The organism is Pseudomonas sp. HS6-2, from assembly GCF_049325675.2.
In the GTDB taxonomy this organism is placed as follows: Bacteria; Pseudomonadota; Gammaproteobacteria; order Pseudomonadales; family Pseudomonadaceae; genus Aquipseudomonas; species Aquipseudomonas putida_N.
Genome location: NZ_CM143906.1, coordinates 1,359,769 through 1,468,271, shown reverse-complemented (window position 1 = coordinate 1,468,271; position 108,503 = coordinate 1,359,769). Strand labels below are relative to the sequence as shown.

Here is a 108,503-nt window from a genome sequence, read left to right as displayed (position 1 = left end):
AAGCGCTGCCCGCCGCATAGCCTGCGGCTTCCGCCGCTTCGCGATTCGAGGCACCAGCAGCCTTTGACTCGACAAAACGGCGCTTTTTCGATGTTAACGCCATTAACAAAAACCTCTGAAACGGGAAAAAAATTCACGCGTGCGGGGACGGGTGGTCTGGAAGCGAAAAGCCATGAACTCTCCACCCACCCCTCCCCTTAAAATCGGGGAAGTGACGTGCTTCAAACAGATGAAGCACGCCATTGACGTGCATCAACCGATCTGGCCGGCGGCCTCCTCGGCTGCCTTCACCACATCGTGACAATGCCGGCACAGGGTCTGCCAGTTGCTTCGGCTCCAGAACAGCTTCATGTCGCCCCTGTGCGGGACGATGTGGTCGACGACAGTACCTGCGGTCACCCGCCCCTCACGCTGGCAGTACACGCACAGCGGGTTGGCCTGGAGCCATTCGGCCCGCGCCACTTGCCACTTGTACCCATAGCCACGCTGGGCAGCTGTACCCTTCGCCGTTCGCCATGACTCCGGGTTGACCGTCGCCAGCCTTGATGGCTGCGCCTGCATCGGTGGCTTGAGGGACGTGAGCCTGGCCATCAGCGGCCACCGTGAACGGGCGTGCCATCCAGGTAGGCCAATGGCACGGCGTCAGGATCTACATCGTCACCGTCAGCCAGCGCTTCGATCAGCGCCAGGTTCTGGGTGGCGATCTGCTCCAGTAGCGCAGTCTGCTTCCGCTGCTCGGCCAGCAAGTCGCTCACGCTTGGTTGCAGCTGAGCAGTGATGCCCGCCTCAAGCACGATCAGCTCACACTTGAGTCGATCAGCCGTCCCCGCCAGGTGTTGAGTCAGTCGCTCGCGCACCTCCGCCTTGATCGGGAATGGAACGCTGATCACCAGCAGGTCGCCCTTCTTCGGGCTCAGCTGCTCGATCTGGTGTGAAAAGGTTTCTTGCTCGCTCATACGCTACCTTTGTCCACTTCAACGCCCACTCTCGATGCTTCATACAAGTGGCGCATGTCATTAAGCGGCCTCCGCAGAAAAAGGGTGATGGCGCCGCTTCGCTTCGAGGTAAGCGGCCTCTGCCATCTCTTTATCCTTGAATCGGCCTATGTTGATTCGCTTTCCTTGGGTGCTCAGCTGAGCCCTCCAGGTTTGCGTCTGCTTATCCCATGTAATCCCTCGGACGCCGCTTGCGCCAGGTCGACGCTTGCGCATGTTCTGCAAGTTTTCGTGGCGCCTAAGCACCCGCAGGTTCGAGAGCCGATTGTCATCTCTCTCACCATTGATGTGATCAATGTCATGGCTGGGCCAGGCGCCATGGACGAGAGCCCAAGCTACCCGGTGGACGTAGAGATTCACACCATCCAGGCGAAGCTTCAGATAACCGTTGGAGCTCTTCGCTCCTTCAATCCTGCCCGCGTTCGGCCCTACAACCCTTCTAAGCACGCCGGAAGCAGGGTCGTAGGTTAACTGTTGCCTCAATCTATCGATGGGAATCACTGCTCAGTCCCTCCACTCGCGCCGGGCGGCGCATCCACTGCAGGCCATCACTCACCGTCCAGCCGAACATGAGTACCGTCACAGTTGAACTCAACGACCAGCCGCGTCACCTGTCCAGCTTCTTGAATCAGCTGGACCTTGGTCTGCCCTGCCAACACCTCGCCGCTGAACGCGTCATGCAGGCAAACGTGCATGCCGTCGCGCTTGACGACCAAAGGCCGCGAGGAGAGCAGGTACTTGATACGGGATTGCTCTGCCGTCCTCATTGATCACCCCTGAGCCTTGCGAGAAAGGAAAAGGTCGGAGTAGCCGCGAAGCTTCTCCACACCCATGAACCCGACAGCGCCGCCGGCGAATGTGGCCATACCCTGTGGCAAGCCCATCCATTCGAGCAGCGGCACCAGGGCTAGGGTGATCAGGCCGCACAGCGCACCTTCCAGCAACATCTGCCGACGGTTGCCTCCGCCATACATCACGCGGAATACAGCGATGGCGACCGACAGGCCGGCGGCGTAGAGCTGCGGCTGGTGGGCGATCACCCAAGCGATGAGTGCGGCCCAGAGGCCAGGGTCTTTCTCGGGCATCGGGGCCATCTCGATTCCTCCCTTTGCGGGGAGCGGAAAAAGAAAAGGCCCGCCGTTGTGGCGAGCCTAGGAGTGGGTGCGGAAGGCTGGGGCGACCAACCACCCAGCGAGAACAGTAGAGGAGCCTTATGCCCAGCGAGGTGGCTGCGCCTGGGCCGAGGTCGGTCGGGCCATTGCTTGCTCCGTAAATGAAAATTCGTGCACCGACGTAAAACCGGTCGGATGCTTGCCCAGGAGCCCCCTAGAGGCTAAAAGGAATGTTGCCCGATCTGGCCTCACTAGAGGGAACTAATAAATGCCGATCAGTGACATTTTTTTAATCGCTTACAAGCTCCACGGGGAGGCTCGCGAATTCATCGTCCGCGCCGAGCGAATGAATAACGCTGAGGCTTGGCACTGGGCGGCCTGCGAAGCTGGCGTAGGAGTCATTCCTAAATTCACTGCTTCAGATATCAGGAAGGTCTCTCGACCTGTTGCTGAGCGCTTCGGCATAACCGACGTCCAATGGCGGAGGTCAGCCACCCTATGAAGTACCGCATTGACTACAACCTCAGAGGCCATACCAGGTTTTGGATCTGCGATTGGTCTACTAGGCCGAGCGAAGACAATGTACTCACCGCTCTCCTCCGCCTGCATGCCTCCACTGACGCCCTGTCCGAGATGCGCGCACCGCGCCGCTTATCACATGATGATCTGCGCATTGCGGTCGCCGATTTGGGTATCTCGGATGTACGCATTGAGGGGGATAAATAGCTATATCGGGATACCCAGGCCGACGCTGGGAAGTACGCCGGTCACTGCAAGGGCGCCGGTACTCGGCTCGGCCATAGGTGATGCTCCAGAAACGAAAAGCCCCGGTAAATGCCGAGGCTTGAAATAGTTCGCTCGATCTTCACGCCCAAACCCTAAAGTAGTTTCGCATGTCCTTGCGCTTCGGAAACATCGAACAACTGCCTGATAAATTCAAACTCATCAGCAGTCAGACCTCGTTTCGGGGAATGCTCCGCGAGCACTGATGATTTATGTTCTAGTGCGGCTTGCCATGCCTGCTGCCAGATAGTCCATTCGAGGTTGGTAGACACATCCAAATAGCCTTCATTCAACCGGGCAAGCAAATGTTCAGGCCTGGAAGCCTCAAACTGGTCACGCATTGTCTCTTTTTCACGCCTAACGGTTATTCGAACCTAGGGTATCGGCATGGCCACTCACAATTTTAGGCTTATCGCAAAAAATGGAGAATGGATAACTGGCATCGGGAGATCGTCAGAAATTAAAGGCGCCCGCGAAATGGCGAGGCCTTGGAATAAGTTGCGGAGGGCCGGCGCGTATCCGGCTTGTTGGTCTGGATCGCTGGGTCACGTACCCCAGACTCTCATCGCGTAGTCGATCAGGGAGCGCACGGCTTTGATCGACGCCACTACCGACTTAGCCCGGCTGCCCGAGCGTGTCATCCGCATAAGAAAAAGCCCAGCGGGAAAGCTGGGCTTCTTGAAATAGTTTCGCTTTAGGCTCGGCGCTCACACCCCGGCCTAGAGGTGTCAATGATCAGGTCGCCCTCGACACGGAAACCGATCATACCGAACAGGAAGGAGTGGTTCAGCTGGCTCATCACGACATCGGTAAGGCCCACAGCACATTCGTCCTTCTGAATCGCATGATCCATAGCGGTCTTCATGTTAGGGATGCCGGTGGGGAAGATGATGACAGGATAGTTATCCTCACCAATCACTCGCGGTCCCTTCACAAACTTCGAGGAGTTGATGTTGTAATTCTTGGTGCTGGCCACCGTCATGTCTGCAACACGAACAGTGCAGCCAGATACGATTGCGGCTGCGGCGATGACTGCGAGTACGGCTTTCTTCATGGTTCCCTCCGGTTTGAGGGCGCGAAATATATCAAAAAGCCATCACTATAAAAACCCCGACGCAATGGCCGGGGTTCGTTGGTGTCGCGTTGCTTGCAAGCTGGACACGCTGCTATGAAAGCAGGTGTTTATCCGCCCGCATAGAGATTTTTAAGCCGCCTCTCGAATTTCTTCGAGCGCGCAGTCAATCCATGCCACGCCGGCCTTGATGATCTCCCGGGCCTTGCGCTCGGACATGCCTGCTTCCCTTCCGACTCGCATGGCTGGGTGCTTTGAGCCGTAGTAGGCCCAGACGAAGTCACCCATTTGCTGGTTGCGCTTCGTCAGCCTGGCCACCGCTCCGTCGATGATCAGGGCCAGGTCGTCTGTGATGACATGCTGCCGAGCACCGCCCTCGCTGGGTACGTTGTCGCGCATGAGCGCATAGAGTGGTGACACGTAGCGTGGCACCCCCATCTCACTCATTCGCCACCAGCCCCACTGCTCGAGCATGTATTCGGTGTCGCCCAGCGCCTTGTCCACGTAGGTTCGTTTCTTCATGCAGCCCTCCGGGGCGTTGGGTCGGTGTCCAGGCCGAACAGCTCGCGCAGCAGCTTGTCAGCGTGTTTGTTCTTGGCGTTGCCTTCGGTGATCCAGCCCTTGGCGAACTGCTCGAAGCCAACATTGGCGCGCGCGGCGTGCCAGTCAGCCACGATGTCCATCAGGGCCGCTGATGCGATGCGGCCGTTGTTCTGCTCCAGCAACATGCGGTTGCCCACCTTGAGGAACTTGCACTCCACGGCGGTCAGGCTTTTGCGCGGCAATGCCACAGTTACGTTGCTCATCGAGAACCCCCTTGGGCCGCACGGGCCTCGGCAATTCGCACATACCCCAGAAACTGGTCAGCCGCCATCGACTCTTTGATCACGTCAAGGATCATCCGGTCCAGGCCCTGCTGGGATTGCTGCTTGGCCTCCTTACGTAACTGTCCACAGCGGTACAGGGCGCGGGTACGGTCATGGTTGATGTGCTTGAGCGCTGCCTTCGCCCGGTTGTACCAGGCTCGGTCGTATGGCGTGCCCTGGATGGCACGCTCGACGGCCTGCGCCAGCGACAGCTCCAGGCAGATAGCGTCAGCCACCAGCTGCTCATGCAGGGTCTCGCAGGCCTCCAGGGTGTCGGGCAGCTCGCGGGGCCCAACTAGGCGCGGGTGCGGTTCTGCAAGCTTAGGGGTATTGCCAGTGGCAACTGGCTGTTCCGCGCCGGCACGCCTCGTCACGCTCACCGACACGACCGGGGTTGCAGATTTGCCAGCGCCAGCGCGTGGCCAGAAATTAGAAAGATTCATGCTTAGCTCCTTTGGTGCGGTGGCGGCCGGCAAATGTCCTGCCCATTTCGACTTCTTCGTTGCTCGGCTGATACCCGACCAGCTCGGCAAACCTGTGATAGGCGCCCTGATGCTGCACTCGGCAGAATCCGGTCTCGCCGTGGCGGTTTTTGTCCACGATCAGCTCGGTGACGCCCGATTGCCCCTCTTCGGACTCGCTGTCTCGGTGGACCAGCACCACCACGTCGGCGTCGGCTTCGATCTGGCCAGAGTCGCGAAGGTCGCTCTTCGTGGGGCGCTTGTTGGCGCGGTTGCTTGGGCCGCGGTTCAACTGCGCCAGCACCATCACCGGGACGCCAAGCTCCTTCGCCAAGCGCTTGATCGACTTGCTGATGTCGGTCACCTGCTCGTATCTGCTGGCCGACTTGCTCTCGCCATTGACCAGGCCGATGTAGTCCAGCGTGACGGAGCCCAGGCCGTGCTCGCGCTTGACGGTCCGGCAGATCTGCCTGATATCCCGCATCGTCAACGAGGCGTCATCGCAGAAGATCAGCGGTGCACCATCGAGCTTGCTCACAGCCGCCGTCAGGCCTGGCCAATCGTTGTCGACCATCGAATGACCTTCGGTGATGTGCTTCAGCTGCACGCTACCCACCGAGGCCAGCGACCGGTTTGTCAGCTCCACATCTGTCATCTCAAGGCTGAACACCAGCGACGTGGACTTGGCCACCAGCGCCACTCGCTCAGCGATGCCCAGGCCCAAGGTGGTTTTGCCGCTGCCTGGGGCGCCGGCAATAACCACCATGTGCCCGGCGCAGATGCCGGGAATGAACTTGTCGAGCGATGGCAGGCCGGTGTCGAAGCCCAGCACCACCTCACGATTGAACCGGCGATCAATCCCGTCGATTGCCTCGGGCAGGATCTCTCTCACGAAGCGGTACCGCTTGCGGGCATCCAGACCTTCCGCCTCAAGGGCGATCCAGGCCTGCTGCCCCTGCGCCAGCACTTCGTCCAGCGAGTCGCCATCTTTCAGGCGCTCCGACATGATGTGCGCAGCGGCGATCACCCGGCGGGCCACCGACCGCTGCTTCACGATCCGGGCGTACTCCGCGAAGTTTGCCGCGCTCGGCGTGTTGTGAGCGATGTGAGCAGCCACCGCCAGCGTGCCACGGCCGTCTGCCAAGGTCGGCCTGGCATCTGACAGGGTTACCACGTCTATCTGCCGCCCCTTCGCCTTGAGCGCCAGCAGCAGCTCAAACAGCTCAGCACAGTCGGACTGGTAGAAATCACCGACCTCAAGCTTCACGTCGTCAATGAGCGCTGGCTGGTGGATCATGGCGCCGATCAGGGCGTGTTCTGACTCAGGGCTGTGCAACCGTGACACATCCTTTGTGCAAGCCGCGTAATCTTGGCTGATCATGCCGCCCCTCCTACACGCGCTGACGACCAGGTGAAGGGCGCCAGCAGGCCGCCGTTCTCGCGCAGGCGGTCCATGGCTCGCGGCCCGATGTAGGCCGGTAGCTGCTCACGGTCCTGGTTGCTGATCAGGATCGTTGGGCGAACAAGCTGGTAGCGCCGGTCGATCACCTCGTGCAGCAGGCTCGGCATGAAGTCCTTGCCTGGGCGGGGCGTGTGCATGCCGACCTCGTCGATCACCAGCAAGTCGACAGCGGCCAACTCAGCCAGCAGGTCGGACTTCGAAGGCCCTGCGTTGCTACGGAAGCTGTCCGTCACGGCCTGCATGATTGCCTCGGCAGTCACATTCAGGCCTTTGGCGCCGTATTCCCGAACAACGTGCTGCAGGATGGCGCAGGCCAGGTGAGTTTTCCCGTTCCCGACCTCGCCCAGTAGCATCAGTGCGCGGCCAGCCCGGTAGTGGCCTTCGAACTCCTCGGCGTAGCGCCGGCAAATAGACTGGGCGCGGACCTTGGCCGATTCAGCGTTGGTGATGAAGCTGTCGAACGTGCAGCCCCGGAAGCGCGGCGTGATGCCGGTGGCGAAAAGGTCACGGTTGAGCTCTTCGGCTTCCTTCTCAGCGTACGCAGCGTCACGCACGCTGCCCTCGCACTGGAGGTTCAGAGCCTCCCAGCGGCAGCGCGGGCACTCAGTCGCCTTCCACCCTCCACCAAACTGCTCGACCTGCTTCGTTTCGTACTGGCCATGACCAGGTGCTTCACATTTGGCAATGCCGGTGGCGCGCTCGCCTGGGGCTGGACTGAATTTAGATGAGGTCATCAGGGTACATCTCCTGGTGATGGGAGGGCACTTGCAGTACTGCGCTACGCGATCCGGTAGCTGGAGCGCTCCAAGCGTCCTGTTTGAGTCGATTCACAAGCCATTCCGTCTTGAACCCCTGCCAGCCAGCCGTCATTGCTTCAGCCAGTGCCTTGTCGGAGCTGATGCCAGCTTGGCGGCACGACTCCAGCTCCTTCAGCACGGTGTTCCAGATCGTCGTATTGAGCGGGCCTTTCTTCTTCCGGAACTGGAAGTAGTCACGGGCGGTCTGTTCGGTCAGATCAGGCGGTGCCAACTCAAGCATTTGCTCGACCGTGAAACCGTCATTTCCCCTCTTACGGTTCCTTGATGGTTCACCTTTGGGTTCTATTACGGTTCTGGGGGCATCTGGTGCCGGGGTGTCCGGCATCTGGTGCCGGGGTGGGGGGCACGTGCTGCCGGGGTCCCCGGCATCTGGTGCAGGGGGGCATTTAATGCCGGGGGCATAAGATGCCGGGGTTACGACGTAGTAGGTCGACCGCCCTGCGCGCTCTTTTGCCACCAGCAAGCCGACACTTTCCAGCCACCGGATCGCGTTGCGCACAGCCCGCTCCTTCAGGCATGTGCGCTCGCAGATCCTGGCAATGGACGGCCAGCAGACGCCATCGTCATTGGCGTTATCCGCAAGCGAGATCAGGACCGACTTTTGAGCGGCGCTCATTTCGAGCGGCCAGCAGGCGGTCATTAGGATGGTGCTCACAGGTCAAGCTCCTCCGTAACTCGGCGCACAAAGGCGTCGTAGCTCTCGGTCATCTCGAAGCCCTTGTCTTCCATGGCCTGCCGACCAGCCTTGGCCAGCTCGTAGATAGTCCAGCGCTCGCGCTCGGGCAAGCCCTTGAACTGGGTGTAGGTTGGCCAAGGTCCATTGATGATCTTTGCTCCTGCGCGCTGCGGGAGCTCCTGGGCTGGGTTCGTGGTAATGGTCATTGGAGAGTCTCCGATGAGAGACCCGTAATACCGCTCACCACCTGCGCCATATCCGTCAGCGTGCCACCGGAGAGTCGGCGGACCAGGATGCCAAGGGCGGTGGTGGCGTTGATTGCCTCCACGGCCACGGTCGCCTTGATTTGCGCGTTGTCAGCGGAAAGGGTTGCGTTGGTGCCAAGCCTGACCTTATCGCTGGCGTTGTACGCGGCGCAGGCCAGCTCCAGGTTGCCAAGGTGGGAGTAGCCATCTGGAGGGGTTGGGCTGATGAACGCGCCCGCGATCGGGATCAGCTGGTCCGGGTAAGGGGCGCCCTCCAGCAAGTGCCGGCCCATGGCCTCCCAGTGGTCTTGAGCCACGACAGCTGCGTCATGACCTGTCTTGCGCGCGAACAGCACCTTGAGCGCGTAGAAGGCCCGGATTAGGTCGATGTGAGTGTCGTCCTCCTTCTCGATTGAGTACTCGGGCTCGTTGATCACGTCGAGCGTGTCCTTGATGACCTCGAAGCACTTCAGCAGCAGGGCCGCGTCGGTGTACTTCCGGAAGGCTTCTTCGCTGATCACCTCAACATCCGCAGGCGCAGGGAAATTCAGAACGTTGCTCATCATTGGGCCTTCTGGACCAGGCGGAACCGGCCCTCAAAATATGGGTGGGTCGCCTGGGTGGCGGTTACCATCGTGGATTCGGACACGAAGCGGTGGAAGGCGGCGGTGACGTGGCTTTTCGACCAGACCAGGTACTGCGAGCCGAGGGCTTCTTCGTGGCCATTGCGGACCATGCCGGCCGGGTTTGGCTGGTTGGGCCAGACCTTCAGCACATAGTCCACGACGGCGCCCGACAGGCCGTGACGCTTGAGCATGGTTTCCTTGATGCGGGTCAGCGACTGGCAGTTTTGCGGGCAGTGATCCCACACCGTGGTCTGGCTGAGGTCGTCCACTCGCCTCTCGATTCGCTCCAGGGCGATCTGCTGCTCGCGCTGCTGGCGTTCGACGGCCACCAGGTGATTGGCGTTGGCGGCGGTGATCTCGGCCTGGGTCATGGGGCGGGCTTGCTGGCCCTCCAGTTCGTTCAGACGGGCAAGCACACGGCGGCGAACGCCCTTCGACTCGCGCATGGCGACCAGCTTGCACTGATCGGCGGTGAGGCGAAGCCCTTCGGACTGGGTATTGTTCAAATTTTGCACTACGAAAGTTTCGTAGTGCTCCCCGTCGAGCTCATCCTTGCAGCGAGCAACGAAATCGTTATGACGAACCGCCCCTTCGCCGAACGCAGCGCGGGCTTCGTTGACGAGCGCCAGCAGCTCAAGGGTGTCCATGGTGGTGAAGGCGGCAGAAGGCAGGCTCATGCCGCGCCTCCCGCGCCACGATTTCGAGTGGTGGCTTTCTGTGGCGCGGAGTTCTCCTCGTAAGTCTTTCGGAAATGCTTGATCTGATGCTCGACGTCACCGAAATTGGTGTCCTCAAGGTACTTGGCCAAGTTGGCCAGCGCGTCTGCGGTACGACCCCCGTCTTGCGTATGGCTTAGGTGGATGGCGCCTGCCAGAGCCGCCATCCACTCGAGATTTTCCTTGCAAACCATGAGCTGGAATTCAGCTTCTGCAGCCACATCTGCAACTGTCGGGGCGGCCGTCATACATCACCCCCGTTTCCAGCAGCTGCAGCCACGCTTTTCTCAACGGAGAAAATCAAGGCGCTCACGGTCTCTCCGAGGAAGCACAGGGCGGCCATGCCATCGCAGTAAGCCATTTCCCCCATGTTCAGGCTGTCGTGCATGTGCTGACAGAGCTGGCTCAACCCGGAGGACAGAGTTCGGGCCGCGCGCAGCGCGTCTTCTGCTCCCATGCCTGCCTCCACACTGAGCAGTTGATCACTGGTGTTCGTGATTGGCGTGTTGAGCAAGCCGATCTTGCGAGTGAGGATTTGTTGCGCTGGTGATGGCTCGGTGGTATTTTTTGGGTGCACGATATCGTCCTCCACAGACGAAGATTCACAAAAGGCTCCCTGCAAGGAGCTGGTTAAGAAGCCCGGCCTGCGAAGCCGGGTTTTTTGTGCCCGGGATTTGGGTAAGCCCCATCATCCACAGAGCACAAAATCTGCAACCCCCTCATCTGAGAGGGTCTGGGCCTACCCTGGGCGGGGCTGGCGAATAGTTGTTCGTGCGCACATATCACATCTCCAAAAACTGCAAGTCACACCTTAGAAGTGGGCGGCGACAGCCCCTTCTCGGGACAGAAAATCTGACAAAAACTTGATATGGCTGATATGCCATTGGATTGGGCATCTATGCCATACGATCGAATGCATTCCTGATCCGCGCATGCGCGGGAATAGGTTTTCGCATGCAGAATTTTCTTCATGCGCTTGCCACCTGAATCTCACTGGACGGACATACAGAGCCATCAGGCCCAGGTGCGCCAGCGGCAGCTTTGGTAGATGATTCACCTACCTTGTGGCGAGCTTCGACTTGAGCAATCAGAGGGCACAGGGATGCGGCGCTCACAGCGCCTCCGGTGGCGAGTTCGGCAAGAAATGCTTTTTCAGCGCTGATCTTCACGGCCCCAGACCGCCAATACGAAACGGTGGCCTGGGACACGCCCAGCGCCTTCGCAGTCAACGCCTGGGTGCCGAAATGGTTTATCAGCTTGCTGATTGAACGAGCCATCGAAGGGGTCTCTGATAAGTCAATTTATATGCTGCACAGAAGCACACTTCTTTGCAAGCAGATAAGTATCTTTATAGGATCAGCGGATGAATCTCTCACTACGAATCAAGGCTGCAAGAAGCCACGCGAACCTCACCCAGAGCCAGCTCGCCGAGAAGGTGGGGATAGCTCAGACCGCGATCAGCCAGCTGGAATCCGGTAAGACCCAGCGCTCCACCTACCTCTTCCAAATCGCAGAAGCGTGCGGCGTGTCGGCCACCTGGCTGGTGACTGGCATGGGAGGGATGCTGATTTCTGATGCGCAGCCCCACGACGCCGATCTGGAGCGTCAGTTCAAAGAGGGCTACGAGGAGGGATTCAACGAGGTGAATTCCGCGGGCGTTGCCGCAGGTCTGGACCCGATTAGCTTGTGGGATGATGACACTCCTCTCGACGATGACGAGGTAGAGATCCCATTTCTTCGAGAAGTCGAATTGTCTGCAGGAAGCGGTCGCACAGTGATTGAAAGAAGCTCCACTGCAAAGCTCAGATTCGGGAAGCGATCGCTACGCGCGCATAACGTCCAATTCGACCAGGCCGTATGCGTGGTGGTGTCGGGAAACTCCATGGAGCCCGTTCTTCCAGATGGGAGCACGGTTGGTGTGAACATCGGCCAAACCCAGATTGTCGATGGGAAAATGTACGCCATCAAGCATGATGGCCAGCTGCGGGTGAAGGTTTTGTATCGCGTGCCAGGAGGCGGCGTACGCTTCCGAAGCTTCAACCAAGGCGAGCACCCTGACGAGACATACACCGCAGAGGAAATGGCCGAAAAATCCATCGAGATTATCGGGCGCGTTTTCTGGGGCGCTTCCTTCTACTAGCTGAATACCTCACTCAAGAGCCCGGTGATCCCGGGCTTTTTTGTGCCCGCCGATCAGAAAATAAACGTCTTGATAAAAAATATAAGCAAGACGCTTGCGCTTGAATATCAATCTGCTTATATTTTGATTCATCAGCTTACACACGGAGGTGCCCAATGCAGAACGTAATCAGCTTCAGAGGCATGGAAGGAAGTGTCGGAATTCTTGCTGCTCAAGAACTGAAAGCAGCACTCGGCATCTGCTGTGGCCTTGGCAACAAAGAGATCGCCAGAGAGCTCGACTGCTCGCCCGCAACCATCAAAAAATCGATTGAACGGGTCTTCTACAAGCTCGGCATCAGCAGTCGCTCCGCTGTACCAACCGAGCTGTTCTATCGCGGCATAGCTCGCAAGCTTTCCATGTTCATGTGCGTTGCGCTAGTCGGCCAAGCAGCGATCGATGAAGAACACCTTCTGCGTGTTCGCCGCAGCGGAAACACCGGAGAGCGGAAAGTTGAAGTCCGAGTGGCGACCAGGCGCGCCGAGTGCTCCCTTGCGGCGGCGTGATGCCAGCCACCTGACCTGATCCACCCCTGATTTTTGCGAAAGCCAACAAACGCGGCGGGCCTTTGCTCGCCCTGAGAAATCTCAACAACCAGAGGAAACACCATGTTCGGTATCGGAAAGAAACTGTTCGGCGCCAAGCGCGCTGTCAAGAAACTGGAAAACCGCGACCTCATGCAGGCCATCGTCGGCGGTTGCCTGCTCGTCGCTGCGGCGGACGGCGAGATCAGCAAGAACGAGGCGGCTCAGATCGACATCCAGATCCGCGCCAACAAGAACCTGGAGCACTTCGGCCAGGAAATCACCGCCACCGTGAATCTGTTCACAGAGCAACTGCAAGCCGGCTTCCGCCTCGGCCGCATGAACATCATGCGCGAGATCGCGGACATCAAGAACAACCCTCTCGATGCTGAAGAGGTGTTCGTGAACATGATCACCGTCGCCGAGGGTGACGGGAACATCAGCCCGGAAGAACTGAAAGTCCTAGCGGACGTAGGCGTGCAGCTTGGCCTTCGCCCGAAAGACTTTGGGATCGATGTGTGAAGCGGAAGCACATAGGCCTGGGAGCGGTTGCAGGGCTCTCCCTGTCCGCGCTCGCTATCACCGCCGCAGTGAGCTGGGGGTCGTGCCAGTGGTACGGCTATCAGACCGAGCGGCTGACCAAGTTCGCCCCCTACGTCGGCTGCATGGTGAAAACCGCCGGCGGCTGGGTGCCACGTAACGAACTGCGCACCACGCAGTGAATGGAAGGGCGGCAAACGCCGCCCTCCCCCACAAGGAGTTTGCCCATGTTGATCCTGTCCCGTCGCGTAAACGAAACCCTCCGCATCAACGCGGACATCACCGTAACTCTGCTGGGCGTGCAAGGCATGCAGGCGCGCATCGGCATCGAAGCACCTTCCGGCGTTTCTGTTCACCGCCAGGAAATCTTCGACAAGATCCAGGCCGAAGGTGGTCAGCTGCCAGTCACCACACCAGGCGTCATCACCGACCCGGTTGACCTTTTCATCAAACTGAACCCTTCCGGCCTAGCCGAGGAGCACCTGGTGAAAAGCGGCTCCAGCTTCGAGGACGCCTGCACCCGCGCCCACTACAAGGTGTTTCTCGCCGGCTTCAACGCCGCGCAGGGTGGCCAGCATGCAAGCGCCTGATCGCATCACACTGGTGCTGCGCGCCTGCGAGGCTGCGCCCTTGTCGAACATCCTTCCCTTTGCCAAGCCTGGTCAGTTGGCATCAGCCGGGCGCGGCCTGGCGAGGATCGTCAGCGTCAGCGAAGGCGATCTGCAGGGTAAGCTGGCAGAAGCGCACACGCTCTTGCGCGATGCTCAGGCAAGCCATGGCTCGCTGCTGATGACTGACCCTCCCCAAGACCCCTGGAAGACCCGCCGAATTTCTGAGCGTATCGCTGCGGCCCTTTCCGGCAGCTCGGAACCAGGCGGCGTGCCAACTGAGCAGGATGAGCGAGCACGCTTCGAGGCAGCGATGCAGCTCATCAACCCGAATGAGGACTTCGAGCAAAAAGATGCTGGCCAGTACGTCGGCTTCTACCTGGAGTGCGCCTGGATCGGATGGCGCGCGCGAGCCGCATTGGAGCGCCAGCCATGAGCCAGGCCGGCCTACTCCTGCTGCTATGGGACGCCCTGCAGCAGCGCGACACCACCTTCGGGCAGGTGCTCGACCTGTCTGCCGCTTGTGGCCTGGATGGGCGCCGGGTGCTGGCCGACCACTTTCGGGTGGCCCCATGAACATCCTCGCATCGATGGCGCTTCGGCGAGCGCGTGGGCAGTTGAACTCTGTTCAATCCCGAGCAGCGGGAAGCCAGTCAACTCCAGCTGTGGCCACCACCATTGCGCCAGCGACCAAGGATGTGGTCATCACCGGACCAATCAACCGGTACATGTTCCTTCAGGGGCGCGAGTGGGCGATCGACATGGTCGCCTCTCTCCGGGCCGCGCCTGTCGAGCTGGTAGTCGAGCGGCTCACCGGAGCAACTGAGGGCAGACCTGGTAGCTATGCGGCAGGCATCCAGTCTGTGGTGGATGAACTGAAAAACGCTGACGCGACAGGTCAGGCTGAAGAAGAGAACCTGACGAGTCAGGTCGGGAGGAAGGAATGAGCGAGGAAACCGAGGTGCTGACGGTTGAGGGCCTGGCCAAGCTGCTGGGTCGCACCGAGGCGTCGATTAGGGAAGGGATTCGCCGCGGCGTGCCGTGGCTACCCAAGAGCTTCAAGATGGGTAACCGGCACTGCTGGCTGAAAGAGGACGTGCGCAGATTTCTGCGTGAATTTAGGGATGGCGCCCACAAACAACAAACGGCTGGCCGCAAGCGGAGAGCGCCACCAACTCTAAAAATGGTGTAACAAGTTATCGAATTTGATCTATCGCTTTGACAAGGTCGTTTAGCCAGTTAATGTCTTTAATTGTCTGGTCCATGCCGATATCTGAATCGCCCCTGGTTTTCTAGACACTCTCCAAGCTCAGGAAATAGCGTTTCTCATACTCTACTGGAGACAGCTGCATAGCACTGCTGTGTCGGCGTTTAGGGTTATAGAACATCTCGATGTAATCGAAAATATCACTTCGGGCTTCTTCACGGGTTGTGTAGATCTTTCGTCGGATTCGCTCTCGCTTCAAAAGCTGGAAAAAGCTCTCGGCTACGGCATTGTCGTGGCAGTTTCCCCGCCGGCTCATGCTGCTGATTACATTGTTGGCCTTCAAAAAGCTTTTCCAATCCGAGCTACTGAACTGACTGCCTTGATCTGAGTGAATCATAACTTGCTGCTGAGGCTTGCGTCGCCAAACAGCCATCAACATCGCGTCGATAGCCAGGTCGCTGCACATCCTTGGCTTCATTGACCAACCAATTACTTGGCGTGAGAACAGATCCAGCACTACCGCGAGGTAGAGCCACCCTTCATAGGTGCGGATGTAAGTGATATCTGTCACCCAGACCTTGTTCGGCTCACTTACCTTGAACTGCCGCGCGAGGTGGTTGGGCGAGGCCACTGTTGGTTTTCCACCATAGAACCCTGGACGCCGCCGATAGCCCGTTTGAGAACGCAGTCCCTCCGCCTGCATCAAGCGCCTGACTCGATTTCGGCCGCATTCCTCTCCCAGCTCACGCAGGTCATCGTGAATTTTGCGGTAGCCGTATACACCTCCGCTTTCCAGCCAAGCGTGTTTGATCAAGCCAAGCAGACGTTGATCTTCTTTTGCTCGGGCAGATTGAGGCTCGGCCAGCCAGGCGTAATAGCCGCTGGGGTGCACCTTGAGGGTTTGGCAAAGGCGCCGCACCGGGTAATCAGTCGAGTGCTTCTTGATGAAGGCGTACTTCAGCCGCACTCCTTGGCAAAGTACGCGGCGGCCTTTTTTAAGATGTCTCGCTCTTCCGTCACGCGCTTGAGTTCAGCGCGTAGCTTGCGCAGTTCGGCCTGCTGATCGTCGTCTTGCTGACGCTGCTCTTGGGGCTTGCTGTAGACCTTGATCCAGGCGTAAAGACTGTGCACGGACATGCCCAGGCGCTGGGCGACATCGGCGACAGGTTTGCCTTTCTCGGTCACTTGCTTGACCGCTTCGATCTTGAATTCTTCGGGGTAACGCTGACGACTCATGGCACCTCCTATTTGGGCCTCATTATGAGGCTTGGAGGTGTCTACGAAACCAGGGGCGATTCAATCGTTCAGCAAAACATTACGAGGTCTTGACTTCCTCATGACATCGCCCTCATGAACGATCTGATTTCTTCTGTGAACAATATGGTTAAGGCGCTTCTTGATCTCGGGGCTGGTCTCGCCAATCTCAGCCGAAACCTTCTTCCATCCTTCAGTAATACCTGCCATCGACATAGCAGTACCCACTTGTTCAAAAGACTGGAACGTCTCGGTCAACAGTTTCTTCTGCAAAGTATTTTTGACTTTAACCCAAGGGCGAATTTTTTCCCTATCGGCCAAGACAGCATCGGCTAATTCAGCTATGTCCACAAAAGAAACTGCCACTTTACGAAGCGAACCTGGAATATCTTTACCCTTCCTAATATCAGATAATTTGTCATATATAAGCCAGTGCATATAAGAATCCAATGCACTAACAGCTATGATTAATGCAGCCCTGCAGGTGTCATTGTGGACAAACTCCATATCCGGCTCGTCAATAACAGCCATCAACAAAAGCCTGGCGCGGGCAAAGCAGGACTCGGAAACATCTGTTGGTCTGAATGGCAAAATTAAGTCTTCCCTGAAATAGTAATTCAACCGAGTTTTTCGGCGAGGTCCTGCGGGCTGAGGTGCGTGTATCGCTTGAGCATCGCCAGGGTTTTGTGGCCCGTGATACTCGCGACTTCCATCATCGTGAAGCCGCGTTCGAAGAAGCGACTGGTCGCCTCATGGCGTAAGTCGTGAAGGCGCAGACCTTCAATGCCGGCCGCGACGCAGGCCCGGGGAAAGTAGTTGCTGATCGTGTTGAGCGCTAGGTTGAAGTACCGGCCTCCACCGATCGGCGTGGGCAACCCCTCCAACAGGGCAATCGCCCGCGAGGACAATGGCACGGCGCGGCGCTCGCCATTCTTGGTGTCCTCCAGATAGGCAACCTTGCCTCGCACTTGGTCGCGGCGCAGCATCAGCAGCTCAGACCGGCGCATAGCCGTCTCCACGGCCAGCTCAATGAACACCGGAAGTTGGGCATTCATCTGGCCAGCTGCCTTGTAAAGCGCGGTGAGCTCCGCCGGCGTTGGGCGCCGATCCCTCTCTTTGCTGCCCTTTGGCATCCGGATCGCCCGGCAAGGGTTGGTCAGTCCTTCGATACCCCATTCCTTGGTGGCCACCGTGTAGAGATGGCTGATCACCGCCAGGTTGAGGCGCACTGTCGCCGTCGACTTCCCTTCCTTCAGTTCGGCATCGCGGTAGGCGGCCATGTCGCTCGAGCGGATAGCCGCCAGGCCCTTGCCGGCCAGCTTGTGCTCCTTCCACTTCTTGATGCGGACCTGCTCCTGCTTGGCGCCCTTCTTGGTAGAAGTCACCTCGGACAGGTATCGGTCCAGGGCCTCGGCCAGTGTGGTGCTCTCGGCCTCGCGCATGTCCACAAAGCGTGCACGCGACATGTCACCCTCGATCTCGGCGGCCCATCGCTGGGCTTCTGCCTTGGTGTCAAAGGTGGCGGAAAGGGTTGGATATCCTTTGCGGCGGATCTGGGCGCGCCAGGCGTCCCCGCGCTTCTCGTAGTAGGCCATGGGGGAAATGATAGCGAACGCTTGGGGGAAATACACGCTCCCCCATTCCCCCAAAATTCCCCCAAATGAAAAAGGCCCCGAGGGCTATACAGCGCTCGGGGCCTTTAATATGGCGGAGAGATAGGGATTTGAACCCTAGGTACTGTTGCCAGTACAACGGATTTCGAATCCGTCCCGTTCGACCACTCCGGCATCTCTCCAATGCCGCGCATCATACCAGCGTTTTATTGAAACGCAAATCTTTTTTCAAAAAAAATCGCGTGGTATCAGACGCTTGCGTGAACGCGCGCCTTACAGCGGCACGCCCAGGCGCTTGGCAACTTCTTCGTAGGCTTCGATCACGTCGCCCAGACCCTGACGGAAGCGGTCCTTGTCCATTTTCTTGCGGGTTTCCTTGTCCCACAGGCGGCAGCCGTCCGGGCTGAATTCATCACCCAGGACGATCTGGCCGTGGAACACACCGAATTCCAGCTTGAAGTCGACCAGCAGCAGGCCGGCGTCATCGAACAGCTTGCTCAGCACTTCGTTGACCTTCAGCGACAGCTTCTTCATCTCGACCAGTTGCTCGGCGGTACCCCAGCCGAACGCGACCACGTGGGATTCGTTGATGAACGGGTCACCCTTCTCGTCGTTCTTAAGGAACAGCTCGAAGGTGGACGGCTCCAGCTTGATGCCCTCCTCCACGCCCAGACGCTTGACCAGGCTGCCGGCGGCATAGTTGCGCACCACGCACTCGACCGGGATCATGTCCAGCTTCTTCACCAGGCACTCGTTGTCGCCCAGCAACTTGTCGAACTGGGTCGGCACGCCGGCTTCTTCGAGCTTCTGCATGATGAAGGCGTTGAACTTGTTGTTCACCATGCCTTTACGGTCGAGCTGTTCGATGCGCTTGCCGTCGAACGCCGAAGTGTCGTTACGGAACAGCAGGATCAAGCGGTCGGCGTCGTCGGTCTTGTAAACCGATTTGGCCTTGCCGCGGTAGAGTTCGTCGCGTTTTTCCATGATTGGGCTCCGCTTGCTGAGGTGTTGGGCTAGGCGATTTCGCGCCAGTCGAGCCCGTGTTCTTGATTCGCCACCTGGAGCCAGTCCGGGTCGCACCCAAGGGTGTCGACGAAGCACTGGCGGGCCAAGTGTGGCAGGTTGTTCTTGCTGCTGAGGTGGGCCAGCACCAGGTGCTGCAGGTTGTTCCAGCCCAACTCTTGCACCAGGCGCGCGGCCTGGTGATTGTTCAAATGTCCTTGCATGCCACCCACCCGCTGCTTGAGGAAAGCCGGGTAATGACCGCGTGCGAGCAAGTCGCGGCAGTGGTTGGCTTCGATCAGCAGTGCGTCCAGACCCTGGTAGCGCTCGAGCAGCAGCGCATCGTACGAACCCAGGTCGGTGAGCATGCCGAACCGCCGCTTGCCGTCGCTGAACACGTACTGCAGCGGCTCGTAGGCATCGTGCTCGACCCGCGCCGCGCTCACTTCCAGGCCACCGATCTGCAGCCGCTCGCCACAAGCGAGAAAACCGGCCACCTCCACCGGCTTGCGCATGCCGCGCAATGTGCCTTGGCTGAGGTAGACCGGTACATTGTAGCGCCGCGACAGCAACCCCACCCCATGCACGTGGTCGGCATGTTCGTGGGTGACCAGCACGGCGCTCAGTTGTGCCGCCGACACCCCGAGCAGCGCCAGGCGCCGCTCGGTTTCACGCAGGGAAAAGCCGCAATCGACCAGGATGAACGTGTCACCACTGGCGATCAGCGTGCCATTTCCCTGGCTGCCGCTTCCGAGTACCGCGAAGCGCACTTAGCCCAGGTGGTCCTGAATGGCGCTCAGCACGCGGCGGGCGACATCGGCCGGGGCCACGGTGTTGATGTTCTTCTCCACGGTAACCTGCACGCTCTCGCCGACCTTGCTCAGGCGCACCTGATAACGCTCGGCACGGGCTTCACGCTCTTCCTTGGTCGGTGCGCTGCCGAACATGCGGCTGAAGAAGCCAGGCTCGTTGTGCTTGTCTTCAGGCTTTTCCGACAGGTTGATGTAGTACAGGCCCAGGCTGCGGTTGATGTCCTCGACACGCCACTGGCCGCTCTGCTCCAGTGCACGGCCCACGCCGGACCAGGCACGGTCCAGGTCCGAGCCGAGGAACAGCACCGGGTTGCCGCTGCCGTCTTCGCTCAGGCTGACACGGCTAGGGGCGTCGAAATCACGGGCAGCCAACAGCGATACCGAACCGCCCTTCTCGGCGCTGCGGCTCATGCTGGCCAGCATTTCGTCGACCAGCAGCGCGTCGGCGCCAGTGTTGGCCGAAGTGGACGGGAACGCAGTATCGGCGGTGCTGCCGGCCGGGCGCTCGACGCTGACGATGTACACCTCGGAGGTGTTGCGTTGCACGCCAGGCTCGATGCGCACACGGACGCGCACTTCGCTGTCGCCACTGCTGGCCGTGCTCGACAGACGCTGGCCGAGCGCTGCCGAAAGTTCATCGAAGCGCTGCCAGGTGGTGCTGAATTCACCAGTCTGCGGGCGTTCTTCAGCGATGCGGAAGCCATTGTCCTCGAAGAACTGGTGCGCCACCGGCCACACTTCGGCTGGCGAGTGCTGGGCCAGGACCCAGCGGCTGCTGCCGCTGCGCTGCAAGGTGTAGTCGCTGGCTTCGGCGCCAGCGGTCAGCGGTTGCGGACGCGGCACTTCGAACTCGCCAGTGGCGCGATCGTCGGCGACGTTACGCGGGATCGGCAGCAACGGGTCAAGGCGCTTGACGTTGCCGGCGTCCGGCGGCAACTGCATCGGCGCAGTCGGGTGCGCCTGCAGGTAATCGCTGCCGCGGTCGCGGAAATAGCCATCCTCGCCCCACAGCCAGCCACACCCACTGGTGCTGGAAATGATCAGGGCGAGCGCGGAAAGACCAGCCAGTCGCTTCATGCGGTGTACTTCCTCTTAAACCAGTACGCCGGACTGGCGCAAGGCAGTACGGACTTTTTCGTGGCAACCTTCGCTCAGCCAGGTCAGTGGCAGGCGAATGCCTTTGTGCATCAGGCCCATTTCCACCAGCGCCCACTTCACAGGGATCGGGTTGGCTTCGCAGAACAGGTCTTTGTGCAGCGGCATCAGTTTTTCGTTGATTGCGCGGGCCTTCTCGGCATTGCCCTCAAGGGCAGCCTCGCACAGGTCGGCCATTTCGCGCGGGGCGACGTTGGCGGTGACGGAGATGTTGCCCTTGCCGCCCATCAGGATCAGCTCGACAGCAGTCGGGTCATCGCCGGACATGACGATGAAGTCCTTGTCGACGCCATCGAGGATGGCCTTGGCACGGGCCAGGTCGCCGGTGGCTTCCTTGATGCCGATGATGTTCTTGACCTTCGACAGGCGGATCACGGTCTCGGCCTGCATGTCGCAGGCAGTGCGGCCAGGCACGTTGTAGAGGATCTGCGGGATGTCGACGGCTTCGGCGATGTGCTTGAAGTGCTGGTACAGGCCTTCCTGGGTCGGCTTGTTGTAGTACGGCACCACCAGCAGGCAGGCGTCGGCGCCAGCATTCTTGGCGTTCTGGGTCAGGTGCACGGCTTCGGCGGTGGAGTTCGCACCGGTGCCGGCGATGACCGGGATCGGTTTGTTGCTGCGCTTGACGCGCTCGACCACATGCTTGATGACCAGGATGTGTTCTTCGACATCCAGCGTGGCCGACTCACCGGTGGTGCCGACAGCGACGATCGCGTGGGTGCCGTTTTCCAGGTGGAAGTCTACAAGTTTGTCGAGGCTTACCCAGTCCAGACGCCCTTGTGCATCCATGGGTGTGACCAACGCCACCATACTGCCCGCAATCATGTAACTGCTCCTGCCGGAAAAAGAGAGCGGTAATGGTACTGGGGGCATCGGCCTTGCACAAGCGAAGCAGGCGGGCGGAGCATTCCCCTCAGCGCCTTATTTCGCTACCCTTGATCCTTTGATCGGTGCAGCGCGGCCCGCCGGGCCGTCGACCTTGCTCCCCGGCCAGCGTCCACGTCCTCGCATGCGAGCCCCGGGCCCTGCCGACAGGAGGCTTTCGCCCGTCCTGCACCGACCGCTCATCGCTTTAGGAATGCTGCATGTCCACCCCCACCGTCCGCGAACAATTCCTTGTCATCAGCGCCCTGGGCCCCAACCCCATGGAGCTGGCCAACGTCCTCAGCCGCGCTGCCTTCGAAAACCGCTGCGCGGTGGTCACCTCGCGCCTGAGCCGCCACGGCGAGACCAGCGCCCTGGTGCTGCAAGTAGGCGGCAGCTGGGATGCCCTGGCGCGCCTCGAAGCCATGCTGCCGGGCCTGGGCAAGAAACACGGCCTGACCCTCGATGTGGTGCGCAGCGCCGACCAGGAAGTGCGCCCGCAGGCCCTGCCCTACGTGGCCTACGTCAGCGCCGCCTATCGCCCGGACATCATCAACGAACTGTGCCAGTTCTTCCTCGACCACCGCGTCGAGCTCGAAGCCATGACCTGCGACACCTACCTGGCGCCGCAGACCGGCAGCAGCATGCTCAACGCCCAGTTCACCGTGATTTTGCCGGCCGGCACGCAGATCAGCTGGCTGCGCGACCAGTTCCTGGACTTCGCCGATGCCCTGAACCTCGATGCACTGATCGAGCCGTGGCGTCCACAGAACCCCATGTAAGGAAACCGACCATGGCAGTAGCACTCGATCAACCCGTTGCCGACTTCCAGGCCCAGGCCACCAGCGGCCAGACCGTCAGCCTGGCCGAGCTCAAGGGCCAGCAAGTGGTGGTGTACTTCTACCCGAAGGACAGCACCCCGGGCTGCACCACCGAAGGCCAGGGTTTCCGCGACCAGCATGACGCCTTTGCCGCCGCCAACACCGCGGTGTTCGGCGTGTCGCGCGACGGCATCAAGTCGCACGAGAACTTCAAGGCCAAGCAAGGCTTCCCGTTCGAGCTGATCAGCGACAAGGACGAGGCCCTGTGCCAGCTGTTCGACGTGATCAAGCTGAAGAAGCTGTATGGCAAGGAATACATGGGCGTCGACCGCAGCACCTTCCTGATCGACAAGGACGGTGTGCTGCGCCAGGAATGGCGTGGCGTGAAGGTGCCTGGGCATGTGGATGCCGTGTTGGCGGCTGCGCAGGCCTTGAATAAAGGCTGAGATTTATAGGGGCTGCTTTGCAGCCCCAATTGCATCAGAGCATTGGTGAGACGCTGGCTTCCTGCCTGGGCCAGGCATCCAGCACGGCCTTGATCAAGGTCGCCAGCGGGATCGCAAAGAAGATCCCCCAGAATCCCCAAAGCCCGCCAAACAGCAGCACCGCACAGATGATCGCCACCGGGTGCAGGCTCACCGCCTCGGAGAACAGCAACGGCACCAGCACGTTGCCATCCAGCCCCTGGATGATCGCGTATACCGTCATCAGGTAGATGAACTGGTCGCCCCAGCCCCACTGGAACAGCGCGATCAGCGTTACCGGCACGGTCACCACCACCGCGCCCACATAGGGCACCACTACCGACAACCCCACCAGCAGCGCCAGCAACGCGGCGTAATTGAGCCCCAGGCTGATGAAGGCAATGTAGGTGGCAACCCCGCAGATCAGGATTTCGATGCCCTTGCCGCGAATGTAGTTGGCGATCTGCCGGTTCATCTCGCTGCCCACGCGGTTCAGCAAGGTGCGCTGACGCGGCAGGTAACTGCTGACCCAGCTCCCGATCAGCACTCGGTCCTTGAGGAAGAAGAACACCAGGATCGGCACCAGCACCAGGTAGATCATCGCGTTCACCAGCAGCGGCAGGCTCGACAGCGAGAAGGTCAGCGCCCATTGGCCGAACTTGCCGATTTCGCCACGTACCGATTCGATCGCATGCAGCACCTGCTCGTCCGAGACCAGGTGCGGATAACGTTCAGGCAGCAGCAGCAGCAGCGACTGCCACTTGCCGAGCATCCCCGGCAGCTCGTTGAACAGGGTAATCAGCTGGTGCCAGAGCAGCGGCACCAGCACCAGCAGGAACACCGCCAGCGCCCCCATGAACAGGGCGAACACCAGCGTCACCGCAACACCGGTCGGCACCCGCAGGCGCTCCAGGGCATTGACCAGGCCCTGCATCAGGAACGCCAGGACCATGCCCGCCAGCACCGGCGCGAGCATGCCTCCGAGGGTGAGCACCGCGGTGAAGGCGAGGAACAGCAGGACCGCCAGCACCACTGCTTCCTCATCGGAGAAGTAGCGCTCTATCCAGTCGCGAAGCACTTTGAACATTGACGATCCTTGGGTTGGCTCAGGCCTTGCGGAGCCAGTAGGTGTAGGTACCGGCCTCGGCCGTTTCTTGCAGCAGGGTATGACCGGCAAGCTGGGCGAAAGTGCGGAAGTCGCGCTGCGAACCTGCATCGGTGGCGATGACTTTCAGTACCGCCCCGCTGGCCAGGCGGTTGAGCTCCATCTTCGCCTTGAGCAGCGGCAGCGGGCAGTTCAACCCGCTGGCGTCGAGCTCAGCGTCGCAGGTCAGGGTGTTACTCATCGGGCGCGTCTCCAGGGCGGGGCGGATAGTCTTGGGTAAAGCTCGGTAGCATACCGCCACTGGTCTGCTCCGCGCGACCCGGCTACAGTAAGGCTTTTTCATCGACGCGAGCTTCTGCATGAATCTACTGCGCCCCACCCTGCTTGCGCTGGCCTGCCTGATGGCCCTTCCCGGCCACGCCGACGACCTGCCGTCACTGGGCGACGCCAGTTCAGCGATCGTTTCACCCAAGCAGGAGCACGACCTCGGCCGCGCCTGGCTGAGCTTGCTGCGTGGCCAGGTCAACCAGCTCAATGATCCGCAGTTAAAGGACTACGTCGAAACCACCGTGTATCGGCTGGCCGAAACCAGCCAGCTGCAGGACCGCCGCCTGGAATTCATCCTCATCGACAGCCGCGAGCTCAACGCCTTTGCTGCGCCTGGCGGCATCGTCGGGGTCAACGGCGGCCTGTTCCTCAACGCCCAGACCGAAGGCGAGTACGCCTCGGTACTGGCGCACGAACTGGCTCACTTGTCGCAACGCCACTTCGCCCGCGGCGTCGAGGCCCAGCAGCGCATGCAGCTGCCGATGATGGCGGCGCTGCTGGCCGGCATCGTGCTGGCGGCAGGCGGCGCTGGCGATGCCGGCATCGGCATGATCGCCGGCACCCAGGCGGCAGCGATCCAGGAACAACGGCGCTTCTCGCGGCAGAACGAACAGGAAGCCGACCGCGTCGGTATCCAGAACCTGGAAAAAGCCGGCTACGACCCGCGCAACATGCCGACCATGTTCGAACGCCTGGCGCGTCAGTACCGCTACGATGCCAAGCCGCCTGAATTCCTGCTGACTCACCCGGTGACCGAATCGCGTATCGCCGACACCCGCAACCGCGCCGAACAAGCGCCCAAGGGCGGCGTCGAGGACAGCCAGCGCTACCAGCTGATCCGCGCCCGTGTGGCCCTCACTTACGAGGGCACGCCAGGCCTGGCAGCCAAGCGCTTCCGCGCGCAGCTCGACGAAGACCCGAAACTGGACGCTGCGCGCTATGGCCTGGCCCTGGCGCAGATCAAGGGCGGCCAGCTCAACGAAGCGCGGGAAAACCTCAAGCCGCTGCTGGCCAAGGCGCCTAACGACATCACCTACAACCTGGCGCAGATTGACCTGGACATCACCAACAACCGCCTGGCCGACGCGCAGCAACGCGCCGAGCGCATGCAGGGGTTGTACCCGGGCAACTACCCGCTGAAACAGGTGCGTGCCGACCTGCTGGTCAAGCAGAACAAGCCGGCCGAGGCGGAGAAGGTGCTGGACGACCTGCTCAAGAGCCGGCCGGATGACCCGGACGTCTGGTACGACATGGCTGAAGTGCGCGGGTTATCGGGCAACACCATCGGCCTGCACCGGGCACGGGCGGAGTACTTCACTCTGGTGGGGGATTTCGACCAGGCGGTACAGCAGCTGGATTACGCCAAGCGCCGTGCGGGCAGCAACTTCCCGCTGGCTTCGCAGATCGACCAGCGCCAGCGCGAGATCATGGAACAGAAGCGCATGGTTCAGGAAATGATGGGCCGCTGATAATTTGGGGGCGCTTTGCGCCCCAGCTGACTCAGGCGTTACCGGAGAGCTTCAGGCGAGCCGCCTGGGTAAAGTCGAGCATGCGGTTCAGCGGCTTGATCGCCTTCGGCACAAGCGCCGGGTCGACGAAAATCTCATCCCCGCCGTTGCGCAAGCAATGCAGCACCCGCTCCAGGGTATTCATCGCCATCCACGGGCAGTGCGCGCAGCTGCGGCACGCCGCGCCGTTACCGGCTGTCGGCGCTTCGACGAACTCCTTGTCCGGGCAAAGCTGCTGCATCTTGTAGAAGATGCCGCGGTCGGTGGCGACGATGAAAGTCTTGTTCGGCAGGGTCTGCGCCGCCTTGATCAGCTGGCTGGTGGAGCCCACCGCGTCGGCCAGCTCGATCACCGCTTCCGGCGACTCCGGGTGCACCAGGATGGCGGCATCCGGATACAGCGCCTTCATGTCGGCCAGCTGGCGCGACTTGAACTCTTCGTGAACGATGCAGGCACCGTCCCACAACAGCATGTCGGCACCGGTCTGCTTCTGGATATAGCGGCCCAGGTGCTGGTCCGGGCCCCAGATGATGGTCTCGCCGTTGTCCATCAGGCTTTCGACGATTTCCAGCGCGCAGCTCGACGTCACCACCCAGTCGGCCCGCGCCTTCACCGCCGCGGAGGTGTTGGCATAAACCACCACGGTACGCTCGGGGTGCTGGTCGCAGAAGGCCGAGAACTCTTCGACCGGGCAGCCCAGGTCGAGCGAGCAGGTGGCCTCCAGGGTGGGCATCAGCACGCGCTTTTCCGGGGTGAGGATCTTGGCGGTTTCGCCCATGAAGCGCACACCGGCGACGATCACCGTCTCGGCCGGATGGTTCTTGCCGAAACGGGCCATCTCCAGCGAGTCGGACACGCAGCCGCCGGTTTCTTCGGCCAGCGCCTGGATGACCGGGTCGCAGTAATAGTGGGCTACCAGCACGGCATTCTGCGCTTTCAGCTCGGCAGCGATGGCCGCACGGTATTCGGCCTCCTGCTCGGCGGTCAGCGGGTTGGGCTGCTTGGCGTCAAGGTGGGCCTGAACCAACAGGCGTTCGGAAATCTGGGTCATGATCGCTGGACCTGCAGGCGCGTGTGCGCGTCAAATCGAGTGTATCACCCGGCCCTGGCAGATCGGCTAGGGGTGCCGGACGGCAGGCGTGCCGCCACGGCCCTCTGCGGGCGCGGATTATTATCGGACGCCGAAGGCTACAGACAATCAGGGGAATTCAAAAGCGGTTTTTGTGATGCCTGTGCTGGCCGCGAAGAGGCCAGCACAGGCATCACATCAGCCCTGCGGCTGCATGGCGGCAAAATGTGCCGCCAGCAGCATGGCGAACTCTTCGACGGTCATCTTCTTGCCGTTGAAGTCGACCATGCCATCGGCATAGTGCAGGCTCGACACCACATCGTTGCCCTGCACGGTGGCCATGCCGCTCTGCACCGCCATCATGCCGACCATCTCCCCAGCCTGGCTCGATTGCGAAGCAATCGCCTGGGCATCGGTCTGCCCTTCCAGCAGCGCCTGCAAGGTCGCCAGGTCGCCGATCATCGGCTTGGACAACGACAGCTTGCTTTTCACCTCGGTGATCAGTTGCTTGCTCAACTGGTCAGGCGGCAGGTCGAACGAGGCCGGGCTGGCGAAATCCATCGACAGGTCGAAACGGCTCTCGCCATTGGCAGTGCGGAACGCCAGGTTCTCGATGGCCAGCTTGGGCTTGGAGGCCAGCAACTGTTGCAGGTCACCGTGGAACCTGGCTTTTTCCGCCTCATCCATCTGGATTTCCGGCACCGGCTGCCCGGCCGCCTGAGCCGCTTCGAACTCCGGCAGGTGGGCCTGGTACCACTTCGACAGCGACTGCAAGGCCGGGGCATTGAGCGACTTGATGCTCACACCCATCTGCGCGTTACCGACTGCGCGGCCATCCCAGGTGATGTCCGCTACCCGGTAATCCACGCGGCCGCCAACGGTGTCCGGGCCATCCAGGGTTTGCAGGAGGTTCTGCTCAAGGCCCTTGAGCACCAGCACCTGCTGCTTGCCACCCAAGGTCGCCTTGGCCTCGGCCAGCAGCAGGTCGACATTGCCGACGTACACGGCGTCATGCTTGCTGGCCGCCAGATTGCCACCCACCTTCAACCCGGAGAGCTCGAGGGTGGCCGGCGGATGGTCCTCGCCGACCAGCTTCATCACGAAGCGATCCGCGCTGCCATGGAACTTCGACGCCTTGCCTTCCTGATCAGCGCTGACCTCCAGCGACATCCCCGAAAAGTCCAGGCTGCTGCCATCGGCCTCGGTACGCTTGAGCGGTGCCAAGGTGATGTTGCTGTCGACATTGCCCGAGAAGCCCAGGCTGGTATACGCAATGATCGGCGACTGCTCGCCTGCGGCAGCGAACCACGGCGCAGTGAGATCATCCTTCTGCAGGCTGCTGCTGCTCGCAGCCAGCACCGGCATCAGTTTCAGTGCCTTGACCCGCGACCACGGGAACGGGCCATGCTCGATCTGGTCGGTCATGCCGAGGTCGAAACTGACCACTTCGCCGTGGCCAAGGTTGATGTCCTTGGCCTTGAGCCGGTACTGCGCAGTACTGCTGAAGAAATGCTGATCGAGCGAGACCAACTCGACGGTCATGCTGCCGCCATAGTTGGTCAGGGCCTTCTTGAGCTGTTCGTTGCTGCGGCTGACGGCGTTGTCCAGCTCGCCAGGCAGCTGTTTGCCGGTGTACCAGGCGCCAGCTGTGCTCACGACGGCGATGGCGATGGCCAGGCCGGAAAGGATGCCTAATGATTTCTTCATGAATAGAACCGATCGATGTCCATATGGGCGGGATGCAAAAGGATATCACTGCGGTGGCAGGCGGGTGACGCCCCCTGAGCAGATATGGCGATTTGGGAAATGTCCGACAATCCAGCTGATCGTTAATTTTTACGAACATTCAAGTCGATCGAAATCGCAAAAAAACGAGCAAAAACCGAACATTCAGGCCGTTTAACCGATAAATATTTCAATTTCGCAACATCTTGTCATGTTTAACTTGACGCCTACCTATCAATCGTTTTTTATTTTCACCACCTCGCCCAGCGCCCGATCCACGAAGAAGAAAAAGTCGCGCCGTCATGATGCTCGGATGCCCCTGCCCGCACGCTTCAACCTCCTCGCCAAGGCACTGCCAGCCTGACGCCGGCGCCTAGCACGCGCCTATCTCTGCTCCAAACAAAAAAGGTGAACAACATGGAGCCACACCAGCATGCAGCATGACCACAACGCCACCGGCAACGGCCAATTCCGTAAATCCCTGCGCCTCTGGCACGTGGTCATCATCGGTTTGGCGTACCTTACGCCCATGACCGTATTCGACACTTTCGGCATCGTGTCCGGCGTTACCAACGGCCACGTCCCCAGCGCCTACCTGCTGGCCCTGGCCGGCGTTCTGTTCACCGCAGTGAGCTACGGCACACTGGTCCGCCGCTTCCCGCAGTCCGGCTCCGCCTATACCTACACCCAACGCGCAATCAACCCGCACGTGGGCTTCCTGGTCGGCTGGTCTTCGCTGCTGGATTACCTCTTGCTGCCCATGGTCAACGCGCTGCTGGCCAAACTCTACCTTTCGGCCATGTTCCCTGAAGTGCCGGCGTGGATGTGGGTGGCCGGCTTCGTCACCCTGATCAGCCTGATCAACATGCGCAGTATCAACCTGGTCGCGCATTTCAACCTGCTGTTCGTGGTCGTGCAGTTGATGATCATGTCTGTGTTCATCTACCTCTGCGTTCGTGGCCTGGACCAGGGCGAGGGGCTGGGAACCACCTGGAGCCTGCTGCCGTTCGCCGACTCGCAGACGCACCTCAGCGCCCTGGCTGCCGGTGCAACCATTCTGTGCTTCTCGTTCTTGGGCTTCGACGCGGTCACCTGCCTGTCCGAAGAAACCAAGGACCCGGGCAAGATCATCCCGCGGGCAATCTTCCTCACTGCCTTGATCGGTGGCGTGGTGTTCATCGCTGTGTCGTATTTCATGCAGGCGTACTTCCCTACCAACGCACGCTTCCAGGACCCGGAAGCGGCTTTGCCTGAAATTGCCCTGTATGTCGGTGGCAAGCTGTTCCAGTCGATCTTCATTGCCTGCACGGTGATCAATACCATCGCCTCGGGCCTGGCTTCGCAGACCAGCGTGTCGCGCCTGCTGTACGTCATGGGCCGTGACAATGTGATCCCGAGCAGCGTGTTCGCCCGCCTGCACCCACGCTACAAGACCCCGATCGTGAACATTGCAGTGGTCGGTGTTATCGCCCTTTCGGCAATTTTCTTCGACTTGGTAACCGCCACCTCGATCATCAACTTCGGCGCGCTGGTTGCCTTCAGCTTCGTCAACCTGTCGGTGATCAACCACTGCTACCTGCGCGAGGGCAATCGCCATGGGCTGGCCAACAAGATGAAGTACCTGGTGCTGCCGACCATCGGCTTCTGCATCATCGCCAAGCTCTGGCTCGACCTCAACGAGAACTCGTTGATCTTCGGCGGCCTCTGGGCACTGGCAGGGCTGCTGCACCTGGCCTGGCTGACCAAGGCTTTCCGGGTCTCGCCACCGAACTACGTCGCTGATTGACTCCAGCCACCGACAACGCCCGCGCCTGAACGCGGGCGTTGTTGTTGAACGATAAGGAAAGTCCTCATGCTGCTGCGTCGCCTGTCCATCCAGTGGAAGATCACCCTGCTCACCGGCCTCTGCCTGCTGGTCATCGTCGCCTTGCTGGTCGCCAGCTCGCTGACCCAGTCGCGGCGTAGCGCAGCGCTGGTAAACCAGGCCAGTACCGAAATGCTCGAACACAGCGCACGCCTGCGCCTGCAGGCCCACGCCGAGACCCAAGCGTTGCGCATCCAGCGCTACTTCATGGACGCCTACCAGTACGGCAACGGCTTCGCCCGCCTGGTACAGGTGCTCAAGGCCAAGGGCGGCACCGACCTGCGCGCCGAATTGACCCGCCAGGCCCACGCCAGCCTGGCCGGCAACCCGGACGTGATCGGCCTGTACCTGGTGTTCCAGCCCAATGCGCTCGACCACCTGGATAACCAGTTCATCGGCCAGGAGTCCAGCGGCAGCAACGAAAGCGGGCGCTTCTCGCTGTATTGGTCGCAGCCTCGCCCAGGCACCCTGGACCTTGAGGCGATGCCCGAATCGATGCTGAACGACAACAGCCCTGGCACCAATGGCCTGGCCAAGAACCGCTGGCTGACTTGCCCGCAGGAAACCGCAAGGGCCTGCGTGCTCGAACCTTACCTCGACGACGTCAATGGCCATCAGGTACTGATGACCAGCATCGCCCTGCCCCTGCTGGAAAACGGCAAGGTGGTCGGTGTGGTCGGCCTGGACATCGGCCTGGACAACCTCCAGCAACTGAGCCTGGATGGCCGCCAGGAACTGTTCGACGGCCAAGGCCAGGTCAGCATCGTCAGCGCTGCCGGCCTGCTCGCCGGGAACAGCCGTGACGCCAGCAAGCTGGGCCAGCTGCTGGACAAGCAGGTGGACCAAGGCCTGCTGCGCGTGGCCCGGCCGTTCACGCCGATTCCTGACGCCACCCCCTGGCAGGTGCAACTGGAACTGCCCGAGGCGGTACTGCAAGCGCCGGCCTTGGCCCTCAACCAGCGCCTGGACAGCCATAACCAGAGCGCCAACCTGACCAGCCTGCTGATCGGCCTGGGCGCCGCCATCATTGGCCTGCTGCTGGTCTGGCTGACTGCGCGTGGCGTTACCCGGCCGATTCTGGCCGTAGCCGCCCGCCTGGAAGACATCGCCAGCGGCGAAGGTGACCTCACCCGCCGCCTGGACTACGCCCGCCAGGACGAACTGGGCCAGCTGACAGGCTGGTTCAACCGTTTCCTCGACAAGCTGCAACCGGTGATTGCTCAAGTCAAAGGTTCGCTGCTCGAAGCCCGCGGCACCGCCGACCAGTCCGCCGCTATCGCCAGCCAGACCAGCAATGGCATGCAGCAGCAACAACGGGAAATCGAACAGGTCGCCACCGCCGCCAACGAAATGAGTGCCACCGCCCAGGATGTTGCCCACAACGCCGCCCAGGCGGCCCAGGCTGCACGCGGTGCCGATCAGGCCAGCCGCGAAGGCTTGCAGCTGATTGCCAGCACCCGCCAGACCATCGACCAGCTGGCCAGCGGCATGGACACCGCCATGGACGAGGCCCGTGCGCTGGAGCAGCGCAGCGAGCAGATCGGCTCGGTGCTCGAGGTGATCCGCGCGATTGCCGAGCAGACCAACCTGCTGGCCCTCAACGCCGCCATCGAAGCCGCACGCGCAGGCGAGGCCGGGCGTGGTTTTGCCGTGGTCGCCGACGAAGTGCGCAGCCTGGCCCAACGCACCCAGGTGTCGGTGGAAGAGATTCGCCAGGTGATCGAAGGGCTGCAGCAAGGCACCCAGGACGTGGTTGGCGCCATGCATGAAGGCCAGCGCCAGGCCCAGGCCAGCGCCACGCGCATGGAACAGGCACTGCCCGCGCTGGAGCGCATTGGCGAGGCCGTGGCGGTGATCAGCGACATGAACCTGCAGATTGCCTCGGCGGCCGAGGAACAGAGTGCGGTGGCCGAGGAAGTGAACCGCAACGTGGCCGGGATTCGCGACGTGACCGAGTCACTGTCGGGCCAGGCCGATGAATCAGCACGCATCAGCCAGGCGCTGAATCGACTGGCCAACCAGCAGCAGGCGCTGATGGAGCAGTTTCGTGTCTAGCCTGTAAGGGCCAATGTGTCTGCGCCGCGAAGCGGCCAGCACAGTCAACACAGCAACATCGTTATTTACCGAGCAAAATACATGCAAATCGCAACTCGTTCTTCTTTCTTCGATATCACCAGCGAACAGGGCCTGTTACGCACCTCGATCGCCGTCACCCTGTTCATCGCCACCATCGGCATCGGCTTCGGCCTGGCCTCTGGCTCGTTCTCGATCGTCTTCGACGGCGTCTATTCGCTGGTCGACGCCAGCATGAGCGGGCTGTCGCTGGTCGTGGTCAAACTGATCACTTCCCACGCCACCAGCCTGCAACTCTCGCGCAAGCTGCGCGAGCGCTTCACCATGGGCTTCTGGCACCTGGAGCCGATGGTCCTGGCACTCAATGGCATCCTGCTCAGCGGCGTCGCCATCTACGCGCTGATCAACGCGGTGAGCAGCCTGCTGCAAGGCGGTCGCCACCTGGAGTTCGGCATCGCGATGGTCTATGCGCTGCTCACCGTGGTCGCCTGCGCGACCATCGCCGTGGTCGAGAACCGCGCCAACCGCAAGCTGAAGTCCGACTTTGTGCGCATGGACGTCAAAGGCTGGGTGATGTCGGCCAGCATCACCGCCGCATTGCTGATCGCCTTCTGCTTCGGCTACGCGGTGCAGGGCACGCAGTGGGAATGGGTATCGCCCTATATCGACCCTGCGGTCCTGGCACTGGTCTGCCTGGTGATCATTCCGCTGCCACTGTCGGTGGTGCGCCAGGCACTGTCGGAGATCTTCCTGGTGACCCCCGGGGACCTCAAGCTGCACGTCGACACCGTCGCCCGAGAATTCGTTGCCAGGCACGGCCTGAAGTCCTACAAGGCCTACGTGGCCAAGGTCGGTCGCTCACGCGAGATCGAACTCTACTTCATCGTGCCCGCGGACATGCCGGCACGCTCGATCGCCGAGTGGGATGCCTTGCGCGACGAGGTCGGCGAGGCCGTTGGTGGCGAAGGCCCGGATCGCTGGATCACCGTGGTGTTTACCGGCGATCCGGCCTGGGCGGAATAAACCGCGCTCGCTAGTACTCGCGGCCGTCCAGCTGGCCGAGGTCAGCGGCCAGTTGCAAGCGCGCGGTGTACCAGTCGACCATCGACGCGACCCGCCGTTGCTGCGCGTTGGCCAGATCGTTCTGGGCATTCAGCAGCTCGATGATGCTGCCGACCCCGGCCTTGTACCGCCCCAGCGCCACCCGGTGCGACTGACTGGCACTGGCGACCAGCCGGCGGCTGATGACCAGCGCCTGGGTACGCGCCTCCAGGGACTGGCGGCTACGCCAGACACTCAGGGCGATGGCTCGCTGCGCACCATAAAGGTCCTGCTCCCGCGCCGCCGCTTCCGCCTCGGCCGCCCGCGCCCGGCGACGGGCGAGAAAGCCATCGAAGATCGGCACGCTGACTTGCACGCCCACGGTCCAGGTTTCGATCTGCTGCCGCGAGGCCACCTGTTCGACCGGTGTATCGTCATGCCGGTAGTCGCTGTACAACGAGAACGTCGGCCTCCCCTGGGCCCGCTCCGCCTCGGCCTTGGCCAGGCTGGAGGCCCATTGGGCGCGGGCGCTGTCCACTGAAGGGTGGACCTGCCGGGCCTGCTCCATCAATGCATCGACGCTTTGCATGAAGCGTGCTTCCTGGCCCTGCGGCTCGTCCAGCGCCTCCAGGCGCAGCGGCGCGGAAGGTGACAAGTTCAAGGCGCTGGCCAGCGCACCGTTGGCAATGGCCAGGTCGCCCTCGGCCAACACTCTCTCCAACTGCGCCTGCTCGAAGGTGGTCTGCGCCTGCAGACGATCGGCGCGCTCCCCCGCCCCGGCCTGGTGCTTGACAGTGGTCACCCGCAAGCTGTCGGCCGCCAGCGCCTCGATGCTGCGCCGGGCCTCGAGCAAGGCGCTGCTGGCCTGCACCTGGTAGAACGCCTTGCTGGTGGCGAGCACCACCTGTTGGATCTTTTCCACTCGACTGCTGCTGGCCGCGTTGAGCAACTGGCGGGCGCTTTCCACCCTGGCCTCGCGCAAGCCGAAGTCGTACAGCACCCAGTTGAGGCTCAGCCCATAGCCGCTGGTCCGGGCATTGAGGCTGGAGTTGGCTTCGGGAAAACCGTCATAGCGCGTCCTGCGGTTGGCCCGGCCGATGTTCGCCTGCCCCTGCAGGGTCGGCCAGTAGGCCGAGCGTTCGGCCTCCATGCTGGCCTGGCTGCTTAGCTGGGTTCGCCAAGCGGCCTGCAGCTCGGGGTCGGCGCACAAGGCCATGGCCACGGCGCGGGACAAGGCCAGCGGCTGGTCGGCGGGCAATGGCCCGGGGCAGGCCTGCAAGGACTGCGCGGCCTGGCCTTGCAAGCTGCACAGGCAAATCACCATGGCCAGCATTGCACGGCGCTTCATGATGCGTTCGTCACTCGCCCGTCGAGCAGCGCCATCACCCGCCGGGCCGAGCGGATGGTATCCGGCCGATGGGCGACGATCACGCGGGTGATGTGCAGCGCTTCCAGGGCCTGGTTGACTGCTGCCTCGCGCTGGATGTCCAGATGGCTGGTCGCTTCGTCGAGGAACAGCAGCTTCGGCCGCCGGTACAGCGCCCGGGCCAGCAGGATGCGCTGCTTCTGCCCACCGGAGAGCACCGCGCCCATATCGCCGACCAGCGTGCTGTAGGCCATCGGCATGCGCACGATGTCGTCATGCACGGCAGCCAGGCGGGCACACTGCTCGATCCAGGCCGGGTCGGCGTCATTGGCGAAGAAGCTGATATTGTCGGCGATCGAGCCGGCGAACAGCACGTCGTCCTGCAGCACCGTGGCGCTGATCCGGCGCAGGCGGCCTATCGAGCGGGCGTCGATGGGCTCGCCATCGAGCAGTACCTGCCCTTCCACCGGAGTCAGGATGCCCAGCATCACGTTCAGCAGCGTACTTTTGCCGCAACCTGAAGGGCCGACGATGGCCAGCGACTCACCCGGTTCGATCACCAGCGAAACACCGTCCAGCACCCAAGGCTCGTAGGCACAATAGCGGAACCTCAGCTGACGCACTTCCAGGCGCGGCACGGGCCCTTCGTCTGCCTCCGGCAACGGCGGCGACTGCGGTTCGGCGGCTTCCAGCACGATATCGGCCAGACGCTCACCATGCAGGCGCAACATCACGACATCCACCAGTTTGTCGATCAATCCGGACACGCGGCTGTTGAACTGGTCCTTGTAGGCACTGAAGGCGATCAGCATGCCGGCACTGAATGCACCGTCCATCACCTGCCGGGCGCCTAGCCAGATCACCAGCAGGGTCACCATGCCGAACAGCAGACCATTGAATGCCCGGTACAGCAGTTGCAGCTTCTGCGGCCGCAACCCGGCATTGATCTCGTCGACCAGCAGGCCGCTCCAGGTGGTCGCGCGTTGTTCCTGATGAGCGAACAGTTTCAGCGTGCGCACACCGCGCATGGTTTCGAGAAAATGGCTCTGCTGCCTGGCCGCATGGACCAGTTCATCCTCGCTGGCCCGTCGCAGCGGTCCGAACCACGCCCAGCGCGCCATTCCGTACAGCACCATGGCAAACACCGCAATCAGCGCCAGTGGCGGGCTATAGAGAAACATCAGAACTAGCGTGACCACGGTCATCAGGCCATCGAGCATGGCTTCGATGAACGAGGTGGTGAGGGTGCGCTGGATCGCCTTGAGCGAACCGAAGCGAGAAACGATATCGCCCAGATGGCGCCGCTCGAAGAACGCCACCGGCAGGCGCACCAGGTGGTTGAAGACATTGATCTGCCACTGGCTGCCGAGCAGCGTACCCAGGTACATCAACGCCCACGAACGGCCCAGCGCCAGCACCTGCTGGGCCAGCAACATCAGGCCGAAGCCGATGGCCAGCACCGCTAGCAGGTCGCGGTCGGCACTGACCAGCACTTTGTCGATCACCGTCTGCATGAAGAACGGCGCCAACACCGTGCACAGCTCCAGCGCCAGGCCCAGCACCAATACCTGGGTGAACACGCCGCCAAAGCCCTCGACCCTGCCCAGCAAGCGCCGCAGGGACAGCGGCGTCTTCGCCTCGCCCGGCTGGAAATCGCTGTGCGGCCACAGCTCCAGGGCGATGCCGGTGAAGGCCCTGGAGACCTCCTCAAGGCCCAGCTTGCACACCCCGCGCGCCGGATCATGGATGACCACCCCACGCGGGCCGACTTCCTTGAGCACCACGAAGTGGTTGAACTCCCAGTGCAGTATGCACGGCAGACGCAATTGCGGCAGTGCCTCCAGGTCCAGGCGCAGCGGTCGCGTGGCCAGGCCCAAGTTGCCGGCCATGGCCATCAGTTGCTTGAGCGTGGCGCCCTTCATGGAGGGCGAGAGCTTCTGGCGCAAGCCGTGCATGTCGTGCACCTGGCCATGGTAGGCGGCAATCATCGCCAAGCAGGCCTGGCCGCATTCGGCAGCCTCGACCTGCAGCATCACGGGCAGCTTGCGGCCGATGCCAAAACTCAGGGACTGGTAAAGGCTCACAGGCGTTTTCCTATGCCGCGCAAGGGCTCGAGCAGCCATTCATACAGCGGCAGCTTCTCCAGCATGATGTCCGCGTCCAACTGCATGCCGGAACGCAGGCGCTCCTCACCGCCGCGGGCGAACAGGCTTTGTCGCTCCAGCGTGACCTTGACCCGATACAGGGGCCCTTGTTCGCGCAATGCCTCGGAGGGCACACCCACGGTCATGACCTCGTCAGCCGGCAAGGCACTGCGGGAAACCGAAGCCACGGTACCGCGGGCCAGGCCAAAATGCTGGTAGGGGAACGCCTGGTAGCGCAGCAGCACACTATTGCCCGGCCGCACGAAGCCGGCCGAGCGGCTTGGCACATAGAGTTCCGCGTACAGGCTGCTGTGCTGCGGTACCAGGCTGAGCAGTGGCCGGCTGGTATCGGCGCGCGCCCCGTTGACCACGCCCAGCGCCGCCACCTCCCCTGCCACCGGGGCGGTTATCATCACCTGGCGCTTGCCCTCGCTTTCCAGCAAGCTGCTCTGGCTCTCCAGCAAGCGCCGCTGCAGCTCCGACATCTGCTTGGTCTGCTTGTAGGGCAGTTCAGCCAGCTCGGCACGCAACGCGGCGCTTTCGCTGCGCAGGGCGAGCAGCGAGCGGTTCAGCTCCTCGGTGCGCAGGCGCATTTCCAGCACGGCATCCTGGCGGGCCTGGAGCAGGTCACGGGAAACGAAGTCCTGGCGCTGCAACTCGGCGTAGCGTTCGGCGATTCCCTGGGCCAGGGCTAGGCGCTGGCGGGTCAGGGCAATCTGAGCGGCGACTTTCTCCTGTTCGCCTTCCAGCATGCCGAGGCGACGAGACTTGCCTTCACGTTCTTGTTGATGAAGCACCCGGGTTTCAACTATTTCATCGGCCAGACTACTGTTTCGCCGGGCAAGCAGCCGGCTGATGGCATCCTGGTTGGCGGCAGCCTCGCCATTGCGCGTGTCGCTGGCCAGGGTCAACAGGGCCTGGCCCGCCTTCACCTGCTCGCCATCGCTGACCTGCAGCCCCTCCACCACCCCGACCTGAGGGGCGAAGACCTTGACCACCCCAGCCTCGGGAACCAGCACACCACTTACGGCCTCGCGCCGTGTGTAACTGGCAAAGGTGATGAACAGGCCAACGGCGATACAGAACAGCACTGCGCAGGCGCTGGCGATGCGCAAGGACGGTGGCGAGAGCAAAATCACGCTTCCCAGGTCGTTGCGTGCCCCTGATTGCAGTGCTTCCTTACGAAATAGCATTCCCTGGCCTACTACTGGCAGTTACGAAGTCGCCCCGCAGCAAGTCCGGCTCCGGGCTAGGCCAGACTAAACAAGCCAGTCACACCGGGCACTAGTACAGATGCACTAGTGGTGTGCTCCGCGAGAACGGCATCACAGTATGGCAATAGGACATTAGGTCACCCGTCCTATTGCCCCAAGTGGCGACCACTTCACATGATTTGCCAGGCCCGGTAAATGCCTTGCCGGTGACGGAACAACTCAATTGGAAGAGGACTAATCCATGAATACCGAGCACGAAACCCTGCGCACACTCGACGATGACGAACTGGAACAGGTCAGTGGCGGCATCTCCGCTTTCGGCTATCACGCCGGTGCCAGCGTCGTTAACTATGGCCAAGGCCCAACCCTGCATGTGAGCTGGGGCAGCAACAACGGCAAGTACAACTTCTTCGAACTGAAGTTGTGCTGATTGGCCAGGCCCGCAGCCGTCGAGGTTGCGGCCTTTGTCGTTCATGAAGGCCGGGAACGACAAAGCCCGCGACCGTTGCCGGTTGCGGGCTCTGACTTATTGCATATGGTGGGTCGTGTAGGATTCGAACCTACGACCAATTGGTTAAAAGCCAACTGCTCTACCAACTGAGCTAACGACCCGTTGGATGGCGCGTATAATACTGATTTCTAACGGGAAATCAACACCTGAGGCAACCTTTTGTCAGAAGTAGCGAGTCGGGTCTTCTACACCGGCCGCCTTGAAACCATCGGCACGCAGGCGGCAACTGTCGCATTTGCCACAGGCCTGGCCTTCATCGTTGGCCTGATAGCAGGACACCGTCAGGCTGTAGTCCACGCCACGGGCAATACCCGCTCGCACGATCTGCGCCTTGCTCATGTTCTGCAGCGGCGCCTGGATCCGGAAACCCTGCCCTTCGACACCCGCCTTGGTGGCCAGGTTGGCCATGCGCTCGAACGCCTCGACGAACTCCGGGCGGCAATCCGGGTAACCGGAATAATCCACGGCATTGACGCCAATGAAGATGTCGCGCGCTTCCAGCACTTCCGCCCATCCCAGCGCCAGCGACAGGAACACGGTGTTGCGGGCGGGCACGTAGGTCACCGGAATGCCCTCGCCCGGGGTCTCTGGCACATCGATGCTGCTGTCGGTCAGGGCCGAGCCGCCGATACCATCGAGGTTGAGGCCAATGACCTTGTGCTCGACCACGCCCAGGTCACGGGCGACGCGGGCGGCGGCATTCAGCTCGGCGCGATGGCGCTGGCCATAGTCGAAGCTCATGGTGTAGCAGCTGTAGCCTTCGGCCTTGGCCATGGCCACGACCGTGGCCGAATCGAGGCCGCCAGACAGCAGGATTACTGCGCGTTTCTCAGTCATCTCTTTTACTCCTCAATCAACGTCCGGGTTCGTCGTTCCACAGCAGCTTGTGCAGCTGCATCTGGAAGCGTACGGGCAGGTTGTCGGCGACGATCCAGTCGGCCAGGTCAGTAGCGCTTACCTGGTGGTGGCTGGGCGAGAACAACACTTCGCCCGCACGTTCGGCCAGGTTGTACTGGATCAGCTTGGACACCGCCCAGTCGTAGTCCTCGCGGGAACAGATGACAAACTTGACCTGGTCGTTGCGGGTCAGCTGCTCGATGTTCTCGTAGCGATTGCGGTGCGACTCTTCCGACCCCGGGGTCTTGAGGTCGACCACACGGCTGACGCGCACATCGGTGCCCGAGATATCGAGGGCGCCGCTGGTTTCCAGCGAGACCTCGTAACCGGCATCGCACAGGCGCTGCAACAGCGGCAAGGCGTTCGGCTGGGCCAACGGCTCGCCGCCGGTGACGCAGACGTAACGGGGCTTGAAGCCGGCCACCTGCTCAAGGATCGAATCGAGGGTGCGAATGGTGCCGCCAGTGAAGGCGTAGGCACTGTCGCAGTACTGGCAGCGCAAGGGGCAACCGGTCAGGCGCACGAATACCGTGGGCAGCCCAGCCGTTCGTGTTTCACCCTGCAAAGAGTAAAAGACTTCGGTGATGCGTAATGTGTCTTGCATGCTCGCCACGGGCGTGACAGCTAAACAGGCTGTCCGCCTCCGTCAGGCACTGTCGCGGACTCGACATGGCGTTATCCGCTACAGCGTGTTTATAAAAAAAGGGCCGTGATTCTAACGAAAAAACCCGCGACAGGCGCGGGTTTCTTGCAAAGGTGCAACTTAGAGCTTCTGCAGGTCGCGTTGCGCCAGTTGCGCGGCGGAAGTGCCGGGGTACTGGGTGATGACCTGCTGCAGGATGCCCTTGACCTTGTCGGTGTGGCCCATGCGGCGCTCGACGTCAGCCAGTTTGTACAGCGAATCTGGCACCTTGCTGTGCTTGGGGTACTTCTGGCTGACCTGGGCGAAGGCCTGGCTGGCCGCTGGCAGGTCGCCCTTGGCCAGGTTCACCTCACCCAACCAGTACTGGGCGTTGCCGGCGTACTGGCTGTTCGGATACTTGCGCAGAAAGGCGTTGAACGCCTGGCTGGCCTTGTCGAAGTCCTTTTGCTTGATCTGGTCGAAAGCGGCGTCGTAGTAGAGCTTTTCTTTCGCCGGATCACCGGGCTCGCTGCTGGCGGCCGGTTGCTGTGCAGCGGCACCAGCGGCGCCTGCTGCTGCACCGACGGCGGCATTGGATGCACCACCGGTGGAAGAATTATCGGGGGTCGCGGCAGGCGCGCCACCGCTGTTGATGCGACGATCAAGATCCTGGTAACGCTCCAGGTTTTCCTGCTTCATGCGCGACACATCGTTCTGCAGCTCTTCGATGATGCCTTGCTGACGGGAAAGTTGATCCTGCATCTGTTGCAGCTGCATGAACAGCTGGCCCTGTGCCGAGGCAGGGGTCGAAGCCCCTGCGCCGGCATAGGCGCCGCTCGTGCCATAACCGGAAGGTGGGTAAGCACCCCCGTTGTCATCAACTACAGGAACCGCAGCCCACGCCGAAAGCGGCAGGCTGAGTGCGAGGACGGTTACAGCACGACGGCACATACGCATAAGAACTTACTTACGCAGTTCTACGCGACGGTTCTGAGCCCAGGACTGCTCGTCGTTGCCAGTGGCAACTGGACGCTCTTCGCCGTAGGAGACCAGTTCCAGCTGAGCAGGGGAAACGCCCTGCAGAACCAGGTAGCGCTGAACGGCTTTCGCACGACGCTCACCCAGAGCCATGTTGTACTCGCGGGTGCCGCGCTCGTCGGTGTTACCTTCCAGGACAACGCGGTTGCCGTTGGCTTTCAGGTCCTTGGCGTGAACGTCCAGAGCGCGCATGGCTTCTGGCTTCAGGTCCGAGCTGTCGTATTCGAAGTAGAAGGTGGTGATTGCGCGCAGGGCGGCTTCTTCGCTCAGGGAACCGTCAACAGCGCCAGTGTTGGCACCGTAGCCAGCGTTCGGGTCAACAGCGCCTTCACCAGCGTTGTCACCGCCTTTCGAGGAGCAACCTACAGCTACGGCCATGGCCAGAGCCAGCGCAGCAAATTTACCAAACTTCAGCATTTCCATCGTGAAACTCCTAATGAAACCCCAGTGTGTTAAGCAAAAACGTATTACGCCGCAATCAGTTCAGGTAAGGGGACCAGGACGGTTCTCTGACTTCGCCTTGAGCGGTAGGAAGTGGGAGCCTCACACGGCCGTTAAGCGACACGAGCATCAAGACTCCCCGGCCCTGCTGGCGGGTGGCGTAGATTAGCATGGTGCCGTTAGGCGCAACAGTGGGCGACTCATCAAGACTCGTTTCCGAGAGAATCTTTACACTTCCGCGTTGCAAGTCCTGTGCCGCCACCTTGAAGTTGGTGAAGCCCTGCTGACGATGGATCATGACCAGGGTCTTTTCGTCCGCCGACAGTTTCGGGTTGGCGTTGTAGTTACCCACGAATGTCACCCGCTCGGCACCACCACCACTGACCGACTGCTTGTAGATCTGCGGCTTGCCGCCACGGTCAGAGGTGAAGTACAGGGTGTTGCCATCCTTGCCCCAGAACGGTTCGGTGTTGATGCCGGGGCCGGCGGTAACACGGCTGATCTGGCGCGAAGCCACGTTCATCACGTAGATGTCCGGGTTGCCGTCCTTGGACAGCACGAACGCCAGGCGCGAACCATCAGGCGACCAGGCTGGTGCGCCATTCAGGCCTTCGAAGTTGGTCACCTGCTCGCGGCGGCCAGTATCGATGTTCTGGATGAAGATTCGCGGGCGCTTCTGCTCGAACGAAACATAGGCGATACGCTTGCCATCCGGCGCGAAGCGTGGCGACAGGATCGGCTCACGCGACTGCAACAGGGTCACCGCACGGGCGCCGTCGTAGTCCGAACGCTGCAGGGTGTAACGGGTGTTGTTGACCGAGAAGCGCTCGGCAGTCACGTACAGCATGCGGGTAGAGAACGCACCCTTGATACCGGTGAGCTTCTCGAACGACTGGTCGGCAATGTAGTGCGCCATGTCACGCAGCTGGTCGGTGCTGCCCGCCACGCTACCGGTCAGCACTTGCTGCTCGGTGGCGACGTTGAACAGCGCGTACTGCACCTGCAGGCGACCGCCCGATGGCACGATGCTGCCTACCATCACGTACTGGGCACCCAGCGCTTTCCAGTCACGGAAGATGACTTCGCTGGCCTGGGTAGGCTGGCTGATCATGTTCTGACGCGGAATCGGCGAGTAGTAGCCCGAGTTGCGCAGGTCGTTGCCGATGATGTCGGCCATGTCTTCTGGCAGCACACTGCCACCCTGCAGACCGAACGGCACTACCGCGATGGGCGTGGCCCGATCGCTGCCGCTGGTGACCAGGATGTTCTTTTCCTCTGCCATGGCCATGCCAGCCACGCAGCAGAGCATGACCAGCATTCCTCGAAGGAGTTTAATCACAACGCTAGATCCTCAGGAGTAAATGTCATCTTGAACGAACGATAACGATTGAAATCGCTCGGCTTCATACCCTGCATCTCGGTCAGACGACCGATATTCTTCACTGCCGCCACCGCCGAACTGTCGAACGGACCATCGCCACTGGACTTGATCACGCTGACACCGGTAACGGTGCCGTCCGGCAACATGTTGACCTGCAGGGTCACCGTCATGCCCTTACGCGCGGAAGGCGGACGTGCCCAGCCCTCGGCCGCGCGCATGCGGATCAGGTCGTCGAAGTCGCCGGCCACCTGGTCACCCTGCTCATCAGCCAGAGCCTGCTGCCGCTCGGTGGTGTCGGACAACAGCTCGGCCAGGGCCTGTGCTTTCTTGTCTTCCGCCGACTTGCGGGCCGCTTCCTGTGCCTTCTTCTTCTGAGCATCTGCAGCGGCCTTTTTCTTGGCCTCTTCAGCTGCCTTCTTCTTCGCGTCCTCGGCCGCCGCTTTCTTCTTGGCGTCCTCGGCTGCTTTCTTCTTCGCGTCCTCGGCGGCCTGCTTTTTGGCCTCCTCGGCTGCTTTTTTCTTGGCTTCTTCCTCAGCCTGCTTCTTCGCCTCTTCCTCGGCCTTCTTCTTGGCGATGTCAGCCTGCTGCTTCTCGGCGGCCTTCTTCGCCTCTTCGGCTTTCTTGGACTCGGCGGCTTTCTTGGCTTCGGCAGCTTTCGCAGCTTCCTCGGCCTTCTTGGCTTCGGCGGCTTCGCGTGCTTCTTCAGCCTTTTGAGCGGCGTCGGCTTTCTTTTGTTCCGCGGCCTTGATGGCCTCCTGCTCGACCTTTTTCTGCTCCAACTGCTCGACTTCGGTCTGGCGCGAGGCGGTTTTCTTCGCTTCCCCGGCAATCTTCTGATTGGTCTGGGTCGTCGCCTGGCTCTTGGACTTGAGCTGATACAGGGTAGCCTGAACGATCGGCTTGGAAGGCGGCAGTTCAGGCGTCATGGCAAAGCTGACGAACAGCAGGGCGAACACCAGCACATGCAGGCCGATGGCCCAGACACTGGGCCAGAAGTAGCTTTCCGAGGCGGATGGCTCTCGCTGTTGCATCAGGGCGCCTCGGTAATCAGGCCAACGTTACCGACACCGGCCTTCTGCAACCCGCCCATGGCGCCCATGACGGCGCCGTAGTCGACAGCCTTGTCGCCACGAATGAAGACCTGGGTCTGCTTGCCCTGGTCGCGACCGGCGGCAATGATCTTGGTCACTGCGCTGGTCATGTCCGGCAAGGTCATGGCCTTGTCCATCTGCTTGTCGGTGTCGACTTCGCTGCCGAGGTTCCAGTAGTAGGTCTTGTCGGCCTTGATGGAGATGGTGAGGATCTGGACGTTGTTGTCCTGCGGCAAGGCTTCGCTGGAAACCTTGGGCAGGTCGACCTTCACGCCCTGGTTGAGCATGGGCGCCGTCACCATGAAGATGACCAGCAGCACCAGCATCACGTCGATGTAGGGCACCACGTTCATCTCGGCGACGGGCTTGCGTTTGTGGCGAACTCGGGCCATGGGCTTCTACCTGATTACTCTTCGCTGGTGTGCACTTTGCGGTGCAGGATCGCCTGGAACTCGTCGGCGAAGGTGTAGTAACGGCCGATCAGCACTTCGCTGCGCGCCGCGAAACGGTTGTAGGCGATGACCGCCGGAATGGCCGCGAACAGGCCGATGGCAGTGGCGACCAGCGCTTCGGCGATACCCGGGGCCACGGTGGCCAGGGTGGCCTGCTGGGCACTGGCCAGGCCGCGGAACGAGTTCATGATGCCCCACACGGTGCCGAACAGGCCGATGTAAGGGCTGGTCGAACCGACGGTGGCGAGGAACGGCAGGCTCTGCTCGAGCTTTTCTTCTTCACGGGAGATGGCCACGCGCATGGCACGCGAAACACCTTCCATCACCGCGTCCGGGTCAACGCCCTGCTGCTGGCGCAGACGCGAGAACTCCTTGAAGCCGGCACGGAAGACCTGCTCCACACCGGAATCCGGGTCCGGGTTGCTGCCTGCCTGACGATACAGCTTGGACAGGTCGATGCCCGACCAGAAGCGCTCCTCGAAGGCATCCAGCGCACGACGACCGGCGCGCAGCATGGTGCTGCGCTGGAAGATCATGATCCATGAGGTGACCGAGGCGGCCACCAGGGTCAGCATTACCAGCTGTACCACCACGCTGGCATTGCTGACCAGACTCCACATGGAGGTATGGTCGACGACGTTAGCTTCCACGCTTATTCTCCTGCGTTCGATTGATTACCCGAGCCGTCCGCCACAAAGGCGTCGCGCAGCTGGGGGGGTATGGCTCGGGGTTTGAAAGTGTCGGCGCGCACGGCGGCCACCAGGAACTGCCCTTCGCAGAGCAGCGTTTCATCTTTTTCCCGCCAGACCTGCTGCACGAAGCGCAGGCTGGCGCGATTGAGTTCAAGTACTTGCGCTGTGACCCTCAGCTCGTCGTCCAGGCGTGCCGGCGCGTGATAGCGGGCTTCGCTGGAATGAACCACGAACAGCAGGTTGTCCTCGGCCAACTGCGCCTGGGAAAAACCCAGATGCCGCAGGCGCTCGGTGCGCGCGCGCTCCATGAATTTCAGGTAATTGACGTAATACACCACGCCACCGGCATCGGTATCCTCGTAATAGACGCGACAACGGTGTGCGAACGGTTCCAGGCCATTTTGCGCGCGCATACTCTAGTGCTTACTCCTCAGCTTGCCAATCCGCTGCGGCAACTGTTTTTTCTTCATTAATGTCGAATTGCCAGCGCGCCATCGGCATGCCAGCGGTAGGACCACGAAAAGCCGGTTTTGATCTGTCATTCATCGCCTGGTTCGGAAAATTCCCCTGCGCCTCCCAGGCTGCCAGGCACATTCAAGCCAAAGTGCAGGTAGGCGTGCCGGGTCACCACACGGCCGCGAGGCGTGCGCATTATGTACCCCTGCTGAATCAGGTAGGGCTCGAGCACATCCTCGATGGTGTGGCGCTCCTCACTGATGGCTGCAGCCAGGTTGTCCACGCCCACCGGGCCACCGTCGAACTTTTCGATCATGGTCAGCAGCAGGCGGCGGTCGGAATGGTCGAAACCGCGCTCGTCGACGTCCAGCAGGTTCAGCGCCATGTCGGCCACGGCCTTGGTGATCTGGCCCTTGCCACGCACCTCGGCATAGTCGCGCACGCGGCGCAGCAGGCGGTTGGCAATACGTGGCGTGCCGCGGGCGCGCCGGGCGATCTCGTAAGCGCCGTGATCCTCGATGGCCAGGCCAAGAATGTTGGCCGAGCGGCTGACGATGGTCGCCAGGTCCTTGTCGCTGTAGAACTCCAGGCGCTGGACGATACCGAAGCGGTCACGCAACGGGTTGGTGAGCATGCCGGCGCGGGTGGTGGCGCCAACCAGGGTGAACGGCGGCAGGTCGAGCTTGATCGAACGGGCTGCGGGGCCTTCGCCGATCATGATGTCGAGCTGGAAGTCCTCCATCGCCGGATACAGCACTTCCTCGACCACCGGTGACAGGCGGTGAATTTCATCGATGAACAGCACATCGTGCGGTTCGAGGTTGGTCAGCATCGCCGCCAGGTCGCCCGGCCGTTCGAGGATCGGGCCCGAGGTGCTCTTGACCGACACGCCCATCTCCTGGGCGATGATATTGGCCAGGGTGGTCTTGCCCAGCCCGGGAGGACCGAAGATCAGCGTGTGATCGAGCGACTCGCCGCGCCCGCGTGCCGCCTGGATGAACAGCGCCATCTGCTCGCGCACTACCGGCTGGCCGATGTACTCGTCCAGGCGCAGCGGGCGGATCGCACGGTCCTGGACTTCTTCTCGGTCGCGGCCACTGGCGGCAATCAGGCGGTCGGCTTCGATCACTTGGTAATCATCCCTTTAAGGCTGCGACGAATGAGTTCTTCGCTGCTCAGGCCGGCCTTGTCCTTGATAGCGGCGATGGCCTTGCTCGCTTCCTGCGGCTTGTAGCCCAGGGACACCAGGGCGCTGACTGCGTCGGCCTCGGCAGACGACTCGCTGGCCACCGGCAGCGGGCCATCGGAGACCAGGGTGAACATGGCCGGTGAGGTTTCCCAGGCCTTGAAGCGGTCCTTCAGCTCGACCAGCAGGCGCTCGGCGGTTTTCTTGCCGACACCAGGCACGCGCACCAGCACCGAGGCATCCTGCGCCTGCACGCAGCGCACCAGTTCGTCCACTTCCAGGCCGGACATCAGCGCCAGCGCCAGCTTGGGGCCCACGCCATTCAGGCGGATCAGTTCGCGGAACAGCTCACGCTCGCGCTTTTCAGCAAACCCGTAGAGCAGGTGAGCGTCTTCGCGCACCACCAGGTGGGTATGCACGGTCACCGGCTCGCCAACCTTGGGCAGGCGGTACAGGGTAGTCATCGGCACCTCCAGCTCGTAGCCCACGCCGTTGACGTCGATAATCAGGTGCGGCGGCTGTTTTTCCGCCAGGGTGCCGCGCAAACGTCCAATCACGTTCCGATCCTTTCTCTCGGGGAGCCGGTCGAAGACCGCTCAACCCTATCAGCAAATGCACCGGGTGAACGTTTCACCCGAACAAAATGTGTATCAGCGCATGAAGCGCTTAAAGACGCAAGCGCCCGCCGCGTCGCCGCGCCGTGGCCAGGCCGTGAGGCACCAAGCTGGAGCGGGTATGGGCATGGCACAGGGCGATGGCCAGGGCGTCGGAGGCGTCGATTTGCGGCTTCTGGGTCAGCTTGAGCAGATGCATGACCATCAGCATCACCTGTTCTTTATTTGCCCCGCCGCTGCCGGCGACGGCCTGCTTGACCTGACTGGCGCTGTATTCGGCGATTTCCAGGCCGGCTTCAGCGGCAGCAACGATAGCTGCACCGCGAGCCTGGCCCAGCTTGAGCGCAGAATCGGCGTTGCGTGCCATGAACACCCGCTCGATGCCCATGGTCACCGGACCGTGCTGGGCGATGATCTCGCTGACGCCGCGAAAAACAATCTGCAACCGCTCAGGCAGCTCGCCGCTGCCGGTACGGATGCAGCCCGACGCCACGTACTCGCAACCACGGGCGGTCTGGCGGACCACACCATAGCCGGTGATGCGCGAGCCGGGGTCGATACCAAGAATCAGAGTCATAGCGCCCGTTAATTAGAAGTAGCATTTGTGCAAGCAGTACCGGCCCCTTCGCGGGACAAGCCCGCTCCTACAGGTATTGCACACATCCTGTAGGAGCGGGCTTGTCCCGCGAAGGGGCCGGCACATGCACAGCAAAACTCAAAGCCCCGACAAAATTGATCAGAAGACCTTAGCCGAGTTTTTCCATGATCTCGTCGGAGATCTGCGCATTGGAGTAGACGTTCTGCACGTCGTCCAGGTCTTCGAGCATGTCGATCAGCTTGAGCACCTTCTCGGCGCCCTCCTGGTCCAGTTCGGCGCTGGTGGTCGGCTGCATGACGATTTCCGCGTCGGCGGCCTTGAAGCCCGCCTCTTCCAGCGCGTTACGCACGGCGTAGAAGCTATTGAACGAGGTGAACACCTCGAACGAACCATCGTCGTTGGCCACCACGTCGTCGGCATCGGCCTCCATCGCAGCTTCCATCAAGGCATCTTCATCGACGCCCGGGGCGAAGCTGATCTGGCCCTTGCGTTCGAACAGATAGGCCACCGAGCCGTCGGTGCCGAGGTTGCCGCCACACTTGGTGAAGGCATGGCGCACGGCGGCGGCGGTCCGGTTGCGGTTGTCGGTCATGGCCTCGACCATGATCGCCACGCCACCCGGGCCATAGCCTTCGTAGCTGAGCTCTTCGACGTTGTCGCTTTCGTTGGTGCCAGCACCACGGGCCACGGCGCGATCGATGATGTCACGGCTCATGTTAGCGCCCAGGGCCTTGTCCAACGCCAGGCGCAGGCGCGGGTTGGAGCCTGGGTCGGCACCACCCTGCTTGGCCGCGACAGTCAGTTCACGGATCCACTTGGTGAAGATCTTGCCTCTCTTGGCATCCTGGCGCTCTTTGCGGTGCTTGATGTTCGCCCACTTGGAATGACCAGCCATAACGACTCCGAATCCTTGAAACAGAAACAGGTTCCGCCCCGAAGGGCGGAACGTGGGAATACTGCGCCGAAGCGCCGAGGCGCACCCGCCAGGATGCGCCCGGGGCCGATTACTCGACCTTGGTCTGCTCGCGCAGACGGATGTGCAGCTCGCGCAGGGCCTTGGCATCGACCATGCCAGGGGCCTGGGTCATGACGCACGCGGCGCTCTGGGTTTTCGGGAAAGCGATCACTTCACGGATCGACTGGGCGCCGGTCATCAGCATGACCAGACGGTCCAGGCCGAAGGCCAGGCCACCGTGAGGCGGTGCACCGAACTTCAGGGCGTCGAGCAGGAAGCCGAACTTCTCTTCCTGTTCTTCTGCCTCGATGCCCAGCAGACGGAATACCGCTTGCTGCATCTCTTTGCGGTGGATACGAATCGAACCGCCACCCAGTTCGGTACCGTTCAGGACCATGTCGTAGGCACGGGACAGCGCGGTGGCCGGGTTGGCCTCGAGCTCTTCCGGGGTGCACTTCGGCGCGGTGAACGGGTGGTGCAGCGCGGTGAAGCTGCCGTCTTCGTTTTCTTCGAACATCGGGAAATCGACGACCCACATCGGCGCCCACTCGCAGGTCAGCAGCTCGAAGTCGTGACCCAGACGGATACGTAGCGCGCCCAGGGCCTCACTGACGACCTTGAACTTGTCGGCACCGAAGAACACGATGTCACCATCGACAGCGCCAACGCGGTCGAGGATGTTGTTGAGGTTGGCCTCAGGGATGTTCTTGACGATCGGCGACTGCAGGCCTTCGACGCCTTTGGCGCGCTCGTTGACCTTGATGTAGGCCAGGCCCTTGGCACCGTAGATGCCGACGAACTTGGTGTACTCGTCGATCTTGCTGCGTGGCATGCTGGCGCCGCCTGGCAGGCGCAGGGCGGTGACGCGGCACTTCGGATCGTTGGCCGGGCCGGCGAAGACCTTGAAGTCAACATCCTTCAGCTGGTCGGCAACGTCGACCAGTTCCAGGGGGATACGCAGGTCAGGCTTGTCGGAGCCGTAGCGGCGCATGGCCTCTTCGAAGGTCATGTGCGGGAATTCGCCGAATTCCAGGTCCAGCACTTCCTTGAACAGCTTGCGGATCATGCTCTCGGTGAGGCCCATGATCTCGGCTTCGTCGAGGAAGCTGGTCTCGATGTCGATCTGGGTGAATTCCGGCTGGCGGTCAGCACGCAGGTCTTCATCGCGGAAGCACTTGGCGATCTGGTAGTAGCGGTCGAAACCGGCAACCATCAGCAGCTGCTTGAACAGCTGAGGCGACTGCGGCAAGGCGAAGAAGCTGCCCGCGTGGGTACGGCTCGGCACCAGGTAGTCACGCGCGCCTTCTGGAGTGGCACGGGTGAGGATCGGGGTTTCGACGTCAAGGAAGCCGTTTTCATCGAGGAAACGACGGATGCTGCTGGTGATGCGCGAACGCAGGCGCAGCTTGTCGGCCATTTCTGGGCGACGCAGGTCGATGAAGCGGTAGCGCAGGCGGGTTTCCTCGCCGACATCGGAGTACTCGTTCAGCGGGAACGGTGGGGTTTCCGCTTCGTTCAGCACGTTCAGCTGGTAGCCGAGGATCTCGATGGCACCGGACGCCATGTTGGCGTTCACTGCGCCGTCCGGGCGCTTGCGCACCTTGCCGGTGATCTGCACGACGTACTCGCTGCGCACGCGGTCAGCGGCGGCGAAGGTTTCGGCGCGATCCGGATCGAACACGACCTGGGCCATGCCTTCGCGGTCACGGATGTCGAGGAAGATCACCCCGCCGTGGTCGCGGCGACGATGGACCCAGCCGCAAAGGGTGACTTCCTGGCCGTCCAGGCTCTCGTTCAGTTGGCCGCAATAATGGCTGCGCATCATGATGGTGGTTTCGCTTCTCGTGATTCGTGTATTCGTTGGAGGCCTTGGCCGCCCGGAGGGCTAATACTGCAAGACCCGGCTACTGCAATTCAACTCAGTCGGCCTTGTCGCCGCCTGCCAGGTTCTTTTTCGCCCCGGTCTTGAAGTCGGTTTCGTACCAGCCATTGCCACTCAGGCGAAAACCGGGGACCGACAGCAATTTTTTCAATGCCGGCGCCTGACAGGCCGGGCAGTCGGTCAGCGGCGCGGCGCTGATCTTCTGCAGCGCCTCCATCCGGTGATCGCAGGAAGCACATTGATAGTCATAAAGGGGCATGAACGTCTCTCGTCAACCACAACGCTGGCTGCCGGGGCAGCAAAAAGCGGGATTATATATGGTTAACCGACACTGCGCAGCCCGCCGGGCGATCAGCGTGCACTCGGCGGATCACGCAACCAGGCGACACAGATCACCCGGATCAGCCCGCTGAAGTTGCGCACCCCACCCTGACGCAAGTGCACTTCGCGATCGACATAGGAGAGCACGGCACTGACCGAGCACTGGTTCGCTGCAGCGATCTGCTCGAGGATACCCCAATACACCGCCTCCAGGCGCAAGCAGGTGGAAAAACCATTCAATCGCACCGAACGCGAGACAGGTTGAGTCTGCAACATGTCGAAGTCGGTCTTGAATGGGTCGATGCACTGCTTGCCAGGCCAGTGCCCCGCCCTCACCGCACGCTTGATTGCTTGCATCGCGCCACTTCCTCAGTTCATTCAACTGGGGCTCAATGAAGCGCTGAGCGAGGCGCCCAAAGCAGCGGCAAAGTCTTCCCGCACAAACGAAAGGGCCCGACTGAAGCGGATTCAGTCGGGCCTACGGACAAGTCCTACAGTATTAACTGATTACTTACCGTCGAGCAGCACCCGCAGCATCCAGGCCGTCTTTTCATGCACCTGCATGCGCTGGGTCAGCAGATCAGCGGTCGGCTCGTCGCTAACCTTGTCGACCACCGGGAAGATGCTGCGGGCAGTACGCACCACGGCCTCTTGCCCCTGCACCAGCTGGCGGATCATCTCGTCTGCGGGCGGAACACCCTCTTCTTCCTTGATCGAGGAGTGTCGCGCATAAAAGGCGTACGAGCCTGGTGCCGGGAAGCCCAGCGCGCGAATCCGTTCGGCGATCGAATCAACCGCCAGCGCCAGTTCGTTGTACTGTTCCTCGAACATCAGGTGCAGGGTGCGGAACGACGGACCGGTGACGTTCCAGTGGAAGTTATGGGTTTTCAGATACAGCACATAGGTATCCGACAACAGGCGGGAAAGCCCTTCGACGATGGACTTGCGATCTTCTTCACTGATACCGATATCGATTGCCATGAAGTTCCCCTTTCCATAAGGCTTGATGATCAAGCGGGCCCGACACACTGTATCAATACTTGGCGCAATCTGCCCATGACCCAAGGCAAGCCATCGACACCTGCCGCCTGCGGTTTGAGAAGCCCCCGCCTTTGCTGTTAAATAGGCACTGTGCCACCCGTGCGGACTGTCATTGCCGGGTGCATAGGCTGGCCTCCACGTGTTCGCGCTTTACACCTCATGCGCACCGTGCCGCCAGCTCTTCCTGTGATCGGCCTTATCAACTGTGAGCCAACCCATGTTCAAGATCGTCCATCTGGTGACGGGCGTTGCGGCTTTGCTGCTATCGCTCATGCCCAGCCTCAAACCCGACGCAACACCCTTCCTGCAGCAACCCGACGCGGTCCATCTGACCCTGCTCGGCCTGCTCAACCTACTGCTGGCCCCGGTCGTGCCCCTGTATTACCGCGGTGCGCGGCAACAACTGCAATACCTGGCCTGCGCCCTGCTGGTGGTGGCCGTGGTCCTGCAGACCCTGACCCTGCTGGCGCGCCCGGAAATGGGCAACCTGGCGGCGCTGGTCTGCGCCACACTGGCCGTCGCCCTGCACCTGGTAGCCGGTTTCGCCCGCAGCGGCAAGAAGGCCCGCGCCAGCCAAGGGGGATCACTGGAAGCCGGCAAGCGTGATACCGGCACCGTGAAGTGGTTCAACACCTCCAAGGGCTTCGGTTTCATTTCCCGAGATTCGGGCGATGACATCTTTGTCCACTTCCGCGCCATCCGCGGCGAGGGCCACCGCATTCTGGTCGAAGGCCAGCGCGTGGAGTTCTCGGTGATGCACCGCGACAAAGGCCTGCAGGCCGAAGACGTGGTCGCGGTGAACCGCCGCTGACCCTGCGCCGCCCTGGGGCAAGCCCAGGGCGGCGACTTGTCAGTAATGAGGTGGCGGCGCCTCTTCCCCTTCACTGCCGTACTGCCCGACCATCTCTTCATAACGCTTGATCAGTTCGGCCACCTGCAGCTGCAGGCGTTCGATGACCCGCCCCTGCTCGACCACCACATCATTCAGCGCCTGGATCGTGTCGTCCTGGAATGCCTGACGGGTTTCCAGCTCGATGATGCGCAACTCTGCCGACATGTCAGGCCCCCTGGTAATCGTGGGTCAGCAACGCCCGCAGACGCTGACGAATGGCATCTACCTGCTCCGGCGCATACCCGACGGCCGGCACCTTGCCCCAAACCGGCGCTGGCCAGGCTGCGTCGCCGTGGTGGCGGACGATGACATGCATGTGCAATTGGCTGACCACGTTACCCAGGGTGGCAACGTTCATCTTGTCTGCTGCGAATTCGCGCTTGAGCGCTTCGGCCAGGTAGGTGGTTTCCTTCCACAGTTGCGCCTGGTCTTCCTGACTCAAGTCGAACAGTTCGCTCACACCTGCACGCTTGGGCACCAGGATGAACCATGGGTAATTGGCATCCTTGCTGAGCAGCAGACGGCACAGCGGAAAGTCACCCAGCACCAGGGAGTCCTGCTGCAAACGCGAATCCATATCAAACACGATCAATCTCCAACAATAACCATATGCGCCAAGGATACTCTGCTTCGCCCGCGCCAGCATGCGCCAGACGCACGGCTGCACGCTTTAAGCTCATGAATCTCCACGACTTGCACAACGGCGGTAACACAGCGCTACTTTTCGCACCAAAATGAGGCCACAAAAGTGTGCGCCACTACGCTTCTACCCACATCAATGACTCAGGATCAACAGTTGCCGGTAACACATTGACTTTTATGACAGCTTTTTCTTTTACCCTGCACATTGAAGCTGGCACACCATCAGACAAATCCCGCCCCGTGTTTTCGGTACTTTCCGACCTTTGGCAGCGGTTACTGTGAAAATTTCATGAACCGTTGTTAATTTTGAGCACGCTTGTTGCATTCTCTCCACGCCAAGTCGGCACGACACCTGCATTGACCGGGTGACGCGACAAATAACAACAGCGAAATTGGGTACACCAGGGAGTTTCCCCAGCCAGAATCTGAAGTTACAGAATCGTTACGGCTAAGGAACAGCGCTGGCGTTGTACGGCCCGGTTAATCGGGACGTGATTTGCGACATGGAGATACTTAAAAGCGACACGGCAATAAAGTTCCCGAAAGGATGATTTTTGCCATATCGCCAACAACAGTCAGCGTGCTATACATTTCCGCCGACATAACAAGAAAGAGCTGCCCCATATAACTAAAAGACTTGGGCGCAGCGGTACTCTTCCTAAAAACCAAAGGAGCAAATCACGATGCGCGTGATGAAGTGGAGCATGATCGCCCTGGCCGTTGCGGCAGGGACCTCGCAGATGGCCGTTGCCTCGTCCCAGGACGATTCCAAGGGTTTCCTCGAAGACAGCAAGCTGAACGTCAAGACTCGCATGCTGTACTTCAGCCGCGACTTCCGTAACAACGAGCCAGGCACCCAGAGCCGCGTTGAAGAAACCGGCCTCGGCTTCCTCGGCACTTACGAGTCGGGCTTCACCCAGGGCGTTATCGGCGTGGGCGTCGATGCCATCGGCATGCTCGGCGTGAAACTGGACAGCGGCAAGGGTCGCCACAGCACCGGTCAGTTCCCGACTGACGCCGACGGCCGTGCGCAGGACGAGTTCTCCGAAGGCGGCGCTGCGGTCAAGCTGCGCATCTCCGATACCGTACTGAAAGTCGGCGACCAGTTCACTGCCCTGCCAGTGCTCGCAACCGATGACAGCCGCCTGCTGCCAGAAGTGGCTCAAGGCGCACTGATCACCAGCAACGAAATCAAGGGCCTGACCCTGAACGCCGGTCACTTTACCGCGCTGAACGCCCAGTCCCAGACGTTCCATGACAGCCTGCACTTGAAGCAGGCCGACGTTCTCGGTGGCACCTACGCCTTCACCGACAACCTGTCCACCAGCCTGTACTACTCCAAGGTTGAAGACTACTGGCGCAAGTACTACGCCAACCTGAACTGGGCGCTGCCGCTCTCGGACAAACAGGGCCTGGTGTTCGACTTCAACATCTATGACACCAAGAGCGATGGCCAAGGCCTGCAGCGCGCCGAGAAAGATGGCGTGACCAAGCTCGACAACCAGGCCTACAGCCTGTCGGGCGCCTACAACATCGGCGCTCACACCTTCACCCTGGCCTACCAGAAGGTCCACGGTGACGGTGACTACGGTTACGGCGTGGACGGTGGTGGTACCATCTTCCTGGCCAACTCCGTGGCCCGTTCCGACTTCAACGCTGAAGACGAAAAATCCTGGCAGGCTCGCTACGACCTGAACTTCGCCGAGTTCGGCGTACCAGGCCTGACCTTCATGACCCGTTACGTGCGTGGTAGCGATGCCAACACCGGTTCCACCAGCAATGGCAAGGAATGGGAACGCGACGTAGACGTCAAGTACGTACTGCAGGAAGGCCCGGCTAAAGACCTGAGCTTCCGCGTTCGCCAGGCTACCTACCGCTCCAGCGACGGCGTTTACTACGGTTCCAGCTCGATCGACGAACTGCGCCTGATCGTCGAGTACCCGCTGAGCATCCTGTAAGCCTGGCTTATAGTGCCCCGCACCTGAAAAAGCCCGGCACACTTGCCGGGCTTTTTCTTGGCTGACAACTGCCACGCCCTGGGGCATTCTGTACGCCTTCGTTTCGCCCCCGTACAATGCGGGGCTATTTCAACGTCTTAGGCAATCGACACGGCTAACCATGCGCACCAGTCAATATTTGCTCGCCACCCAGAAAGAAACCCCTGCCGACGCAGTGGTCATCAGCCATCAGCTCATGCTGCGTGCCGGCATGATCCGCAAACTGGCCTCCGGCCTGTACACCTGGCTGCCGATGGGCCTGCGGGTGATGCGCAAGGTCGAAAACGTTGTGCGCGAGGAAATGAACGCCGCCGGCGCCCTGGAAGTGCTGATGCCAAGCATCCAGCCTGCCGAGCTGTGGCAGGAATCCGGCCGCTGGGAACAGTACGGTCCTGAGCTGCTGCGCCTGAAAGACCGCCACCAGCGTGATTTTTGCGTCGGCCCGACCCACGAAGAAGTGATTACCGACCTGGCCCGCAACGAGCTGTCCAGCTATAAACAGCTGCCGCTCAACATGTACCAGATCCAGACCAAGTTCCGTGACGAGATTCGCCCACGCTTCGGCCTGATGCGCGGCCGCGAATTCATCATGAAGGACGCCTACTCCTTCCATGCCGACCAGGCTTCCCTGCAGGAAACCTACGACCGCATGCACCAGGCGTACACCAACGTCTTTACCCGCCTGGGCCTGGACTTCCGCCCAGTGCAGGCCGACACCGGCTCCATCGGTGGCAGCTACTCCCACGAATTCCACGTCCTGGCCGAGTCGGGCGAAGACGACGTGATCTTCAGCGACAGCTCCGACTACGCCGCCAACATCGAGAAGGCCGAAGCCATCCCGCGTGAAACCGTGCGCCCTGCTCCTACCGAGGAACTGCGCCTGGTCGACACGCCGGAAGCCAAGACCATCGCCCAACTGGTGGAAAACCACGGCCTGGCGATCGAAAAGACCGTCAAGACCCTGATCGTGCGCGGCGCCGAAGAAGGCAAGCTGGTCGCCCTGATCGTCCGTGGCGACCATGAGCTCAACGAAATCAAGGCCGCCAAGCTGGAACAGGTTGCCGACCCGCTGGTCATGGCCACCGACGCCGAACTGCGCGAGGCCATTGGTGCCGGTGCCGGTTCGCTCGGCCCGCTGAACCTGCCACTGGAAATCGTGATCGACCGCTCGGTCGCCCTGATGAGCGACTTCGCCATCGGCGCCAACATCGACGACAAGCACTACTTCGGCGTGAACTGGGAACGTGACCTGCCCGTTCCACAGGTTGCCGACCTGCGCAATGTCGTCGAAGGCGACCCAAGCCCGGATGGCCAGGGTACCCTGGTGATCAAGCGCGGCATCGAAGTCGGCCATATCTTCCAGCTCGGCACCAAGTACAGCGAGGCTCTCAAGTGCCAGGTCCTGGGTGAGAACGGCAAGCCGGTCATACTGTCCATGGGCTGCTACGGCATTGGTGTATCCCGCGTAGTCGCCGCCGCCATCGAGCAGAGCTACGACGACAAGGGCATCATCTGGAACGACGCCCTGGCACCGTTCCAGATCGCTCTGGTACCGCTGCGTTACGAAACCGAGGTAGTCCGCGAGGCAACCGACAAGCTGTACGCCGAACTGACCGCAGCCGGCTACGAGGTGCTGCTGGACGACCGCGACAAGAAGACCAGCCCCGGCATCAAGTTCGCCGACATGGAGCTGATCGGCATTCCACACCGCATCGTCGTCAGCGACCGCGGCCTGGCCGACGGCAACCTGGAGTACAAGCACCGCACCGAGTCGGAAGCCCAACAGCTGCCGCTCAATGAAGTGCTGACCTTCCTGCAGGCCCGCGTTCGCCGCTGATAATCAATGCACGAGTAATCATGTCCAAGCGAAGTACCTATACCCTGGGGGGCGCCGCACTGTGCGGCGCCCTGCTCGCCAGCGGTTGCGCCAACCAGATGTCCCAGCGCAGCGATCATGAGGAGCGTGTCGAGCGAAAGCTGCTCGAACATACCTTGCAGATCGATGTCGGCGAGCCGAAGGTGATGGAGCTTCCGCAACGGCGTGTGCGCATCCATGAGCAGAAGCGTTTCGAGGTCACCGAATACGAGGTCACCCGCCGCTACGACCGCTACACACCTTACCAACCGTGGCGGGAGATCTACGAGATCCCGCTCGGCGCGGTAGCCGTGGTCGCTGGCATTGGCGCCAACGTGGTCAACGTGTTCGCCCTCGGCAACCTGCCGCAGAGCATGACCCACGACTGGCTCAGCTACGGCGTGGACGGCCTCAACCCGTTCATGAACACGCCGTCCAATGGCCGCGCCCAGCAAAACCTGGCGGGCATCAGCGAAGTGCAGAAGGACAAGCGCGAAGAGTTCACCAGCGTGCCCTGGAGCGAACGCCTGGTCGAGGTCAAGGCGGGCAAGATGACCCACGAACTGACCACCGACAGGAACGGCGTGCTGCGCCTGAACCTGCTGGACAGCCCGTTCTCGGAACAGCACCTGAACCACGTCGGCACCTTGCACCTGCAGGTGGTCGATGAGGACAACGCGATCCGTGGCGATGCCAGCTTGCTGGTCAGCGCCACCTTGCGCAACAAGCTGCGCGAGGCTCATGAGCTGATCTTCGATGACCTCGAGGATGACGATGTCGGCCAGTGGGTACACCGGGTCAAGCGCTTGTCCGAGCTGGGCCTGGAAGAGGAAGCCAGCGAAATGGAGCAAAGCCTGATCGAGCTGACACGCAACGATCCGGAGCTTCAGCAGGAATTCCTGTCGGCACTGACCAAGGCCACTGGCCGGTTGGTCGCTGATCCCGGCGTGCAGTAACTATAAAGAAGGGGCCGTTTTTACGGCCCCTTTTCAATTGCCTGGGAACAGCTCCAACTGCTCATGCGCCCCGCGCAAATCCCGTAGCCTCACCCCTACCCCCAGCAAGCGCACCGGCTTGCCACCCCGGGCGAACGCCTGGCGCAGCAACTGACGGTAGCTTTCCAGGTCCCTACCCGCCCCCGCTTGCTCCAGGGTGGTCTGGCTGAAGTCATGAAACTTTACCTTTACGAAGGGCTTGTCGGGCCGGTAACTGCTGTCCATCCGTTCAATCCGCTCATTAAGGCTGGCCAGCAGCTCAGGCAAACGTTCGAGGCAGCTGTCCAGATCTGGCAGGTCGTTGTCATAGGTGTTCTCCACACTGACCGACTGCCTGCGGCTATCGTTGTGAACCGCACGCTCATCGATCCCCCGAGCCAACCCCCAGAGCCGCTCGCCAAAACTGCCGAATTCACGTGCCAGCGCCAGCCGCGACCATTCACGCAAGTCAAGACAGGTGTCGATACCCAGGCGGTTCAACTTGTCTGCAGTCACCTTGCCCACACCATGCAGCTTGGCCACAGGCAAGGCAGCCACAAAGGCCTCGACCTGCTCCGGGGTAATCACGAAGATGCCGTTAGGCTTACGCCAGTCGCTAGCGATCTTGGCCAGGAACTTGTTCGGGGCCACCCCCGCAGATACCGTGATATGCAGGGTACGGGCTACCCGTCGGCGAATGTCCTCGGCGATTCGCGTGGCACTGCCGGCATACCACTGGCTTTCACTGACATCCAGGTACGCCTCATCCAGCGACAACGGCTCGATCAAATCGGTGTAGTCACGAAAAATGGCGTGAATCTCGCGCGACGCTTCCCGGTAAGCCTCAAAGCGCGGCTTGACGATTTCCAGGTCCGGGCAAAGCTTGAGGGCATGCCGCGACGACATGGCGGAACGCACTCCATAGGCACGCGCTTCATAATTGCAGGTGGCAATTACCCCGCGCCGGTCCGGGGAACCACCGACCGCCATGGGGCGACCGGCCAGGCGCGGGTCGTCACGCATCTCGATAGAGGCGTAAAAGCAATCGCAGTCGATGTGGATGATCTTGCGCAGAGACACTGATGATGGACACCACTGTAAATTCATACAGATAGTAGCGCATGCCGCTAACGCTGAGACAGCCTGCTTCGATAATCGGCTTGCAAGCCCCGTCGCGCCTGATCCGCAGCCAGGCATGGTCGCTAAGGGATTGAACGAAAAAGGGTTTTCTACAATATCGCTTGACATGAGCACGGAAATCCGTAGAATTCGATCTCACAGGCGCGGGATGGAGCAGCCTGGTAGCTCGTCGGGCTCATAACCCGAAGGTCGTCGGTTCAAATCCGGCTCCCGCAACCAGATTCGAGAAAAGGCCACTGTTAACACAGTGGCCTTTTTCTTTTGCTTCGATTTTAATCGGCGAAAGAAAAATCAAACAAATCAACAAGTAAAGCTTGACACTCAGTGCTTAAGCTGTAGAATTCGATCCCACAGGCGCGGGATGGAGCAGCCTGGTAGCTCGTCGGGCTCATAACCCGAAGGTCGTCGGTTCAAATCCGGCTCCCGCAACCAGATTCGAGAAAAGGCCACTGTTAACGCAGTGGCCTTTTTCTTTGCCTGGAATTCAAGACCTGAAACAATTGTTATCCATTGTGCAGTTAGTTCTTGACTTGGCCGTCCGAATCTATAGAATACGCCCCTCTGACGCGGGATGGAGCAGCCTGGTAGCTCGTCGGGCTCATAACCCGAAGGTCGTCGGTTCAAATCCGGCTCCCGCAACCATATTCGTCAGAACAAACCCCGCCTGCGTAACAGCAGTGCGGGGTTTGTTGCATTTCGTCGCCTGATAAATCCTCGTACTACACCCAAACCCGCTCGTTTGAGGTGTCGTCTTGAGGATGAACTATCTTTAACACTGCCGGACGACTGAAAGTAACGTTGCCCGGAGTAATATCTGGATACGTTCACCAAAGGGACTTTCACTTGGCCGCAGCTCTTCCCCTCCTCGCGCACCACGCCCGAGGCATCTCATGACATCGCACACCCCCGAACCCCAGGTGCCACTCGCCTCGGCACTGCCGACTGCCGCCCAGCGCTTGCCTTGGCTGGAACGAATGAGCCGTTACCGCCAGCCGATTGGCCTGGCCGTGACCTTGCTACTGTTTGCCATGGCGCTGATCGCGTGTCGGCATCTGCTGAGCGAACTGGACATCTATGCCCTGCACGATGCCATGCTCGACGTCCCGGCAAAATCGTTGATCGGTGCCCTTCTGGCGACAGTGGCAGGCTTCGTGATCCTGCTGGGCTATGAGTGGTCGGCCAGCCGTTACGCGGCCGTCAAACTGCCCCCGCAAACCTTGGTGATGGGCGGTTTCAGCGCCTTTGCCATTGGTAACGCGATCGGCCTGTCGATGCTCTCGGGTGGCTCGGTGCGCTACCGTTTGTATGCTCGTCAGGGCCTTGGTGCCGCCGAAGTGGCACGCATGACCGTGTTTGCCAGCCTGTCCCTGGGGTGCGCACTGCCCCCACTGGCGGCGCTGGCCACCTTGAGCAACCTGCCGGCAGCAGCAACCGCCCTGCGCTTGCCTTCGACAGTGCTGGCCGGCATCGCCATCGCCGTTCTGGCCATCACCGCCCTGCTGGTGATCGGGCTGTATCGCCGTCGCCTGCCGGAACAACCGCTGGCCGACAACCTGCTGGTCCAGCTGGGCCGTCGCACCCTGCGCCTGCCCGGTGGCCGCCTGGCGGCCCTACAGCTGCTGATCACCGCGCTGGACGTGGCCGCCGCAGCCACCGTGCTTTACCTGCTGCTGCCGCAAGCGCCTCCTTTCGGTGCCTTCGTGCTGGTCTACCTGCTGGCCTTGGCCGCTGGTGTGCTCAGCCATGTACCAGGTGGCGTCGGGGTGTTCGAAGCGATCCTCCTGGCCGCCTTCGCCGACCAGCTTGGCGCCGCGCCACTGGCCGCCGCCCTGCTCCTGTACCGGCTGATCTACGTGGTGCTGCCGCTGCTGCTGGCCTGCGTGCTGCTGCTGGCCAACGAAGCACGCCGCCTGCTGTTCGCCCAGCAAGCTATCAAGGCGGCCTCGGGCCTCGGCGCACCGATCCTGGCGATTCTGGTGTTCCTGTCGGGCGTGGTGCTGCTGTTCTCCGGCGCCACCCCGGAAATCGACACGCGCCTGGAGCACATGGGCTTCCTTGTGCCACACCGGTTGATCGATGCCTCACACTTCGGCGCCAGCCTGATCGGCGTGCTCTGCCTGCTGCTGGCCCAGGGCCTGCGTCGGCGCCTTTCGGCAGCCTGGCTGCTGACCACTGTGTTGCTGCTGGTCGGCGCGCTGCTGTCGATCCTCAAAGGCTTCGACTGGGAAGAAGCCAGCCTGCTGACCCTGACCGCTGCCCTGCTGGCTATTTTCCGCCGCTCGTTCTACCGGCCGAGCCGGCTACTCGAACTGCCGTTCTCACCGGTGTACCTGGTGGCCAGCGCCTGCGTGGTCGGCGCTTCAGTGTGGCTGCTGCTGTTCGCCTACCAGGATGTACCCTATACCCACAAGCTGTGGTGGCAGTTCACCCTCGACGCCGACGCCCCGCGCGGCCTGCGCGCTGCCTTGGGCAGCGCGGTGCTGCTGGTGATCGTCGCCCTGACCTGGCTGCTGCGCACCGCCCGCCCGGTCATTCACCTGCCTGACGACGTCGAGCTGCAGCGCGCCAACCGTATCCTGCTTGCCTCCGACCAGCCCGACGGCGGCCTCGCACTGACCGGCGACAAGGCATTGCTGTTCCACCCCAGCGACAATGCCTTCCTCATGTACGCCCGTCGCGGCCGTAGCCTGGTGGCGCTGTATGACCCGATCGGCCCGGCCCTGGAACGCGCCGAGATGATCTGGCAGTTCCGTGACCTGTGTGACCTGCACCACGCCCGCCCGGTGTTCTACCAGGTGCGCGCGGAGAACCTGCCGTTCTACATGGACATTGGTCTGACCGCCCTGAAGCTGGGCGAGGAAGCGCGGGTCGACCTGCGCCGCTTCGACCTCGAAGCCAAGGGCAAGGAAATGAAGGACCTGCGCTACACCTGGAACCGTGGCGGCCGGGATGGCCTGAGCCTGGAGATCCACGAACCCGGCCAGGCGCCATTGGCCGAGCTCAAGGAAATCTCCGACGCCTGGCTTGGCGGCAAGAACGTACGCGAGAAAGGCTTCTCGTTGGGGCGCTTCAGCCCTGAGTACCTGCAGCACTTCCGTATCGCCCTGATTCGTTTCCAGGGCCGGCCGGTGGCCTTCGCCAACCTGCTGGAAACCCACAGCAACGAACTGGCCAGCCTCGACCTGATGCGCGCGCACCCAGAAGCGCCGAAGCTGACCATGGAATTCATGATGATCGGCTTGATCCTGCATTACAAAAGCCATGACTACGGCCGCTTCAGCCTGGGCATGGTGCCGCTTTCCGGCCTGCAGCCACGCCGCGGCGCCCCCTTGACCCAGCGCCTGGGCTCGATGGTGTTCCGCCGTGGCGAGCAGCTCTACAACTTCCAAGGCCTGCGGCGCTTCAAGGACAAGTTCCAGCCGGACTGGGAACCTCGTTACATGGCCGTGCCGGCCGGGCTCGACCCGCTGGTGGCATTGGCCGATACTGCCGCCCTGATTGCCGGCGGCCTGACTGGATTGGTGAAACGTTGATGATCCGACGCTATTGGCTGTACGTACTTATTCCCCTGCTGCTGGCCGCCCTGGCCGGCGCTGCGGGCTTTTGGCTGTGGGCACGCCCTGCCCCCGAGGCACGGCTGGAGCAGTTGACCCTGAATGACACCAGCATCATCCGCGTCACCCCGGGCGTGCACGCCAAGGCCCGGGTCGCCATCGGCGTGCCCCAGGACCAGGCCCTGACCGACAAGCAGCTGCTGGACCTGAGCCAGGCTGGCGAGGCGCAGCTGGTGCAGGTGATCCTGCCGCCGAACGACTGCACCAAGCAGCAACAGGCCATGGATCAGGCGCTGACCCAGCTGTCCGACAAACCAACCCTGGTCGCCGGCATCGGCCCTGGCGCAGCCCAGGCATGGCGCTGGCTGGCCACCCAGAATGACGACAAGGCCCGGGCCATTTCCGTCGACTTCACCCTGGAACAACCAGGTTGCAAGGCCGAGCTGCCGAAGTCGGCCGCCCACGGCCACTGGAACGTCGCCTGGAACGACAACCCGGACGATGCCAGTGCTGCCTTCGTGCGCGACCAGGCCAACGCCGAAACCAGTATCAGCGACTATGACATCCACCTGCCACAGGTGCTCAAGGCCCAGCTGACCCAGGCCCTGGTCGGCCGCGACGGCAACGCCCTGGCCATCCCGGTGGTAGAAGTCCCGGCCGGGCAGACCACCGACACCGTCACCCTGTTCCTTTCCGGTGACGGCGGCTGGCGCGACCTGGACCGCGATGTGGCCGGTGAAATGGCCAAGCTCGGCTACCCGGTGGTCGGTATCGACACCCTACGCTACTACTGGCAGCACAAGACCCCGGAGCAAAGCGCCGCCGACCTGTCCGAACTGATGCAGCACTACCGTCAGAAGTGGGGCACCAAGCGTTTCGTGCTGACCGGCTATTCGTTCGGCGCCGACGTGCTGCCGGCCATCTACAACCGCCTGCCGGCCGAAGACCAACAGCGTATCGACGCGGTCGTACTGCTGGCGTTCGCCCGTAGCGGCAGCTTCGAGATCGAGGTTGAGGGCTGGTTGGGCAAGGAAGGCCAAGAAGCGCCTACCGGGCCGGAAATGGCCAGGCTGCCGGCGTCCAAGGTGGTCTGCGTGTACGGTATCGAAGAGACCGACGAAAGCGGTTGCACCGACAAGACTGCAGTGGGCGAACGCATGAAGCTGCCAGGCGGCCACCACTTCGACGAGAACTACCCGGCGCTGGCCAAGCGCCTGATCGACGAGATCGAGACCCGCCAGGGCAAGTCCAGCGTCGCTGCACAGAACTGAAAATGATTGGGGCCGCTTTGCGGCCCCAATTACTCAGATCTCGACCTGAGTCCCCAGCTCGATCACTCTGTTCAACGGCAGGTTGAAGAAGCGCAAGTTACCGTTGGCATTCTTCAGCAAGAACGCGAACAGGTTGCCCCGCCAGCGCGACATCCCCTCCAGACGCGACGCAATCACCGTTTCCCGGCTCAGGAAGTAGGTGGTACGCATCGGGCTGAAATCCAGTTCGTCCAGGTGACACAGCCGCAACGCCGCTGGCACATCCGGCTCATCCATGAAGCCAAAGTGCAGCAACACGCGGAAGAAACCATCGCCATAGGCCTCAACCTCGAAACGCTCCTGCTCTGGCACCCGGGGGCGGTCTTCACTGACCACCGTCAGCAGCACCACCTGGCTGTGCAGCACCTGGTTATGCAGCATGTTGTGCAACAGCGCATGAGGCACCGCATCTGCCCGCGCCGTCAGGAACACCGCCGTGCCCTCGACCCGATGCGGCGGCTGCACGCGGATGCTGCTGATGAACACCGGCAGTGGCAGCCCACCTTCATCGATACGCTCCACCAGGATCTGCTTGCCGCGCTTCCAGGTGCTCATCAGCAGGTACAGCACACCGCCTGCCAGCACCGGGAAGGCACCGCCCTGGACGATCTTCGGCACGTTGGCAGCGAAGAACAGCCCATCAACGAAGAGGAAACCGACCAGGATCGGCACCATCAGTACCGGTGGCCATTTCCACAGCAGCAGCATCACCGACGACACCAGGATGGTAGTCATCAGCATGGTCCCGGTCACAGCCACACCGTAAGCTGCCGCCAGGGCGCCGGAGGACTCGAAGCCGATCACCAGCAGCACCACACCGACCATCAGCGTCCAGTTCACCGCACCGATGTAGATCTGCCCCTGCTCGTCGCTGGAGGTGTGCTGGATCTGCATGCGCGGGATATAGCCCAACTGGATGGCCTGGCGGGTCAGGGAGAAGGCCCCGGAAATCACCGCCTGCGAGGCGATGACCGTGGCCATGGTTGCCAGCCCGACCATTGGCAACAGCGCCCAGCCTGGCGCCAGCAGGTAGAACGGGTTGCGGGCGGCATCAGGGTTCTGCAGCAATATCGCGCCCTGGCCGAAGTAATTGAGCACCAGTGCCGGCAGCACCAGGGCGAACCAGGCGCGGGCGATCGGTTTGCGTCCGAAGTGGCCCATGTCGGCATACAGCGCCTCGGCACCGGTCAGCGCCAGCACCACGGCGCCGAGAATGGCCACGCCCATGCCGGGGTGGACGATGAAGAAGTTCACCGCCCAACCAGGGTTGAACGCCTTGAGCACTTCCGGGCTCTGGGAAATGCCATGCGCCCCCAGCGCGGCGAGCGCGAGGAACCAGACCACCATGATCGGGCCGAACAGCTTGCCGATCTTGTCGGTGCCGTGCTTCTGCACCAGGAACAAGCCCACCAGTACCACCAGCGAAATGGGTACCACCCAGTGGTCGATCCCTTCGAAGGCCAGGCCCATGCCCTCTACGGCGGACAACACCGAGACCGCAGGGGTGATCATGCTGTCGCCATAGAACAGCGAGGCGCCGATCAGACCGCAGACGACCATCAGCGAACGCAGGCGCGGGTAAGCCGCCGTGGCCCGCCGCGCCAGCGCGGTCAATGCCATCGTACCGCCCTCGCCCTGGTTGTCGGCGCGCAGGATGAACATCACGTACTTGAACGACACCACCCACAGCAGTGACCAGAGGATCAGCGAGAGGATCCCCAGCACACCATCATGGTTGACCGGCACCCCGTAACCGCCGGTAAAGACTTCTTTGAGGGTATACAAGGGGCTGGTACCGATATCGCCATACACTACCCCGACCGCTGCCACGAGCAGCCCCAGCGACCGTGTCGCACCCTGCTTCCCCGCGTGCCCGCCTTCGGCGTGACTGCTTGCCTGAACCATCGAACACTCCCGCAGTTGGCCTTGAAGGCCGGTAGAATTCACGCCTGCGTCAGGGGCATGCATAAACCCCGGCGCAATGGCGCGAAGCATAGCGCAGCGTTCGTCGCTTTTCTGCTGGTCAAGCGACCTTGCGCTCGCTAGAATTGCGCACTTTTTGATCAGAGGCGCCGAAAGCGCCCGTCAAGATCGCCCCCGACTGCGGCAGGGCGAACGGCATTCAATACCGAGGTTAGTCATGTCCACCACTCCCGCCACCCCCAAGGTTGGTTTCGTAAGCCTGGGTTGCCCCAAGGCCCTGGTCGATTCCGAGCGCATCCTGACCCAACTGCGCATGGAAGGCTATGAAGTCGTGCCCACCTACGAGGACGCCGATGTAGTGGTGGTCAATACCTGCGGCTTCATCGACAGCGCCAAGGCCGAGTCGCTCGAAGTCATCGGTGAAGCGATCAAGGAAAACGGCAAGGTCATCGTCACTGGCTGCATGGGTGTCGACGAAGGCAATATCCGTGACGTGCACCCAAGCGTGCTGTCGGTGACCGGCCCGCAGCAGTACGAGCAGGTGGTCAACGCCGTGCACGAAGTGGTGCCACCGCGCCAGGACCACAACCCGCTGATCGACCTGGTGCCGCCTCAGGGCGTCAAGCTGACCCCGCGCCACTACGCCTACCTGAAGATTTCCGAAGGCTGCAACCACAGCTGCAGCTTCTGCATCATCCCGTCGATGCGTGGCAAGCTGGTCAGCCGCCCGGTTGGTGAAGTGCTGAGCGAGGCCGAGCGCCTGGTCAAGGCCGGCGTCAAGGAAATCCTGGTCATTTCCCAGGACACCAGCGCCTATGGCGTCGACGTCAAGTACAAGACCGACTTCTGGAATGGCCGCCCGGTCAAGACCCGCATGCTCGAACTGTGCGAAGCGCTGAGCAGCCTGGGTGCCTGGGTGCGCCTGCACTACGTCTACCCGTACCCGAACGTCGACGACGTGATCCCGCTGATGGCCGCTGGCAAGATCCTGCCGTACCTGGACATCCCGTTCCAGCACGCCAGCCCCAAGGTACTCAAGTCGATGAAGCGCCCAGCCTTCGAAGACCGTACCCTGGCACGCATCAAGAACTGGCGCGAGCAATGCCCTGAGCTGGTGATCCGCTCGACCTTCATCGTCGGCTTCCCTGGCGAGACCGAGGAAGACTTCCAGTACCTGCTGGACTGGCTCACCGAAGCCCAGCTCGACCGCGTCGGCTGCTTCCAGTATTCGCCAGTCGAAGGCGCTCCGGCCAATGACCTGGGACTGGAAGAAGTACCGGATGACGTCAAGCAGGACCGCTGGGACCGCTTCATGGCGCACCAGCAGGCCATCAGCGCCGCCCGCCTGCAAATGCGCATCGGCAAGGAAATCGAAGTGCTGATCGACGAAGTCGAGGAGCAAGGTTCGGTTGGCCGCAGCTTCTTCGATGCCCCGGAAATCGACGGCAGCGTGTTCATCGACGGTAACCACGGCTTCAAGCCGGGCGACAAAGTGCGTTGCCGAGTGGTGGATGCAGACGAATACGATATGTGGGCCGAGCCCGTTTAAGGCAGCCTGCACGTGAAAAAGCCCCTGCCCGGTATTCCCAACGAGGAATACCCGGGCGGGGGCTTTTTTTCAGAAGGTGTGAAAAACCATCAACCCGCCTTCTGCATCAGGGCTGGCATCGGAAAAGCCCTTGACCGCATACAGTTGGATCTTCCATTCCCGGTTAAGCTTATGGGTCAGGAAAAGGGTCAGCTCCTGGATTTCTGAGCCTGTCGAAACGACTTTCTGCCGCCAGTCGTACGAGGCGCCCGCCGAGGTACCTTTCGCCACAGGAATGGCAAAACCCAGGCTGGTAAAGATCGGATCCCTGAAGTCGCTGTCGGGCGGATCTCCGTATTTCTTCCAGCCCAGGGTTACGAAGCCGGTCACCGGGCCGAATGCCTGAGCGATATCGACCTGGCCGGTATAGTCGTACTCGCCGGTGCCCAGGCACTGTTTTTCATCTGCAGTGGGGAATTTGACCTTGCCGATGAGGTCGAGCATCAGGCCGCCGTCACTGCCGTCGAGCAGTGCATAGTCGGCGCTGGCAACCGTGTCGCCCAGCCCGCTCTCCACCGCATGGCATCCGCCGGGCAAGGGATCGCCATTGGGGCCTACTTCAGGGTTGGTGATACGCAGCCAGGGCACAGTGACCTTGTAGGTCATGGGGCCGGTTTCATACTTGCCGACCACGGGGACGTACCAGATTTCCGAAGTGGTACCCGTGCCATAGTCGCCACTCGAATAGTCCATGCCAATGGAAGCGCTGAAAGTATCGGCCTGGACAGACGCACCGGTACAGGACAGCAAACAGGCGAAAAGAGGGAGCGTAGGTCTCATCTGCACCTCGGGTTCCGTCGGGAAGCGTGATCGGACTTACCCAGCCTAGTTGCCTAATGCCCGGACCGCTCCGGATGCTCTACTTTTTCGACCTTCTCGACTTTTTCTACCGTTTCGGGCTTTTCGACTCTCTCTACCTTTTCAACTTTTTCCACTTTTTCCACTTTCTCGACTTTTTCAGGCTTTTCGACCTTTTCGACTTTTTCCACCTTCTCGACTTTCTCAGGCCTTTCGACCTTCTCTACTGTCTCCACCTTTTCGACTTTCTCGGGCTTTTCGACTTTCTCTACTTTCTCGACCTTTTCCACCTTCTGGACTTTTTCGAGCTCTATTTTTTCAACATGCTCGACCTTCTCCACCCGATCGGAGCTGCCACTGTTGCTGGTCTCGCGTTGCTCCACGTTGTCGACATGCCGTGACTTCCCAGACCTGTCTTCACTTTCAAAGGTGTCATGGCCACTGGAGTCGCTGGTCGAACTCCGTCCACTGTGATCCTCACTGTCTTCGCGGCGGCTGCTGGAGGCCCCACGCTCACCTTGGTCACTGCTGCTCGAGCTGCCCGAACCGCTGGTACCGTGCTCGCTCTGACGCCCGGAATGCCCTTTGTCCGAACGGTCGTCGCGGTCATCATCGAACTCGATGCGGGAGGCCCGTAGCTCGTGCGTGGCACTGAATACCCCGCTTACTCGCACCCGTTGGTCAAGTGCAATTGCAGCAGGCTGGTTACCGACGATCACGGTATCCTGCCCCAGCGTCACGTTGATGCCGCCGACGACCAGCTGGCGCGCCTGGGTGCGCTGCACCAGCCCCTCGATCACCGCAGTCTGCACCCTGCCAGCAAACGGCAGGCTCGGGTCAGGGCGGGTTTGTGCGACTTCCAGCTGGTTACCGGTCCATTGGCCGCGCACCAGCATTTCCCGCGCCGGCGCCACGCGGGTCCCCAGCTTCAGCCCCTGCAGGCTGCCGGGGCGATCGACAGTACCGATGGCGCTGGCCTCCCTGAGCCCTGGCGCCCGCTCGATACGGCTAGCCACCACTTCACCTGCCGCATCGCGCAGGCCGCTGACCCTGACCGGTTCGCCTGGGCGCAGCCCTTCAGCCACGCGCGCCCCGGCGGCAAGGCGCACAGGTTGACCCATGACCCGCAGTGGCCCCGCAGCATTCGGCAGTGCCGTCAGCGGCCCCTCGTAAACGTTGAGAATCGCGATGCGCCCGGCTTGCAGGCCACGCTGTGTGCCATAGGCCTCCACCGCGACAACCTGGCCGATCGCCAGATGAGCGGTGCTGGCAGGGGCACCATTTTCACTCACCGGTACATCCTTGCCGTAGTGCACTTCCTGGCCATTGACGCAGATTGAAGCAAATCCGGTGATGGTGCCGACGATCCCCGTGCCCCCGGTACCGCCTGGGCGCTGGATCGGGGCTCCGCTGCCGCCCACGCCACCGTGACCGCGATCGATGAAAGTACCGTCTACCCCCTCTGCCACCGCGCCGGTACCACCCGTTCCGCCAGGGCGCCGCTGGAGCGGCGCCCCCGTGCCACCCACCCCGCCGTTGTCACTACGCACGCCGGTTCCGCCAACACCGCCGGTTCTGGCGCCTGTACCACCGGTGCCGCCCGGGAACTGCAAGCCCGCAGCCCCAGCCATACCCACTTCATCACGGCTGACACAAACCGGTGCTGCAACCACCTCGGCAGGCGCCACCAGGCTCAGCCCGAAACCCAGGGCGAGTGCGACGAGGCTGAGGCAGCGCGCGAGGGGGGTCATGAGTCGGCTGTCTTCGACGAATCGGGGTCGGTGGCTTCAGTGTAGAAATACAGCCCCACGGTAATGCGCTGGCGTTCCTCGTGGCGTGGCACGTCGGTGTTTTCCAGCTCGGCGGCCAACCGGCTGAATTCCAGCAAGGTTTGCATGCCGTCCTTGGAGACCGCTTCACGCAGCGTGCCGACGCTGGCCGAGGTCAGGGCATCGTAGTGCACGCTGCGTTCGAAAAACGGCAGGCCTTCGCCGCTGAGGTTGTGCACCGCTGCGCAGGCGTGGTCATGTAGGTTGTGGCCAAAATACGCGGCTTTCTCTTCGAAGCCCTTCTGCGGCACGAATGCCTGGGCTTCGAGGTGAACGCAATCCTGATCATCGAGGCGAACGATACCCAGGCGCAGCCACTCATCCAGTACCACCCGCCCGCGGATGTCGGTGCTGATTTTCGCCACCAGGGCATCGAATGAGCAATCGCCGCCAACGCTGGCCAGCCTTGGCAGCGCCAACGCCTGCCCGGCCTCGGAGCAGAACGGTGGGCTGGTGGTCCATACATTCACCAGCTGCGCACCCAAGGTAATGTTTTCCGGCAGCTCAGCGTCAGTTGCGTCATTTTCACTTCGCAGCCGCCGGACATCTTTGCGATGCACGCCGGTAAGCAGGCTGATGCGGCTGTCTGTCGGCACCTTGTCGCCCAGGCGAAACTCGCGAAGAGCCACATCGACGAAGACTTCCTTTAGTACGTCGGTGAACATCGTGTAGGTCACCCCTTTGCGCAGCATCAGGCGCACCAGGGGGCGCATGACCCTGCGCAGTGCGCTCAACATGGAAGGGGGGATAGAGGGCGATTGCATGGAGCGCATTCCTTGACAGTTGAACCCAGCATACGGTGCGGGAAAACATCCCGCACCAACTGTAACTACTTCCCACCAGAATGAGAAAAAGCTGTCAGCGCACACTGCAAACGCGTGATAAGGCTGCACCGCCCGAGACTCGCTCATACAAAACCCGTTCCCTGGGCCTTGTATGGGCTGTTCACTGCCAATCAGCTCCTGCTGTTGTCATCGCCGACTTCGCCGGCGGCATGAGCACCGCGGTCATCACCCTGTTCGCGACCCAGATGGTTGCCATTATCGTCACCAGGTTCACCACCAACGTGATTGCCATGATCGTCGCCAGGTTCACCGCCAACATGATTGCCATGATCATCACCGGGCTCACCGCCAACGTGATTGCCATGGTCATCACCCCTTTCAGCATGGTTGCTGCTGCGTCCGGAGTTTGAGGTGCCATCGTGACCCTGGCCTGCTTCACCATGGCCGCTGCCACTGTTGCCGGCATGGCCGCCGCTGCCACTACCGCCGTGGCCGCCACCGCTGCCGCTTCCACCGCCACCACCGCCACCACCGCCGTGGCCACCACCACCGCCACCGCTTCCACCGCCGCCGCCGTGGCCACCACCACCACCACCACCACCACCACCGCCACCGCTTCCACCGCCACCGCCGTGGCCACCACCACCGCTTCCACCGCCGCCACCGTGACCGCCGCCACCGCCACCACCACCGTGACCGCCGCCACCGCCGCCGCCGCCATCCTTGGCATAGGCGCTGGAGCCATGAGAAATCGCGTCTGGAACCAATACGATGGCCGTCGACAGCACGCCTGCAACGGCAACTGCCAGTAGAGCCCTTTTGAACAGCATGTGGATTTGCATTTTCCGTCTCCAGGTCTTCGCCATGAGAACGCCAAATCAAGCCGGGAATCTGTTGTAAGTTATTTCTTTTCTTGGCGTGGGAATTTTTCCCACGCCTAATTAATAGACCTCTACGCCTCAGCCTTCAAGGCGCGCACGGAAAAGCCGACCAGTGGTTGGCCTGCTATGTTTTCTCTATCGCCATGGAGGAACACCAGCATGCATTCGGCTCTCACACTGCAAACCCCGCGCTACAGCGACTACGGCGAGCTGGTGCAGATCTGGGAAGACTCGGTGCGGGCGACTCATGACTTCCTGCCCGAGGCCTACATCGTGTTGCTGCGCGAGCAGGTGCTGCGCCGCTACCTCGACGCAGTGATGCTGATCTGCTGCAAGGATCGCCAGCGCATCTGTGGCTTTGCCGGAGTCGCCAACGGCTGCGTGCACATGCTGTTCGTCGCACCGGACTATCGCGGCAAGGGTGTTGGCAGGCGCCTGCTGCGTGGTGCGATCGATGAATTGAATGCCGAACGCCTGGACGTCAACGAACAGAACCCGCAAGCCTTGGGCTTCTACTTGCACGAAGGCTTCGAAGTAGTCGGCCGCTCAGAAACGGATGGCTTGGGGCAGCCCTATCCCCTTCTGCACATGAGGCTGATTCCTACAGCGTCTTAAGGCGGCGTCCGAATATGCCGTGGTCTGCGTCCAAAACGGCGCATTTGACACAGATTCCCATCATCAACCGCGCACAGGCAGGTACAATGTAGGTCTTTCCCTGCCTTGCGAATTGCCCCATGTCCGAACCCGTCCGCCTGTCCAAACGCCTCATCGAGCAGCTTGGTTGCTCCCGCCGCGAGGCCGAGCAGTACATCGAAGGAGGCTGGGTCACGGTCGATGGGGTGGTAGTCGAGCAACCTCAGTTCAAAGTCGACGACCAGCGCGTCGAACTGCTGCCGGGAGCACGCACCGAGGCACTGGACCCCGTCACCCTGCTGATGCACCAAGCGGCCGGTGTCGACAGCGAAACCGCCCGCGCCAGCATGAACATGGGCAACCTCAGCGAGGCCCACCGCGAAGGCGTACGGCCCCTGCACGGGCACTTTGCCCGCCTGACCTGCCTGGCGCCGCTGGAACGTGGTGCCACCGGCCTACAGGTGTTCACCCAGGACTGGCGCGTCACCCGCAAGATCGACGCCGACCTGCGCCGCCTGGAGCAGGAATACATCATCGAAGTGCGCGGTGAGACCACGCCTCAGGCCTTGGAGCGCCTGGCGCGCGGTGCGACGCGCAATGACCGGGAACTACCCAAGGCCAAGGCCAGCTGGCAGAACGAGACCCACTTGCGCCTGGTCGTGAAAAACCCGCAACCCGGGCACATCAGCGAGCTGTGTGCCTACCTGCGCCTGGAAGTGCTAGGCATGCGCCGCATTCGCCTGGGCGGTGTATCGATGGGCAAGCTGCCCGTGGGGCAGTGGCGTTACCTGGCAGCCACCGAACGTTTCTAAGCAATACGCCACGCTCCGGCGTGGCTACTGAACAGGATTTTGCAGCAATGAACCACAACGATGTCCTGCGCAGCTTGCGCTACATGCTCAAGGTGAACGACGCCAAGATGGCCGAAATCATCGCGCTGTCCGGCCTCGAAGTTAACCCGATCGTGCTCGCCACCTACTTGAAGAAGGAAGACGAAGCCGGTTTCGTGCGTTGCCCGGAGCGGGTCATGGCGCACTTCCTTGACGGCCTGGTGATCCACCGCCGTGGCAAGGACGATAGCCGCCCACCACAGCCGGTCGAACTGCCGGTGACCAACAACACCATCCTGAAAAAACTGCGGGTGGCCTTCGAGCTCAAGGAAGAAGACCTGCACGCCATCCTCAAGACGGTAAATTTCCCGGTGTCCAAGCCTGAACTCAGCGCGCTGTTCCGCAAGGTCGGGCATGACAACTATCGCCCGTGTGGCGACCAGCTGCTGCGCAACTTCCTCAAGGGCCTGACCCTGCGCGTGCGCGGCTGAGTGGCCATGCAGCATACGGTTGCACCGGTCGGCATAGTCCGCTCCTGCTTCAAGGAGAAGTTTGCCATCCCGCGCCAGCCGCAGCTGGCGCCAGCTGCCCGCGGGGTGCTGGAACTGCTGCCGCCGTTCGATCATGGCGATGCGGTGGCCGGGCTGGAGCAGGTCAGCCATGTCTGGTTGCTGTTCCTGTTCCACCAGGCCCTGGAAGACAAACCGCGCCTGAAAGTGCGCCCGCCACGCCTGGGCGGCAACAAGAGCATGGGCGTGTTCGCCACCCGCGCCACCCATCGCCCCAACGGCATCGGCCAATCGGTGGTACGCCTGGAGGGTGTGGAGCCAGGGCGCCTGTTGCTGTCCGGGATTGACCTGCTGGACGGTACGCCGGTCCTGGACATCAAACCCTACGTCCCCTACGCCGACAGCGTTGCCGGGGCAAGCAACCTGATGGCCAGTGATGCGCCGCTCGCTATTGCCGTTGGCTGGAGCGACACTGCCTTGCCCCAGGCCCACGCACATGGGCTGCGCCTTGGCGAGCCGCTGGTGGAACTGATCGAGCAATGCCTGGCGCAGGACCCGCGCCCAGCCTATCAGGTGCCACCACCGGAGCGGGTGTACGGGGTGAAGTTGTGGGATGTGCAGGTCCGCTGGCATTACCCGCAACCGGATCAGATCCAAGTGCTGGAAGTCGTACGGGAAGGCTGAAAATCACCTCCTTGCAGGCATAAAAAAACGCAGACCCAGGTCTGCGTTTTTTGTTGCTGCATTCGTCTTATTTCTCGACGAATGCACGCTCGATCAGGTAGTCACCCGGCTCGCGCATGCGCGGGGAGACCTTCAGGCCGAAGCTGTCGAGCACTTCGCTGGTTTCGTCGAGCATGCTCGGGCTGCCGCAGATCATCGCGCGGTCGTCTTCCGGGTTGATCGGTGGCAGGCCGATATCGCTGAACAGCTTGCCGCTGCGCATCAGGTCGGTCAGGCGGCCCTGGTTCTCGAACGGCTCGCGGGTCACGGTCGGGTAGTAGATCAGCTTGTCACGGACCGACTCACCGAAGAACTCGTTCTGCGGCAGGTGCTCGGTAATAAACTCGCGGTAGGCCACTTCGTTGACGTAACGCACACCGTGAACCAGGATCACTTTTTCAAAGCGCTCGTAGGTTTCCGGGTCCTGGATGACGCTCATGAACGGCGCCAGGCCGGTACCTGTGCTCAGCAGGTACAGGTGCTTGCCCGGTTTCAGATCATCGAGGACCAGGGTACCGGTTGGCTTCTTGCTGATGATGATCTCGTCGCCTTCCTTCAGGTGCTGCAGCTGCGAGGTCAGCGGGCCATCCGGGACCTTGATGCTGAAGAACTCCAGGTGCTCTTCCCAGTTCGGCGAAGCGATGGAATAGGCGCGCATGAGCGGACGGCCGCTTTCCTGCTGCAGGCCGATCATCACGAACTGACCGTTCTCGAAGCGCAGGCCCGGGTCGCGGGTGCACTTGAAGCTGAACAGGGTGTCGTTCCAGTGGTGCACACTGAGGACACGTTCGTGGTTCATGTTGCTCATCGATGGGGCTCCTGAAGAAAACGCAGCGCGCAAGACGCGCAGTTGCGCGATAGTTTAGGGGCAGCGAGAATATCTGTTAACTGAATTATCAAGATATGTGTTATCGGTTATATAGATATGCGATTTACACTTCGTCAGCTCCAGGTATTCGTCGCCGTGGCCCAGCACCAGAGTGTGTCGCGGGCTGCCAGCGTGCTCGCGCTTTCACAGTCGGCGGCGAGCACCTCCATTACTGAACTTGAGCGGCAATCGAGCTGCCAGCTGTTTGACCGCGCCGGCAAGCGCCTGGCGCTCAATGCCCTGGGCCATCAGTTGCTGCCCCAAGCCGTCGCCCTGCTCGACCAGGCCAAGGAAATCGAAGACCTGCTCAACGGCAAGTCCGGCTTCGGTTCGCTGGCGGTCGGTGCCACGCTGACCATCGGCAATTACCTGGCCACTCTGCTGATCGGCAGCTTCATGCAGGTACACCCGGAGAGCCAGATCAAGCTGCATGTGCATAACACTGCGCATATCGTGCACCAGGTTGCGCAATACGAAATTGATCTGGGTCTGATCGAAGGTGACTGCAACCACCCGGACCTGGAGGTGCAGCCATGGGTCGAAGACGAGCTGGTGGTGTTCTGTGCACCGCAACACCCACTGGCCAAGGCCGGACGCGCCGATGTCGAAGCTCTGTCGCAGGAGGCCTGGATCTTGCGCGAACAGGGTTCCGGCACACGCCTGACCTTCGACCAGGCCATGCGCCATCACCGCACCAGCCTGAACATCCGCCTGGAGCTGGAGCACACCGAGGCGATCAAGCGTGCCGTGGAGTCGGGCCTGGGTATCGGCTGTATTTCCCGCCTGGCCCTGCGCGATGCCTTCCGCCGCGGCAGCCTGGTACCGGTGGAGACGCCGGAGCTGGACCTGATGCGCCAGTTCTACTTCATCTGGCACAAGCAGAAGTACCAGACCTCGGCTATGCGTGAATTCCTGGAGCTGTGCCGCAACTTCACTGCGGGCTTTACCCGCAGTGACGAGATCGTCTTGCCGCCGATCGCTTAAAGCAGAATCACACCCCACACCAGCGCGACCATGGTCAACGCTACCAGTTGCGCGGCGCTGCCCATGTCCTTGGCGTTCTTCGACAACGGGTGGCGCTCCAGCGAGATGCGGTCGATGGCTGCTTCCACTGCCGAGTTGAACAGCTCGACGATCAGGCCGAGCAGGCATACGGCGATCATGATTGCCCGCTCGGCACGGCTGACCGGCAGCCAGAAGGCGATCGGGATCAGCAGCACGTTGAGCAGTACCAGCTGGCGGAATGCGGCCTCACCCTTGAAGGCGGCGCGCAGGCCGTCCAGCGAATAGCCGGCGGCGTTGAAGATGCGTTTCAGGCCGGTCTGGCCTTTGAATGGCGATGTCATGTGAGTCACTTCACAACAGAAAGGCCAGCAGACTAGTGCGGCACGGGTCAAAAAAGCGTGAATCCAGGCGTTGTCAGTTGCTGGCAACCGATTCAAGTTGTTGCAGCAACAGCGCCGCCTGGGTGCGGGTGCGCACGCCCAGCTTGCGGAAGATAGCGGTTACATGGGCCTTGATGGTCGCTTCCGACACACTCAGTTCATAGGCGATCTGCTTGTTCAGCAAACCTTCGCAGACCATGGTCAACACGCGGAACTGCTGTGGGGTGAGGCTGGCCAGGCCTTCGCTGGCTGCCTTGGCCTCGGCCGAGACATCGACCTTCTCGAAGGCTTGCGGTGGCCACCAGACATCGCCGTCGAGCACTTTTCTCACGGCATCCTGAATGACTTCAAGGCCGCTGGACTTCGGAATGAAGCCGCTGGCACCGAACTCGCGGGACTTGACCACCACGGCGGCCTCTTCCTGCGCCGAGACCATTACCACCGGAATTTGCGGGTACTGGCCGCGTAGCAGGACCAGCCCGGAGAAGCCATAGGCACCCGGCATGTTCAGGTCCAGCAGGACCAGGTCCCAGTCGGCTTTTTCGCTCAGGCGGGTTTCCAGTTCGGCGATGCTCGCCACTTCAACCAAGCGCACGTCGGCGCCCAGGCCGAGGGTAACGGCCTGGCGCAGAGCGCTGCGAAACAGCGGGTGGTCATCGGCTATCAGGATTTCGTATGTGGCCATCGATCTATGGATCCTGTTCTGTGCCAGGCGCATGCGGGGTAGTGAAACGCCTGGCGGGGAATCGGCGCCAAGGATGCCGAGCACGGCCGGAGGTGGTCAAGCCAACTACCCTGCCGCCTCGCCCGCCCTGGCTGCCAGCCCCGTCATTATGAACCAAAGTGAGACGTATGCCCCTTGGACTATAGGAAGGTATGCAAACGCTGGTGGGTGTCGTCCTGATCATCCAGCGGCAGGCGACGCTTGCCACTGAGATAATGCAGGCTGAACACATCGAGATAAGCATCCAGCGCCTGGGAAGCCTGGTTGTCACCCGCCAGGTCCAGGCACATGGCAGCGACTTCGGCGGTGCAGAAATGATCGTCGCGCTTGGACCGGCGCAGGCGATAGCGCGACATCTGCTCGGCTTGCAGGCTCAGCACCGGGAAGCGATCGAGATACGGGCTCTTGCGGAACATCTTGCGGGCTTCGGTCCAGGTGGCGTCGAGCAGGATGAACAACGGGCGCTTGCCGGGTTCGCGGACGACCTCGCTGACCACCCGCTCCTCGGCGACGAATTCGCCGGGGAAAACGATGTAGGGCTGCCACCGCGGGTCGTCGAGCAACGCCAGCAGGCCTTCGTCCACCGAGGTGCGCAGCCAACCAAAGGCGCTTGTGTCTTCGATCAGGTCGGCGATCAGCCAGCCGGTGTTGGTCGGCTTCAATGGCTCGGTGTCATGCATGATCAGGCACACGCCGGAGTCGGCTTGCACCTTGGGCTTCCACGCACACAGGCAATGGGTGGCAATCACCCGGCAATCGGGGCAACGCTCGGCGCGTGAACCACGGGCAATGAAAGGTTTGATGCTGCGTGCCAGGCGCTCGGCACGCAGGCGTGCTACCGCGTGGCTCATGCTGGCAAGCCTGTGGACGGGTTGTGACTGGACACTGCAAGGACTCGGAAGGTGCAAAACGCCAGTCTATCAGAGCAGGCGCCATTTGGCCGTGCAGCGCAACCAACCGGTACTTTATAATCGACGCCATTGGCCACCGTGAATTTGCCTGCGCTGCTGCGGGTTTCATGGAACGCCCGCCACCGGCGCATGTCAAAGCGCCAGTCATCGAACCAGGAGAGATTCATGCTGCGTCTTATCGTCCCGACCCTGAGCCTGCTGCTCACCCTGCCACTGGCAGCCCAGGCTGCCTCCAAGCAGGAGTTCGAGCTCAACAAGCTGCTGCAGAAGGTCGCCACGGAAAGCAGTGTCGGCACCCCTCGCGCCATCAACGAAGACATTCTCGATCAGGGCTATACCGTTGAAGGCAAGGCGCTGGTCAACCACCTCAGCGTACGTGCCGAGCATGCCGCACGCATGCAGCAGAACCCGGCGCAAGTTCGCAGCCAGCTGGGCGACAGCGTGTGCCGCAACAGTGGTTTCCGTAACCTGATGTCCAAAGGTGCGGTGATGGTCTATCGCTTCAGCGTATACAAGACCAACCAGCCGGTCATGGACCAGGCCTTCGATGCTGCCAGCTGCACCGCTGGCAACAAGAAGAAGTGACTAGGTAACCCGCTCCCCCTCGGCGCGCCGCGGCTCTTCGTCGGCGCGCATCTCTGCCAGCAGTGCCTGCAGGTAGCGTGACTGACATTCAAGCGCTGCCAACCTGCGACGGCACTCGGCTTCCAGGCTCACATGGTGATCCTGGGCTGCATGTTCCAGCTGCTGATAGAGCTGCCGGTCTACCTCGATGACCAAGCGATGCATACCGCCACCTCCTGCATCGACACGTTTCGCTTCTCCAGTTAACCAAACCCTCGTCAGGGCTGGTCACAGGCCGACGAGTGGCCACCGTATTCACGCCTGCACGATCAGGTGCAACGGTCTAGATTGATAGCGAAGGCCCGAAAACGACACGCCGGACAGACACTCCTGCACCACGGTCTTGAAGGCCTACTGCAATGCTCGAAATGCACGCTCGAGTCACGGCAGCCAGCGACACACGTAGTGTCGCGGCCGAGCCACAGCATTGGCCCGGTCAGAGGTTTTGCTGCAGAAGGAGACGTTGAATGCCTTACCAATCGAATGAACACCTGTTCAATCACTTCAGGGACCACGGCATCGACCTGAGCAAGATCGACCAGCAGCTGCAACTGGTCGCGCCGGGCAGCCCCAACCTGCCGCTGTATCGCGACATGATGCTCACGGTCTTGCGCATGGCCCATGACGACAGCGATCGCTGGAGCGCCAAGATCACCCTGCAGGCCCTACGCGAACTGGATCACTCGTTCCGCATGCTCCAACAATACCGGGGGCGACGCAAAGTCACCGTATTCGGCTCGGCACGCACCCCCATGGAACACCCGATGTATGCCCTGGCTCGCGAGCTGGGGGCGACCCTCGCCCGCTCCGAACTGATGGTCATTACCGGGGCCGGCGGCGGCATTATGGCGGCGGCCCACGAAGGGGCAGGCAGTGACCACAGCTTGGGTTTCAACATCACCCTGCCCTTCGAGCAACATGCCAATGCCACGGTGGATGGCACCGACAAGCTGCTGCCCTTCCACTTCTTCTTCATTCGCAAGCTGTTCTTCGTCAAGGAAGCCGATGCACTGGTGCTCTGCCCGGGCGGTTTCGGCACCCTGGATGAAGCACTTGAAGTATTGACGCTTATCCAGACCGGCAAAAGCCCACTGGTACCGGTGGTACTGCTGGACTCACCGGGCGGCACGTTCTGGCGCGACTGCCTGGCGTTCATCAGCCGCCAGCTCGAAGAAAATCGCTACATCCTGCCCAGCGACCTGAAGCTGCTGCGCCTGGTGCATAGCGCCGATGAGGCCGTCGAGGAAATCAACCAGTTCTACAGCAACTACCACTCCAGCCGCTGGCTGAAGAATCAGTTCGTGATCCGCATGCACCATCGGCTCAGCGAGGCCGCACTGCATGATATTCAGGAGGGGTTTGCCGACTTGCGCCTGAGTGGCCGGTATCACCAACACGCCGACAGCGGTGCCGAACACGAGGTGGGCAACTTCAGCCATCTGACGCGGCTGACGTTTGCCTTCAATGGTCGTGACCAGGGGCGACTGCGGGAATTGGTCGATTTCATCAACTTGCCGGAAAACTGGGCCAAACCGGAGCCAATGCATACGACCCAGCGGGCTCGGGAGGCGTTGAAGGTCAGCTGAAGGGTAATTTTCGTGATAAAGCAAATGGCCTCATCGCTGGCGTGCCAGCGATGAGGCCATTTGACTAGTAATCATCCAGATCCCGGCCGCTGAGCAACCTACCGATCATGTCCATGGGGAAACCGCGGTAGGCAAGAAACCGGGTCTGCTGGGCGCGACTTCGAGGGTCCTGAGGGCGAAGCCCTGCGAACTTGCGATGCCAGGTATCTTGCAGCAGCGCTGCCCAATCCACTTCGCTGTCACGCAGGGCCTGCTCGATATCACTTCGATTCAGCCCGCGCTGGCCAAGCTCCTCGCGAATACGCGCAGGACCATAGCCGGAACCGGAACGGTACCGGATGAAACTCTCGAGATAACGGGCTTCGCTAAGCAGCCCTTCATCGGCGAGCCGATCGAGCGCTGGCTCGATCAGTTCATCCGGGGCACCGCGCTGACGCAACTTGCGCGTCAGCTCGACGCGACCATGCTCGCGGCGCGCGAGCAGGTCCATGGCTGTCCGCCTGACGGCGACGGGGGTGTCGAGTACGGCGGACATACCAGCTGCTATCAATAACCGGCGTCGGCGTCAGCCATGTCGTCGGCATCGGCTTCAGCGGCAGCGGCAGCGGCCTTGCCGGCTTCAGCAACAGCACCGGCCTTGAGCAGTTTCTCGCGAATCTGCTTCTCGATCTCGGCACCAATGGCCGGGTTCTCCGCCAGGTACTTGGCTGCGTTGGCCTTGCCCTGGCCGATCTTGTTGCCTTGGTAGGCGTACCAGGCACCGGACTTCTCTACCAGGCCTTGAGAAACACCCAGGTCGATGATTTCGCCGTTGCGGTAGATGCCCTTGCCGTAAAGGATCTGGAACTCGGCCTGACGGAACGGAGGCGAGACCTTGTTCTTGACGATCTTGACGCGGGTTTCGCTGCCGACCACTTCGTCGCCTTCCTTGACCGCGCCGGTACGGCGGATGTCCAGGCGCACCGAGGCGTAGAACTTCAGGGCGTTACCACCGGTGGTGGTTTCCGGGCTACCGAACATCACACCGATCTTCATGCGGATCTGGTTGATGAAGATGACCAGGCAGTTGGCGTTCTTGATGTTACCGGTGATCTTGCGCAGTGCCTGAGACATCAGACGGGCCTGCAGGCCGACGTGCATGTCGCCCATTTCGCCTTCGATCTCGGCCTTTGGCACCAGTGCAGCCACGGAGTCGACGATGATTACGTCAACGGCGTTGGAGCGCACCAGCATGTCGGTGATTTCCAGGGCCTGTTCGCCGGTGTCCGGCTGCGAGACCAGCAGGTCGTCGACGTTGACGCCCAGCTTGCCGGCGTATTCAGGGTCGAGGGCGTGTTCGGCGTCGACGAAGGCGCAAGTTGCACCGTTCTTCTGAGCTTCGGCGATGACCGACAGGGTCAGCGTGGTTTTACCCGAGGATTCCGGGCCGTAGATTTCGACGATACGGCCTTTTGGCAGACCGCCGATGCCGAGCGCGATGTCCAGGCCCAGGGAACCGGTGGAAATGGCCGGGATGCCCTGGCGCTCGTGATCGCCCATGCGCATGACCGCGCCTTTGCCGAATTGGCGTTCGATTTGACCCAGGGCCGCAGCCAAGGCGCGCTTCTTGTTGTCGTCCATTGAAATCCTCACGTGTTCGACTTGGCCCTGACGGCCGGAATACCTGTATAAGTAGCCAGTATTATTCCACAGGCTGGCGCGCGCGCAAACCCCTGTCGTCGATTTACTCGGCGCCAAGCTGTAACAAGCCGTCTAACGCGGCGATCACCGTTTGTCGGCGCACGGCTTCGCGGTCACCGTCGAAGTGCCGACGTTCGCTGGTTACCTGCTCGCCATCGGCCCAGGCTAGCCAAACGGTCCCCACCGGCTTGGCCGGCGAACCACCGTCGGGCCCGGCCACGCCACTGACGGCCACGGCAAACCGTGCACCACTGGCGGCCCGGGCGCCCCGAACCATGGCCTCGACTACCTCCTGGCTGACCGCACCAACCTCGGCGAACAGCGCATGGGGCACGTTCAGCTGGCGGGTTTTCTGGGCATTGGAATAGGTCACGTAACCGGCCTCGAACCAGGCCGAGCTGCCGGGCACCCGGGTGATGGCCTCGGCGATGCCACCGCCAGTGCAGGATTCGGCGGTGGTCACCTGGGAGTTAAAGCGGCGCAGGTGTTCGCCGAGACGGGTGGCGAGAACGGTGATCGGGTCCATGACAGGCTCCTCGTAGAAACTGGCCATCACCCTATCAGGCCCCTGAATGCACGATCAATTGTTGGCGCGATGCTGCACCAACAACCACAACGGGTAGTGAATGAACACCAGATAGACCGCCAGCAGCAGATACTCGAGCATCACCATGAACAGGGCCGCAAAGACCGGAAAGAGCACACGGCTTTCACCAAATATGCGGTATTTGGGCTTATCGGCATACCGTATCGCTCACTCCCTGCGGCAAGTTCAGGGCGCAGGCCGCCCCAGGTAAGCGCCATGTTCTTCTAAAAACCTGCCCTTGAAAATCAAGCGGGTCGAACGCTTCGCAGAGCGACGGGACGAGCGCGCGTCACGACCCGCTGCCAAACGGTTCAACACAACACCTTTCGCGCCCGCGCCCAGAGCTTCAGGCGGCTTTCCAAACCATTCAGCCCACCATTGATATGGCGCGTGATGCGGTTGAACTCGCCCCGATCAGCCAAGGCATTGAGCCCATGTGAATACCAATACCATCCCGCCGACTCGCAGGCCCAGCGCGGCAGTTCGAGCAGCTGCGGCTGCACCAGCAAACGCTCGTCGCCGAACAGCGCACGGCTGCAGGCCTCGTAGTTGTTGCGCCCGGTAATCTGGATCAGGCCACGCCCACAATAGAACTGGCCATCGCCGTCTGCCTGCAACGTATTACCCAGGCGCAGTGCCAAGCTGCCAGTGTCGTAGCGGGCCAGATAGTGGTCACTACCCAGCTCGGTCACATAGCGCAACTCGCCGGACTCATGGCCGACCTGGGCGATGAACGCCGCCATACGCCTGGGTTTGTCAATTTCCCAGCGAGGCAAGGCAACATTCAGCGCAGCAAGAAAAATATCTGCGACGGGACGGGCGTTTGGCAAGATCTGTAGTAATTGCGATTCAGTGAGCATGTCTGTCGCTCCTTTTTGATAGTGTTCATTCATGCATATCCCTCTTGGCGCTAGTCGGCTCGAGTGCTGTCGCGCAAGCCCAGGCGCCGGATTGCCCAGCGCTCATACAGCCGCATGGCGACATCGGCCCCCCCCACCGCAGTCATGCAGCCAAATGCACTGGCCGCCCAGATCGACAGACCACCGGCATACAACAGCATTACCGCCGACACGCCACAAACCATGCACGCTCCGGAACGCAGCACCAGCCGTCGCAGCAGCGCCCACCCCGTGGCACCGGCCTTGTCGGCCCGCCACATCTCGCCGCACAAGCCGCCCAGCAATGCCAGGCCAATTACCAGCCAGAGCGGCATGTCCAGTAACGCTTGATGCTCGATCGTCACTGCTCTGCCTCCTGTGTAGTTGCCAAACCTCTGAGCAATCGAAGCCTGCCCATCGGCGCCTGTGTAACAACCGGTTTCCGCCCGGCTTGAGATACAGGCTATGCATTAATGCATATGCTGTCAATGCATTCGCTCACATTTATATGCACTGGATTTTGCTGAAATGCATGCAGGCCATGCACGGCCTGATGTGTAGGGATTTTCTGCAGACGAAAAAAAACCCGCCGAAGCGGGTTCTTGGAAGCGGGCTTGTCAGCGAGCGTACATGCCCCACCAGAACACATGCCCAAGCAGGCTGATCTGCTCGTCCTGCATCTGCTGGAAGCTGTAGTCCTCGTCGGGGTGTTCATCGCGGTTGAAACTGCGCAGGCGGATGCCGGTAGGCAGGCGATAGACCTGCTTCACCCGCAGCTGGCCGTTATGATTGATGGCGTAGAGGTCGCCATCGATGATGTCGCCGATCGAGCATTTGCCGGTGTTCACGCCAACCGTCGCACCATCGCGCAGCACCGGCAGCATGCTGTTGCCGCGCACGGTCACGCACTTGGCCTGGTCGAATTGCACACCATTGTGACGCAAGCTGCGCTTGCCGAATCGCAGCCGCGCACGCTCGCTCTCTTCGATGACGAATCTTCCTGATCCTGCTGCCAATTCGACCTCGCGAAGGAAAGGTACCGACACCTCGTCATCCTCGACGGGGGTTTCATCGTCCCACAGGCTGATGTCGCTGAGGTCCGCATGGCCGTGGGCCGGCAACGCGGTTTCGCGTGACTCGCCGAGCTCGGCACGGCCGCGCAACTGCTCGGTGCTCACGCCGAAGTAGTGGGCGATCTTCGACACGTGCTTGTCGGAAGGGTCGACGATCTTGCCGCCGAGAATCCGCGACAAAGTGGATTGAGGGACACCCGTGCGCCGGTACAGCTCCGTCGGGGACAGGCCGTGGCGGTCGAGCAGTTCTCTGAGTACGGTGGCTACGTTGCGTTTTTGCATAACATGCATAATGCAGGCATGCGCCGGCAAATGCAATGCACCTGACTGCACACGCATGCCCCATGGCCGGCGCCTGCATCTGGTTGAAAAAGCCTGTACCATTGCCGGTTTCACAATCGCCAACCAGATCACCCGCTGTAAGGCCCTGAATGTCTGATCTTTCCGCACACACACCAATGATGCAGCAGTAGTGTGAGAATCACCGCTCAGGCCGCGCCGTTAGCGGCCTATGCATCGAAGCTGTCTAATATGCATTGGCGAGTTTGGGCGAGTTTGGGCGAGTTTCGCCCAGTAAAACCGAGAAGCTGAAGCGCGGTTTTAGACAGCCGAAACACCCTCCTACGGCGTTCTGCCGACACGAATCCACACCCGACATGCATCACCTCGTCGCCATGACCTTGGCCGACGACGCCAAGCAATATACTGTATGTCCATACAGCAACCTTGCAGGCACCCCATGGACATCGATACCACCGGCTTTGAGCACGGCATGCCGACCCAGGTCGAAATGCTCGAGCAGCAATCACACCTCCTGATGTCCGAGAATGATGACCTCAGGGCCAAGCTCGTTCAGGCCCAGGCCAACATCACAAAGCTGGTCGATATCAACCAGGCGCTCAACGCGCAGGTGGCTGCTGAGTCCTTGCGGGCCAATGGCACCCACGTACGCCTGGTGCAGATCGGCAACCGCCTGAGGTGCGTCCATGGGATCGACATTACCCACTGGTTTCCCGACTGATCTCTGCCGGCGGCAACTGTCCGTCGTGCTCCCTCTGGCATTGCTCGCCAGCTATTCTGGCAAGGTCATAAGCTTTCGCCAGCTCTCGATTCGTTCCGACAGACCGGTCGAGCAATTCGGAGAGCACCATGGCGGCGCGGGTGGCTGCCTGGCTTCGGGCGACAGCGGCAGTATCCGTGCCGGAGCAACTGATGGCGGCGGCGAACTTGGCGCCGTCGTCGCGCAGCCGCTGGCCAGCAGCATCGGCGCCAGCAGCACCAGCATCTGCAATCGTTCGTTCCTCCTGACCATGGGCTCTCGCCTCCTCCTGCGCCTGGGCGCGTCGTTGTTCTTCCTGGCGGGCGCCGCGCTCGCCGATCACCTCGGCCAGGCGGTCGCCGCTGTCTCGTTCTGCTGATGCCTGGGCGGCCTCTGCCCTCTCCACTGACCGGCCGTGCTGGTACGCGCCCCAGTAGGACGCGAGCAGCGCCAGCAGCAGCGCCGACCTGATGACCCAGGACTTCATGCCAGCGCCCTCCGCACCCCTTCATCGATGATTGCCGGCGTATACGGGTTGCCGCCGTTCTCGTGGACGATGATGCCGAGCACCATGCCGCGCAGCGTGGCCGCGTCCTTGATGTTGATCGGGTCGGTGGTGCGCACGCCCAGGCGCTTCGCCACGGCGCCGGCGTAGGCCTGGGTGTCGTTCTCGTTGCTCGGCGCCCAACGGTTGATGGTTTCGAGCACGGTGTCGATGCCCTTCCCGCCCACGCTGGGCATGCCGTCCTTGCCGCGGTAGTTGATCAGCAGCTTGCCCAAGGCGCGAATGCCATTCTCGGCTTCGTCGAAGCGGGCGAAGCGTGGCTTGGCCACGCCATCCTCCAGCCCGAGCTGCCCTTGCCAGGCATTGCGGGGGTTGAAATCGATGTTGCCGGGGTTGTTGTTGCGGACACCGCGAGGAGTACTCATTGGCCTGTCTCCTCGGCCGGCGCCTCAGGCGCGATGTCTGCCGCCTCTTGCTCAGTCACTTCGACCTTCGCGGAGTAGCGTTTGAGCAGCTTGGCGGTCAGCACTTCGGCCCCGGGCTGGCTGCCCAGAAGACTGCGGGCAGCGGCGTCAGCTTCAGCTTCGGTGGCGTACTCCACGGTGCGGATCGGGTCGAGAGCGTTGGTGCGGTTGATGACGATGAAAGGCATGGGTTTTCTCCAGGCAAAAAAATACCGCCAGTCGGCGGTCGTGGGGTTTGTTGCGGGATCGGATCAAGCTGGCGGTGCTGGCCAGTCGATTTCGGTTGGGTAGCCTTCCTGTTCGTGCAGACGGCTCAGCGCCACGCGGTAGCGCTTCCATGACTTGAGCTGCTCGGTCTCGGCCTCAGTGGCCTCCTCCAGGTCGACTGCATCCTGCAGCGGCGCGATGGCCTGGTCAGCTGCAGCACGGCGCTGGGCGACCTCAGCAGTGACGCCGGCCAGCAGCAGCTCCTGCTGAGCCTGGGCTTTGGCCTCGGCGGTGATGACCTGCGACCAGTCGATTACACCGGCGGCCACGAGAGGCGGCGAACTCTGCTCAATGCCTGGCACGAGGATTGGGCCGGCCGGCGGATCAATGATGTCGCCAGGGAAGCGGGCGACCTCAGGCGCGTCCACAGGATGGCGGAGAAACAGCGTGATGCGCAGCTTGCCATCACGACGCTCCACTGGACCAAGCACGTCGTTACAGCTGATTGCACCCGCAGGCAGCGTCGCGCCCTCGGGCAGCTTGGCGAAGTCCAGGGCCAAGCCATTGATAGTCAGCATGTCACCCAGCCGGGAAAGGCTAAACGGCTGATCAGAGAAGACGGTACAGAACTTGATAATCATCAGAACCACCTACCGAATGCGACCCACTGATAGCCGTAGGTCTGGATAACATCCCAAGAGTGAATGATCTGGAACGATGTGGTGTTGGTTGCGGCCGTCCGTGCGTAGCCCTTGAACTCGTTAGAGACGTTGACCGACGTGATATTCAGGACGATGTGATAGGCGCCAGCCAGCGCCACAGGTAGTGCAAAAGAGCCCGCCTTTACCCCCATGCTCGCTTGGTCAAGATTTGCCACGCCACGCATGATGATGGTGCCATCAGCAAACTTGGTGTAGCTGCCGCTGGAGTTGCTGCCGGCCTCGATAATCGCGCCAGTTGGAACGCCGCCGGCTTGACTGACCGCCCCTAGGGCATTTGCCCTGCGGTATCCGCCGACATTGTCGAGAGCAGCCGCGAGGCTGGCGGGGAGTGACGCAGCATTCGCGGCGCCCGCCAGGAAGTCATAAAGCTCGGTGAAGTTGGCGATAGCCTTCGTCCACGCGCTGCGCCGATCATCACCACCCGCACCTGTGGGCGCGGTGCCGAGGTTGATATTTTGCTTTGCCATATCTCTACCTTAAAGAGGCTTCATTGGCCTGGAGGCAAAAAGCGTCCTGCCGTTTGGAGTAACCGGGTTAGTACCGCCGCCGTTGTAGGTATACATCTGCAAGACTGATCGGTTACCGGGAAGGAAACCACCAAAGTTCTCGCGAAATGGCTGGCCAGTCGCACCAATGTTCGTCGCTGAGAACAAGGCATTAGCCAGAACATAGTCCTGATAACTTCCTGTCCAGGCCATCTGAAATCCTGGCGAATATGAAGGACCGGCAACGATGGGATTTCCCGAAAGCGCGAATGAGTTGGAGGCAGGCTGCCCGTTCAGTAGCGACAAATTTGCCGTCGTCACGAACGTCCGCACCCCAGCGGCGTTTTTCACTGACGCCCCGTATGCCCCCACAGCTGAAGTCGGTGCCTGGTAGCTCGCGCAGTACCAGTTGATGTACATCGGATAGAGCGCTGTATCGCCGTGCGCTGGCTGGTTGTTCCAGGCCTTTAACCTGAAACCGGTCCAGTTACCCGGGCTTCCCTTAACCGAGAAATTTCCAACCATCATGTAGTTGTCCGCATTCAGGAACACCAGCGGCCTTTCGTACGTGGTGATCGGCGCGGGAAAGGTCACGTCAGCCCATTGGATCTGGTTTGCACTGCCTGGCCCCTGAAATCCGATGTTGAACCGACCGTTGTAGCGGACTGACAGCACCTGGTTGACCGAGTCGATCTGGGTCCTGATGTTGTTGTTCGAGGCTCGGATGCCGTAGGACCCTGGAGCCGCGAATGGCTCACCGCCCAGTGACAGAATCATCACCTGCCAGGTGTTGTTGAATGGCTGCCTCAGCTGCAGCTGGCCAGTGCTGTACCACGCCAGAGGGCTCCAGGTGTATTCCCCATTGTCGGCCAGGGTATCCACCACAACGAACGACTGCGCCTTGATCTCCGGTATCGAGATGTACTGGTCGAAGGCTCCATTCCCGACCACCTGCATCATTTTCAACGATCGCACCGGGGTGATTGTTGTATCGAGGGTGATGACCCCGGACGCATCCCGCGTCCGGAGCCCGTACAGATCAGCCATCAGGTAAGCCTCCCCACTGCCGTTCGCTCAATGCCAGCGGCGTCGTACACATACAGGCCGCCGTTGTTTAGCAGCGTCGAGCCGTTGACGTCCTGCCCACGGATGCTCACTGCTCCGGTCACGAAGTTCAATTCCAGCAGTGGCAACCCTTGCGAGTTGACCGCCTGGGACCGGATGGTCATGCCCGCCACAATCTGCTGGATGAATGCCGTGTTGATTACCGCCTGGTTGATGAACACCTGACCGTTGGAAACCACGAACGGCAGCACCATCTGCCCCGACGACTCGTCAACGATGGCGAAGCGCTGGGCGTAGGCCAGGATCTCGCTGGTTTGCCCGTCGCTGCCGAGCGCCAGCCCGGCCATCACCCTGCGGCCGCCGGCGATCGTTTCAGCCTTGATTGTCGTCATGGCCGAAACCTTCCCATCAACACCTGCGACGGTCTTGCTCACCGTTTGCACGGACGCGCTGACATCGCCCATCTGCGACTGGACGGTATCGATGCGTTGGCCGGTGGCTATGCCGTTCTCGACCACAGCCGACTGCACAGTCCAGACACCAACCAGTCCGCCGGTGGCTCCCGCCAAGCCTGTCGAGTCACCCTCCATTTCCGGGTTCACCTGGACATAGATCCCGTCCAGGCGTTGCGCCTGGGCAGTCAGTGCGGTGCCCTGCTGCTGGACTGTGGTGTCGATCTGGCTGATGGCCGAGGCCTGGGCGCTGTTCACGCCCTCGGCGTCGGTGACCCGATTCCCGAGCGAGGTCAGCGCTTGGCCTTGGCTGATGAGCGTGCCTTCCTGCTGCGCGACCTTCGAATCGAGCGAGGACACTGCCCGGCTAGATGCCGACGGCCCCACTCGCCCCACAGCAATCCAGTCGACATCGAACACCGCATCCAGCGCATTTGCGAAGTTGAAGCGAAGGCGCTGGATCGTGTTGTCCACCCAGTCAGTGCCGCCCGCAGCCAGGTTGGCCATGTTCCATTCCACAACGGCGGATTGCCCGATTGCGATGTTCGGGTTCGCTGCGCTGGCCCGATAACTCGTCGCAAACCCGTGAGAGCTGGTCGAGTAGTACAACGTGCCGGTCCAGGCCGAGCCGCCGCGGCGCGTCAGGCCAACCCTGACCCTGGTGTAGGTCTTGCCGTCGATAGCTGCCGACGCTGTCGGGCTGTGCAGCTGGGGGTCAGCGGTAGTCGGCGTGATCTTGACGAAGCCCGTATTGGCCGCCAGCGTCGCGTTCACACCCGACCACCCCTCGACAGTGGTATCGAACTGCCAAGCCGCTCCCGGCGCCGGATCAAGCCCGGAGGCACCCAGGCCGCTCTGAATCGCGCCGACGGTATTGGTCAGGTCGGTGATGCTGGCGGACTGACTGGCGTTCACGCCCTCTGCCGCAGATACCCGGTTCGTCACCGCGTCCAGCGCCGAGGCTGAGGCTTTTGTGGCCAGGCCATTGGTGGTGCTGTTCACCGCGTTTTCCAGCGTCGTGGTGCGGCCGGCGACGCTGGTCAGGGTGCTGCCCTGCTGGTCGACAGCCGACGACAGGCTGTCTACTGCTGCCGACGTGGCACCGATGTTGGCCGCGTTCACCTGGCCGTTGTCTCGCCATCCAGTGGCACGAGTACCGTACTCGAACTGCGGCCGCGCCATCTCCACGTATCCAGCAGTTACCGCGCCAGTGGCGCTGTAGATACGCAGGTAGACGTAGCAAGTCACCGCCCCAGCGGGCGCGACGGCGCTGAACTGCTCACGCTTGCCTGCTGCGGTGATGGTAAACATCCCCGAGTTAGGAGCGCTAACCACGGAGCCGGCCGCATTGATCCATTGAATGAAGAACCTGAACCCCAAGCCAGCGGTGCCGCGAAGATAGATAGACGTTGCAATGGTTTGCCCTTCGGCCACCATTGGTCTGCGATCTTTCGTGCCACCAGTTGGGCGAATGGATTTGTACGGCGTGCCGGTGCCAACGGCGGATACCTCAACACGTACTGCCTTCTCACCTGCATTCAGCCAGGAAGTGACCAGAGATTCGACGCTGGTCGCTGGCCCCTCGGTAGCCCAGCCATCCGCGATATCAGTACCTGTCCCCGCTTTGTTGAAAGTTGGGTTGTAGAACAGGTTCTCGCCGCCGACATCCCCAATGCTGTTGTCCAGCTGGGTCAGCTGGTTGGATGCGCTGGTCAGGCCCTGTTCTGTCAACGCTACGCGCCCCGTGAGGGCCGTGGTGGCAGACGCATTTGCAGCTGCAGCCGCCGCGTTTGCCTTGCCGTTATCACGCCACCCAGTCACGACCGAACTGTGCTCGAACTGCGCCTGGTCGAGGTCCACGAAGCCAGCTGCAATCCCTGCTGCGCCGACCGAGGAACGAAGCCTGAAGAGTACATCCACGCGAACTGAACCAGCTGGAGCTGCAGTGCCAGTGAACACAGCGCGCTGATACACGGGCGTGAGGTTGAAGTTTCCTGGCCCATGAGTAGCAAGGGTTACCCCTGCCGCATCCTTGTATTGCAGGTAGATCTGGCAGAGCAAACCCGTGTTACCGCGAACGTGCACAGAAGCGGTCCCAACTACCCCTTCATAGATCGCTGGCCGGTTGTCCGGATTCGTCGACGTTGGAACGAAGTCGATGTAGTCGGTGCCCGTGCCTACCGACAAACCGGACAGGTCGAGACGCTGACACTTGCCCTCGGCCCCCAAGTCGGAGTCACGCAGTGTCGGAGTTACGACCACCGGGGTAGTCTTTCGCCATCCCCACCCGTCTGCGATGTTCCCGGCATTGGACCCGGTGGTGCTAGGCACGTCGAACGATGGGTTGTACAACAGGTTCTCGCCACCCACCTGCTTCAGCGAGGCGTTGACGTTGGTGATAGCCTGGCCATTGGCGGTGATCGCCGCGCCCTGCTGGTCCACGGTGTTGCTCAAGGACTGCACCGTCGAAGCGTCGGCCTTGGTCGCCACCTGGGTGAGCGCGCTGGCGGCCGCCGCAGCGGCGTCCGTGGCCACCTTGTCCGTCACAGCCACCCACGCGGTACCGTTCCAGCGCTTGGGGGTGTTGGCGTTGCTCGTCGTGTCGATCCAGAGGTTCTGCACCAAGCGGTCCGCCACTGCCGGCGCGGTCGACTGATACAGCACCTTACCCTTGGCGCCGGCTGCGTCGGACGCGGCCTGCGCAGCTTGCTGGGCTGCAGTGACGTTCTGGTTAGTCGTGGTCAGATTACCCTGCAGGCCAGTGATGGCCTGCCCTTGCGAATTGATCGCGTCGCCCTGCTGGGTAACCTTCGACGATATCGAGTCAACCACGTTGGCATCGGCTTTGGTCTGCGCCAGCGTCAAGGCCGATGCAGCCGCGGCTGCAGCATCAGTCGCTGCCTTGTCCGTCACCGCCACCCACGCCGAGCCGCTCCACCGCTTGGGTGTATTGGCGTTGCCCGTGGTGTCGATCCAGAGGTTTTGCGCGAGACGATCAGCGGTTGCAGGTGCTGCCGCCTGAATGATCACCTTGCCCTTGCCACCAGCCAGGGTATTGGCGGCATCAGCGGCCTGCTGAGCAGCGGTAACATTCTGGTTGGTGGTGGTCAGGCTCGACTGCACGCCATCGATTCGCGTCGATTGCGCAGTGAGCTTCCCATCCTGCTCGGTGACCTTGGTCTCGACAGTGGTCATGCGTGCGGCCAGGCCGTTTGCCGTCTGCACCGCCTGGCCGATATCTGTCCAGTACGTGGCATTCGGCGGCGCGTTGCCGGCCGGAACGGCGCCCTTGGCCTGGTACAGCTTGCCATCGGCACCTAGCACACCCTGGCCGGCGGTGTATGACTTGGCCGGATCATACGGCATCGAGTCGGCCAGGTCGGCTACCTCGTCAATCTGCCTCTGCAGCTCGTTCTGCACGTCGTTGACGTGGTTGCTCACCTCGGTGATCTGCTCGCCCAGGTCGGCGCGCACGCCCTCCACGCGCTGGTTGACCGAGCCAGGCACGGTCGGCGGTGCGGTGATCAGCGCGATGTCTTCGCGCAGCACCGGCGCCAGCTGGCCGCTGTTGATCTTGTCCTTCAGCGCCTCGAGCATGTTTTCCACGTCGGTCGACGTCGAGGCCACCACCTTCAGGAAGGCACTGACCCCGTAGGCGTTCTTCGAGCGCACGAAGTAGGCGTAGTTGGTGGCGAACGCCAGCCCGGTATGGGTCAGGCTCAGGCCCTGGCCAACGTATTCACCTTCCGTGGCCTGCGGGTTGGTCGAGAAAAAGTACTCGTAGGTGCCCCCGTTCAGGCCATGCAGCGCGTTGCCCGGGATCAGCGTGATGGTGTCGATGGTGGCTTGCACCACGCACGACTCAGGGATGGGCGGGTCATCGATGCTCACGGTGATGCTGGCCTCGCCGGAGCGGGTCAGCGGGCCGAGCGCGGCAACACTCATGGTGTAGCTGCCAGACGGCAGGCCGGACAGCGGGAGCTGAACGGCAGTCGCCGGCACTTGTTGCGCCTGAACAGCGGTGGTCCCTTGGCGCACCGTGACCGCGTAGCCGGTGACGGTACCCGCCGGAGGGGTCCAAGACAGCACGCCCTGCACGACCTCGGCCGCATCATCGGTCGACCAGGTCAGATTGGTCGGACTGCCCAGACCACCGGCAGGTAGGCTGATGAAGCCGATCGGGTTGTACGGCTGGCCCACGGCATCATCGAAGATCGCCGGCTCATTCTGGGAGACAGACACGCTGCAACCGGTATCAGCCGCCATCGACCAGTCGGTGACGATGAACTCGCCGACGATGTTCAGCGAGGGCAAGTTGACCTTCACTGACCGCCCTGGCCGGCAGTTGTAGCCCACGAAGTTCATCGGGATGCTGAGGGTACCGCCAGCACGCCGACGGCGCAGCTCGATGTTGGCCAGGCGCTGCGCCTGGTACGGATCGCTCACGTACGAGAACGCCAGGGTTTCTGCCGCCTCGCCGCCATCGGCAACGACCCACTCGGCCACGGAGACCTCGGGATAGTCGGTCTCGGCCCACGCCTGGGACGGATCAATGAAGGTGCCGCGCACGGTGTTGATCGCCGAGTCATTGGAAGGCTCGGTGTTGCCGGTAACGGTACCGGTGACCATGTCCTCGGTGATCTCGAAATCGTACGGCCCGTAATAGGCGCCCACTTGAAGCATCCAGCGGCCACCGACACGGATCAGCTTGCCACCACAGGCGGCCTGCAGCTTCTGCATTACCTGGGTGCGCGACTCGTCGGCGCCAATCACGCAGCCAGAGTGGTAGCGCGGAGAGGTGGTGCCGTCTGGGTTGGCAACCGACTCATCGCACACGCTGGCACTGTTGGCGAAGCTGGAGAACACGATTTCGTCATCTGGCACGCCGCAGCGATTCCGCAGGAACCAGAGGATGTGCAGCGCCGTGTTCGCGCTGTAGCCCGTCATGCCCGTGCGCGGGTCGTAAATATCCCGGCGCCCACGGATCACGAAGCGCACGTCAGGAATGCCCGATGGGTACTTCTCGGCGCTGTATTTGAACGACAGACGAACGTAGGACAGGCCCCTCCCGATCTGGGTGTCGCGCCAGTCCGGGCAGTTGGCCTTCAGGAAGGCATTGACCTGGGCCGGATCGACGACGAGCTCATAGGAGGCATACTCGCCATAGGCCTGGACCACCTCTTCGCCCAGGTAGATATCCTCCAACCCATCGATCGCGCCTTCGGACAGCACGTAGACCATGTGCAGCCATTCGCCATCGGTCTGGCTTCCTGCTTGCTCTTGCCCCCAGGCCAGCACCCCACCGGTGCTGACGCGACCAAGCACGAAGCGAGCGGAGGCCTTGGAGGAGCGCAGGGTTTGGCTCGACGGCTCGCTGGACCGGAGTGAGCTGGTGTCCAGCTGGTCCTGCTGCGACGACACATAGAACGCCAGAGCAGCACCCGCCACGGCGCCCCACGGGCCACCCTGAGCAAAGCCGATCACTGCACCGACGGCAATCTGGGCGACCTTACTGACTGCTGAACTCATTCCACTCTCCACACCGTCAATGGCTCGCAATCGATGCGACAAACCCCGTCAGGGGAAACCGACCAGAACTCATCTGCCCAGAACACGGCCACGCCCCGGCCATTGGGGCCGTCGTACATCGCGATATCGCCACGCTGGATCAGCCCGGGCTGCACCCGGGCAAAGCAGACATCCCAGGCAGCCTCCAACGATCCGTGCAGCTTCTTCAGCAGGCGCTTGGCGCCGGCCTCGGATGAGTACTTGCCCCGGTATGCTTCGGCAGGATCTACCCCGCACACCGCCACGGCGCAGTCGGCGGCAAACAGGCAGCAGTCAAATTCGCCCCATGAAAAAGGCCGCTCGATGGCGGCCTTGATCGTGTTGGCAAGCTGTGTCGTCCAATCGCGCTTTCGCATGATCACTTCTCGTAGGTGAACTTCGGGGCATCCTTGGAGGCGCCCCAGTAAATGGGCCAGTCGGCGATCTGCGCGATCGCGAAGAAGAAGCGGTCGTCCTGCCGGCGCGCACGGTGGTTCTCATCCGTCCACCGCTCGGTGCCGGTGCGGTTCCATTCGGCCATTCGGTCGATGAGCGGAACCGTGATGCTGTTGCCCTCCTCGCCATTGCCCGCGTAAGAGAACTTGGCGGCATCCATCCGCCCGCTGAACAGGATGTCGGCGGCATAGCTGCCATCCTCGGCAAACACCACGAACATGAGTTTGCCGGCCCGCCCCCGGCAGCCCTTCAGCGAGGTTTCGGTGATGATCTGGGTGTCCAGACCGTTCAGGGTCAGTTCGATCGACATGGGCGAGCCTGAGTTACTGCTCTCCTGCGACTGGCCAACTGCGCCAAAGCTGCCAACACCCTGGTAGGTGATGCCGTCGATGACCAGGTCACCGGTACCGGTATGCGCGAAGACCATGCCATCAGGGAAATCCAGCTGGCAGGCGTACACCGCCATGAAGTTACCTCTGGCAATGATGTCAACAACCGTCTGACTGAAGGGGAAAACACCCGTGGCCATCAGAAAGCCTCCCGAAACTGGAAGCTACCGTTCGATACCACCGGCTGAATGCTCCACTGATTGGTGTCATCCATCCGCCGCATCTCACAGTAGGGGTTCTTGTATTCAACCGGCGTGCCGGCAGGGATCGCCTTGCGAACACGCTTGTTCACGTAGACCAGGGCCCTGCCCGTGGCGTCAGTCGATGCGTGCTCGACCACTTCGAACATCTCACCGTTGATAGTGATGTGGTCGCCGCGACTGAAAACCTGCCGGCTCGCCGTCATGCCCTGCAGCTGCAGGAACGTCGATTGCGCATTGGCCGAGGCCACAGTCGGCGCGCCGATGTTGTCCGACCTGGTCCGAGTGATCGATGGGACCTTTACCGTGCCGAACATGCCGTGCAGGCGGCCCAAGAGCGAGGTCAGCTCGCGCTCGTCCTCTTCGTAGAGCACACCGAAGTTCAGCGTGCACAGCCAGTACGAACCTGGCTGCGCCACGATCTGCTGGGAATTCGACAGCGACGAGGTGAACGCCCGGTTGTTGTAGACGATTCCCCAGGTAACCTCAGTAGGCTCCAGGGATTCCGGCCATTCCTCCGCCATTGGATAGCTCCAATAAAAAGCCCGCCGAAACGGGCTGGATCAATCATCTGCGCTCGAGCAACTGCCTCGCCGCGCCGTTCATTTTGAAGTCGCGCAGCACCAGCTCGTAGCCGTCCCGAGCACCCTGCTCCGCCGCTCGCCGGACATCAGCCACCGTGGCAGCGTTGGCTTGCCCTGACACCTGAATGTGCTGGATGATTCCGCCAAATGTAACTGAGGCCTCGCCACCTCCCCCGCCAGCGCCGGCGGCCATGACACCGAGTGAACCATCCGGCCCACGGTGCAGCGGCAGGATTGCCTCTGGCCCGGCCTCAGCGAAAATGCCGGCACCCTTGGCGAAAGCGAACATCTGCGGGCTGTCGTACACCTGGCCCGAGTAGGAGGACAGGCTGGGCGAGTCATAGACTCCGCCCTTGGCATTCTTCACGAACGAGCCTTCGCTGAACCCACTCATGGTGCCCTGCCCCAGCGCCGCCCCCCCGCCACCCAGGAAACCGAACGCCGAACTGAGGAAGCCGGCAGCAGCCTGGCGCACCTGGATGCGGATCAAGTCCTCAATGATCGAGTCCGCGAAGTCCTTGAACGATGCTTTCCCGGTCTTGATGAACTGGACGATCCCGTCTTCCAGATTGTTGAAAGCGTTGGTGAACAGGTCCTGAGTCTGCCCGGCCACATCCGCCGCGCTGTCGAGGTAGTTCTCGAAGGCAGCTGATGCTCCATTGCTCCAATCGGCCTGGGCCGCATCAATCTTGGTGAAGGTGTCTTCCTGAACCTGCACCAGTTTCGCGCCGTACTCTTGCCTCAGGGCGATCTGCTTCTCCAGCTCCTGCCGCTGCTTCTCGTTCGACGCTGTGGCTAGCTCGTCGCGCAGCGCCAGGATCTTGTTGTTGTTTTCCTGCTCAAGCGCCAGGCGCGACTGCGCTCGGCTGGCTCGCTTGTCACCCATCCCCACCGCTGCGGCGGCGGCATCGCCCTGCTGCTGGGCAATGGCCAATTGGCGCTCAAGGTCGGCTTGGTACTTCATGGCCTGGGACAAGCCAGTTGACGCCTGGACGGCCTGGTTGAACTGGCCAGCCAACGCCGCAATCGCACGACCGTACTCTTCAGTTGTGATCTTCTTCTGGGTGAGCAGCAGGTCCAAGCCCTGGGTCTGCTTCTTGAACTCATCAGCTGCTGCCCCGACTGGGTCGTAAACCTTCTTCAACTGCTGGTACGCGGTTTCCGCTTCTTTCAGCTGCTGATTCAGCTTGGTCTGCGCCGAGGTGGTGTCCTTGGTTTCCTGCTTGGCGCCCTGGTTGGCCTTCTTCTGCGCCTCGATGGCGTTTGCAAAAGAGAGGGCAGCCTGCCGATCCGCCTCAGTGAGGTCCGTATGCTCGGCAAGGTACCGGTTGACGACCTTGATCATGTCGCCATTGTCTTGCAGGCCGGCCAGCTGCTTCTGCAGGGTATCGAGGTAGGTCTGCCCCGCTGTGCTCATGCCGGCCTTGGCCGCATTGTTTTCTTGCGTTGAGGCAGTGTTCTGATCGGTGACACCAGTCAGCACACGTAGCGTTTCAGCGATCATTCCTGAGCGCTGATCGGCATCACTGACCGCACCGGCTTGGGTGATCCATTGCTGGACGGTAGCCGCCGGCAGCTGCAAGCGGTTGCCTACTTCCTGCAGGATGGGCGACAGGCCCTCTCCGCTGGTACGCGCCTCATTCAGCCGGTCAATGATCGACTGGTAGTCGGCCAACTGCTTGTTGTACTGCCCGCCTGAATCGCGCACGGGTGCGGTAACGGTGGCAGAACGGATCGACTGAGCCAGATCACCGTAGGCATCCTTGAGGGTGTCGGCGGCGTTGATCTGCTCCTGCTGCCACTTAACCAGCGATGCCTCGCGCTGGTCCTTGTTGAGCTTGGCGAACTCCTCACGCAGCTGCGACACGGGCTTGTGCAGATCGTCAAGACTGACACCCGCCTGATCGGCATTGTCGCGTAGCAGCAGGAAACTGGCTGCAGCGGTGCCGGCCAGAATCGCCAACCCCACCGGACCACCCAGGGCCGTCAGCAAACCACCGGTAGCGGCACGTGTTAGGTTGGCCTGGGCAATGGTCAGCGCCTCGGTTGAAGCCGTGAGGGCCGCTTGTTTTGGCAATAGCTGGGTCTGAACCAGGCTGAGCCTCTGCAGGCCAGTCGCGGCTGCTACCGACGCCTCCGCCTGCTGCACCTGCGCTTGGGCATAAATGCGTTGCGCCTCTGCACCGCGCACCGCGGCTTGGGCATTTTTAAACTCTGCAACCTGCTGTGCCAAGGCGGCTTTCACGGCCATGTATGTTTTGGCGGCATAGTTGGTAAGCGCTGCCACACCAGCACCGCCAATGGCTACGGCTACTAAATCGAAATTTTCCCCAAGCGTGACTAGAACTTTGGAGAGTCCGCCAATGGCGCCTGTCTGCTCTTCCATCTTTCCAAGGAAGTTGCCAACCGCGTTGCTGATGTTGTTCAAGGCATCTTGAACACTGGTAGACATGTCCGCCGCTGCTTTGCGGTTTACCTCAACATTTTTCAGTAGACCGATGTTAATGTCATCCAGAGCGAGCTTGCCCTCGCTGCCCAGCTTACGCACCTCGTCGGTGCTCTTTCCAGTCGCGCGGGCAATCGCGTCCACGATTGTTGGCATCGCAGTTTGGATAGAAATCCACCCATCCGCATCTACCTTCCCTGTAGCCAATGCTTTTGAGTAGGCGTCCAGCGCCGAGCTTGCTTTGTCCGCTGACGCGGCGTTGGTTACAAGCAGGAAACTGAAGCTGTCAGTGATATCGAGGGTCTGCTGGGTGTTGAAGCCCAAGCTGCGCATCACATCCGCCGTGCGGATATACAGTTCTTGCGCCTCAGCCAGAGGCCGGTAGGTTTCCTGCGCGGTTTGCATCAGGTGCTCTTGCACCGCCTGGTATTCGGCAGCGCTTCCAGTAGCCGCCTTCATACGGTCAGACATCTGACCATAGGCATCAACCTGCTTGATGATGCCCCCGATCAGACCGGCACCAGCCACAGCCGCGAAGGCTCCGCGCATAAGCGTCCCGGCGCCCTGGGCTGCTGCGCCAACTCGGTCAAACGCGGAATCAACAGTCGCCAGGTTGCGATCAATTGCCTGGCTGGTCCTGGAAACCAGCTGATCGGCATTCGCCAACTCACGTCGCAATTGGGCAGTTGTCGCTTCAATCTGAACCAGCATGCCCTGGACTTGCTGATCGGCCATTTTTGATCTCCAGAAAAAAGAAAACCCGCCGAAGCGGGTTGTAAAAATTGACGACGATCTATTGGATTGTTAGTTCGCTCAAACTCCAGCGCTTTGTCTCCCTGCTGTACGAGATTTTAGCCAGGTAGCTGCTGCGAACTATTGCCCCAAAGCCATTCTGAGAATCCACATAGGCCAAAACTGAGAACCCGCACTTTCCATCAGCAGTTACATCCACTCCACGATCATTCACATAGGGGAATTTTGCGCTCGCTGGCGACTTTAGTCCCTGCTTCACAAAATTCTGCGACATAACAAAAGCCATGGTGGTGTTGCCGCAATCCTTTGCTTGTGCTTCTAGTTCCCTCTGCGGGCTATTCTTCCACACATACAGCCACCCCCATAGAAGAATGAGCAGCAGGGCCGAGACCACGAATACCAGTCGAATTCTGACTTTCAGAGCATTAGATGTTTCCGCCATTACTGAATTGCTTGCATAAAAGGCGAAGGCAACGAACGCCACAGCAACTGAGGCTAGGATTACAAGAAAAGTCATGCTTAACGTCCATATTTTCAGAAGCATGAGATTCTACAGGCTGCTCACGCCTTTCTCCCAGTCAACGCCATCCTCAGCTTGTCGGCCACATTCGAAGCGCTTGGCTTCTCCTTCGCTCCCTGCTTCTTCCCTGTGCCAAAGGGATTGGTCATCTGAGCCCACTCAATCCTGGCATCCATAGCCAGGAACAGCTCGGGCAGCGGCGTGGACCAAGCCACATCCGGCGCCCAGCCCAGCCAGCCAGTAGCTATCCCATACAGCCGGTCGACGTAGCTGCCGTCCTCGACAGCGCTTACGCCGTCCCGGCTTGATCGTTTCCCTGGTCACCGCCTCGCGGATTGTAGAGATCGCCCAGGTACTTGGTGACAACCGGGGTCAGCCCAGCCACACCCTCCTGCCACACCTTCTCAGGGAGGGCTTCGGCAGCCTTCCCTTCCAGACCAGCGCCAGCAGCAATGATAAAGGCTACCGCATCTACGCCGACTGCATGCAGGGCTCCAGACGCGCCTCGCAGACCGCCAAACCGGCTCTCGATTGCGCGAACGGCCTTGAGGGTAGGCTTCAGGGTGAATTGCTCGTCGCCCAGTTTGACGGTCGCGGTGCCGTGCAAAGTGTTGTTCATCGTTCAATCCTGTTAGGCCGGGGCCGGAGCCCCAGCGAGGTTACGGGGTGACCGGGGCCGGCAGAAGCTCGAGGATGTCCGAGTTGATGCCGATGGTGACGTTGCGGCGAACGACGTTGTCGGCAGCACCAGGTGCGACGGTGTTGTTCATCACTTTGCCGCGCATGTAGAAGGTGCTGGGGTTGAGCGCAGGCGTGGCGGTTGGGTCGCCGTCGTTGAGGGTGATCTTGATGTTGTAGTCGCCCTTGCTGCGGTCCCTGTGGGCGACCTTCACCGCGTTCTGGCCCGCATCGCCGTTGTCGAGACCTACAGTCAGAGTCAGGTCGCCAGCGTCAGCAGTGCCCTTGTACTTGCGCACTCGGCCATCCTTGAGGGAGGTGAAGGTCACACTGCTGAAGGTGTCGCCGAACTCGCCCAAGTCTTCGATTTCACCGACCTCGACATAGGTGTCGGCCTCGTACTCGGTCTGGGTGTCGGCGCCGGTCTTGCCGCCAATGGAAAAGCGGCAGCCGGCGGCTGTGTTGAGGTTGTCATCGGCCATGGGTAGTCCTCCAAAGGCACATTGGATAAAAGCCGCAACGCGGCCGGTGAGTGATTCAGTGGGTGGTGATCACGCGGACCGTGATCGAGCCCTGGTAAGTGATGCCATCGGCGTCACGCTGGGCATCGGCCTGCTCTACCCGGACGGAGACGGCGCGGCCGACTTTCAGTGGCAGGCGGCGCTCGTCCAGGGCAGCGATGACTTCGCCATTTATGCGCTTGACCTCAGCCTGGCCCACGGCATCAGACCAGACCGACAGGTACAGCAGGCGCGTTTCGCGCTTGCGACCTGAAATCGGGGTACTGTTGACCGAGACCTCACGATCAATGGAGACATAAGGCATTTCCGCATTCAGCGGTGCGCCGTCGTAAATCGGGCAGCTCACTTCAGCCTGCAGCCTGGCAAAGATGGCTTCCTGCAGGGCCAGCGATGGATCAGCCATTGCCTACCCCCTGGCTTGCCTTGCGTAGTGTTCGGCGCACGGCCGCCTCGATATCAGCCATCACATACTCCCGATTGACCTGCATCGACGGCCGCAGCCACGGGTGCGCCGGCCTGGCTGGGATGTCCGGGTACTTGCCGAAAAAGTGCGTGCCGTCGCTCTTGTTGGTGGTCTTGCGGTTGCGGTTACCGGCGCGCTTCCCACCCAGGTAACCCTTGGTCCCGTACTCGATGAAGCGCAGGTAGAAAAATTTCCTGTTGTCGCGCTTGCCACGAATGCCGATCTGCGCGTCCAGACCGCTCGGCGCGACATAGATCTTCAGGGCTGCGGCCGCTTCCCCAGTGTCCTTGGGCATCAGCTGTTGCTGGGTGGCCAGCACCCGCTCAGCGGCCTGGCGCATGGCCGGGGCCAACTCGTTGTCCATCGTCTTGTGGATGTTGCGCAGCGTGCGGCGTAACCGGATATCACCACGGATGCTGGACCGGCGCGCCATGGCCTACTCCTTGACCTGGGTGGCCTTCGCTGGTTTGTCGGGGGTGGCGACCCCGTCTTTGACTTCCACGGCATAGCCGCGGGCGATCAGCCCTTCGCCATATGCCTTCTCGACGACGAAAATCTCGCCTTTGTCGCGCTCGCCAGAGGCGCCGGTCAGGGGCCCCAATGCTTGAATTTTCATGGTTCACCTCATGGATTGGGCACGCTGGAGCACAGCAGCCGCAGCATGTCCCGTTCGTTGTTAAGTAGCGGTGACTCGATCCTGTACGTCACACCGGTATGCAATTCTGTGAACCGCCACCCGGCGACAACATCAGATCGAGGCCTGATTCGGATCTCAGCGCTGATAACGGCCTCAATCTGCTCAGCTACTGGTGAAACCCTGCCCGTGGGCATGGTTATCTCGGCCCACACCTTCCCGACATCAGTCCAGACCTGGTCGAAGCCGCCAGTTTTGTTTTGCACGCGATCAGGCTTGCTCAGCAGGCCGCGATGTCGCAGAGGTCCAGCTCTCATCAGAATCGCTTCCTGTACCAGAGCAACCTTTCGACGGCGAGCGGCATAGCCGTGGCGATGGTGCCCACGGCCACGGCCTCGCGGTTGGCGTACCAGTGGCCGACCAGCAGCAGGACTGCCTGTTCGACATCGCTGGTCAGGCTCATTTCCTCAGGCTCGACCGGGTCGGTGTCCACCAGTTTTCGGTCGCAGTGCTGCTCAACGTGGGCTTTAGCCGCCGCAACGTAGCCGCCGATCAAGGCGTCTTCCTCGTCGCCGTCGACGCGCAGGTGCATCTTCACGGTGGCCAGGTCGAGCATCTACTTGTTCTCGCTGGGCTTAGCGGCCTTGGAGGTCGAGGGCTTCGCCTTTTCGGCCAGGCCCTTGCCGATCAGCGCATGTGCCAGCTCCTCGTCCTCGACATCGATGACCGAGCCGGCGGCGATGCGGCCGGTTGGTGTCTTGAGCTTCTCGGGGTCGCCTTCAAAGCCCCACAGGATTTTGAGTTCCATGATTTTCTCCAGGGATGATCGGGGCCCGAGGGCCCCTAAGGTTATGCTGGCAGCGCGAAGCGGCCTTTGACGAAGGCGTACTTGCGGCGAACGGCCAGGCCCAGACGCTCCTCCACCAGGACTACGCGCTGGTTCTTGATGAAGTCGTCGTTGATCATGCCGACCTTGACGGTGTAGGCCATGCGGTCGTAGATACGAGCGCCCTGACTGAACGAGCCCACCAGGAACTCACCGCCAGTAGTGGAACCGTCGCCCTCATCCATGCTGTCCGAAGCTACGATCGGACGCCCCCAGAGGATCGGAGTGCTCAGACCCTGCAGGTTGGCGAACAGATAACGGTTCTCGCCATCCTTCTGCAGTTCGATGTTCATCCAGTCGAGATCGGTCATCACGACCGCGTCCGCAGAGCGCTTCGACTGCTTACCTACCTGGTAGATGGCACGGCGCACGGTGTCGATCGCAGTGTCGCTGGATTTGCCCAGGGCAGGATTGAAGGCGGTGGCCTGCGTCATGATGCCGTTGAGGTTCTTGCCGGTACCATCACCCTTGAGGATTTGACCTTCCTCCTTGAGCTTCAGGTCGTAGCGCAGCAGTTCCTGAATGTAGGCGTAGAGCTGCGGAACGTCATCGAGGGCTTCGTCGGTGACCGGCATCCAAACCGCGATCTTCTTCACGGTGTCGGTGACTTCTTCGAAGGTCACATCGCTGGATGGCTTCGCTTCCCCCTCGTTCACCATGCCCGCCCCACGGGTATGCAGCTTCTCGACAAAGTAGGTGAAGTCTTTGCCGGTGACCGGGGTGCTGGGAATCAGATCACGAATGACCAGATTCTGGCGGGGCAGATCCTGAATTATCGGATCGTACTGAGGAACAACCAAGCCAGCGCTGGTCACCTTCATCTCGGTCATGGACGCCATGTCGGACTTGGTGACATCGAACTCAGCAGAGTTCTGGGACTTCTGATTCAGGGCCTTGTAGGCATCATTGCCTTTGACGAAGTCGATGAAGCCTTTCTTCTCCGGCCCCTGGTTACGTAGCTTGACGCCTTTCTGCTCCAGATCCTGAACCTGGTCAATAATGCGTTCGATCTCTCCCTTCTGGTTTTCGATCTGGGACTTGAGGTCTTTGGCGACCTGGTTGCCCTTCTCGATTTCGCCGATGGCGGCGTCGTACTTTTCTTGAAGGCCGGAGAATCCGCTCTTCAGTTGCAGTTCTAGGGAATCCTTCAGCTCTTTTACTTCGCTCATGGCGATACTCCGAAATATTGGGTGAACAAGTTGGGAATTTCTTTCAGCTCATCCACGATCGCCGTGGCCTCGCTCCCGCCGTCACGGCGTAGCGCGGTGTAGCCGAGCGAAGCGACTGCCGCCGCTTCCTTCTGCGAGAGGCCCACACGTTCGCGCAGAGCCTTCTCGAAAAGCCTGATGTCCGACTTGACGCTGAGGACATGCGCCTCGGGGTTCATGCCGAACGGGACGAAGGAGGCCTCCCACAGTTCGGCCTCCTTGATGAGGCGCACGCGCCGACCGGCGCGGTCCTCGAAATCTGCCTTGATGGTGTTGAAGCCGATCGACATGCTGTCGAGCACCTCAGCCTTCATGAGCTCGTAGGCATCCCGGGCATAGCTGACGTTGAGATTGACTTGGCCCTTCAACAGCAGGCCGTGGTCATCCTGGGTGTAGGCGGCGGCGCCCACCAGACGGGTAAGGTCGTGGTACAGAGCAAGCTTGAGCTTGCCTCCCCGGGTTGCCTTAACTCGGGTGAAGGCACCTGGCAGGATCACGTCGTCGCCCAGGTCAACGTTGTTGAAGACCGCGGCGTAGCCTTCGAAGTTGCCGGCTTCGTCAACGGACTTGAGTTCGAACGGGCATTCAAGGTTCGCCATTTTTCTGCATCTCCCACCGGGTGACCCGGGCATATTCGCCGCCCAGCGGCGCGTAGTTTTCCTTTTCGCGAACCTCATCGATCGACAGCCAGCCAGAGCCTCCAGACCCGCCGAGTGCCGCCTGGAAGTAGGCCGCTCGCCCAGCGCTGTCAGCGCGCAGCAAGCCCTCGACCACGAACTCTACGAAGCGTGGGCCAGAGCCGAATAGCTTGTCGTTGAGCTCGTCCTCAACGGTATCGATGTAGGGCTTGAGGCCAAAGGTGATGAACCCGGTGAGCTGCTGCTCAAGGTTCGACCCCATGATCGAGGTCTTGCCAGCTCGGTTGGCCAGCCAGAGCGGCACACCGTAGATACCGGCCAGCGCCTCCTCCTGGAACTGTTGGGACTCGATGAACTGCGCATCCTTCTGGCTGATACCAGCAGGGACGATCTTCGGGTTGCCCTGGAGGATGGCCATCTTGCCGATGTCGTCGGCGTCAGCCTTGCGCACGTCTGGGAACTTCTCCATCACTTGGGCCTGTTGGGCCTTGGTCAGGAATTGCTCGTAGATGACATAGCCACCGGTGAAGCCACCCTTGCGCATGAAGCGCGCCGACCACTGTTGCCCAGCCTTCGCCAGGCCCATGGTCTCGGCCTGGTGTTCGATTGGCGAAAGCCCTACAACACCATCCAGGCTGAACAACTTGAAGTGCAGCATGTTCTCTGGAGAAACCGGGAAGGCCTCACCCTCACTGGGGGTCACCCAGTAGATGAGATCGTCCTCGGTGTCGATCTTGACTGACCGCCAATGCAGCGGCACCAGGCCTATGGGTTCGCCATGGATGTTTCGTTCGATCAGGGCGAACGCATTGCCGCGCAGCGCCATGTTCACAACCACGAATTTCAGGAAATTCAGCATGGTCATGTAGGGGTTCGGCTTGCGCAGCAGCTTGAGCATGCGGTCTTTGCCGGTGACTAACGACCGACCGCCCTGAGTGTCCTCGTACAACTTCAGCGGCAAACCGCTCAGTGACTCGGAAAGGATCTTGACGCAGGACCAGACCATGCTGATGGACAAGGCGGTTTTCGCGGATACCCGCACGCCCGCCTTTGTGCGCTTGCCGCCGACCTCAAGGTCCACCTCGACATAGTCGCCCGTGGCCGGATCGGTATAGCCGAAGAAGCCCCAGGTCGCGGGGTTGTACCATTTGAATGCCATGGTCAGCCTACTAAGCCAAAGAACCCGTTTTCCAGGTAGTCACCCATGCCGCCCTGAGCCTCTGGATTCAGGGCGATGAGCGTCACGGCGTTGAACAGGGCCATCAGCGGGTCAATCTTCGCCGAGCCGCTGGCCTGCTTGGTAATCAGAATTGCGTTGCCGCGAGGCTCGACCCGGGCATTACCGCAGCACCAGGCCATCAGCGGTTGCCCGCCATGCCAGAGGCCGCCTTCGGCCAGCTTGCGCTCGGCGGTTTTGATCGCGCCCCCCAGGGTGTACCCCTGTTTCACGCCACCGATCTTCTCTCGCGGGATGCCTCGGGCCTCCAGGGCGTCGAGAATCGCGCCGATCCCAACCGGATCGAGCCCCACCTGGTCGAGCAGGCCGGCCTCCTCTACCTGGGCCACTAGGTCGGCGACCTGGTCCACGTCGTCGCCGATGCGCTCGACCAGGGTCAGGTGACCATCGTTGGCGAAATCACGGATACGCGGCGCCTCGGCCTTGCGCCGCTCCAGCACCGAAGGGTGGGCCCAGGCATGCGTCCAAGTCAGCCACCGGCGGCTATCGCGCTCGCGCCCAACTGCGGCAAACCCGAGCAAGTCGTCGAGGCCGCCGCCGTCGATGCCGATGTCGATCACCTCGCACCGCTCGATCAGGTCCTCCAGAGTCCGGCAGTCATCCGAGGCCTGCCGCTCCCAGTAGTCAGCACCGGCCCAACGGTCAGAGAGCAGCGCCAGGCCGATCTCCACGTTGAGGTGCTTGGCCAGAAAGCCGCGGAACGACTCCTCGCCATCCATCTGGGCCTGGGCGTAGCC

General features: G+C 61.4%; 126 protein-coding genes, 5 tRNA genes and 2 pseudogenes (2 of these 133 only partly in view). 36 read left to right on the top strand and 97 right to left on the bottom strand.

What is annotated here, in order from left to right; all coding sequences use genetic code 11:
- From ACOKS3_RS06965 to ACOKS3_RS06940, 6 genes are all read right to left on the bottom strand, one after another.
- A protein-coding gene (locus ACOKS3_RS06965; RefSeq protein WP_103446280.1) for a terminase small subunit crosses the window boundary here: on the bottom strand, nt 1-103 show its beginning. 371 nt of this gene lie to the left of the window's left edge; 103 of the gene's 474 nt are visible here — the first part of the coding sequence; the start codon lies at nt 101-103; the stop codon falls past the left edge of the window.
- Nucleotides 104-252: 149 nt separating this feature from the next.
- Nucleotides 253-591, bottom strand: coding sequence for an HNH endonuclease (locus ACOKS3_RS06960; RefSeq protein WP_009685291.1), 339 nt, complete (start codon nt 589-591; stop codon nt 253-255).
- The gene (locus tag ACOKS3_RS06955) at nt 591-956 is read right to left on the bottom strand and encodes a hypothetical protein (RefSeq protein ID WP_103446279.1); all 366 of its coding nucleotides are present in this window, start codon (nt 954-956) and stop codon (nt 591-593) included. The genes ACOKS3_RS06960 and ACOKS3_RS06955 overlap by 1 nt, the downstream gene beginning before the upstream one ends.
- A 60-nt stretch (nt 957-1,016) precedes the next feature.
- Entirely contained in the window at nt 1,017-1,355 is a 339-nt protein-coding gene (locus ACOKS3_RS06950; protein WP_225785886.1) for an HNH endonuclease signature motif containing protein, read from the bottom strand.
- 188 nt (nt 1,356-1,543) lie between these two features.
- Entirely contained in the window at nt 1,544-1,762 is a 219-nt protein-coding gene (locus tag ACOKS3_RS06945) for a hypothetical protein (RefSeq protein WP_103446278.1), read from the bottom strand.
- Between the two features lie 3 nt (nt 1,763-1,765).
- Nucleotides 1,766-2,089: a phage holin, lambda family gene (locus tag ACOKS3_RS06940; RefSeq protein ID WP_047594930.1), complete on the bottom strand. Its 324-nt coding sequence runs from the start codon at nt 2,087-2,089 to the stop codon at nt 1,766-1,768.
- 286 nt (nt 2,090-2,375) lie between these two features.
- On the opposite strand from ACOKS3_RS06940, the gene ACOKS3_RS06935 reads away from it, so the two are divergent.
- Nucleotides 2,376-2,609 carry a DUF6555 family protein gene (locus ACOKS3_RS06935; protein ID WP_054886663.1) on the top strand — a complete coding sequence of 78 codons (234 nt, stop codon included), beginning with the start codon at nt 2,376-2,378 and terminating at the stop codon, nt 2,607-2,609.
- Between the two features lie 376 nt (nt 2,610-2,985).
- Here the strand turns inward: ACOKS3_RS06935 and ACOKS3_RS06930 are convergent, their stop codons facing one another.
- The 14 genes from ACOKS3_RS06930 to ACOKS3_RS06865 form a co-directional block, all read right to left on the bottom strand.
- Nucleotides 2,986-3,231 (bottom strand): hypothetical protein, encoded by a 246-nt coding sequence (locus ACOKS3_RS06930; RefSeq protein ID WP_146048962.1) that lies wholly within the window; start codon nt 3,229-3,231, stop codon nt 2,986-2,988.
- 353 nt (nt 3,232-3,584) lie between these two features.
- Entirely contained in the window at nt 3,585-3,944 is a 360-nt protein-coding gene (locus tag ACOKS3_RS06925) for a hypothetical protein (protein WP_103446276.1), read from the bottom strand.
- Nucleotides 3,945-4,094: 150 nt separating this feature from the next.
- Nucleotides 4,095-4,484, bottom strand: a complete 390-nt coding sequence (locus ACOKS3_RS06920) for an antiterminator Q family protein (protein WP_012313237.1) — start codon at nt 4,482-4,484, stop codon at nt 4,095-4,097.
- Nucleotides 4,481-4,768 carry a hypothetical protein gene (locus tag ACOKS3_RS06915; protein WP_019752326.1) on the bottom strand — a complete coding sequence of 96 codons (288 nt, stop codon included), beginning with the start codon at nt 4,766-4,768 and terminating at the stop codon, nt 4,481-4,483. Before ACOKS3_RS06915 ends, ACOKS3_RS06920 begins: the two co-directional genes overlap by 4 nt.
- Complete coding sequence (locus ACOKS3_RS06910) at nt 4,765-5,271, bottom strand: hypothetical protein (protein ID WP_060519518.1); 507 nt, start codon at nt 5,269-5,271, stop codon at nt 4,765-4,767. Before ACOKS3_RS06910 ends, ACOKS3_RS06915 begins: the two co-directional genes overlap by 4 nt.
- Entirely contained in the window at nt 5,258-6,670 is a 1,413-nt protein-coding gene (locus tag ACOKS3_RS06905; RefSeq protein WP_422764656.1) for a replicative DNA helicase, read from the bottom strand. Before ACOKS3_RS06905 ends, ACOKS3_RS06910 begins: the two co-directional genes overlap by 14 nt.
- A complete protein-coding gene (locus tag ACOKS3_RS06900) occupies nt 6,667-7,485 on the bottom strand; it encodes an ATP-binding protein (RefSeq protein WP_060519514.1) in 819 nt (272 codons plus the stop codon). Before ACOKS3_RS06900 ends, ACOKS3_RS06905 begins: the two co-directional genes overlap by 4 nt.
- Entirely contained in the window at nt 7,472-8,224 is a 753-nt protein-coding gene (locus ACOKS3_RS06895; protein ID WP_256219724.1) for a helix-turn-helix domain-containing protein, read from the bottom strand. The genes ACOKS3_RS06900 and ACOKS3_RS06895 overlap by 14 nt, the downstream gene beginning before the upstream one ends.
- Nucleotides 8,221-8,451 (bottom strand): hypothetical protein, encoded by a 231-nt coding sequence (locus ACOKS3_RS06890; RefSeq protein WP_060519512.1) that lies wholly within the window; start codon nt 8,449-8,451, stop codon nt 8,221-8,223. Before ACOKS3_RS06890 ends, ACOKS3_RS06895 begins: the two co-directional genes overlap by 4 nt.
- The gene (locus tag ACOKS3_RS06885; protein ID WP_060519589.1) at nt 8,448-9,053 is read right to left on the bottom strand and encodes a hypothetical protein; all 606 of its coding nucleotides are present in this window, start codon (nt 9,051-9,053) and stop codon (nt 8,448-8,450) included. The genes ACOKS3_RS06890 and ACOKS3_RS06885 overlap by 4 nt, the downstream gene beginning before the upstream one ends.
- Nucleotides 9,053-9,793: a phage antirepressor gene (locus ACOKS3_RS06880; RefSeq protein WP_103446275.1), complete on the bottom strand. Its 741-nt coding sequence runs from the start codon at nt 9,791-9,793 to the stop codon at nt 9,053-9,055. Before ACOKS3_RS06880 ends, ACOKS3_RS06885 begins: the two co-directional genes overlap by 1 nt.
- Nucleotides 9,790-10,080: a hypothetical protein gene (locus ACOKS3_RS06875; RefSeq protein WP_103446274.1), complete on the bottom strand. Its 291-nt coding sequence runs from the start codon at nt 10,078-10,080 to the stop codon at nt 9,790-9,792. Before ACOKS3_RS06875 ends, ACOKS3_RS06880 begins: the two co-directional genes overlap by 4 nt.
- Nucleotides 10,077-10,409, bottom strand: coding sequence for a hypothetical protein (locus tag ACOKS3_RS06870; protein WP_103448204.1), 333 nt, complete (start codon nt 10,407-10,409; stop codon nt 10,077-10,079). Before ACOKS3_RS06870 ends, ACOKS3_RS06875 begins: the two co-directional genes overlap by 4 nt.
- Before the next feature lie 391 nt (nt 10,410-10,800).
- On the bottom strand, nt 10,801-11,109 hold the full coding sequence (locus ACOKS3_RS06865) for a transcriptional regulator (protein ID WP_103446273.1): 309 nt from the start codon (nt 11,107-11,109) through the stop codon (nt 10,801-10,803).
- An 86-nt stretch (nt 11,110-11,195) separates the two neighbouring features.
- On the opposite strand from ACOKS3_RS06865, the gene ACOKS3_RS06860 reads away from it, so the two are divergent.
- The 9 genes and pseudogenes from ACOKS3_RS06860 to ACOKS3_RS06820 all read left to right on the top strand — a co-directional run bounded on the left by ACOKS3_RS06860 (nt 11,196) and on the right by ACOKS3_RS06820 (nt 14,875).
- Entirely contained in the window at nt 11,196-11,972 is a 777-nt protein-coding gene (locus ACOKS3_RS06860) for an XRE family transcriptional regulator (protein ID WP_103446272.1), read from the top strand.
- A 155-nt stretch (nt 11,973-12,127) separates the two neighbouring features.
- A complete protein-coding gene (locus ACOKS3_RS06855) occupies nt 12,128-12,517 on the top strand; it encodes a LuxR C-terminal-related transcriptional regulator (RefSeq protein WP_103446271.1) in 390 nt (129 codons plus the stop codon).
- Between the two features lie 102 nt (nt 12,518-12,619).
- Nucleotides 12,620-13,057 carry a tellurite resistance TerB family protein gene (locus ACOKS3_RS06850; protein ID WP_103446270.1) on the top strand — a complete coding sequence of 146 codons (438 nt, stop codon included), beginning with the start codon at nt 12,620-12,622 and terminating at the stop codon, nt 13,055-13,057.
- Nucleotides 13,054-13,257, top strand: coding sequence for a hypothetical protein (locus tag ACOKS3_RS06845; RefSeq protein ID WP_103446269.1), 204 nt, complete (start codon nt 13,054-13,056; stop codon nt 13,255-13,257). The genes ACOKS3_RS06850 and ACOKS3_RS06845 overlap by 4 nt, the downstream gene beginning before the upstream one ends.
- Nucleotides 13,258-13,302: 45 nt before the next feature.
- A pseudogene (gene csrA, locus ACOKS3_RS06840) lies at nt 13,303-13,464 on the top strand (carbon storage regulator CsrA); the annotation flags it as partial.
- A 187-nt stretch (nt 13,465-13,651) separates the two neighbouring features.
- The gene (locus ACOKS3_RS06835; protein WP_103446267.1) at nt 13,652-14,119 is read left to right on the top strand and encodes a hypothetical protein; all 468 of its coding nucleotides are present in this window, start codon (nt 13,652-13,654) and stop codon (nt 14,117-14,119) included.
- Complete coding sequence (locus ACOKS3_RS06830) at nt 14,116-14,259, top strand: hypothetical protein (RefSeq protein ID WP_181004456.1); 144 nt, start codon at nt 14,116-14,118, stop codon at nt 14,257-14,259. Before ACOKS3_RS06835 ends, ACOKS3_RS06830 begins: the two co-directional genes overlap by 4 nt.
- Complete coding sequence (locus ACOKS3_RS06825) at nt 14,256-14,630, top strand: hypothetical protein (RefSeq protein WP_103446266.1); 375 nt, start codon at nt 14,256-14,258, stop codon at nt 14,628-14,630. Before ACOKS3_RS06830 ends, ACOKS3_RS06825 begins: the two co-directional genes overlap by 4 nt.
- Entirely contained in the window at nt 14,627-14,875 is a 249-nt protein-coding gene (locus ACOKS3_RS06820) for a helix-turn-helix transcriptional regulator (RefSeq protein WP_103446265.1), read from the top strand. Before ACOKS3_RS06825 ends, ACOKS3_RS06820 begins: the two co-directional genes overlap by 4 nt.
- Nucleotides 14,876-14,975: 100 nt before the next feature.
- Here ACOKS3_RS06820 and ACOKS3_RS06815 read toward each other — a convergent pair.
- The 8 genes from ACOKS3_RS06815 to dapA form a co-directional block, all read right to left on the bottom strand.
- A protein-coding gene (locus ACOKS3_RS06815; protein ID WP_087535084.1) for an IS3 family transposase occupies nt 14,976-16,126 on the bottom strand; the annotation gives its coding sequence in 2 pieces (ribosomal slippage) (nt 14,976-15,892 and nt 15,892-16,126; 1,152 coding nt in all).
- Between the two features lie 60 nt (nt 16,127-16,186).
- Entirely contained in the window at nt 16,187-16,675 is a 489-nt protein-coding gene (locus ACOKS3_RS06810; protein ID WP_422764538.1) for a HEPN domain-containing protein, read from the bottom strand.
- An 86-nt stretch (nt 16,676-16,761) separates the two neighbouring features.
- Complete coding sequence (locus ACOKS3_RS06805; protein ID WP_103446263.1) at nt 16,762-17,739, bottom strand: integrase; 978 nt, start codon at nt 17,737-17,739, stop codon at nt 16,762-16,764.
- Nucleotides 17,740-17,849: 110 nt separating this feature from the next.
- Nucleotides 17,850-17,939 (bottom strand) — tRNA-Ser (locus ACOKS3_RS06800).
- Between the two features lie 91 nt (nt 17,940-18,030).
- Nucleotides 18,031-18,741 (bottom strand): phosphoribosylaminoimidazolesuccinocarboxamide synthase, encoded by a 711-nt coding sequence (gene purC / locus ACOKS3_RS06795; protein WP_011535129.1) that lies wholly within the window; start codon nt 18,739-18,741, stop codon nt 18,031-18,033.
- Nucleotides 18,742-18,770: 29 nt separating this feature from the next.
- Nucleotides 18,771-19,529 (bottom strand): MBL fold metallo-hydrolase, encoded by a 759-nt coding sequence (locus ACOKS3_RS06790; protein WP_103446262.1) that lies wholly within the window; start codon nt 19,527-19,529, stop codon nt 18,771-18,773.
- Nucleotides 19,530-20,648 (bottom strand): outer membrane protein assembly factor BamC, encoded by a 1,119-nt coding sequence (gene bamC, locus ACOKS3_RS06785; RefSeq protein ID WP_103446261.1) that lies wholly within the window; start codon nt 20,646-20,648, stop codon nt 19,530-19,532.
- A gap of 15 nt (nt 20,649-20,663) precedes the next feature.
- Entirely contained in the window at nt 20,664-21,551 is an 888-nt protein-coding gene (gene dapA / locus ACOKS3_RS06780; protein ID WP_103446260.1) for a 4-hydroxy-tetrahydrodipicolinate synthase, read from the bottom strand.
- A gap of 260 nt (nt 21,552-21,811) precedes the next feature.
- On the opposite strand from dapA, the gene ACOKS3_RS06775 reads away from it, so the two are divergent.
- Together ACOKS3_RS06775 and ACOKS3_RS06770 are read left to right on the top strand one after the other, a co-directional pair.
- Entirely contained in the window at nt 21,812-22,372 is a 561-nt protein-coding gene (locus ACOKS3_RS06775) for a glycine cleavage system transcriptional repressor (RefSeq protein ID WP_013973793.1), read from the top strand.
- An 11-nt stretch (nt 22,373-22,383) separates the two neighbouring features.
- A complete protein-coding gene (locus tag ACOKS3_RS06770; protein WP_103446259.1) occupies nt 22,384-22,857 on the top strand; it encodes a peroxiredoxin in 474 nt (157 codons plus the stop codon).
- 34 nt (nt 22,858-22,891) lie between these two features.
- Here ACOKS3_RS06770 and ACOKS3_RS06765 read toward each other — a convergent pair whose 3' ends face one another.
- Both ACOKS3_RS06765 and ACOKS3_RS06760 read right to left on the bottom strand, forming a co-directional pair.
- The gene (locus ACOKS3_RS06765; protein WP_103446258.1) at nt 22,892-23,962 is read right to left on the bottom strand and encodes an AI-2E family transporter; all 1,071 of its coding nucleotides are present in this window, start codon (nt 23,960-23,962) and stop codon (nt 22,892-22,894) included.
- Between the two features lie 19 nt (nt 23,963-23,981).
- Nucleotides 23,982-24,221, bottom strand: coding sequence for a sulfurtransferase TusA family protein (locus ACOKS3_RS06760; protein WP_003254745.1), 240 nt, complete (start codon nt 24,219-24,221; stop codon nt 23,982-23,984).
- 118 nt (nt 24,222-24,339) lie between these two features.
- Between ACOKS3_RS06760 and ACOKS3_RS06755 the strand changes: the two genes are divergently transcribed.
- Nucleotides 24,340-25,776 carry a M48 family metalloprotease gene (locus ACOKS3_RS06755; protein WP_422764537.1) on the top strand — a complete coding sequence of 479 codons (1,437 nt, stop codon included), beginning with the start codon at nt 24,340-24,342 and terminating at the stop codon, nt 25,774-25,776.
- Between the two features lie 31 nt (nt 25,777-25,807).
- On the opposite strand, the gene nadA is transcribed toward ACOKS3_RS06755, so the two are convergent.
- Both nadA and ACOKS3_RS06745 read right to left on the bottom strand, forming a co-directional pair.
- The gene (gene nadA, locus ACOKS3_RS06750; RefSeq protein WP_016711984.1) at nt 25,808-26,866 is read right to left on the bottom strand and encodes a quinolinate synthase NadA; all 1,059 of its coding nucleotides are present in this window, start codon (nt 26,864-26,866) and stop codon (nt 25,808-25,810) included.
- A 216-nt stretch (nt 26,867-27,082) separates the two neighbouring features.
- A complete protein-coding gene (locus ACOKS3_RS06745) occupies nt 27,083-28,591 on the bottom strand; it encodes a YdgA family protein (RefSeq protein WP_422764536.1) in 1,509 nt (502 codons plus the stop codon).
- Between the two features lie 451 nt (nt 28,592-29,042).
- On the opposite strand from ACOKS3_RS06745, the gene ACOKS3_RS06740 reads away from it, so the two are divergent.
- The 4 genes and pseudogenes from ACOKS3_RS06740 (at nt 29,043) to ACOKS3_RS06725 (ending at nt 33,569) form a co-directional block, all read left to right on the top strand.
- Nucleotides 29,043-30,395 carry an APC family permease gene (locus ACOKS3_RS06740; protein WP_103446255.1) on the top strand — a complete coding sequence of 451 codons (1,353 nt, stop codon included), beginning with the start codon at nt 29,043-29,045 and terminating at the stop codon, nt 30,393-30,395.
- 66 nt (nt 30,396-30,461) lie between these two features.
- Nucleotides 30,462-31,622 (top strand): annotated as a pseudogene (locus tag ACOKS3_RS06735) (cache domain-containing protein); the annotation flags it as partial.
- A 150-nt stretch (nt 31,623-31,772) separates the two neighbouring features.
- Entirely contained in the window at nt 31,773-32,528 is a 756-nt protein-coding gene (locus tag ACOKS3_RS06730) for a methyl-accepting chemotaxis protein (RefSeq protein ID WP_374755311.1), read from the top strand.
- Between the two features lie 81 nt (nt 32,529-32,609).
- Nucleotides 32,610-33,569, top strand: a complete 960-nt coding sequence (locus ACOKS3_RS06725; RefSeq protein ID WP_422764535.1) for a cation diffusion facilitator family transporter — start codon at nt 32,610-32,612, stop codon at nt 33,567-33,569.
- Nucleotides 33,570-33,579: 10 nt separating this feature from the next.
- Here the strand turns inward: ACOKS3_RS06725 and ACOKS3_RS06720 are convergent, their stop codons facing one another.
- Genes ACOKS3_RS06720 through ACOKS3_RS06710 form a run of 3 tightly spaced genes read right to left on the bottom strand, consistent with a single transcriptional unit; the run spans nt 33,580 to nt 38,290 of the window.
- Nucleotides 33,580-34,935, bottom strand: a complete 1,356-nt coding sequence (locus ACOKS3_RS06720; RefSeq protein ID WP_422764534.1) for a TolC family protein — start codon at nt 34,933-34,935, stop codon at nt 33,580-33,582.
- The gene (locus tag ACOKS3_RS06715; RefSeq protein WP_422764533.1) at nt 34,932-37,037 is read right to left on the bottom strand and encodes a peptidase domain-containing ABC transporter; all 2,106 of its coding nucleotides are present in this window, start codon (nt 37,035-37,037) and stop codon (nt 34,932-34,934) included. Before ACOKS3_RS06715 ends, ACOKS3_RS06720 begins: the two co-directional genes overlap by 4 nt.
- Nucleotides 37,034-38,290, bottom strand: coding sequence for an HlyD family secretion protein (locus ACOKS3_RS06710; RefSeq protein ID WP_422764532.1), 1,257 nt, complete (start codon nt 38,288-38,290; stop codon nt 37,034-37,036). Before ACOKS3_RS06710 ends, ACOKS3_RS06715 begins: the two co-directional genes overlap by 4 nt.
- 262 nt (nt 38,291-38,552) lie before the next feature.
- On the opposite strand from ACOKS3_RS06710, the gene ACOKS3_RS06705 reads away from it, so the two are divergent.
- On the top strand, nt 38,553-38,741 hold the full coding sequence (locus tag ACOKS3_RS06705; protein WP_103446249.1) for a bacteriocin: 189 nt from the start codon (nt 38,553-38,555) through the stop codon (nt 38,739-38,741).
- Between the two features lie 106 nt (nt 38,742-38,847).
- On the opposite strand, the gene ACOKS3_RS06700 is transcribed toward ACOKS3_RS06705, so the two are convergent.
- The 18 genes from ACOKS3_RS06700 to ACOKS3_RS06615 form a co-directional block, all read right to left on the bottom strand.
- Nucleotides 38,848-38,923: transfer RNA gene (locus ACOKS3_RS06700), tRNA-Lys, on the bottom strand.
- A 61-nt stretch (nt 38,924-38,984) separates the two neighbouring features.
- Nucleotides 38,985-39,659, bottom strand: a complete 675-nt coding sequence (gene queC, locus ACOKS3_RS06695; RefSeq protein WP_103445272.1) for a 7-cyano-7-deazaguanine synthase QueC — start codon at nt 39,657-39,659, stop codon at nt 38,985-38,987.
- Between the two features lie 16 nt (nt 39,660-39,675).
- A complete protein-coding gene (queE, locus tag ACOKS3_RS06690; RefSeq protein WP_079229347.1) occupies nt 39,676-40,323 on the bottom strand; it encodes a 7-carboxy-7-deazaguanine synthase QueE in 648 nt (215 codons plus the stop codon).
- A 159-nt stretch (nt 40,324-40,482) separates the two neighbouring features.
- The gene (gene ybgF, locus ACOKS3_RS06685) at nt 40,483-41,298 is read right to left on the bottom strand and encodes a tol-pal system protein YbgF (RefSeq protein WP_103445273.1); all 816 of its coding nucleotides are present in this window, start codon (nt 41,296-41,298) and stop codon (nt 40,483-40,485) included.
- A 6-nt stretch (nt 41,299-41,304) separates the two neighbouring features.
- Complete coding sequence (gene pal, locus ACOKS3_RS06680) at nt 41,305-41,802, bottom strand: peptidoglycan-associated lipoprotein Pal (RefSeq protein WP_023381906.1); 498 nt, start codon at nt 41,800-41,802, stop codon at nt 41,305-41,307.
- Between the two features lie 55 nt (nt 41,803-41,857).
- Nucleotides 41,858-43,138, bottom strand: coding sequence for a Tol-Pal system beta propeller repeat protein TolB (tolB, locus tag ACOKS3_RS06675; protein WP_181004445.1), 1,281 nt, complete (start codon nt 43,136-43,138; stop codon nt 41,858-41,860).
- A gap of 17 nt (nt 43,139-43,155) precedes the next feature.
- The gene (gene tolA, locus ACOKS3_RS06670) at nt 43,156-44,232 is read right to left on the bottom strand and encodes a cell envelope integrity protein TolA (RefSeq protein WP_159411721.1); all 1,077 of its coding nucleotides are present in this window, start codon (nt 44,230-44,232) and stop codon (nt 43,156-43,158) included.
- Nucleotides 44,232-44,684: a protein TolR gene (gene tolR / locus ACOKS3_RS06665; RefSeq protein WP_008090221.1), complete on the bottom strand. Its 453-nt coding sequence runs from the start codon at nt 44,682-44,684 to the stop codon at nt 44,232-44,234. Before tolR ends, tolA begins: the two co-directional genes overlap by 1 nt.
- A 14-nt stretch (nt 44,685-44,698) precedes the next feature.
- A complete protein-coding gene (gene tolQ / locus ACOKS3_RS06660) occupies nt 44,699-45,394 on the bottom strand; it encodes a protein TolQ (RefSeq protein WP_103445276.1) in 696 nt (231 codons plus the stop codon).
- A gap of 2 nt (nt 45,395-45,396) precedes the next feature.
- On the bottom strand, nt 45,397-45,849 hold the full coding sequence (ybgC, locus tag ACOKS3_RS06655) for a tol-pal system-associated acyl-CoA thioesterase (RefSeq protein ID WP_103445277.1): 453 nt from the start codon (nt 45,847-45,849) through the stop codon (nt 45,397-45,399).
- Nucleotides 45,850-45,974: 125 nt separating this feature from the next.
- Nucleotides 45,975-47,021 (bottom strand): Holliday junction branch migration DNA helicase RuvB, encoded by a 1,047-nt coding sequence (gene ruvB, locus ACOKS3_RS06650; RefSeq protein WP_103445278.1) that lies wholly within the window; start codon nt 47,019-47,021, stop codon nt 45,975-45,977.
- Nucleotides 47,018-47,635 carry a Holliday junction branch migration protein RuvA gene (gene ruvA, locus ACOKS3_RS06645; protein WP_027919956.1) on the bottom strand — a complete coding sequence of 206 codons (618 nt, stop codon included), beginning with the start codon at nt 47,633-47,635 and terminating at the stop codon, nt 47,018-47,020. The genes ruvB and ruvA overlap by 4 nt, the downstream gene beginning before the upstream one ends.
- A 109-nt stretch (nt 47,636-47,744) precedes the next feature.
- On the bottom strand, nt 47,745-48,269 hold the full coding sequence (gene ruvC / locus ACOKS3_RS06640) for a crossover junction endodeoxyribonuclease RuvC (RefSeq protein ID WP_060510186.1): 525 nt from the start codon (nt 48,267-48,269) through the stop codon (nt 47,745-47,747).
- A gap of 169 nt (nt 48,270-48,438) precedes the next feature.
- Nucleotides 48,439-49,185 (bottom strand): YebC/PmpR family DNA-binding transcriptional regulator, encoded by a 747-nt coding sequence (locus ACOKS3_RS06635; RefSeq protein ID WP_103445279.1) that lies wholly within the window; start codon nt 49,183-49,185, stop codon nt 48,439-48,441.
- A 109-nt stretch (nt 49,186-49,294) separates the two neighbouring features.
- Nucleotides 49,295-51,070, bottom strand: a complete 1,776-nt coding sequence (gene aspS, locus ACOKS3_RS06630; RefSeq protein ID WP_027919959.1) for an aspartate--tRNA ligase — start codon at nt 51,068-51,070, stop codon at nt 49,295-49,297.
- A 94-nt stretch (nt 51,071-51,164) separates the two neighbouring features.
- Entirely contained in the window at nt 51,165-51,386 is a 222-nt protein-coding gene (locus tag ACOKS3_RS06625) for an FmdB family zinc ribbon protein (RefSeq protein ID WP_027919960.1), read from the bottom strand.
- Between the two features lie 92 nt (nt 51,387-51,478).
- Entirely contained in the window at nt 51,479-51,805 is a 327-nt protein-coding gene (locus tag ACOKS3_RS06620; RefSeq protein ID WP_103445280.1) for a ribbon-helix-helix domain-containing protein, read from the bottom strand.
- A 150-nt stretch (nt 51,806-51,955) separates the two neighbouring features.
- Nucleotides 51,956-52,429: a Dps family protein gene (locus tag ACOKS3_RS06615; protein ID WP_103445281.1), complete on the bottom strand. Its 474-nt coding sequence runs from the start codon at nt 52,427-52,429 to the stop codon at nt 51,956-51,958.
- Nucleotides 52,430-52,706: 277 nt separating this feature from the next.
- Between ACOKS3_RS06615 and ACOKS3_RS06610 the strand changes: the two genes are divergently transcribed.
- Nucleotides 52,707-53,300: a cold shock domain-containing protein membrane protein gene (locus tag ACOKS3_RS06610; RefSeq protein ID WP_422764531.1), complete on the top strand. Its 594-nt coding sequence runs from the start codon at nt 52,707-52,709 to the stop codon at nt 53,298-53,300.
- 39 nt (nt 53,301-53,339) lie between these two features.
- Here ACOKS3_RS06610 and ACOKS3_RS06605 read toward each other — a convergent pair whose 3' ends face one another.
- Both ACOKS3_RS06605 and ACOKS3_RS06600 read right to left on the bottom strand, forming a co-directional pair.
- On the bottom strand, nt 53,340-53,546 hold the full coding sequence (locus ACOKS3_RS06605; RefSeq protein ID WP_103445283.1) for a SlyX family protein: 207 nt from the start codon (nt 53,544-53,546) through the stop codon (nt 53,340-53,342).
- 1 nt (nt 53,547) lies between these two features.
- Nucleotides 53,548-53,967, bottom strand: coding sequence for an HIT family protein (locus ACOKS3_RS06600; RefSeq protein ID WP_103445284.1), 420 nt, complete (start codon nt 53,965-53,967; stop codon nt 53,548-53,550).
- A 739-nt stretch (nt 53,968-54,706) separates the two neighbouring features.
- Here ACOKS3_RS06600 and ACOKS3_RS06595 point away from each other — a divergent pair.
- The 3 genes from ACOKS3_RS06595 to ACOKS3_RS06585 all read left to right on the top strand — a co-directional run bounded on the left by ACOKS3_RS06595 (nt 54,707) and on the right by ACOKS3_RS06585 (nt 58,831).
- The gene (locus ACOKS3_RS06595; RefSeq protein WP_103445285.1) at nt 54,707-55,981 is read left to right on the top strand and encodes an OprD family porin; all 1,275 of its coding nucleotides are present in this window, start codon (nt 54,707-54,709) and stop codon (nt 55,979-55,981) included.
- 160 nt (nt 55,982-56,141) lie between these two features.
- The gene (locus ACOKS3_RS06590; protein ID WP_103445286.1) at nt 56,142-57,857 is read left to right on the top strand and encodes a proline--tRNA ligase; all 1,716 of its coding nucleotides are present in this window, start codon (nt 56,142-56,144) and stop codon (nt 57,855-57,857) included.
- 20 nt (nt 57,858-57,877) lie between these two features.
- Complete coding sequence (locus tag ACOKS3_RS06585) at nt 57,878-58,831, top strand: hypothetical protein (RefSeq protein ID WP_103445287.1); 954 nt, start codon at nt 57,878-57,880, stop codon at nt 58,829-58,831.
- A 33-nt stretch (nt 58,832-58,864) separates the two neighbouring features.
- Here ACOKS3_RS06585 and dinB read toward each other — a convergent pair whose 3' ends face one another.
- On the bottom strand, nt 58,865-59,923 hold the full coding sequence (dinB, locus tag ACOKS3_RS06580) for a DNA polymerase IV (protein ID WP_181004446.1): 1,059 nt from the start codon (nt 59,921-59,923) through the stop codon (nt 58,865-58,867).
- Nucleotides 59,924-60,131: 208 nt separating this feature from the next.
- Here dinB and ACOKS3_RS06575 point away from each other — a divergent pair.
- From ACOKS3_RS06575 to ACOKS3_RS06555, 5 genes are all read left to right on the top strand, one after another.
- Nucleotides 60,132-60,208: transfer RNA gene (locus ACOKS3_RS06575), tRNA-Met, on the top strand.
- 136 nt (nt 60,209-60,344) lie between these two features.
- Nucleotides 60,345-60,421 (top strand) — tRNA-Met (locus ACOKS3_RS06570).
- Nucleotides 60,422-60,554: 133 nt separating this feature from the next.
- Nucleotides 60,555-60,631: transfer RNA gene (locus tag ACOKS3_RS06565), tRNA-Met, on the top strand.
- Nucleotides 60,632-60,963: 332 nt separating this feature from the next.
- Nucleotides 60,964-63,522: a bifunctional lysylphosphatidylglycerol flippase/synthetase MprF gene (gene mprF / locus ACOKS3_RS06560; RefSeq protein ID WP_374755341.1), complete on the top strand. Its 2,559-nt coding sequence runs from the start codon at nt 60,964-60,966 to the stop codon at nt 63,520-63,522.
- Nucleotides 63,522-64,814, top strand: a complete 1,293-nt coding sequence (locus ACOKS3_RS06555) for a virulence factor family protein (protein ID WP_103445290.1) — start codon at nt 63,522-63,524, stop codon at nt 64,812-64,814. Before mprF ends, ACOKS3_RS06555 begins: the two co-directional genes overlap by 1 nt.
- A 33-nt stretch (nt 64,815-64,847) precedes the next feature.
- Here ACOKS3_RS06555 and ACOKS3_RS06550 read toward each other — a convergent pair whose 3' ends face one another.
- The gene (locus tag ACOKS3_RS06550) at nt 64,848-66,758 is read right to left on the bottom strand and encodes a potassium transporter Kup (protein WP_422764530.1); all 1,911 of its coding nucleotides are present in this window, start codon (nt 66,756-66,758) and stop codon (nt 64,848-64,850) included.
- Between the two features lie 235 nt (nt 66,759-66,993).
- On the opposite strand from ACOKS3_RS06550, the gene rimO reads away from it, so the two are divergent.
- The gene (gene rimO / locus ACOKS3_RS06545) at nt 66,994-68,325 is read left to right on the top strand and encodes a 30S ribosomal protein S12 methylthiotransferase RimO (RefSeq protein ID WP_103445291.1); all 1,332 of its coding nucleotides are present in this window, start codon (nt 66,994-66,996) and stop codon (nt 68,323-68,325) included.
- Nucleotides 68,326-68,394: 69 nt separating this feature from the next.
- Here the strand turns inward: rimO and ACOKS3_RS06540 are convergent, their stop codons facing one another.
- The 4 genes from ACOKS3_RS06540 to ACOKS3_RS06525 form a co-directional block, all read right to left on the bottom strand.
- Nucleotides 68,395-69,144 carry a hypothetical protein gene (locus tag ACOKS3_RS06540; protein WP_103445292.1) on the bottom strand — a complete coding sequence of 250 codons (750 nt, stop codon included), beginning with the start codon at nt 69,142-69,144 and terminating at the stop codon, nt 68,395-68,397.
- A gap of 53 nt (nt 69,145-69,197) precedes the next feature.
- A complete protein-coding gene (locus ACOKS3_RS06535; RefSeq protein ID WP_422764529.1) occupies nt 69,198-70,913 on the bottom strand; it encodes a DUF5666 domain-containing protein in 1,716 nt (571 codons plus the stop codon).
- Nucleotides 70,910-71,755 carry a DUF6502 family protein gene (locus ACOKS3_RS06530; protein WP_103445294.1) on the bottom strand — a complete coding sequence of 282 codons (846 nt, stop codon included), beginning with the start codon at nt 71,753-71,755 and terminating at the stop codon, nt 70,910-70,912. Before ACOKS3_RS06530 ends, ACOKS3_RS06535 begins: the two co-directional genes overlap by 4 nt.
- 191 nt (nt 71,756-71,946) lie before the next feature.
- Nucleotides 71,947-72,606: a hypothetical protein gene (locus ACOKS3_RS06525; protein ID WP_422764539.1), complete on the bottom strand. Its 660-nt coding sequence runs from the start codon at nt 72,604-72,606 to the stop codon at nt 71,947-71,949.
- Between the two features lie 210 nt (nt 72,607-72,816).
- On the opposite strand from ACOKS3_RS06525, the gene ACOKS3_RS06520 reads away from it, so the two are divergent.
- The 4 genes from ACOKS3_RS06520 (at nt 72,817) to tsaA (ending at nt 75,313) form a co-directional block, all read left to right on the top strand.
- Nucleotides 72,817-73,272 carry a GNAT family N-acetyltransferase gene (locus tag ACOKS3_RS06520; protein WP_422764528.1) on the top strand — a complete coding sequence of 152 codons (456 nt, stop codon included), beginning with the start codon at nt 72,817-72,819 and terminating at the stop codon, nt 73,270-73,272.
- Nucleotides 73,273-73,391: 119 nt separating this feature from the next.
- The gene (locus ACOKS3_RS06515) at nt 73,392-74,102 is read left to right on the top strand and encodes an rRNA pseudouridine synthase (protein ID WP_103445296.1); all 711 of its coding nucleotides are present in this window, start codon (nt 73,392-73,394) and stop codon (nt 74,100-74,102) included.
- Between the two features lie 47 nt (nt 74,103-74,149).
- Nucleotides 74,150-74,611: a YehS family protein gene (locus tag ACOKS3_RS06510; RefSeq protein WP_103445297.1), complete on the top strand. Its 462-nt coding sequence runs from the start codon at nt 74,150-74,152 to the stop codon at nt 74,609-74,611.
- Nucleotides 74,612-74,617: 6 nt separating this feature from the next.
- Entirely contained in the window at nt 74,618-75,313 is a 696-nt protein-coding gene (gene tsaA, locus ACOKS3_RS06505; RefSeq protein ID WP_422764527.1) for a tRNA (N6-threonylcarbamoyladenosine(37)-N6)-methyltransferase TrmO, read from the top strand.
- Between the two features lie 67 nt (nt 75,314-75,380).
- Here the strand turns inward: tsaA and fpr are convergent, their stop codons facing one another.
- Nucleotides 75,381-76,160 (bottom strand): ferredoxin-NADP reductase, encoded by a 780-nt coding sequence (gene fpr / locus ACOKS3_RS06500; RefSeq protein ID WP_060510139.1) that lies wholly within the window; start codon nt 76,158-76,160, stop codon nt 75,381-75,383.
- Between the two features lie 117 nt (nt 76,161-76,277).
- On the opposite strand from fpr, the gene finR reads away from it, so the two are divergent.
- Entirely contained in the window at nt 76,278-77,204 is a 927-nt protein-coding gene (gene finR / locus ACOKS3_RS06495; protein ID WP_422764526.1) for a LysR family transcriptional regulator FinR, read from the top strand.
- Here the strand turns inward: finR and ACOKS3_RS06490 are convergent.
- The 3 genes from ACOKS3_RS06490 to ACOKS3_RS06480 form a co-directional block, all read right to left on the bottom strand.
- Nucleotides 77,201-77,566, bottom strand: a complete 366-nt coding sequence (locus ACOKS3_RS06490; RefSeq protein WP_010952700.1) for a diacylglycerol kinase — start codon at nt 77,564-77,566, stop codon at nt 77,201-77,203. The two genes, finR and ACOKS3_RS06490, sit on opposite strands and share 4 nt — an antisense overlap.
- Before the next feature lie 73 nt (nt 77,567-77,639).
- Nucleotides 77,640-78,290: a response regulator transcription factor ErdR gene (gene erdR / locus ACOKS3_RS06485; RefSeq protein WP_103445300.1), complete on the bottom strand. Its 651-nt coding sequence runs from the start codon at nt 78,288-78,290 to the stop codon at nt 77,640-77,642.
- Between the two features lie 179 nt (nt 78,291-78,469).
- Complete coding sequence (locus ACOKS3_RS06480) at nt 78,470-79,180, bottom strand: tRNA-uridine aminocarboxypropyltransferase (RefSeq protein WP_103445301.1); 711 nt, start codon at nt 79,178-79,180, stop codon at nt 78,470-78,472.
- 225 nt (nt 79,181-79,405) lie between these two features.
- On the opposite strand from ACOKS3_RS06480, the gene ACOKS3_RS06475 reads away from it, so the two are divergent.
- Entirely contained in the window at nt 79,406-79,825 is a 420-nt protein-coding gene (locus tag ACOKS3_RS06475; protein ID WP_085675646.1) for a quorum-sensing-regulated virulence factor family protein, read from the top strand.
- Here ACOKS3_RS06475 and ACOKS3_RS06470 read toward each other — a convergent pair whose 3' ends face one another.
- Nucleotides 79,826-80,029, bottom strand: a complete 204-nt coding sequence (locus tag ACOKS3_RS06470) for a hypothetical protein (protein ID WP_103445302.1) — start codon at nt 80,027-80,029, stop codon at nt 79,826-79,828. It abuts the gene before it with no gap.
- A gap of 302 nt (nt 80,030-80,331) precedes the next feature.
- On the opposite strand from ACOKS3_RS06470, the gene ACOKS3_RS06465 reads away from it, so the two are divergent.
- On the top strand, nt 80,332-81,450 hold the full coding sequence (locus ACOKS3_RS06465; RefSeq protein WP_103445303.1) for an LOG family protein: 1,119 nt from the start codon (nt 80,332-80,334) through the stop codon (nt 81,448-81,450).
- 64 nt (nt 81,451-81,514) lie between these two features.
- Here the strand turns inward: ACOKS3_RS06465 and recX are convergent, their stop codons facing one another.
- From recX to ACOKS3_RS06430, 7 genes are all read right to left on the bottom strand, one after another.
- Nucleotides 81,515-81,985 (bottom strand): recombination regulator RecX, encoded by a 471-nt coding sequence (gene recX, locus ACOKS3_RS06460; RefSeq protein ID WP_103445304.1) that lies wholly within the window; start codon nt 81,983-81,985, stop codon nt 81,515-81,517.
- An 11-nt stretch (nt 81,986-81,996) separates the two neighbouring features.
- Nucleotides 81,997-83,070 carry a recombinase RecA gene (gene recA / locus ACOKS3_RS06455; RefSeq protein ID WP_103445305.1) on the bottom strand — a complete coding sequence of 358 codons (1,074 nt, stop codon included), beginning with the start codon at nt 83,068-83,070 and terminating at the stop codon, nt 81,997-81,999.
- Between the two features lie 103 nt (nt 83,071-83,173).
- Nucleotides 83,174-83,656 (bottom strand): CinA family protein, encoded by a 483-nt coding sequence (locus ACOKS3_RS06450; protein WP_103445306.1) that lies wholly within the window; start codon nt 83,654-83,656, stop codon nt 83,174-83,176.
- A gap of 54 nt (nt 83,657-83,710) precedes the next feature.
- Complete coding sequence (locus ACOKS3_RS06445) at nt 83,711-83,833, bottom strand: hypothetical protein (protein WP_258035820.1); 123 nt, start codon at nt 83,831-83,833, stop codon at nt 83,711-83,713.
- Nucleotides 83,834-84,027: 194 nt separating this feature from the next.
- Nucleotides 84,028-84,609, bottom strand: coding sequence for a glycoside hydrolase family 19 protein (locus ACOKS3_RS06440; RefSeq protein WP_463581473.1), 582 nt, complete (start codon nt 84,607-84,609; stop codon nt 84,028-84,030).
- Nucleotides 84,610-84,626: 17 nt separating this feature from the next.
- The gene (locus tag ACOKS3_RS06435) at nt 84,627-84,959 is read right to left on the bottom strand and encodes a phage holin family protein (RefSeq protein ID WP_103445308.1); all 333 of its coding nucleotides are present in this window, start codon (nt 84,957-84,959) and stop codon (nt 84,627-84,629) included.
- A 252-nt stretch (nt 84,960-85,211) separates the two neighbouring features.
- Entirely contained in the window at nt 85,212-85,958 is a 747-nt protein-coding gene (locus tag ACOKS3_RS06430) for a LexA family transcriptional regulator (RefSeq protein ID WP_422764525.1), read from the bottom strand.
- A 448-nt stretch (nt 85,959-86,406) separates the two neighbouring features.
- Between ACOKS3_RS06430 and ACOKS3_RS06425 the strand changes: the two genes are divergently transcribed.
- On the top strand, nt 86,407-86,688 hold the full coding sequence (locus ACOKS3_RS06425) for a hypothetical protein (RefSeq protein WP_103445337.1): 282 nt from the start codon (nt 86,407-86,409) through the stop codon (nt 86,686-86,688).
- Here the strand turns inward: ACOKS3_RS06425 and ACOKS3_RS06420 are convergent.
- The 24 genes from ACOKS3_RS06420 to ACOKS3_RS06305 all read right to left on the bottom strand — a co-directional run.
- Nucleotides 86,666-87,193, bottom strand: a complete 528-nt coding sequence (locus ACOKS3_RS06420) for a DUF2514 domain-containing protein (protein WP_103445338.1) — start codon at nt 87,191-87,193, stop codon at nt 86,666-86,668. The genes ACOKS3_RS06425 and ACOKS3_RS06420 overlap by 23 nt on opposite strands.
- Nucleotides 87,190-87,636 (bottom strand): structural protein P5, encoded by a 447-nt coding sequence (locus ACOKS3_RS06415; protein WP_103445339.1) that lies wholly within the window; start codon nt 87,634-87,636, stop codon nt 87,190-87,192. The genes ACOKS3_RS06420 and ACOKS3_RS06415 overlap by 4 nt, the downstream gene beginning before the upstream one ends.
- Complete coding sequence (locus ACOKS3_RS06410) at nt 87,633-87,863, bottom strand: hypothetical protein (RefSeq protein WP_422764693.1); 231 nt, start codon at nt 87,861-87,863, stop codon at nt 87,633-87,635. The genes ACOKS3_RS06415 and ACOKS3_RS06410 overlap by 4 nt, the downstream gene beginning before the upstream one ends.
- A gap of 63 nt (nt 87,864-87,926) precedes the next feature.
- Nucleotides 87,927-88,523, bottom strand: a complete 597-nt coding sequence (locus ACOKS3_RS06405; RefSeq protein ID WP_463581472.1) for a tail fiber assembly protein — start codon at nt 88,521-88,523, stop codon at nt 87,927-87,929.
- Nucleotides 88,523-89,071, bottom strand: a complete 549-nt coding sequence (locus ACOKS3_RS06400; RefSeq protein WP_422764679.1) for a hypothetical protein — start codon at nt 89,069-89,071, stop codon at nt 88,523-88,525. The genes ACOKS3_RS06405 and ACOKS3_RS06400 overlap by 1 nt, the downstream gene beginning before the upstream one ends.
- Before the next feature lie 9 nt (nt 89,072-89,080).
- Nucleotides 89,081-90,136: a hypothetical protein gene (locus ACOKS3_RS06395; RefSeq protein ID WP_463581471.1), complete on the bottom strand. Its 1,056-nt coding sequence runs from the start codon at nt 90,134-90,136 to the stop codon at nt 89,081-89,083.
- Entirely contained in the window at nt 90,136-96,135 is a 6,000-nt protein-coding gene (locus tag ACOKS3_RS06390; RefSeq protein ID WP_463581470.1) for a phage tail tip fiber protein, read from the bottom strand. The genes ACOKS3_RS06395 and ACOKS3_RS06390 overlap by 1 nt, the downstream gene beginning before the upstream one ends.
- A complete protein-coding gene (locus tag ACOKS3_RS06385; RefSeq protein WP_422763431.1) occupies nt 96,132-96,530 on the bottom strand; it encodes a DUF6950 family protein in 399 nt (132 codons plus the stop codon). Before ACOKS3_RS06385 ends, ACOKS3_RS06390 begins: the two co-directional genes overlap by 4 nt.
- Before the next feature lie 2 nt (nt 96,531-96,532).
- A complete protein-coding gene (locus ACOKS3_RS06380) occupies nt 96,533-97,138 on the bottom strand; it encodes a hypothetical protein (RefSeq protein ID WP_422763432.1) in 606 nt (201 codons plus the stop codon).
- Complete coding sequence (locus ACOKS3_RS06375; RefSeq protein WP_422763433.1) at nt 97,138-97,722, bottom strand: hypothetical protein; 585 nt, start codon at nt 97,720-97,722, stop codon at nt 97,138-97,140. The genes ACOKS3_RS06380 and ACOKS3_RS06375 overlap by 1 nt, the downstream gene beginning before the upstream one ends.
- 43 nt (nt 97,723-97,765) lie before the next feature.
- Nucleotides 97,766-100,963: a phage tail tape measure protein gene (locus ACOKS3_RS06370; protein ID WP_422763434.1), complete on the bottom strand. Its 3,198-nt coding sequence runs from the start codon at nt 100,961-100,963 to the stop codon at nt 97,766-97,768.
- A gap of 58 nt (nt 100,964-101,021) precedes the next feature.
- On the bottom strand, nt 101,022-101,498 hold the full coding sequence (locus tag ACOKS3_RS06365) for a hypothetical protein (protein WP_422763435.1): 477 nt from the start codon (nt 101,496-101,498) through the stop codon (nt 101,022-101,024).
- A gap of 292 nt (nt 101,499-101,790) precedes the next feature.
- Complete coding sequence (locus tag ACOKS3_RS06360; RefSeq protein ID WP_422763436.1) at nt 101,791-102,120, bottom strand: hypothetical protein; 330 nt, start codon at nt 102,118-102,120, stop codon at nt 101,791-101,793.
- A 40-nt stretch (nt 102,121-102,160) separates the two neighbouring features.
- Complete coding sequence (locus ACOKS3_RS06355) at nt 102,161-102,661, bottom strand: hypothetical protein (RefSeq protein ID WP_422763437.1); 501 nt, start codon at nt 102,659-102,661, stop codon at nt 102,161-102,163.
- A 55-nt stretch (nt 102,662-102,716) separates the two neighbouring features.
- A complete protein-coding gene (locus ACOKS3_RS06350; RefSeq protein WP_422763438.1) occupies nt 102,717-103,103 on the bottom strand; it encodes a DUF3168 domain-containing protein in 387 nt (128 codons plus the stop codon).
- Entirely contained in the window at nt 103,096-103,596 is a 501-nt protein-coding gene (locus ACOKS3_RS06345) for an HK97 gp10 family phage protein (protein ID WP_422763439.1), read from the bottom strand. The genes ACOKS3_RS06350 and ACOKS3_RS06345 overlap by 8 nt, the downstream gene beginning before the upstream one ends.
- A gap of 3 nt (nt 103,597-103,599) precedes the next feature.
- The gene (locus ACOKS3_RS06340; RefSeq protein WP_422763440.1) at nt 103,600-103,779 is read right to left on the bottom strand and encodes a hypothetical protein; all 180 of its coding nucleotides are present in this window, start codon (nt 103,777-103,779) and stop codon (nt 103,600-103,602) included.
- Nucleotides 103,780-103,787: 8 nt separating this feature from the next.
- Nucleotides 103,788-104,114, bottom strand: a complete 327-nt coding sequence (locus tag ACOKS3_RS06335) for a phage head closure protein (protein WP_422763441.1) — start codon at nt 104,112-104,114, stop codon at nt 103,788-103,790.
- Nucleotides 104,114-104,413 carry a head-tail connector protein gene (locus tag ACOKS3_RS06330; RefSeq protein ID WP_422763442.1) on the bottom strand — a complete coding sequence of 100 codons (300 nt, stop codon included), beginning with the start codon at nt 104,411-104,413 and terminating at the stop codon, nt 104,114-104,116. Before ACOKS3_RS06330 ends, ACOKS3_RS06335 begins: the two co-directional genes overlap by 1 nt.
- Nucleotides 104,414-104,605, bottom strand: a complete 192-nt coding sequence (locus ACOKS3_RS06325) for a hypothetical protein (protein WP_422763443.1) — start codon at nt 104,603-104,605, stop codon at nt 104,414-104,416. It lies immediately after the preceding gene.
- A 41-nt stretch (nt 104,606-104,646) separates the two neighbouring features.
- Entirely contained in the window at nt 104,647-105,852 is a 1,206-nt protein-coding gene (locus ACOKS3_RS06320) for a phage major capsid protein (protein WP_422763444.1), read from the bottom strand.
- The gene (locus ACOKS3_RS06315) at nt 105,849-106,490 is read right to left on the bottom strand and encodes an HK97 family phage prohead protease (RefSeq protein ID WP_422763445.1); all 642 of its coding nucleotides are present in this window, start codon (nt 106,488-106,490) and stop codon (nt 105,849-105,851) included. Before ACOKS3_RS06315 ends, ACOKS3_RS06320 begins: the two co-directional genes overlap by 4 nt.
- Nucleotides 106,477-107,688 (bottom strand): phage portal protein, encoded by a 1,212-nt coding sequence (locus ACOKS3_RS06310; RefSeq protein WP_422763446.1) that lies wholly within the window; start codon nt 107,686-107,688, stop codon nt 106,477-106,479. The genes ACOKS3_RS06315 and ACOKS3_RS06310 overlap by 14 nt, the downstream gene beginning before the upstream one ends.
- A gap of 2 nt (nt 107,689-107,690) precedes the next feature.
- Nucleotides 107,691-108,503 carry the end of a terminase large subunit gene (locus ACOKS3_RS06305; RefSeq protein ID WP_236238357.1) on the bottom strand. Its footprint extends 873 nt past the window's final position, so only the last 813 of its 1,686 coding nucleotides appear in the window; its start codon lies off the right edge, out of view; its stop codon occupies nt 107,691-107,693.

Coding starts and splice junctions, on each gene's coding strand:
- aspS (WP_027919959.1), bottom strand. CDS start 51,070: ATGATGCGCAGCCATTATTGCGGCCAACTGAACGAGAGCCTGGACGGC.
- ACOKS3_RS06465 (WP_103445303.1), top strand. CDS start 80,332: ATGCCTTACCAATCGAATGAACACCTGTTCAATCACTTCAGGGACCAC.
- ACOKS3_RS06515 (WP_103445296.1), top strand. CDS start 73,392: ATGTCCGAACCCGTCCGCCTGTCCAAACGCCTCATCGAGCAGCTTGGT.
- ACOKS3_RS06585 (WP_103445287.1), top strand. CDS start 57,878: ATGTCCAAGCGAAGTACCTATACCCTGGGGGGCGCCGCACTGTGCGGC.
- ybgF (WP_103445273.1), bottom strand. CDS start 41,298: ATGCGTATGTGCCGTCGTGCTGTAACCGTCCTCGCACTCAGCCTGCCG.
- dapA (WP_103446260.1), bottom strand. CDS start 21,551: ATGATTGCGGGCAGTATGGTGGCGTTGGTCACACCCATGGATGCACAA.
- ACOKS3_RS06820 (WP_103446265.1), top strand. CDS start 14,627: ATGAGCGAGGAAACCGAGGTGCTGACGGTTGAGGGCCTGGCCAAGCTG.
- ACOKS3_RS06910 (WP_060519518.1), bottom strand. CDS start 5,271: ATGAATCTTTCTAATTTCTGGCCACGCGCTGGCGCTGGCAAATCTGCA.
- ACOKS3_RS06610 (WP_422764531.1), top strand. CDS start 52,707: ATGTTCAAGATCGTCCATCTGGTGACGGGCGTTGCGGCTTTGCTGCTA.
- ACOKS3_RS06725 (WP_422764535.1), top strand. CDS start 32,610: ATGCAAATCGCAACTCGTTCTTCTTTCTTCGATATCACCAGCGAACAG.
- ACOKS3_RS06425 (WP_103445337.1), top strand. CDS start 86,407: ATGGACATCGATACCACCGGCTTTGAGCACGGCATGCCGACCCAGGTC.
- rimO (WP_103445291.1), top strand. CDS start 66,994: ATGTCCACCACTCCCGCCACCCCCAAGGTTGGTTTCGTAAGCCTGGGT.
- pal (WP_023381906.1), bottom strand. CDS start 41,802: ATGGAAATGCTGAAGTTTGGTAAATTTGCTGCGCTGGCTCTGGCCATG.
- ACOKS3_RS06885 (WP_060519589.1), bottom strand. CDS start 9,053: ATGAGCAACGTTCTGAATTTCCCTGCGCCTGCGGATGTTGAGGTGATC.
- ACOKS3_RS06415 (WP_103445339.1), bottom strand. CDS start 87,636: ATGAGTACTCCTCGCGGTGTCCGCAACAACAACCCCGGCAACATCGAT.
- ACOKS3_RS06335 (WP_422763441.1), bottom strand. CDS start 104,114: ATGAGAGCTGGACCTCTGCGACATCGCGGCCTGCTGAGCAAGCCTGAT.
- ACOKS3_RS06540 (WP_103445292.1), bottom strand. CDS start 69,144: ATGAGACCTACGCTCCCTCTTTTCGCCTGTTTGCTGTCCTGTACCGGT.
- ACOKS3_RS06330 (WP_422763442.1), bottom strand. CDS start 104,413: ATGCTCGACCTGGCCACCGTGAAGATGCACCTGCGCGTCGACGGCGAC.
- ACOKS3_RS06730 (WP_374755311.1), top strand. CDS start 31,773: ATGCAGCAGCAACAACGGGAAATCGAACAGGTCGCCACCGCCGCCAAC.
- ACOKS3_RS06365 (WP_422763435.1), bottom strand. CDS start 101,498: ATGACTTTTCTTGTAATCCTAGCCTCAGTTGCTGTGGCGTTCGTTGCC.
- ACOKS3_RS06440 (WP_463581473.1), bottom strand. CDS start 84,609: ATGAATGAACACTATCAAAAAGGAGCGACAGACATGCTCACTGAATCG.
- ACOKS3_RS06720 (WP_422764534.1), bottom strand. CDS start 34,935: ATGAAGCGCCGTGCAATGCTGGCCATGGTGATTTGCCTGTGCAGCTTG.
- fpr (WP_060510139.1), bottom strand. CDS start 76,160: ATGAGCAACATGAACCACGAACGTGTCCTCAGTGTGCACCACTGGAAC.
- recA (WP_103445305.1), bottom strand. CDS start 83,070: ATGGACGACAACAAGAAGCGCGCCTTGGCTGCGGCCCTGGGTCAAATC.
- purC (WP_011535129.1), bottom strand. CDS start 18,741: ATGGAAAAACGCGACGAACTCTACCGCGGCAAGGCCAAATCGGTTTAC.
- ACOKS3_RS06745 (WP_422764536.1), bottom strand. CDS start 28,591: ATGAAGAAATCATTAGGCATCCTTTCCGGCCTGGCCATCGCCATCGCC.
- bamC (WP_103446261.1), bottom strand. CDS start 20,648: ATGAAGCGACTGGCTGGTCTTTCCGCGCTCGCCCTGATCATTTCCAGC.
- ACOKS3_RS06340 (WP_422763440.1), bottom strand. CDS start 103,779: ATGAAAATTCAAGCATTGGGGCCCCTGACCGGCGCCTCTGGCGAGCGC.
- ybgC (WP_103445277.1), bottom strand. CDS start 45,849: ATGCGCGCGCAAAATGGCCTGGAACCGTTCGCACACCGTTGTCGCGTC.
- ACOKS3_RS06615 (WP_103445281.1), bottom strand. CDS start 52,429: ATGGCAATCGATATCGGTATCAGTGAAGAAGATCGCAAGTCCATCGTC.
- ACOKS3_RS06835 (WP_103446267.1), top strand. CDS start 13,652: ATGCAAGCGCCTGATCGCATCACACTGGTGCTGCGCGCCTGCGAGGCT.
- ACOKS3_RS06740 (WP_103446255.1), top strand. CDS start 29,043: ATGCAGCATGACCACAACGCCACCGGCAACGGCCAATTCCGTAAATCC.
- ACOKS3_RS06945 (WP_103446278.1), bottom strand. CDS start 1,762: ATGAGGACGGCAGAGCAATCCCGTATCAAGTACCTGCTCTCCTCGCGG.
- ACOKS3_RS06855 (WP_103446271.1), top strand. CDS start 12,128: ATGCAGAACGTAATCAGCTTCAGAGGCATGGAAGGAAGTGTCGGAATT.
- ACOKS3_RS06400 (WP_422764679.1), bottom strand. CDS start 89,071: ATGGCAAAGCAAAATATCAACCTCGGCACCGCGCCCACAGGTGCGGGT.
- ACOKS3_RS06355 (WP_422763437.1), bottom strand. CDS start 102,661: ATGGCCGATGACAACCTCAACACAGCCGCCGGCTGCCGCTTTTCCATT.
- ACOKS3_RS06410 (WP_422764693.1), bottom strand. CDS start 87,863: ATGCCTTTCATCGTCATCAACCGCACCAACGCTCTCGACCCGATCCGC.
- ACOKS3_RS06620 (WP_103445280.1), bottom strand. CDS start 51,805: ATGCAAGCAATCAAGCGTGCGGTGAGGGCGGGGCACTGGCCTGGCAAG.
- ACOKS3_RS06940 (WP_047594930.1), bottom strand. CDS start 2,089: ATGGCCCCGATGCCCGAGAAAGACCCTGGCCTCTGGGCCGCACTCATC.
- ACOKS3_RS06555 (WP_103445290.1), top strand. CDS start 63,522: ATGATCCGACGCTATTGGCTGTACGTACTTATTCCCCTGCTGCTGGCC.
- ACOKS3_RS06860 (WP_103446272.1), top strand. CDS start 11,196: ATGAATCTCTCACTACGAATCAAGGCTGCAAGAAGCCACGCGAACCTC.
- ACOKS3_RS06890 (WP_060519512.1), bottom strand. CDS start 8,451: ATGACCATTACCACGAACCCAGCCCAGGAGCTCCCGCAGCGCGCAGGA.
- ACOKS3_RS06320 (WP_422763444.1), bottom strand. CDS start 105,852: ATGAGCGAAGTAAAAGAGCTGAAGGATTCCCTAGAACTGCAACTGAAG.
- ACOKS3_RS06420 (WP_103445338.1), bottom strand. CDS start 87,193: ATGAAGTCCTGGGTCATCAGGTCGGCGCTGCTGCTGGCGCTGCTCGCG.
- erdR (WP_103445300.1), bottom strand. CDS start 78,290: ATGGCCACATACGAAATCCTGATAGCCGATGACCACCCGCTGTTTCGC.
- ACOKS3_RS06925 (WP_103446276.1), bottom strand. CDS start 3,944: ATGAAGAAAGCCGTACTCGCAGTCATCGCCGCAGCCGCAATCGTATCT.
- ACOKS3_RS06380 (WP_422763432.1), bottom strand. CDS start 97,138: ATGGCCACGGGTGTTTTCCCCTTCAGTCAGACGGTTGTTGACATCATT.
- ACOKS3_RS06590 (WP_103445286.1), top strand. CDS start 56,142: ATGCGCACCAGTCAATATTTGCTCGCCACCCAGAAAGAAACCCCTGCC.
- ACOKS3_RS06360 (WP_422763436.1), bottom strand. CDS start 102,120: ATGAACAACACTTTGCACGGCACCGCGACCGTCAAACTGGGCGACGAG.
- ACOKS3_RS06375 (WP_422763433.1), bottom strand. CDS start 97,722: ATGGCGGAGGAATGGCCGGAATCCCTGGAGCCTACTGAGGTTACCTGG.
- ACOKS3_RS06635 (WP_103445279.1), bottom strand. CDS start 49,185: ATGGCTGGTCATTCCAAGTGGGCGAACATCAAGCACCGCAAAGAGCGC.
- ACOKS3_RS06865 (WP_103446273.1), bottom strand. CDS start 11,109: ATGGCTCGTTCAATCAGCAAGCTGATAAACCATTTCGGCACCCAGGCG.
- ACOKS3_RS06480 (WP_103445301.1), bottom strand. CDS start 79,180: ATGAGCCACGCGGTAGCACGCCTGCGTGCCGAGCGCCTGGCACGCAGC.
- ACOKS3_RS06310 (WP_422763446.1), bottom strand. CDS start 107,688: ATGGCATTCAAATGGTACAACCCCGCGACCTGGGGCTTCTTCGGCTAT.
- tsaA (WP_422764527.1), top strand. CDS start 74,618: ATGCAGCATACGGTTGCACCGGTCGGCATAGTCCGCTCCTGCTTCAAG.
- ACOKS3_RS06805 (WP_103446263.1), bottom strand. CDS start 17,739: ATGGCCTACTACGAGAAGCGCGGGGACGCCTGGCGCGCCCAGATCCGC.
- ACOKS3_RS06765 (WP_103446258.1), bottom strand. CDS start 23,962: ATGTTCAAAGTGCTTCGCGACTGGATAGAGCGCTACTTCTCCGATGAG.
- ACOKS3_RS06850 (WP_103446270.1), top strand. CDS start 12,620: ATGTTCGGTATCGGAAAGAAACTGTTCGGCGCCAAGCGCGCTGTCAAG.
- ACOKS3_RS06770 (WP_103446259.1), top strand. CDS start 22,384: ATGGCAGTAGCACTCGATCAACCCGTTGCCGACTTCCAGGCCCAGGCC.
- ACOKS3_RS06755 (WP_422764537.1), top strand. CDS start 24,340: ATGAATCTACTGCGCCCCACCCTGCTTGCGCTGGCCTGCCTGATGGCC.
- ACOKS3_RS06390 (WP_463581470.1), bottom strand. CDS start 96,135: ATGAGTTCAGCAGTCAGTAAGGTCGCCCAGATTGCCGTCGGTGCAGTG.
- mprF (WP_374755341.1), top strand. CDS start 60,964: ATGAGCCGTTACCGCCAGCCGATTGGCCTGGCCGTGACCTTGCTACTG.
- ACOKS3_RS06325 (WP_422763443.1), bottom strand. CDS start 104,605: ATGGAACTCAAAATCCTGTGGGGCTTTGAAGGCGACCCCGAGAAGCTC.
- ACOKS3_RS06915 (WP_019752326.1), bottom strand. CDS start 4,768: ATGAGCAACGTAACTGTGGCATTGCCGCGCAAAAGCCTGACCGCCGTG.
- ACOKS3_RS06825 (WP_103446266.1), top strand. CDS start 14,256: ATGAACATCCTCGCATCGATGGCGCTTCGGCGAGCGCGTGGGCAGTTG.
- ACOKS3_RS06385 (WP_422763431.1), bottom strand. CDS start 96,530: ATGCGAAAGCGCGATTGGACGACACAGCTTGCCAACACGATCAAGGCC.
- ACOKS3_RS06395 (WP_463581471.1), bottom strand. CDS start 90,136: ATGGCTGATCTGTACGGGCTCCGGACGCGGGATGCGTCCGGGGTCATC.
- ACOKS3_RS06930 (WP_146048962.1), bottom strand. CDS start 3,231: ATGCGTGACCAGTTTGAGGCTTCCAGGCCTGAACATTTGCTTGCCCGG.
- ACOKS3_RS06955 (WP_103446279.1), bottom strand. CDS start 956: ATGAGCGAGCAAGAAACCTTTTCACACCAGATCGAGCAGCTGAGCCCG.
- ACOKS3_RS06960 (WP_009685291.1), bottom strand. CDS start 591: ATGGCCAGGCTCACGTCCCTCAAGCCACCGATGCAGGCGCAGCCATCA.
- ACOKS3_RS06760 (WP_003254745.1), bottom strand. CDS start 24,221: ATGAGTAACACCCTGACCTGCGACGCTGAGCTCGACGCCAGCGGGTTG.
- ACOKS3_RS06530 (WP_103445294.1), bottom strand. CDS start 71,755: ATGCAATCGCCCTCTATCCCCCCTTCCATGTTGAGCGCACTGCGCAGG.
- ACOKS3_RS06450 (WP_103445306.1), bottom strand. CDS start 83,656: ATGGACCCGATCACCGTTCTCGCCACCCGTCTCGGCGAACACCTGCGC.
- ACOKS3_RS06535 (WP_422764529.1), bottom strand. CDS start 70,913: ATGACCCCCCTCGCGCGCTGCCTCAGCCTCGTCGCACTCGCCCTGGGT.
- ACOKS3_RS06810 (WP_422764538.1), bottom strand. CDS start 16,675: ATGGCTGTTATTGACGAGCCGGATATGGAGTTTGTCCACAATGACACC.
- ACOKS3_RS06625 (WP_027919960.1), bottom strand. CDS start 51,386: ATGCCCCTTTATGACTATCAATGTGCTTCCTGCGATCACCGGATGGAG.
- ACOKS3_RS06520 (WP_422764528.1), top strand. CDS start 72,817: ATGCATTCGGCTCTCACACTGCAAACCCCGCGCTACAGCGACTACGGC.
- recX (WP_103445304.1), bottom strand. CDS start 81,985: ATGTCCGCCGTACTCGACACCCCCGTCGCCGTCAGGCGGACAGCCATG.
- queC (WP_103445272.1), bottom strand. CDS start 39,659: ATGACTGAGAAACGCGCAGTAATCCTGCTGTCTGGCGGCCTCGATTCG.
- ACOKS3_RS06880 (WP_103446275.1), bottom strand. CDS start 9,793: ATGAGCCTGCCTTCTGCCGCCTTCACCACCATGGACACCCTTGAGCTG.
- ACOKS3_RS06830 (WP_181004456.1), top strand. CDS start 14,116: ATGAGCCAGGCCGGCCTACTCCTGCTGCTATGGGACGCCCTGCAGCAG.
- tolB (WP_181004445.1), bottom strand. CDS start 43,138: ATGCTGGTCATGCTCTGCTGCGTGGCTGGCATGGCCATGGCAGAGGAA.
- ACOKS3_RS06315 (WP_422763445.1), bottom strand. CDS start 106,490: ATGGCGAACCTTGAATGCCCGTTCGAACTCAAGTCCGTTGACGAAGCC.
- ACOKS3_RS06550 (WP_422764530.1), bottom strand. CDS start 66,758: ATGGTTCAGGCAAGCAGTCACGCCGAAGGCGGGCACGCGGGGAAGCAG.
- ACOKS3_RS06920 (WP_012313237.1), bottom strand. CDS start 4,484: ATGAAGAAACGAACCTACGTGGACAAGGCGCTGGGCGACACCGAATAC.
- tolA (WP_159411721.1), bottom strand. CDS start 44,232: ATGCAACAGCGAGAGCCATCCGCCTCGGAAAGCTACTTCTGGCCCAGT.
- ACOKS3_RS06595 (WP_103445285.1), top strand. CDS start 54,707: ATGCGCGTGATGAAGTGGAGCATGATCGCCCTGGCCGTTGCGGCAGGG.
- finR (WP_422764526.1), top strand. CDS start 76,278: ATGCGATTTACACTTCGTCAGCTCCAGGTATTCGTCGCCGTGGCCCAG.
- tolR (WP_008090221.1), bottom strand. CDS start 44,684: ATGGCCCGAGTTCGCCACAAACGCAAGCCCGTCGCCGAGATGAACGTG.
- ACOKS3_RS06490 (WP_010952700.1), bottom strand. CDS start 77,566: ATGACATCGCCATTCAAAGGCCAGACCGGCCTGAAACGCATCTTCAAC.
- ACOKS3_RS06775 (WP_013973793.1), top strand. CDS start 21,812: ATGTCCACCCCCACCGTCCGCGAACAATTCCTTGTCATCAGCGCCCTG.
- ACOKS3_RS06710 (WP_422764532.1), bottom strand. CDS start 38,290: ATGCTATTTCGTAAGGAAGCACTGCAATCAGGGGCACGCAACGACCTG.
- ACOKS3_RS06475 (WP_085675646.1), top strand. CDS start 79,406: ATGCTGCGTCTTATCGTCCCGACCCTGAGCCTGCTGCTCACCCTGCCA.
- ACOKS3_RS06525 (WP_422764539.1), bottom strand. CDS start 72,606: ATGCTGTTCAAAAGGGCTCTACTGGCAGTTGCCGTTGCAGGCGTGCTG.
- ACOKS3_RS06935 (WP_054886663.1), top strand. CDS start 2,376: ATGCCGATCAGTGACATTTTTTTAATCGCTTACAAGCTCCACGGGGAG.
- ACOKS3_RS06905 (WP_422764656.1), bottom strand. CDS start 6,670: ATGATCAGCCAAGATTACGCGGCTTGCACAAAGGATGTGTCACGGTTG.
- ACOKS3_RS06345 (WP_422763439.1), bottom strand. CDS start 103,596: ATGGCGCGCCGGTCCAGCATCCGTGGTGATATCCGGTTACGCCGCACG.
- ACOKS3_RS06470 (WP_103445302.1), bottom strand. CDS start 80,029: ATGCATCGCTTGGTCATCGAGGTAGACCGGCAGCTCTATCAGCAGCTG.
- ACOKS3_RS06875 (WP_103446274.1), bottom strand. CDS start 10,080: ATGACGGCCGCCCCGACAGTTGCAGATGTGGCTGCAGAAGCTGAATTC.
- ACOKS3_RS06705 (WP_103446249.1), top strand. CDS start 38,553: ATGAATACCGAGCACGAAACCCTGCGCACACTCGACGATGACGAACTG.
- nadA (WP_016711984.1), bottom strand. CDS start 26,866: ATGACCCAGATTTCCGAACGCCTGTTGGTTCAGGCCCACCTTGACGCC.
- ACOKS3_RS06900 (WP_060519514.1), bottom strand. CDS start 7,485: ATGACCTCATCTAAATTCAGTCCAGCCCCAGGCGAGCGCGCCACCGGC.
- ACOKS3_RS06350 (WP_422763438.1), bottom strand. CDS start 103,103: ATGGCTGATCCATCGCTGGCCCTGCAGGAAGCCATCTTTGCCAGGCTG.
- queE (WP_079229347.1), bottom strand. CDS start 40,323: ATGCAAGACACATTACGCATCACCGAAGTCTTTTACTCTTTGCAGGGT.
- ACOKS3_RS06605 (WP_103445283.1), bottom strand. CDS start 53,546: ATGTCGGCAGAGTTGCGCATCATCGAGCTGGAAACCCGTCAGGCATTC.
- ruvC (WP_060510186.1), bottom strand. CDS start 48,269: ATGACTCTGATTCTTGGTATCGACCCCGGCTCGCGCATCACCGGCTAT.
- ACOKS3_RS06370 (WP_422763434.1), bottom strand. CDS start 100,963: ATGGCCGATCAGCAAGTCCAGGGCATGCTGGTTCAGATTGAAGCGACA.
- ACOKS3_RS06405 (WP_463581472.1), bottom strand. CDS start 88,523: ATGATTATCAAGTTCTGTACCGTCTTCTCTGATCAGCCGTTTAGCCTT.
- ACOKS3_RS06510 (WP_103445297.1), top strand. CDS start 74,150: ATGAACCACAACGATGTCCTGCGCAGCTTGCGCTACATGCTCAAGGTG.
- ACOKS3_RS06430 (WP_422764525.1), bottom strand. CDS start 85,958: ATGCATGTTATGCAAAAACGCAACGTAGCCACCGTACTCAGAGAACTG.